Below are 115,343 nucleotides of genomic sequence, written 5' to 3'. Positions count from 1 at the left end.
CATCCGCCGAGAGGGTGCTTTTGGCGTTGTACTTTGCGGGGATGAAGTTCTCTTCTCCCTCGCCCATACCTGGCGTGGCACTCGGGACAGGTCGGAACGCAGAGATCTCGACGCGGCGTTCGCCCGGCTCGGCTTCGCCTGAGAACTTGCCGTCAACAATATCCATGGCGTCGACCGACCCAGTTGCGATGGTCTTGAAGTAGATGATTCCCTTCGGCATCGGCTTCTCGTCGAGCGTGACGGTGCCTTGGACCGGGAATTTGGTAGCATTCTGGCGTTGTGGCTGGCAGCCGAGCGTGAGTGTTGCGAGAGAAGCGATGGCAACGAGATAGGTGACATGACGGAGCATGAGTCGGGGCTTTCAAGAAATGGGGACGAGAGGGTTTGCCCAATGCAGGAACGAGGTCAGGTGGACTCGCGAGGAATGCGAGCCCACCGTCAGAGAATGAAGCGATAGAAAGAATCGCGAATTAGAATTCGCCGATCGGCTGACCATCGTCACGCGTGGCGAGACGGGCCAACGTTTCCAGCGGAATGGTTTCGGCCAGGAAGCGAACCGAACCGTCACCCAGCAGAACATTCACGCCGCCAGGGTGCGTCGAGTTCAAAGGAATGTTGGCGCCACCATCGTTGCCCACGCCGGTGCCCCCTTCATCATCGGTCCAGCCGGTGGTGCGATTCACCACGTAGCGGATCGTCGTGATGTTGAATGGACGATTGTCGCCGTTGTAGGTCATGTTCGGCGGCGAATCGGAGCTCTTGCAGCCGATGGTCCAGCTCCAAGGCTGGCTGGCTCGCCAGTCCTGACGAGTGCCGGAGGTGTCGGTCAGCCAGTTGCCATGTTCGCTGGCGGCCAGGGTATTGGTTGAACCATCGGTCATGTCGGCGAAACGAATCTTGCTGTTGGCAAACAAGATGCCGCCAGCGCTGAAGCTACCACCTCGAGCGTTGGTCGTGATGCGGCTTTCGGTGTAACCAGGGATCGTCCCGTTGATCGCGCCGCTGATGCCCACATAGGTGACTGCGGCGGAGTTGCCGCCGTTGGATCGCGAAAAGCCAGGCAGAGGTGTCGATGGGCAGCGGTATTTTTCCATTTCGAGACCTTCGACAACGTCATTATTGTCAGCATTGAAGACGCCCGACGATCCTTGCCATTCCCACTTATCCGCGATGGCGGTCTCTTCGACATAAGGCAAGATGTAGACCAACCACGAACTGCCCCAGTTTGTGGTATTGGCGGCGTCAACACCAAACGGAGGTTGATCCTGGGCGCCACCTGGGGGAAAGCGTTGGAAGGTGTCGTGATGGTTGTGGAGTGCCAGGCCAATCTGTTTCAGGTGATTGGTGCATTGCATTCGTCGAGCCGCTTCGCGGGCTTGTTGTACCGCTGGAAGAAGCAGAGCGATCAAGACGCCAATGATGGCAATAACGACGAGAAGTTCGACGAGCGTGAAGCCTCGTCGATGGGGAGTGAGTGCGCGCATATTACTGCCTCTTCAACTTACAAAGACAAGAGATGGGATGGATGAAATGACGTTTCCAAACACCCTTCGACGAGATCGCGATCGCGGCAAGAATTCGTCAGATGGCTGAAGAAGAGCTGTTTGGATGATGGTAGTAGTTCTGGCTGGGTCAATTGTTAGCCAGGGGGACTATTTGCATAATAAGAGCAAACCCTGTTTAGGAAATGGGGTGCCGGGGTAAAAATGAGAAAATCGGGAAAAATATCTCTTGGGTCGCGACGATTGCCTTAAATTGGTAGTTAGACAGCTAAATTGCCAAATAGCACTTGCTTCCGTAATGATTTACATGTAAAGTAAATGCAGACGGAGGAAACCATGACCCCACCTGGACTCAAAGACGAACTGAAGAAACGCGACCCTTTCGAATCGAAGGAACAGGAAGCCATCCTCAATATCTTGCGGACAAGCGATCTGTTTCATAATCGGTTGGGGCGACTTCTACGTGACTACGGTCTGACCGGATCGCAGTACAACGTCTTGCGGATCTTGCGTGGCGAAGGGAAGCCTCTGCCGTCGCTCGAAATCGCGGGTCGCCTGATTCAAGTGGTGCCGGCAATTACTGGTTTGATCGATCGCCTGGAAAAGCAGGAACTGGTCAGCCGAGTTCGGTGCGAGAAAGATCGTCGGGTGGTGTATGTCGCCATTACCGACAAGGCCCTCGAGATTTTGGCCAATATCGATCAACCTTTGATGGATGCCCACAAGCGATTGATGGGACACCTGACCGAAGTCGAACTGCAGCAACTGATCGATTTGTTAGAAAAGTCACGTGCGGCTGTAACCGAGGACGAATCGTAGCATCTCTTTTTTTAGTGCGATAGTTGATATGTAAATAGTTGGTCAAGTGCTTTTTTGGGGAGTTCAAGCAATGAGTCTTCAAGACAAGGTCGTATTAATCACCGGTGGTACCTCGGGCATCGGCGAAGCGACTGCTAAGTTGTTGGCCGGTCAGGGCGCTAAGGTAGTCGTTGCTGGTCGCCGGACCGAGCAAGGCAACGCAGTCGTCGATGCGATCCAGTCGTCTGGCGGAGAAGCGTTCTTCGTGCGTACCGATGTGACGCAGGAAGAAGATGTCAAAAACCTGGTGGCGGAAACGGTCCAGAAATATGGTCGCGTCGACGTGGCCTTCAACAACGCAGGCGTCGAAGGCTCAGGGCCTGTGCACGAGGTGAGCGTCGAGCAGTATCGGCATATCTTCGATATCAACGTGCTGGGTGTATTCCTCAGCATGAAGTACGAAGTCGAGCAGATGCTGAAGCAAGGGAGCGGGGTGATCATCAACACCTCGAGCATCCTCGGCCAGGTCGCGATGCCAGGGGCAAGCGTCTACAACGCTTCCAAGCATGCCGTCGAAGGGATGACCAAGACCGCCGCGTTGGAATATGCCCAGCAAGGCATTCGGGTTAATGCAGTCGCTCCGGCTGCCACGGCAACCGACATGATCGATCGCTTCGCCGGAAAAGAAGGAGCTGGGTCACGAGCCCAACTGGCCGCGCTGCATCCGATGAATCGGCTGGCCACGGTAGAAGAAATTGCCGGCGCTGTCGCCTATTTGGCCTCAGATGCGGCTTCGTTTACGACCGGCATCAGTTTGCCCGTCGATGGTGGTTTCCTCGCAAGGTAAAGGAATCGAGTCATGATCCAAGTCCGAAAAGCGGCCGACCGAGGCCATGCGAACCACGGTTGGCTCGATACGTATCACACGTTCTCGTTTGCCAGTTATCAGGACCGCAAGCACGTTCACTTCCGCTCGCTGCGAGTGATGAATGAGGATCGTGTTGCCCCGGGAGAAGGTTTCGGAACGCACCCGCACAACGACATGGAAATTGTCACCTATGTGCTGGAAGGTGCCCTGGAACATAAAGACTCGATGGGCAATGGCGAGGTGCTCCGTCCTGGTGAGTTCCAGCGGATGTCGGCTGGTACTGGGATCACGCATAGCGAGTTCAATCCGTCCAGCGACGAACCTGTCCACCTGTATCAGATCTGGTTATTTCCGGATCAAAAGGGTTTGACCCCTAGTTACGAACAGAAGCGATTTCCCGATGAAGAGCTGCAAAACAAGCTCCGGGTGGTCGCTTCGCCGGATGCCGAGCAAGGTGCATTGGCGATTCACCAGGACGCCAAGATCTTTCTCAGCAAGCTCGATGCCGGTTCCAGTGTCGAGTACCCCATCACCGAGTCGCGGCATGCCTGGCTGCAGGTGCTTCGCGGCAACGTCACGTTGAATGGGCAGCCGCTCGATACCAGCGATGGTGCGGCAGTCAGTGACGAAACCGTTTTGAAGATCGAAGCGGGCGACTCCGCCGAGATCATGCTGTTTGATTTAGCTTAATCCAACACCACTGAGATTTTCACGAAGGAAAGAACCATGAATAACCCCGTAGTCCGAGGCGTTCTGGCAGTCGTTGGTCGACTGTTTATCGTCACCATCTTTATCATGAGTGCCTTGGGGAACAAAATTCCTCAGTTCAGCAGCGTGGTCGAGTACATGGCCTCGGAAGGTGTTCCGGCGCCACAGGTTATGCTGGCCGGTGCGATTGTGTTTTTGATTGTCGGCGGCTTGTCGATCCTACTGGGATTTTATGCCCGCTTCGGGGCGATCTTGTTGTTCACCTTCCTGGTGTTGGCGACCTACTTCTTCCACGACTTCTGGACGTTTGAAGGAGAGGCTGCCCAAATGCAAACGATCCAGTTCATGAAGAACCTTTCGATGATGGGAACGATGCTGTTCATCATGGCCGTGGGCTCTGGCCCATGGAGTCTGGACAAAGTCCTGGCCAAGGAGGATATAGCCGCTTAGAGCTCCCCCAAGATTAATAGGCTGCTCTTCCTCCAGCAAAGGCACGTCTTCGCCATCGAGGGCGTGCTTTTGTATGCGCGGTTGGAATGGCTCGGGCAATTGAAGTATGCTGAAGCTTCCTCGATTGCCCCCCCTTCCCTGCCCTTCAGTCTGGAGCCCCCCGCGTGAAACGCCTTTGCTGCCTATTGCCGATCCTGGCAACGTTGTTCGTATCGATGGCTCACGCCGAAGAGACCAGCAAGCCAAACCTGTTGTTCCTGTTCGCCGACGATCAAAGCTACGAAGCGGTCGGTTACCGCGGGATGACTCAGGTCAAAACGCCGAACATCGATCAGCTTGCCTCCCGGTCGCTCTCGTTCACGCATGCCTACAATCAGGGATCTTGGAGCGGAGCCGTTTGTGTCGCCAGTCGCACGATGCTCAACACCGGTCGCTTCGTCTGGCGAGCCAACGATGTCTATAAGACGGCCGAAGCAGAGCGGTCTGCCGGCCGGTTCTGGTCAGAGCATCTCAAGAAGGCTGGCTATCAAACCTACATGACCGGCAAGTGGCACGTGCCTGCCAATGCGGCCAAAGCATTTGACGTGACCGGCCATGTACGCGGAGGCATGCCGAAGCAAACGCCCGAAGGTTACAACCGACCGCAGAGTCGGGACGATAAGACCTGGCAGCCATGGGATCCGAAGTTCGGTGGTTTCTGGGAAGGTGGCAAGCACTGGAGCGAAGTGGTTGGGGACGAAGCGGTCGACTTCCTGCAGACCGCCGCCAACGATCCGCGTCCTTTTTTCATGTATGTCGCCTTCAATGCACCGCACGATCCACGGCAGTCGCCCAAAGAGTTCGTCGACATGTATCCAGCCGACGAGGTCGAAGTGCCCGTCGACTTTCTGCCCGAGTACCCTGAGCACAAATCAATTGGTTGCCCACCGAGCCTGCGTGACGAGAATCTGGCTCCTTTCCCACGCACCAAATATGCGGTCCAGGTCAATCGCCAGGAGTACTTTGCGATCATCACGCACATGGACCAGCAGATCGGTCGTATCCTGAAAGCCTTGGAAGAATCGGGCAAGGCCGACAATACCTATGTCTTCTTCACCGCCGATCATGGCCTGGCATGTGGTCACCATGGTTTGATGGGAAAACAAAACTCGTTCGACCACAGCATCCGCGTTCCGCTGTTGGTCTCAGGCCCAGGCATCAAGCCGGGAACGAATCCTGCCCCGGTTTATCTGCAAGATATCATGCCGACCACGCTGCAGTTGGCCGGTATTGCTCAGCCGAAGCATGTCGACTTCCATAGTCTGATGCCCTTGATCGAAGGGAAAGAGAAGACTTCGTACGACGCGATCTACAACTGCTATCTGGACCTGCAACGATCGATTACGGCTGATGGGTTCAAGTTGATGGTTTATCCGAAGGCAGACTGCGTGAAGCTTTTCGATCTCGCAAAAGATCCCTCCGAAACAAAGGATCTTTCCGCGGACCCCTCGTACGCGGAGAAGAAGCAGCAACTTTTTGCGACCCTTCAAGCCTGGCAGACCAAGGTCGGTGACCAACTGCAGCTCGACCCGAAATTGCTCGACTAGTCAGCTTGCTGGCATCAGTACTTACTCGGAAATTATCGGCCGATAAGATCGGAGCGATCAAGAAGTCGCGAAACCTGGCGATGGTTTTGTAGGTAAGTATCCCTAGGAAAGGTAGTCGGCCAAGTCGACCGCGAACTGCCTGCTTGCAAGCTGAAGTCGTCTTGGCGCTTCTGGCGGTCCCGTGCGACACTCAGCTTTTGATCTTGTGATTCAGCCCAGGAGTCTGTCGTCGTGAAATGGATCGTTTCTTGTTTGATCGTTTGCAGCCTGGTCGCCATTTCCTCCGATTCGACTTGGGCCGAAGAAGCCAAACTGACCGCCGGAAACGCTCTGACGCTGAACATGACTCGGCAAGACTCGCAAGGCAATGTGCATGCGATTTCTCCTAGTTCGCGAAAAGCGGCTCGAGTTTATGTCTTCGTGACCGGCGAATGTCCTATCTCGCGAACCTACTTTCCGGTCCTCAACGATCTCTATAAGTCGTGGGGAAAGAACGAAGGGGATGTCGAACTGATCGGTATCTGGGCCGATGTGACCCAGTCGCCACAAGACGTTGCCCAGTTTGCCAAGGACTTCTCGATCGAGTTCCCCATTCTGTTGGATCGCGATGCCAGCCTGGGCAAGGCACTAAAGCCAACGACGGTGCCGGAAGCCTTTGTGCTGAACCATCATGGCGAAGTGGAATACCATGGTCGCATCGACGACCGCTTCCTGCAGTTGGGGGCCCGTAAGCCAGAGCCGAGCGAAGACACACTGAAGTTAGCCGTCGATAACGTGGTTGCCGGCCTTAAGGTCGTGATCTCGGAAACGAAACCGGTCGGTTGCTTCTACGAACTTCCCCCGGCCCGCAAGCCAGCGGAAGCCGAGCTAACCTTCAACCGCGATATTGCACCGATCTTGAACGCCAACTGCGTTGTTTGCCATCGTGAAGGGGAAGTCGGCCCGTTTACGCTGACCAGTTATATGGACGCCGCCAAGCGTGCCCGGCAAATTGCCCGCGTGGTCGACCAGAAGTTGATGCCACCTTGGAAAGCGGCTCAAACGCATGGCGAGTTTGAAGGACAACGCACGCTGACCGATCACGAAATCGAAACGATCAAGCAGTGGGCGAAGTCGGATCGAGCCGAGGGCGAAGCTGCCGACCTGCCACCATTGCCGACGTTTGCCTCGGACTGGGCCTTGGGGGAACCTGATTTGGTGCTGGAGATGCCGGTCGACTTCACCGTCCCGGCAGGCGGACCAGATATCTTCCAGAACTTTGTCATTCCTTACGACGTGCCCGAGAACAAGCTGGTCGCCACGGTCGAGTTCAAACCGGGCGATGCTAGCGTCGTGCATCATTCGCTGCTGTTTCTCGATAACTCGGGGCGAGCCCGCAAGCTCGACGAAAAGACCCCTGAGCCAGGCTACTCGACCTTTGGCGGACCAGGCTTTGCTCCGGCGGGCTCGATCGGCGGTTGGTCCCCTGGCAAGATGCCCCGACGCCTCCCAGATGGGTTGGGGCGTATGATGGACAAAGGCTTCGACCTGGTGATGCAGATTCACTATCACCCCAGCGGCAAAGAGACGATCGACCGCTCGAAGGTTGGGATCTACTTCGTCGACAAGCCGAAAAACGAAGCCTTTGCCATTTGGACCTCGAACTTCGATCTCGACATTCCTGCCGGCGAAGCCAACTATCGAGCGAAGGCGGTCTATAAGCTGCCGACCGATGTCACGATGCTGAGTTGCATTCCGCACATGCATTTGTTGGGACAGCAGATGACGGTGACCGCCCAACTGCCAGATGGCACCACCAAGCAGTTGATCGATGTGCCGCAATGGGATTTCAATTGGCAAGACGAATACATGTTCGCCGAGCCGTTCAAGCTGCCGGCCGGGACAAAGCTGGAGGTGGTCGCGCGGTTTGATAACTCGTCCGAGAATCCGTCGAACCCGAGTACCCCTCCGCAGCGAGTCACCTTCGGCGAAGAAACGACCGACGAGATGCTGTACTGTTTTTTCCTGGTGGCCACTGAAGATCCGAATATGGTGCCACTGGTTGAAGGGGACGTGCTGACGCAAGAGGTGATGCGTCGTGCTGCCTACCGCCTGCGAAAGGGGCGATAAGGACACCGCGCGCCCAAGCAAGCTCTGCTAGCAATCAGAAAACGTCGATCTCTGCGGGGATCCTCATCATGATTGCTTCCTGATCTCGATTGACCCCCTGGCGGTCACCTTCTATTGTACGCGCCCCTATTAAGCGGCATCCTCCGGAACGGATGCCGTTTTGAAGGTGGTTTTGATTCGCTGGGCCGTCATCTAATCATCAATTCGCGGCCCGTATTCAGGGATGGTACGGAAAGAAATCATGTTGCAGACAAAGCGCTTAGGGATGGGCGCCATCCTGGCCTGTTTGGCGGTTCTTTCGCTCACCACGGCTATGCTCGCTCAGCAGCCGGGCACATCTGGCTATGGTCCCATTCCGTTGACGATCGAAGGGAATGATATCCCTGCGACGGCCTACGAAGGGCAGCCTCAGCAAATGCCGCCGCAACAACAACAATACGCGCCTGCGCGGCCTGCCTATGGGCAACAGCCGATGGCTGGCCAATATGCTTCACAGCAAGCGTATGGCCAGCAGCAGCCGGTCTCGCGCTTCGCTCAGCAACCTCAAGCCGCGCCACCGATGCAGCCGGCCCCACAAGGGCAAGCTCCGTTTCAGCCGAACTTCGGACCTGCTTCGACCCCTCAGCCAAGTGCCTTTGCTGCTCCACAACCAAATCAGCAGCCAGCAGCAGCTCCGGGAGCTGCAGCCGTACCGGGGGCACCTTCACGTCCAGATCAAGAGTTGACGCTCGAACGTGTCGAGTCGCTTCGCAAGGAAGCAGAAGAAGCTCCGAATCTGGACGAAGAAAAGAAAAAGAAGATCGCCGATCTCTACCGAGATGCGGCCGCCAAGGTGAAGGAAGCCCAGGACTATACCGCCAAAGCCGCTTCGTACGCCGGCGATAGCCAGCCCGAAGCGCTTCAGAAGCGGATGGAGACGATCAAAACCAATCTGGCCGAGCTGCAGAAATTGAAGCCGGAAACCTTCAACGACCTGCCGCTGGCCGATCTCGAACAGCGTCAGGCGAAGCAGGAACTCGATAACACGGCAATCCAAAAAGAACGTTTCGCCGCTGAGAATGAAGCCAAGCGTCGCGCCGAACGACGCAAGGAACTTCGTCAATGGATGGTCGAACTGCCCAACAAGTTCGCCGCCCTCCGTCAGGCTGGTGAAGCCGTTTCGCCCGATGAAAATCCATTGCTGGCCCAGGCCATCAAGACAAACCTGGCGGCTCAAAGCGGATTGTTGTATCGCCAATACGTTGCCGCGGAAGCGGAACTGGCCAAGTACGATGCCGAAGATTCGGTTGACCTGGTTCGCTTTGAACGCGACCTGGCCGCTCAGCGTCTGGCTTTCGCCGAGCAGACCATGAAGGCGATGGCGGAAGAAGTCAAACGCAAGCGAGCCCAAGCCGCCCAAGAAGCCGTTCGTCAGGCTCGCGAGCAGTTGATCATGGTTCAGCCCGCTTTGCGCAGCTATGCCGAAAGCAATCAGCTTCTGGCCGAGACCTCGCAAGAGATTACTCGCAAGTTGGACGAAACCGAGAAGTATGCCAAGAAGGCGGAAGAAACGCTTCGAAATCTACAGAAGCAATTCCGCGAAACCAAAGAAAAAGTCGACCAGCTTGGTCTCACCAGCTCGATCGGTGTGCTGCTGCGTAAACAACGGACCGAATTGATCGAAATGTCGCCCTGGCGAGCAGGGTCCCCTGACCGACAAGCGATGATCGACGAAGCACAGTTCAAGCACTTTGAATATGACGACCAGCGCGACGCGCTCGCGAATCCAGAAGTGTTCGTGCAGCAGGTGCTCGCCGAGTCGAAGATCGAAGATCCGGCCGAACGTGCCGAACTGGAAGCGGCGGCCCGCGATCTGTTTGAACGTCAACGCGACAACCTGGATGGCTTGCTCAAGAACAACACCAAATACCTCGACAAGATGATCGCATTGAATGCTACCGAACAGCAGACTGCGAAGGTGATTGCCGAGTACCAGAACTATATCGACAAACGCGTCCTATGGATTCGCAGTGGCAATATCCTGGCCACCGAACTTCAGATGGACGCTTCGGACAAAGAGTTCCTGACACCGGAAAGCTGGACAGCTGTCGGCAAAGTGCTGTGGACCGACATGAACCGCACGCCGATTATCTATGTGCTGGTTGTCGGTATCTTTCTGACGTCGATCTTCAAGCGAGGCAAACTCCGCAGCGATTTGCGTCAGCTAGGCGAAACGGCCCAGAAGGCAGGCTTCTTCGGTTTCTGGCCAACGATTCATGCGATCTTCTATTCCATTCTGATGTCGGCCATCAATCCGGCATTCGTCGCCTTCATTGCCTGGCGATTGATGGTCGCGGCACCTGATCAAACGTTCGCGATTGCGGTCGGCAATGGTTTGTTCTGGACGGCGGTCATGTGGTTCCCATTGGAACTGCTGCGAAACGTTTGCCGTGGCAAGGGTCTGGGGGAATCGCACTTCAAATGGCCAGAATCGTCGCTTCGCCTGTTGGGCAAGAGCCTGGCCTGGTTGATCCCGGTGATCTTGCCGCTGACCTTCGTCACATCAACGTTCTACGCCAGCGATCCAACGCATGGCCACGATGCGATTGAACGCGTTTGCTTTATCATCCAAGCGATTGTGCTGGCCGCTTTCCTGGGACGCATTCTGCACCCCACCGGCGTGTTTCAGGAATACATTGCTTACAACCAGGGTGGCTGGTTCGATCGCTTGAAGTACGTTTGGTACTGGGGTGCCGTGTCGGCTCCGCTGGGACTGGCCGTATTGGCCTTCTGGGGTTATTACTACACGGCTCAAGTGCTGCAGTGGCGATTGTTTGCCACGCTGTGCTGCGTGATGGCGATGATGCTGATCCGGGCCACCTTGATGCGCTGGGTCATGTTGGCTCGCCGGAAGATGAGCATCGCCCAGGCCCGTGAACGTGCGGCAGCCGCGGCGGCTCAGTCAGGCGACTCCGCCGCAGCTTCGCTATCGAATTCGATCCTGGCCGAACAAGCCAAAGAAGATCTTTCGGCTCATAGTGCCCAGACGCAACGTTTGCTGGCGACCGGCATGTTCACCATCGCCTTGGTTGGTTTCTGGGTGATCTGGGGACAAGTGCTGCCGGCTTTGAGCATGTTGGACCGCTATGGCTACGACATCGAGTCGTCCGAGCAGGTCGCTGATGCCGATATGCCTACGACTCCGGGGATGCCCGCTGTGGCGACGGATGGCGAAACCAAGGCAGCCGCCGATCCATTGGCCGCAGTGACCACGACGAAAAAGATCACCATTCTGACGATGGCGTTCTCGGCGTTGATCCTGGGGCTGACCCTGGTCTTCGCTCGCGATATTCCGGGCTTGATGGAGATGACCATCCTGCAGCGACTACCGCTTGAGCCCTCGGTGCGTTACGCGATCACGTCGCTTACAAGCTATGCGATTGTGATGATTGGGATCGTGTGGGCGTTTTCAACGCTCGGATTACAGTGGTCGCAAATTCAATGGCTGGCGACCGCGTTAACGTTCGGTTTGGCGTTTGGTCTGCAGGAAATGTTCGCCAACTTTGTGGCGGGCATCATCATTTTGTTCGAGCGTCCGATCCGTGTCGGCGACATCGTGACCATTCACGATGTGACCGGCGTTGTCTCGCGAATTCGTATTCGTGCTACTTCGATCACCAACTGGGATCGCAAAGAATACGTCGTCCCGAATAAAGAGTTCATCACCGGCCGGCTGTTGAACTGGACCTTGTCCGATACGGTTAATCGCGTGGTGATCAATGTGGGTGTTGCTTACGGTACCGATACCGATAAGGCCCGCAAGCTACTGATCGAAATCGCCGACCGAAACCAGTTCCTGCTGAAGGATCCGGCCCCGATGGCGACCTTCGAAGGCTTTGGCGACAGCACGCTGAACTTGACGCTGCGAGCCTATCTGCCGAACCTCGAGAACCGCATGCAGGTCATTACCGACTTGCACACGCAGATCGATCGAGCGTACCGCGACGCCAAGATCGAGATCGCTTTCCCACAACGCGATCTGCATATTCGCACCGCGCCTGGGTCATCTGCCGCTTTGGGAATTCCAGAGCAGAAAGAAGTCGCTAACGAGATGGAAAACAAAGAAGGCAAACGAGGTGCGGCCTGAAGGGAACGCACCGAGGCCTAAGTCAGGTCGCTAGCATCGAAGTCGCTCTGGCCCGAAATTCCGCAATGCGATACAAACCCCACGAAGGTTTGCGCGCAACGCGGAAAAGTAAAGGTTACGGCGATGAAGAAAGATCAAAACGAATCCAACGGCTCTGCCCAGGGACTGTCGAAATGGCGCCCCCTGATCGTCGTGGTTGGCTTGATTTTGCTGGTGGTCCTGTTGCCATCGATCGCGGCACAAACGCCCTTACTTTCGTGGGGCGTTTCGCAGGCGGCGTCTGGTGTGAATGCCAATGTGAATGTCGGTTCAGCCTCCCTAGGTTGGTTCTCGCCGATTGTGCTTCGCAATGTGACCGTTACCGATCTGGAAGGGGAACCGGTCGCCGAGATCCCTTCGGTTCGCGTGAGCAAATCGCTGCTCGGGCTGATTTCTAACCCGAGTGATCTCGGAACGATTGAAATCAATCAGCCAACCCTCCACGTTGTGGTCGGGGAAGGAACCAGCAATCTCGAAAATCTGATCGTCCCCGAGACGCCGGACGAGACCGATCACAACCATGGAACGTCGACTCCCAGGACGTATCGCCTGGTCGTACGAGAAGGGACAGTCCAACTAGCCGACTCAAATTCTTCGCGGACCTGGACGGTCGAAGACTTCTCGGCTGATGTCGACTGCCGCGATCCCAACATTCCGGCACCTTGTTCATTCTCGGCCAATGTTCGTGATCAACAGCAGATGGGCGTCGTCCAAGGGCGAGGCACTTTGCCCGGAACAACTGGCGACTCGAATCTTTCGGTTGTGACCAAAGGGTTGCCGATCGGTGTCGTCGAACTGCTTGGGGCGCGGATGGCTTATCCGGTTGTGGCACGCGGGGAACTCAACGGCCAGGTCGATCTTGTCTCGGGGGCAGCTGCCCCGATGCTGCAGTGCAACCTGGAAGCGAGCGGCGTGAACATTCGCTCGATTCGTTCGACGCGCGGCAATGGCTGGGCGAATGGAACGTTGCGATTGACTGGGCAAATCGCCTGGGTGGGTTCGCACTTGCAAGCAAACCAGTTCACGCTGACCACCGACTGGGGACAACTTCTCGCTAATGGAAATATTCCGGTCCAACTCGGTGCCAGCCCGAACGCTTCGCCGGCACAACTCCTGGGTGACCAGCCATGGCAAGTGCGCGGAACTTTAGATGTCGCCCGCCTGGCGATGGCGTTTCCTGACCTGCTACAGATCCGCGAGGGCGTTCAAATTCAAGAGGGCCGCATTACGGTCGGGCTCGAGAACATTCAGGGCACGGCCACTCCGGAAGTTCGAGGTGCTGCGAACGTGTCGAATATTGTTGCTTCGGTTAATGGTCGACGCATCGACTGGAATCAGCCGTTGGAAATCGCCTTGATGCTTTCGGCACCGGGCAACGAGATTCAACTTGACTCGATCGCGTGCCGCTCGTCCTTCTTGACCGCCGAAGGCAAAACGAATGGTCCACAGACCGATGTTCAGTTCACCGTCGATGGTAATCGCCTGGCGGCGGATCTGTCGCAGTTGGTTGACTTGAGTGGCAATCAATTCGCTGGCACGCTACAGGGATCGCTGCAAGTTCAAAACCTGGGTGGCGGCCGGATCGCGTTGTCGACGCTCGCCAACGGTGCCGATTTGAAATGGGGCCGAAACTCGCAGGTCTTATTGTCGGAACCGAACCTCCAAACGCAGTGCCAGGCAACCGTCGTCTTCGAGCAAGGTCAGCTTCGCCAGGTCGAGTCCGCAATTGCCTCGCTGAAGACATCCACCACCACGCTGTCCGCACAAACGGCGACTCCCGTCGTGATCGGGCAGCCAACTGTGTGGCCGATCAAACTGCAACTACAAGGCCCGGTCGATTCGATCTGGGCCCAGATTCGTAATTCGATTGGCTTCGGCGACTTCCAGTTGGGTGGCAATGGTTTGATCCTTGCCAAGCTGACGATCAGCGATCAGTTGTGGAACCTGGAAGGTGTGAACGTCGACATCAACAACTTCGCGATCGTCGGCCCGATGACTCAGGTCTACGAGAACCAACTCAAAATCGAAGGTGCCGGTTCGATCGACTGGGCCAAGGGGCATTTCGCTTCGCCACAATTTACCGTGGTCGGAACGACGATTTCGGCTCGCGGTACCGATGTGGCTGTTCCGCTGGGAAGTGGTGGCACGGCATCAGGAAAGCTTGCTTACCGCGTCGACCTCAGTCGTGGGATTCATTGGATCTTGCCTGCCCAATGGCTGGGGCAAAATCGCGTTGGCGGCGAACTCTCTGGCTCGATGACTCTTTCCAATGAAGAGCAAGGTTTTGTGTTGCAGAACAACGGTCAGATCGCCAACTGGGAACTGGTCGTTCCAGGTCAGGTCGCACCCAACATCGGACCTGTGACGCAGCCAGCGGCAGCAAGTCGTCCGCAGATGACCTGGCGAGAACCGAACCTGACCTTCGCCCAGGCAATCAGTTTGAATCGGCAAGAAGACTCGCTGGCACTTCACTCGTGCACGATGCAGTCGTCCGCGCTCAAACTGGCCATCGAAGGGGGCGTCGGTCAATTATCTTCGGTCGGAAATCTCTCGATGCAAGTTCAAGCCGAATACGACTGGGCGAAGCTGGCTCCCCTGGTCAATGCCATCATGGGACCGAAGGTTTCGATCGACGGACAGCAGATCTCCAAGTTCCAAGTGGCAGGCCCAATCTGGAATAGTAACCCGGCCAGTGGGACCTCACTGACCATTGCACCAACCTGGCAAGGTGTCGGTGATCTTTCGTGGAAGCAGGCCAATCTCTATGGCATTCCGGCAGGGGCTTCCACGTTGAACGCTCAGCTGCGCCAAGGTGCGTTGCAGTTAGCCGCGAACAGCCCCGAGATCAGCGGTGGCAAGCTTTCGCTGCAAAGTCAGTTGTTGCTCAACGCCACGCCAATGCAGTGGCAAGTGGCCCAAGGTCGGGCGATTGATAACGTGGCAATCACGCCGCAGATGTGCCAGTCTTGGCTGCAGTACGTGGCACCAGTTGTGGCCGATGCCACTCGTGTGGAAGGTCGATTTTCGTTGGACTTCGACGGTGGCAATTTTCCGCTTGCCGATCCGATGCAAGGCGAAGGAAGCGGTACCTTGACGATTCATGGGGCCGATGTGCGTTCCGGTCCGTTGTCACAAGGTTATGTGATGCTGGGACGCAATGTCGAAGCCTTGGTCAAAGGAAAGCCGGCGACGGCGATCGATCAAGGATCGGCTTCGCTGTTAACACTGCCAGCGCAACAGGTCCGGTTTCGCGTGGTGCGAGGTCGCGTCTATCACGAGAACTTGATTGTCCAATCGGGTGAAGTGCAGGTGGTGACCTCTGGCTGGGTTGATGCGAACCAGCAGATGCAGTTGATGGCGGCGATTCCGATTCGCGATAGCTGGATCGAAAGGGCACCCTGGCTCGCTTCGATGCGAGGAACTGCGCTCAATGTTCCAATCACCGGCACGATGCGTCAGCCCAAAATCGACAGCAACGTGATCGAGCAACTGACCCGCGGCATGCTCAACAACGCCGCGCAAGGTGCGATCCAGAATGGAATCAATCGAGGCCTGCAAGAGCTGTTCGGTCCCAAGTAGCGGGGCCGCGGCAGACGTTTAGAGCTCGTATTCCGGCTGCAGGGCAAAGCGACGAAATTCACCTTCGTCGATGAAGACACCCTGATCGGAAAGCTGGAATACCATATCGGTGCCCGGCCAACCCATGGCGGTCAGCAGCGTATCGAGGGCGTCTTCCGAGCAAGCCCCTTTCAGTTCCGCCGAGTGCAGACGTCCGTTGCGATCGTAAAGCACGCCATCGACCTGCCAGCCATCTTCGCTGGTCCAGACAAATGAACCATCGGGTTCGAAAAGCATGCGTGGCAAATCGACCAGGCGATCTTGAGCGGCTTCGAACGATGCTGCCATCGGCTCGCCAAGCGTGATTGGCGAGATCGCAAGGGTCTGCAGACGGAGTCCTCGTACATGACAAAGAGGACCCAATTGCATCGACCGGGGGCGGGCATGCACCGAGACGTGAAATCGATACATCGAGTTACTATTGCGTATTGACCTGATCCGCAACCCAGCTCAGATAGTCATGCCCGCCATCGATGACGGGAAGTGCGATGATCTCTGGCACGTCGTACGTGTGGAGTTGGCGAATCAGTTCGACCAGTGGGGATAATGCCTGATCCGTGGTTTTCACCGAGACCAGGTACTCTTCTTGTTTCTGAACTTTGCCTTCCCACTTATAGACCGATATGATCGGGGCGGCGATCTGAACACACGCGCCTCGGCCTTCGTGGATAATGGCTTCCGCAAGCTTCTCGGCAGCCGCGCGGGAGTCGATCGTGGTTTGCACAACGATGACCTGCGACATACTGAAGTTACCTGATAGAGAAACTTGCTTTTCCGGCGTTTCTGCCCTGCTCGATAGTCTACAAGAATCACAGGTGATTCGGGGGACCCTCGTGGCTGTGGGTTCCCGCAAAGGAAACGGTCCTACGGATTCTGTGGAACTTGCTCGTTCGCCGGACGAACTGGGGTGCTCGGAATTGATGGTACAGCAGTCGGTGGCGCTGGGATGGAGTGTCCGCCAAGATTCATCGACTTCGCGGGATAACGCAGGGGGGCAGATTGCACGTGGCGCGACTTTGGCGCCATCGCGGACTGAGCCGCATCGACGCGAATCCTTCGAATGGGTGACGGAGCGGTGCCCAGAATACCGCTCCATACTTCGTAAGCTGCGCCTTGCCGCTCATCGTCGCAGTAGAAGGTCAGGTAGGTCATCTTCTCCGAAGGGAGGAACTCTCGCCACGATTCCGTCCCACAAGTCGGTGTGTAAACACGACGCCATGTACCACTATTGAAATACAATTGGCTCAGCATAAAGCCATCGGCGAAACTGGCATCCAGTGGGACCGTTTCATCGCTATGCGTATGTCCGAAAACAATATGCTTCGCCCGGCGGTTACGGAATTCGCTTTCGTCCAGTGCGCGTTTGGAGAGCGACTTCTGGATTCCTTGTTTTCGAATCCAGTTCATCATCCGTTCGCCCCAACCGTCGTTGTCCTGGCAACGGAACTTCAGCAGCGATCCCATTTCTTCCAGGTCGCGGACTCCCAGCGGGCTCTCGCGATCAATGCGATAGATCAGCGGCATCATCTGCTCGATAACACGATCCCAGCAGTTCTTGATCTCGAACTGTAACGAGGTAACCGGGCACGAGATCTTCATCATCTGACGCAAGCAGATCGGTGCCATCACTAGCGGGCGGACGTGATCCAGTTCCTGGATTCCTAACTGGCACGAGGGCGGCAACTGTTGTCCCAGGCCATGTTGGATCTCGAAACGGAACCGGGTCAGGCCTTCGATCAAAATAATATCGGCCAGGCTGCACCGGTCGCGTTGCCCAGTAAAGCAAAGGGGATCGAAGACGTCGCCATGTCGCGCGAAGACGCGATGTTGCTGGAGCACTGCCTGAATGGTGGTGTCTTCGAGAGGCTCGTGAGCAAACGGTTTGCCCGGCGTATTGTTCAGCCCGAACGCTTCAATGATCGAGCCTCGGACGCGGCTCATTTCTGGATCGGCCAAATGCAGGGGCCAATCGGCATTGCCGACCATGTAATGGATGCGGACCGGGACCGGTTGCAAGTCATCTTCAAAGGTAGGCTTGCCGTCCGACGCCATTGCTGGGACGCGAATGGTTTGCCGTCGACTAAGACTCTTCAGGATGGCAGCCGTTTCGAGATTGCGTGTGAGGATTCCGGAAACCACCGAACCAACACGTTGAGTGAACTCCGCGGTCGAGTCGCCGCCCCACGGCTTCGCTCCATCGATTAGCCAACGCGATGATCGCATGATGTCGAGAACATCGCCCAGCAATACGATGTCGATTCGGGGGATCGGGCGATACTGCCCGTCACTTCGCCACGACGCGCGTACTGCAAGATCTTGAAGGCGCTCGCTGAAGATCCGGAAAGCTCCCGAATCCAAGGTTTCACAGCTGGTGCCATCGGTCAGGTGAAGATCGCTAAGTACGACTAACATTCCAGTACCCCGCGGATAAAAACGACCTGGGCGCGCACCGTTCCGCGTACGACGCGCTTCGTCCCATATGGGTCATGAATCGGTTGCGCCGAATGCGTAGCGTTAGTTTTATCGCGACTCGCGACGACAACTACTACGGGGAATACGGTAGAAAGGCAGAAGATGCAGTGCTGACACTATCGATGATAGCGACTGCTAGCGAACGCGTTTGCGAGCTTTCAACGCGATGTAGCGTTCTTCCGGCATCGTCATGCTGGTGACACGGACGCCGAACTTGTCGCCGATCTTCACTGCTTCACCTTCGGCGATCTTCTGGCGACCGATTTCGACGTCGAGTGTGTCTTCGCATGACTTGTCGAACTGAATGATCGTGCCGACCCCCATATTCTCGATGTCGTGCACTTTCATCTTTTTGGCGGCCAGAATCACACGAATGGGAACCTGGATATGCAGCAAGGTTCGGCTGTAGCTCGGCAACTCTTGGAAGTTAGAGATGCGGCTACGATGGGCACCAATGCCAGCAGGGCTTGGGGCTGCACTTGGTGCAGGAGCGGCAGGTGCCGGAGCAGGTTCGGCTGCCGGTTCTCCTTCGAAGACACCAGAAGGATTGGTCAATGGCCAAACCATCATCGCTTCGCGTGGTTTACCATCGGCGGTGAGCTGAAGCATCAGCTTGGCCGGTTGCGAACCGACGGCGCCACCTACGCAGGCCTCGGCTAAGTTGTCGACCGCTTTGACTTCGAACTCCATGGCCATGAACTCTTCGGGAAGAAGAGTCATGCCGAGTTCCTGGCCAAGCGTCGCTAACTTGCTTTCGCCGGTTGGATCTGGCGTGGTGTACCAATCAGGCAGAAGGCCGCTCTCTTCCGAAATCAGGACGAGGGCCGCTTCCGATTCGACATTCAGCACGATCGCCAAACCAGCCGTGTTCCACGAACTCAGGTCGGCGGCCGCATCGAAGGCACTGCCGTCCTCGATGCTAAGCTGAATCGACTTGTCGAACGCCCGCGAAATTGCATCGGCAGCTTCCACTGCTGTGGCTTCGCAGGCACTTTTGACGTCGTTGATGGCATCGGAGTTGAATGCAGGCATGGCTTCAAGATTTGCTGGTGCGCACGGAGAGACAATCGTTCGTCTTCTTTCTGGATATCGACGCTATAGCCGTTAAACTTGACATATTCGGCGTATTTTTCTGCTGTCAGCTATCGCGATACAGACCCCATCCTTGATGGATATCTTCGAGTGGTTCGGCGTGTTAGGCTGCCGTAAGATAGCTACTGGCTTGGGTTTCCTGATGGATGGCTCGTGCTTTCTAGCGGAGTCTAAGATTGCGACCCTGTTGGCCACTTGCCTCGAAACCCTCGATTTCCGCAGCGTACCCTCTCCACCATTGCCTTCCCCGTTGAGTATGGCTATATTGCCATTAAGCCATGAATGAAGCAGCCCCCCAAATCGTGACGAAATCGCCCCAGCAGTACGAAGCACGTGCGAAAGTGGCCAAAGCGCTGGCTCACCCCAGTCGCTTGTTCATTTTGGACCTCTTAGGTCAGCAAGATATGTGCGTGCAGCAGCTAACGCAGCAGATTGGTTGCGACCAATCGACGGTCTCGAAGCACCTGGCGGTGCTGAAAGATGCCGGGCTGATCGAGTCGCGAAGGGAAGGCACGTCGAACTTTTATCGTGTAACGTGTGGTTGCCTGGATAGCTTCTTCCAATGCCTGGAAGCGGTGGTCCAACTGGACGTGGAGAAGAGAGTCGAAGCGGCCTGCGAAGTGAGGTGCTCGCCATGAGGAGCTACCTTGCGGAAGTCATCGGAACATTTTGCCTGGTGTTCGCCGGGACAGGTGCGATCGTCATCAACGATGTCGTGCCAGGCTCGGTCACACATGTCGGCATCGCGTTGACCTTCGGCTTGATCGTGATGGCCATGATCTATTCCCTGGGAGATATCTCTGGGGCACATCTCAATCCCGCAGTGACGGTCGCTTTCTGGGCAGCGAAACAGTTCGATCGGAAGAAGATTATTCCGTATGTCACCGCTCAATTAATCGGTGCCATTCTGGCGAGTTGTCTGCTGCGAGTTTTATTCCTGGAACACGATCACCTGGGGGCGACGCTGCCGCGTGGTCCCTGGTGGCAATCGTTTGTTTTAGAGTTCGTACTCACGTTCCTTTTGATGTTCGTGGTGTTGAACGTGGCAACGGGTTCGAAAGAAACAGGAGTCATGGCAGGTGCCGCGATTGGTGGAACGGTTGCCCTCGAGGCAATGTTCGCCGGTCCGATCTGTGGCGCCTCGATGAATCCGGCTCGTTCGATTGCTCCGGCACTGGTCAGTGGACAGCTTCAGCATCTTTGGATTTACATCGTGGCTACAACGGCAGGCGCATTGTTTGCCGTGGTGGCGTACCAACTGATTCACGTTGAAAGGCAGCGGGCGGTTCTTGCTGCCGATCAAGCTATCGAGGAAGAAAGCCCGTGAAGCGAGTATTGATCCTATGTACCGGCAACTCGTGCCGGTCCCAGATGGCCGAGGCACTGTGGGCCACGCTGGGTGAAGGAGCTTGGGAAGCCCATTCGGCTGGTTCGAAGCCATCCGGCTACGTCCATCCATTGGCGATCCGTGCGATGCAGGAACTGGATGTTGACATCGCCGACTATCAAAGCAAATCAGCCAGCGAGTTCCAGCAGCAGCCATTCGACCTGGTGGTTACCGTTTGCGACAACGCCAAGCAAGACTGCCCTGTTTATCCCAACGCGAAACAAACCTTGCATTGGCCTTTCGACGATCCGGCCGATGCAATTGGCACCGACGAAGAGAAGTTGCCAATGTTCCGTCGCGTGCGAGACGAAATCAAAACCAAGATCGCCGATTTTTTGGGAGCCAGCTAGATGGAATCCGCCGTTGAATTTCCTGGAGCCTTCCGGGTGCATGTCGCTTTGAATGTCTCGAACCTGGAAGCCTCGCAGCGATTTTACGAGCTGCTGCTGGGGACCGCCCCGTCCAAGGTGCGTCCACGGTATGCCAAGTTCGAGCCAATCGATCCGTCGGTGAACTTGTCGCTCAACGAAATCGACGAAGCCTTTGAAGTCGAAAAGGGCTCGGCTCACTTCGGTATTCAAGTGAAGTCGATTTCCGACGTGCATGTGGCCGACAAGCGTTTTCAAGATGCCGGTTATAAGACCTTCCACGAAGAAGCGACCACGTGCTGTTATGCCGTGCAAGATAAAGTCTGGGTTGCTGACCCAGACGGGCACAAGTGGGAGATCTTCGTCGTGTTGACCGCCGACGCGAAAGATCAGCTCTTCGCCGAGTCGGGCTGTTGCAGTCCGAACCTTACGCAACTGAGCTGATCTTCAGGCAATTATATTGACTATCGGCGGCGTTATTCTGCCTTGCCGCCGATCAATACGCGGTAGATCGCCAACACGACCATCGAACCCAGGATCGCAACCAACAGGCTGTACAGGTTGAATCCAGAGATATCGCCATAACCCAGACCGGTGGCAATGAATCCGCCCACCATGGCACCGACGATACCAATGATGATGGTCACAAAACAGCCACCCGGATCTTTACCGGGAAACAGAAACTTAGCCAAAGCACCGGCAATTAGGCCGAAGATGATCCACGTAAGAATACCCATGGTTGTTGCTCCTCTGGGAAATGGTTGTTAGATTCTTTCCCGGCAACAAAGTGCATTTGGCGTGCCAATCGGGCTGACGGTATCGCGTTAAGCGTTTCGGCCTGGAAGCTTCTTCTGGAACGTCATTCTTCCGAAGAGCCACAGAACCCATCGGCTGGGTAGCCACAATAGTGTCCGCTCGGCCAGCAAGCGAACCTGATCGGCCGCGGTTAGTTGCCCGCGAAAATGCGCTTCCTTCATGCGGATCGTTTCGCCGAGTTGTTTCTTCAGCCGTGTGCTTTTCATGCCTTCCGGATGGATCCGATACTTCAACAGCGGTTCCGGATAGTTGGCGAACTTCGCCCCTGCCAAGGCAAGGCGACACCACAGATCGTAGTCTTCGACGAAGAACTCTTTCTGGTAGCCACCCAGCTGCATTACTTCCTCGCGGCGGAACATTACCACTGGCTGGGCAATCGGATTGTAGCGCCGCATCGCTTTGACGATCGCCTCGTGCGAACGAGGATAGTCGCGATAGCCCAGCGGATTGCCCTGTTCGTCGATCACGGTCAGGGTGCTGCCCAGCACAACGAGCTCTGGGTCTTCTTGAAAGATACGAAGCTGTGTCGCGACGCGATGCGGCTCCCAGATGTCGTCGGCGTCGCCTCGGGCAACCAGTTCTCCTTCCGCCAGACGAAGCCCCTGATTCAATTGATCCGGCAAGCTGGTTCGGTCAACGTTTCGAATGTGAATGAGGCGATCGTCCTGGATGTCGCGAATCATCTCGCGACCGTCACGCTCGGAAGGGTCTTCGATCAGAATGATCTGCAGGTTCTGGTGCGTCTGTGCCAGGATGCTCTGGATCACTTCCGGGAAGTGCAGCGGGTGCGGATTCCAGACGCCCATCACAACAGAGACAAGCGGCTGCGATGGCGAGAACGAACCAGGATCAGACATCGCTCGAACAACACAAACCAGGGATCAGGCAAAGCAACCAACCGAGTATAGATCGCCTGATTCGGCTTCCCAAGACGCGCGAGCCCCTGGTTTGATTAGCATTTGATGAAGATCGACCCGGCTGCCGATCAATTGCGAAGGTTTGTTAACTTCGCGCTCAATTCCTTCACCAATTCCGCATGCTCGGGATCGTTGGCCAGGTTGTGTAGCTCGTTCGGATCGGTCTCGTAGTCGTAAAGTTCCAGGCCATCGTCGCCCCATTTCGTCAAGCGATAACGCTCCGTCCGCAAGCTGTAGCCCATCATCTTCGGGCCACGGATGGTCTGCGTCAGGGCTGGCTTGTCCCACGTTGCTTCGGGATCGTTAAGCAGTGGTACCAGGCTCTCGCCAGCAAGATTCTGAGGGGCTTCGATCCCGCACAGGTCGGTCAGTGTTGGATAAACATCAACCAGTTCAACCGTGCGTCCGGTGTGCGTTCCGATTTGCTTTTGCCCTGGGGCCGAGATAATAAACGGAACCCGGGCACTTTGCTCGAACAAGCTTTGCTTCTTCACCAGTCCATGGGCACCAAAGTGATAACCATGGTCGCTCCAGAAAACGACGACGGTGTTCTCGCGCAGTTCAAGCCGATCGAGGGCATCCATCAGGCGACCGACCTGGGCGTCGACAAAGCTGATGGTCGCCCAATAGGCCTGTTGGGCTTCTTGCAGTTGTTGTGGATTCACGCCCAACCATGGCCACGGCTTATTGGATGCCAGAGCCCATTGCGGAACCTGTTTCACTTCTGGGAAGTCGTTGCTCCAGACGGGCACTTTGCCGATCGGATAGTGCTCGAAGTATTTCTTCGGGGCGATGTAGGGGCAGTGGGGACGATAGAAGCCGGCGGCAATGAAGAACGGTTCGTCGCGATGTTCTTCCATCAGGCGAATCGCTTCGGTCGCGACGATGCCATCGGTTTGTTCTTCATCGGTTCCCTCGGCCGCCATGAAGCTAAGCGAACTACCGAGGCCACGTTTCGGCGTGTGATTGGTGAGGAGGTTCTCTTCCTTCTTATCGCGTCCGCTCGGGTTAATGCGGACTTGCCACGACGGGGCATCGTCTAATCCGTTGGTGCCGATCTGGCCTGGGTTGCCGTAATGATAGATCTTGCCAACTCGAGCGGTGAAGTAGCCTGCCTTGGCAAAGGCCTGCGGCATGGTCACCACCTCGGGCAAAACTTTGCGAAAATGTTTCTTCAGGTCGTAGACTGTCGTCGCGTCGGGACGAAGCCCGGTCATGATCGACGTTCGGCTGGGTGAGCAGAGCGGGAACTGGCAATAGGCTCGATCAAAGCGAGTTCCCGATTGGGCGAGACGATCGATATTGGGGCTATAGACCTGATCGTGCCCATAGCAGCCCAGATCGTTGTTCATGTCATCGACGGCGATAAACAGCACATTCAGCCGTTTTTCAGCCGCGTCAGCCGACGAGAACACGCCGAATAAGCAGAGTGCGAACGTCACAGCCGAGAGGCAGATTGGGCGAAAGGGACTCGTCAGCATGGTCGGGACTCGGCAGGGAAGAGCACGCGTGGAAGGGAAAGGGAGCAAACTGCCGCTATTTTGCCGTCTGGTAGATCGCGAAGCAAACGCTTTCTGGTGTATAAGCCTGCGCAAGACGCCTTCCAGGGCGGATTGATCCGCCTTAGCTTTGGGCTACGATAGAGGGACCTCAGATTTCCCCACCCTATTCGGAGTTCTCCCTGTGATTCGCTATTTCGCATCGTGCGCGATTGCCTGCGCCATGTTGGTTTCGTCGTTGCAGGCTGCCCCACAGCAATACGACATCGTGATTTATGGCGGTACTTCTGCTGCGATCACGGCAGCCGTGCAAGCCAAGAAGATGGGGAAGTCGGTTGTCATTGTTTCACCAGACACGCACCTCGGTGGGTTGTCGAGCGGTGGCTTGGGTTGGACCGACAGTGGCAACAAGTCCGCGATCGGCGGTCTCTCGCTCGATTTCTATCAGCGAGTGAAGAAGCATTACGATCAGCCAGAAGCCTGGCGTCAGCAGAAGGCTGAGCAGTACAGCCGCTACCGTGCCAATGAAGACTCGATGTGGGTCTTCGAGCCGCACGTTGCCGAAAAGGTGTTTGAAGAAATCGTCGACGAATACAAGATCCCTGTCGTTCGCGACCAGTGGCTCGATCGTAAGAACGGCGTGAAGGTGGTCGACGGCAAGATCGTCAGCATCACCACGCTGGATGGCAATACCTACGCCGGTAAGATCTTCATGGATACGACTTACGAAGGGGACCTGATGGCCGCCGCCGGGGTTTCGTTCCACGTCGGTCGTGAAGCAAACGATGTCTACGGCGAATCGTTGAACGGTGTTCAGACAGCCCGTGCGCACAGCCATCAGTTCGATTTCCCAGTCAGCGCTTACGTGGTGGAAGGCGATCCAAGCAGCGGCCTGCTGCCACGCATTTCGGCCGAACAACCAGGTCCTGATGGAAGCGGCGACGATAAGATCCAGGCGTATTGCTTCCGTATGTGCTTGACGACTGCCAAAGAGAACCAGGTCAAATTCCCAAAGCCAGAAGGCTACGATCCGAAGCAGTACGCACTGTTGGCTCGGTACCTGCAGGGTGGCTGGAAGGGGGTCTTCAACAAGTTTGATCCGGCACCCAACTTCAAGACCGACACCAACAACCATGGTGGTTTCTCGACCGACAACATCGGGATGAACTACGACTATCCCGAAGCGACTTACGAACGTCGCCAGGAAATCATCAAAGAGCACGAGCAGTACCAGAAGGGCTGGCTCTACTTCATCGCCAACGATCCCTCGGTGCCGAAGGATATTCAAGATCGTATGAACAAGTGGGGTCTGGCCAAGGACGAGTTCGTCGACAACGGCAACTGGCCTCACCAGATCTACGTGCGTGAAGCTCGCCGCATGGTCGGCCCAGTCGTCATGTGCGAACCAATGCTACGTGCCGTTCAGCCAACGCCGAAGAGCGTCGGCATGGGTTCGTACAATATGGACTCGCACAACGTTCAGCGTTATGTCAACGACAAGGGTTTCGTCCGTAACGAAGGGGACATTCAGGTCAATCCAGGCGGCGCTTATCCGATCAGCTACGACAGCCTGACGCCCAAGAAGAGCGAATGCACAAACCTGTTGGTTCCGGTTTGCGTTTCTTCTTCACACATCGCTTACGGTTCGATCCGTATGGAACCTGTGTTCATGATTCTGGGCCAATCGGTAGCGACGGCTGCTTCGATGGCTTTGGATCATCAGATCCCAGTTCAAGACGTCGACTATGCCGAGCTGAAGGAGCGTCTGCTGAAGGATGGCCAGGTTCTGGAAATGGAACGCAAGCCAGCCCCGGCCCGTAACGTGATCGACGCCGCCAAGCTGAAGGGGGTTGTCATCGACGACCATGAAGCCACCAAGTCCGGCACCTGGCTGGAAAGCCATTCGCTGGGTGGCTACGTCGGCAAGGGCTACGTCCACGACGACAACAAGCAGGGTGGCAAGAAAATCGAATTTCATGCCAAGGACCTGAAGCCGGGCAAGTACGACGTTCGCGTTGCCTACTCAAGCAATGCCAATCGTGCGACGAACGTTCCGGTTGCTGTTTACTCGGGCAGCGAAGCCATCTACCAAGGAAAGCTGAACCAGAAGAAGCAGCCGAAAGTTGACGGCGTGTTTGTTTCGCTGGGGCAGTTTGACCTTGCCGATGATGGTAAAGTGGTCATCACCAACGAAGGTGTCGACGGCTATGTCGTGGCCGACGCCGTGGTGTTTGTCCCTGTGAAATAGCCTGCCAGCCGCAAAGGTTTGCCATCGTGATTCGATCGACGCTGCTACCGGTAACTTGGGTTCTTTCGCTTGTTCTTCCGGTGGCAGCGATCGCCAGCGAGCCGATCCAAATTCGCGTGGTGAGTTACAACATTCACCACGGCGAAGGGACCGATCGCAAGCTCGATCTGAAACGAATCGCCGACACCATTGCTGCAGCCAAGCCTGACATCATCGCCTTGCAAGAGGTCGATCAGAATACGTCCCGAACCGGCAAGGTGGATCAAGCGGCCACACTTGCTGAGATGCTGAAGATGAATAGCGTCTTTGGCGGCAATCTGAAACTGCAAGGCGGGCAATACGGCAACGCCATTCTGACCCGCTATCCATCGATCTCGATGACCAATCACCGCCTGCCCCAAGTCAATCCAGGCGAACCGCGGGGCGTGATCGAGGCCGATATCCGCGTCCCTGGCCTGCAGCCTTCGCTCAAGGTCCTGGCAACCCATCTCGATCATCGTTCGCACAATGCCGACCGCATCGCCTCGTGCGAAGAGATCAATAAGCTGACCAAGGACTGGGGCGACCGCCCCGCCCTGCTGGCTGGCGATTTGAACGATGTGCCTGAGAGCAAGGCTCTGCAGATCTTGGCCCCGCATTGGACTCAGGCCAACGCCGAGCCGGTCGCCACGATCCCCAGCGACGACCCGGAGCGGCAGATTGATTTCATTCTGCTACGTCCCGCCAGCCAGTGGAAAGTGGTCGAGTTCCAGGTACTGGACGAAGCGGTCGCGTCCGACCACCTGGCGATCCTGGCGGTGCTCGAGTGGACCGGCGGGAGCGAGTAGCTCGGCCTCGCCGCTACCACACCTTCGCGAAAAGCACGCCGTCGATGAAGCGGCCATGCTTACGGTAGTGCTTTCGCAGGATGCCTTCCCGCTGGAAGCCGCACTTGTCGAGTACCCGCATCGACGCTGGATTGTTGGCGAATACGGTCGCCGTAATCCGCACCAGCGAGAACGTTTCGTGCAGGTACTCGCAGAAAGGCCCAACCACGGTCGGCATGACGCCTTGGCCCCAGTAAGGCTTGCCGAGCCAATAGCCGATCTCGCAGCGATGCCCCAGCACCAGGTCTTTCGTCCCGATGCCCCCGAGGAAACTGCCTGGAGATTGCCGAATCGCCAATTGGCCAGGGCTCTGAAGCAAGGCCGTTTCTTCCGCGACGAACGAAAACCAAGTCTCAAAGTCGCCGGGGCCATAAGGATAGGGCATCAGCAGCAGCCCTTCGTGCACATCCTTCTCCTGAAGCAGCTCGACACAAGCGGTACTGTCGCTCGACGTGAACGGCGAAAGATAGATATCAGGTCGGGTGGTAAGGATTTGCATCGAGGACCTCGCTCAGCGGGATGACGATAAGTGCCGTATCAGACATTCTTTAACGCCGTTTGGTTCACGCTTTGGTCTTGCGCAATACAGTCTACCCGACCGTTATCTCCTTTCAGAGCTTTTCTAGCGGACTATCGCTTCCCTTCATGCGAAAGCCCGAAAACGACCAGAAGTAGCCGTTTCGGTTTAGGGATAGAAATATTCACTCTCGCAATCGCGCACAGAACTCTTTGTTTTGCGAAGCCGCCTACCCCCAGAAGTCGCACGTGATCGAGGTCCTCTATGAGGTTTCGATGAATTGTCGCTTGTCAACAAAATTGAACCCTGGGCACTATTTCAGATCGTGGTTCTACTAACGCTCGTCGGACCGAATAAGGGCGATGTCCTGGTTCGTCCGTAAGGTATTTTTAATCAAATGTGTATTAATTGATTTAGAGTGAAGTTGATGAGCTGTCCAATGTCATCGAACCCTTCCAACAGCCGGCGTGGTTTTACGCTCGTGGAATTGCTGGTCGTCATCGCCATTATTGGTGTGTTGATCGCCCTGCTTCTACCAGCCGTTCAGCAGGCTCGTGAAGCTGCTCGCCGCATGAGTTGCCAGAACAACTTGAAGCAATTGGGACTGGCCCTGCATAACTATCACGATACCAACAAGTGCCTGCCTTACGGCTGGAATAACCTGGAAGCCTCGTGGCACGCTGCGATTCTGCCGCAGATGGAATTGAACAATTTGTTTGAGACGCTCATCTGGCAGGAAGGTGGCGATGGTAACTGGAACTCTGGCAGCGCCAACGAAGCGGCCTGTGCGACATACATCGATGGCTATCGCTGCCCCAGCATGGCGATTCCCAAGGCGGTCGACAACAACGGCATCGAAGGACGCGTGCCTGGTTCGTACCTTTGCGTGGCATCGTCGCAGGCCCTCGGCAACACCAATTCCAATGTCTCTTCGGGGGAAGTCCACCTCGGCATGTACAAGCAAGACGGTGTGATGTACGGCCTGAGCTCGACTCGTTTCGCCGACGTCGTCGACGGGTTGTCGAACACTGTTGCCATTGGCGAAACCTACACCGATCCCGACGAAGCCCGCGACGGTAACGCCATGGATCACTGGTACATCGGCGCTCCTCAGACTGGCGGATGGAACGCAACCGACACGGGCCAGAACAGCGGTACCGAATTCTGCGAAGTCGCCGGTTCGATGAACGTGGTAATGAACGCCGCGCTCGATCCTTCCATCTCAGGCGTGGTCGCTCAGCTTGCCTTCGGCAGCTACCACCCAGGCGGCGCTCAGTTCGTGTTGTGCGATGGCAGCGTTCGCTTCGTGCCGCAGACCATCGACTTCAATACCTACCGCGCTCTCGGCAGCCGCAATGGCCGCGAAGTGATTGGGTCGTACTAACGCTACCCGATCTCGCGACAACGGTTTGGCGGATCGATCATGTTCCGCCAAGCTGCGTCAGGCGAAACTCGCTTGGAAGCTTTCGCCTTTCGATTGTTCCCCACGAACCATCGACTGTGATTTAAAATTACGAAACCGATAAGAACGATGACAAACCCTGCCCCTCTCAAGTTTTTGTTCGGTCTGATGATCGTCGCCGCGATTTGCGGATGCGATCCACGCCCACGGCCTAGTTATCGCGGACTTGAGTTGATTCCCGTGTCCGGCACCGTGACTCTCGACGGCCAGCCATTGGTCGACGCCATCATCACGTTCACTGACACCGAGACTCGAAAGCTCTCGTACGCCAAGACCGATTCCAGCGGCTATTACGAGCTGCACTTCGACAAACGTGCCATGGGGATCATGGCTGGCGAAAAGGTTGTCGAGATGAGCATGGATCGCAAGATCCTCGGCTTCAATTCGGATGCAGAAGCGGACGGTGAAGTGACGCAAGAAGGCGTTAAGCCTGCCAAACTTCCGCCCGACGCCATTCCGGCCTGCTACAACCGCAAATCGCAACTGCGAGTAAACGTCAGCGGTGACCGCAACGAATACAACTTCGACCTGAAGTCCGACTGCTCGACCACCTCGCCCTCGTAAACCTGTCGGCAGCAGCGAAACAATCAACCGAAAGAGGCTCGCCCTGTGCGAGCCTTTTTTCATGCGCCCTGCGAACTAGCGGCAATTCATATGGCGTTCCCCAGGCACGCCTTTTAGATGTGTCTCAGAGAATTGCCCGCTACAATGGGCAACCGGAGGAAACCATGAAGTCACTGACAAAAGAACTGTGGATGGATGTGCCCAAACGTCGGGCGATCATTTCGATTCATAACGAAGTCGAGCAAATAGTTGCTGAGAGCGAAGTAGCCGAGGGCCTGGTCCTTGTGAATGCGATGCATATCACCGCCAGCGTGTTCATCAACGACAACGAAAGCGGCCTGCATCAGGACTACGACCGTTGGCTGGAAGAACTCGTTCCTTTTAGCCCTGGTACCGACCCGGCCAGCGGCGGCTACCTGCATAACCGCACCGGCGAAGACAACGCCGATGCCCACCACAAGCGGCAAATCATGGGGCGCGAGGTGGTGGTGGCTATCACCAAAGGCAAGCTGCACCTGGGACCGTGGGAGCACATCTTCTACTACGAGTTTGATGGGCGACGGCGGAAGCGGATCTTGGTAAAGATTATTGGGGAGTGAGAGTCGTGTTTCAGCAGGGGAAAGATGGACCGATGCATTTTCGGCTGAGGGAAGCACCACGATATCACGCGTGGGCCGAAGAGAGACTGTCAAATGGAGAGAACGAGGAACTTCTGTCCAAACTGGGGCAGCTTTCCTTCTGGATGCGGCCCAGCGAGTTAGCCAAGTTGTGCGCGAAAGACTTTGAGCGGATGCTCGCTGATTTGAAACACTTGCATCGAAACGATTAGATGAAGTACCCCAACAAGAATTTACCTCGGAGCAAGCGAATTGACCAACGAATTCACTCAAGACGAATGGGACAAGCTGATAGTTACCTATCCTGCCGGGACGCCAATGACTGGAGTCGTCAAGAACCAGCAACAGTACGGTGTTTGGGTCACGCTGGACGAGTTGCCCGAAATCCCGGCGCTTCTGGAGATCATTCATTTCGAGGCTATCGAGACTACCCCAAATCAAAAGTTGACGTTTCCCGACAGCTTCCCGGCCGTCGGGAAACAAATCTCGTGCAGAGTCTTGGCATGGTGCGAGTTTCCTAAAGACGTGAGACTGACTCAGTTGAGCCACCTGGATTGGAGTCATGAACGATTCCTCCACGAGCAAGAAGGAGATGATGTTTGACCCTCGACCACAAACGGTAGTGTGTAGTGCGGTGTGTTTGGGGAACGCGATGCATATTACCGCCAGTGTGTTCATCAACGACAACGAAAGCGGCCTGCATCAGGACTACGACCGCTGGCTGGAAGAACTCGTCCCTTTCAACCCCGGCACCGACCCGGCCAGCGGCGGCTACCTGCATAACCGCACTGGCGAAGACAACGCCGACGCACACCACAAACGGCAGATCATGGGACGAGAAGTTGTTGTGGCTATTACTAAATGCAAGCTGCACCTGGGGCCGTGGGAGCACATCTTTTACTACGAGTTTGATGGACGGCGTCGGAAGCGGGTGCTGGTGAAGATCATTGGGGAGTAGAGGGACAATAGCCAGTATGAGTCTTGAGTGGCTGAATTCGGCAGTGGTTTGTGGGGGGCGAGTGATTCGTCCCGCGCTAGATCCGATTGCCGTGCGTAGCGAAGACTTGCCGGATATTTGCGTTCGAATGCATCTGATCCTCGATAGTATCGAATTCGCCCGATGTGAGGGCCGGTTGATTAATCGGGACATATTTGAACCTATCGACACGCTGTACTCGGATTTGCTTCATAAGGAGTACAACTCAATTGAGGACTGGCGGGATTGCATTGGTCGATTCGGAGACTATTACGAACTCGACGGAGCCGGTCCAATCGAGGTAACGTCTCGCACACTCGAAGAACTCGGCCCAATGTTTGGAGAGTTGAAAGTCGAGAACGCAAGCGACTTATGACCAGCCCTCCGTTGCTCCAAATGCCACGAAAGGCAGTGTGTAATGCGGTGTGTTTGGGGAACGCATTGCATATTACGGCCTCTGTTTTCATCCATGATGATGAATCGGGACTCCGTAACGACTATAAGAAATGGTTGGAAGGTCTGGTCTCGTTCGATGCGTCTTCTCAGCGATACGCCCACAATCGAACAGGCGAAGACAACGCTGACGCTCACATGAAGCGGCAGATCATGGGTCGGGAAGTGGTCGTCGGCCAAAACGGGTCTTGGTGAAAGTGATTGGAGAGTGAAGGCATGGGAACGACTTTTCGCTTCATTTGTGAAGATGCAATGTTTCCATGCGGTGGAACAGTATGCCATTTCTGTGAGTCGGATGAGTCGCCGATCTACAACTACAACGGTTTGATTCTGAATCCAGATCAAGCGGCGAATCCCGATCTCGCCAGGGAAGAACCCGAAATCTCTGAACTGTGTGCAAAGTGCATTCTCGGCGAGAATGTGGAAAAGGACATCGGACCGAGGATTCAGAAGACCATCAACCGTTTTGCGAAGGACAAGCAGGCTTCTTTGGAAGAGTTTCACAGGACTCCGGACATCCCTCTCTTCTTGCAGTATCAAGACTGGCCGATGTGCTGCGGAGAGTGGTGTGAGTTCGTTGGAGTGCCGACATCATGCGAAGAGTCCAAGAGAGTTCCTCAGTCATGGCACTACTGGGAGCATGAACCCAGAGCGTGGGAGGCAGACTACGAGTTAGTGCCAGAGTCCCTGCGAGAAATCAGTCTTTTCAAGTGTATCAGTTGCGAGAAACAGCATTTCACTTGGCAGTTCACTTGAGATACAACCTTGATCGTGCTGGACAATGTGCTTGGAAGGCGGCATGGCGAACCCTGAACATGAAGAAGTCATCACGGTGGCATATCGGAGTCATCAGTTTCGATTTGCCGTGCAAGATCAAACGAAGGAGCTGCTCCGTGGGTGCTTTCGAGGGACTGACGATGAAAAAGCACAGATTCTTGCACTGCTCGAGAAGGAAGACGAAGACGAAAGACAGCCGTGGTATCTGGATGATGACGGATATAGGCTCGATGACGACGAACTTTTCCAAATGAGTCCTTGGTCAATTGTCGATGGAGAATCTTGCAGGAAGGCTGTTCAGCGGACGATGGACTGCGATACCGGGGAGGCATGGTTCTGCCTCACTCCTTGGTTTCTGATTGGAGACGAGTTGAATCGTCGGCCCTCTTAGTAGGAGCGAACGACCGCAGCAACTTCACGATTTGCTGGGAATGCCACCACATTTGACCGTGCTTGTTGTTAGGTTTATTGGTTCTTCCGGTTTCGGATGTCGCAACAACGATGATGTCATCTATATGGATGCGATGATTCGAGCAGGCATCGTAGCGTGGGACCCGTCGGTGGTGCTGCTTGACCTTCGCGAAATGTCATAGGAATGGGGTGATAGGATGATCTGTCCTCTATGCGCGGGACATCGCCATTACGTCGATAGTGACTTGCCATTGGCCGTGGTTGTGTCCGACCTGAAGGCAACGCCGATGCCCACGTGAGGAGACAAATCATGGGCGGGAAGTCGTCGTCGCCGTCACTAATGGAAAATTGGATTTCGGGCAGTGGGAGCAAATCTGTTATGGCGATTTCGACGGGCGAAGGGACAACCATGTCCTGGTCAAGGTGATCGGAAAGTGAATATGGAAATTGCATTTGATCTTGAAACAGTGTGGAAACGACTGTCGAGGGTGAACTCTCTGGTGTTCAAAGCAACAGCAGGCACGACGAGCAACAGTGGCTGGAATGGGGAAGGGCGAGGTTCGGTTGTGGTCGAGAGCGTTGATTCAGATACGATGTTGTTCCACGAGGACGGGATGTGGAAACCGGAGACGGGAAAAGACCTTACTTTCAAAAACGTCTATCGTTGGAAGGCCCTTCACGAATCACACTCTCTCCGGTTAGAACATCTTCGATTTGGTCACAATCATCCTGTTTACCTGTTTGATTTAGAACAGGCCGACGAAGTCACTTGGAAGTCGGTCGAGCCTCATGTCTGCCGAGACGATCTTTATACGGCCATAATGAAGCTGGATGGTGAAGTTCTCACTCTCCATTGGACGATTGAAGGGCCCGCCAAGAATGAGAGCATTCACTACTCGTATCAGTGAACCGAACCAATGGAGCGAAGGAGCTTTGCGATCTGTTGGGGATGCCGCCAGAGCTTGCCGGTGCGAGTCCTAAATCCAAGGTCGTTCAAAGCTTTGCAGACTTCCATGCCCGAGGCGACAAACGCCAGTGTGTTACAAAATGTGTTCGGGGAAACGTGATACAAATCACCGCCAGCGTGTTCATCAACGACAACGAAAGCGGCCTGCATCAGGACTACGACCGCTGGCTGGAAGAACTTGTTCCCTTCAACTCTGGCACCGACCCGGTTAGCGGCGGATACTTACACAACCGAACCGACGAGGACAACGCAGATGCCCACCACAAACGCCAGATCATGGGACGCGAGGTGGTGGTGATTGCCGAGGGCAAGCTGCGCCTCGGACCGTGGGAGCACCTCTTTTATTACGAGTTTGATGGACGGCGTCGGAAGCGGGTCTTGGTCAAAGTGATTGGGGAGTAGAGAAGAATGGAGCTTCACGAGTTGCTCGAAACAGTTGATGGCCCAGAATCATTTCTTGAGTTTGTTCGGAAGTTGCAAGCCGACAGAATATCAGAAGCCAGTCACTCGACTGACGAGTTTGGACGTGGAGTTAGCGGTTGGGAAAAACATACCATCGAAGATTTTCTTGAAGCGGCAATAGCATGGGCAGATGACTCTAAGTTTGGTTCCGATCAAGGTCTAAAAGACGCTTCACCGTGAAAGATGTGTGCAACGTTCCTCTACTGCGGCAAGATTTACGAATAAACCTGATGAACAAACAAGAGACTGTCATTGTAAATGGCCTCCCGTTGCCGCCATGTATCACCTCATTGATGGATAACGGAAAATGGGTGCATCCGGGCGACGACGTAATCAAGATGGTAGTTCCCTTTCTCAACGATCCGGTGGACTTCTTGTCCGTGGACTCGATGGAATCTGAGTCATCAGGACATTTGGCAGACGATCCGGATTCATCTTCGTTGTTCCATGAAATGAGAGGCAGCGATTCTATAAGCGTGCCTGACCTTCCGTGGCGAGACGTGAGCAGTTCGTTTTTCATCGCAGTCAATCGGTTTCCTGGAGATGATGTTGGGATAGCTCTCGACTTTCGGAAGGGCGTCGAATCTGATCCCAGTGTGATCGCCACTGATTGGAGCGACGGAACGTGCAAGTGGCGGAGGGTGTCCGACTCGCTAACTGAGTTCCTCCGACGTGTTGGTTTTTAGTGCCAGGCAATGCGTGCCGAGCCAGATGGTGCGAACGACCGCAGCAGCTTCACGATTTGCTGGGAATGCCGCCAGAGCTTACCGGTCCGGGGCCTGAATCCCAGCTCAGGCAGTGCTTCACAGACTTTCATGTGGGGCTTTCCCTGCTCCCGAAGTTCTGCGACCTTGGCGACGACTTCGGCGTAAACATCTCGAAGTTAAGCGGGTAAGATGTTCTTTGGTGGCCGTGCTTTTGGGGGCGGTAGCGCCGGTTTCCGGTGAAAAATCTAGAGTATCTAAATCGGGTTTTGGAAACGCGATGCAAATCACTGCCAGCGTGTTCATCAACGACAACGAAACCCGATCTGGGTGAAGATTATAGGTGAGTGAGATGAGCAGGCCTGAGTCAGACATCGCCGATGATATTCGAGCTTTCCAACCGGTGGATGTAGAATGGTTGGAAATGAACGAATTACTTGAGGAGTTCACTGCGACCGGTGGAACAAATTTTCAATGGCCAGTTCTATGAGCGACCGGACAACCGTGTTCTGGTCGAAGTAGTTGGGGAATAGAAATCGTGAAGCCTATTGATCTCATTCGAAAAGACCTCGGTGAGGAAGTTTGGAGCGAGTGCTACACCCTCAGTCGTGAGATCGAACCTGACCCGCGACTGTCACCGTTTGCAACGTCCAAAACCTATATGATTCTTGGAAGGTGTAGCCAGTTTGATTTTCCTGGCATCCGAATTGGGACTTATTGCCTTTATGACGCAAACGAGCGACGAGCTATTAGGTTGACGAGAGCAGGTAAAGAGATTGAGACCATACTTAGTGACAATTGGGCACAACTTCCAAACTGCGATCCTCAGGTGTTATCTCAACTAATTTTTATGTTCTTTGACGGTGCAATGATGTCAAGTCATTGTGTTCTACAAAATTCAGATTCACTTCGTTCGTTTGGTAAGGGACTTTCCTTTGGTGAGGAATTTGTCCTGGACGAGAAGGAATTCTGGAAAGCGGAGCCAAATATTGAGACAACCAGATCCACTGTTAAAAACGATCTCCTGACAATCAGAGTGGTTACATTATCTGGTTGGGGGTTCGACAAGCGAAATCTTGGAATCGAGCATATCCGAATTTCAAGTTCTGGCGATGTAGAGCTCTGTCCTCGTGAAGTGCTATCAAAGAAGATTTTTAAGTCAGTGCCATCAATTCAGGTCTGAAGTTCAGAAACTATCAAGCGACCGCAGCAACTTCACGATCTGAATGAGGATGCCACTGCGAGTCCTGAACCCGTGGTCGTTCAGAGCTTCGAAGACTTCCAGGTGAGTCTTCCTCTGATTTTGAAGTTCAGCCGGTATGACAATCTTCGGTTGCCGTTTCGTCTGGGCGGGTTTCCGGCCTGAGACCAACAGTATCCCAGTCGGGGATGGGCAATGCGATGCATATCACCGCCAGCGTGTTCATTAACGACAACGAAAACCGATCTGGGTGAAGATTTTAGGTGAGTGAGATGAGCAGGCCTGAGTCAGACATCGCCGATGATATTCAAGCTTTCCAACCGGTGGATGGAGAATGGTTGGGATTGGACGAATTACTTGAGGAGTTGTTTGCCCGTGATGTCACCTCTCGGGGAATTGCTTCTCTGCTGAATGTATTCGAACGATTTCCCACCGATGACGGTGCCGGTGTTTTCTGGGGAATGGTGCATGCTTTAGAAAGTCTTCCCGACTATCAGTCTGCCCTCGTTCAGTCTGTTCAAGCGGTTCCATCCGAGTTTGGCGTGATCATGATTCACCGGTTGCTCAACTCAGGCGTCCCCGAAGTGGACGGGAAGAATCTCCACGCTTTGCTTGAGAATATCGCTGAGAACGATGCGATCCCATCGGAAGTCCAAGTTCGAGCACGCAAGTGCTTGGAGAGTATGTGATGGCGAATTACTCAATTGGGTCATGCTATATCATCAAACAGAATGCCGGTGCAGAAAGCGTAGGCGGAGTCGAAGTTCGCATTAGCCCCAAGCATAACGATGCCGGAACGATCACGGTAAATCGAACCGATTGGCGGACGGGCGAGGTGCTTGCCGATCTCGAAGAACAGCAGGTAGAGGAAGCGATTTTGGGAGTAAAATCACTGGCAACAGAAATCGAGTTTCCATTGGACGATTTCGACATCACGATCCAGAAATTTGTAAGTCATTCGGTCGATTGGAATCCTCGATGCGTTCGCCAGGCTGGCCGTAGCGCGTTTCGGGCAGCGGTAGAAGGTTTTCAAGGTCGAGACTTGTAAACACATTTTACGCACCTACGTCGATTCCTTTCACCAGAGTTGACTACATCGGAAACCTCAAGCAATGGGCGGGGAATTGATCGTAGCAAACATCGATGGATGAGTTCACTTCGGCCGGTGGAACAAAGCTTACTTTTGCGACGAGTGCGACGGGCAACATCGAAATCCGATTTTGGGCAAAGTGTTTGGAGTGTGACGCATGGGCCTTGACGCCACTGTGATGTGTAACTGCTTTCGAGATGGGAAGACCAAGCCTCCTCCATTTCCAAGTGAATGGCTTGAAGTCGATAACGAAGGTTACATCAATCTCAAAAAAGAGCATAACTCTGGTGAAAACTGGGCCAAGCATTACGAATGGGGGCAGTCGTGCTGTGGGCATAAAGGCATGGACTTTGCTCGCGAACGCATCTCCAACTGGACAGGCTACCGTCAGTTCCAAGAGGCTCTGGGTGAAGTCGGCTGGCAGCACTTCCGGGTTCTGAAAGAGCAACTCCCAAATGCGAACGGCGGTTTGACACCATCAGCAGCGAGTGCCAAAGCAATCGAAGAATTAGACTTCTTTGCCTCTGCCGGAGAGATCGGAGTAAAGACCTTCCTTATTGATATAGCATCTGGTAAGGGGCTTTATGAATATGTTGCCGCCTACGGAGGTGTCTTCATTCTTTCCCGAAGTTATGAAGTCAATGCTGGCTTAAGTGAGTTTGAGTTCGTTGCAGTCGATGCGACTTCGGGCGAAGACTTGTTTCGTGCGACAAGATTCAGGCAGTTTCATAAGAGCGGGAAGAAGGTTGACGGGCACTGTGACGGAATTGCTTGGGAGAATTTGGATACCGGCGATGTCTACGACTCTGGAATCGCAATTCGTGGCCAGCAAATTCCTTGGGAAGATGGCAGTTGGGAGAAACCGAACGGGCAATGTCGATTTGAGTATCCCTCTGAATTCCAGGTCGAGCAGCGTCCAAGGCTTGTTTCTGATTTTGATGACATCGTGAAGGCTCTGCGAACGGTATTTGAGGCGTCGGTCGAAACGGGCAATCCCGTCAGGTGGTGTTAGCGTCAAATTCTGGGTGGAGATCAAAAGGGTACCAGAGTGTTCATCAACAACAATGAAAGCAGAGCGTGGTGCAGGCCACTGCGGAGGAAATACCAAATGGGGCTATCCCATGGCGACGAATTAGACGGCCAAGAACTCTTGAGGAAATACTCTCGTCTGCCAGTCGACCAGATCGAGTTTGTCGCTGAACCAACACTCGAAACCATTGCAGATATCAAGCGAGGTCTGCTGTTCCTCGTCGCGCTCTGGAGTGACCCGGCCATGCGGGCATTTGCAACCTTGACGGAAGAACTGGCTGACTTGGATTTCCATAAATACCGATTCGTTGCCGGAGACGTCGATGGGGGCAGAGGAGCTTCGCCAACTTCAGGAAGTCGGGGACTCTTTAATGACCGGCGATGGCAAGACCCTTTGGATTCGCGAGGGTACCGTACAATGCACTCTGACGCCCATCGATGGGCGATGGGACCGTTGGGAGCTTGAGCGGCGTGTGTCGAATTTGGGGGTTGGTTATTGATTCGAGCCACAGGATCAAAGGAACGCGATTCTCTGCGGAGAACCTTTCCGATGTTTGCAGCCGCAAGTTCTTCCAATTGCTTCTGAATATCGCTACCTAGGCCGGTGCGTACGAAAGCGATCGGCACGTCGATGACGATGGAAACTCGCTCGCTTGGGAGCGTCTCTGGGGCTACTTGGTTCTTACTTTCAGCGAGATGTGAATACCTCTGAAGAGAGGTGGTTCGGCGCTCGGTAGCCTTCAGGGAAGATCCCTTCTTTGGTGCCGAACTCGAGTGCATATTACCGAGAAATTAGCACTCAGCGGGGTGTTTGGTAGCACCATTTAGTGCCTCGCGATTGCGCATCAGAATCTCTGGTATGCGAGTCAATTTCCCCCGATGGAACTGGGGACGAAGCACTTCTGTTTAGTTTCGATGAATTGTCCAAAGGCTGCGGGAAATGACCCTGGGCACTCCGAAACATGGCCGTTCTATTAACCCCGTCAACGCGGCAAGGTTTTGAGTCGCGACCCTGAAAACGCAAAGTTTTCAACCAATGTTCCCTGTATTGATTTAGAGTTGTTTGAGATGAGCCGTCCTACGTCATCTATTGTTAATCTTGGCCGAAGTGGCTTCACCCTGGTCGAGCTTTTGGTGGTGATCGCCATCATCGGCGTTTTGATTTCGCTGCTTCTGCCGGCTGTCCAACAGGCACGAGAAGCTGCTCGACGAATGCACTGCCAGAACAATCTGAAACAGATCGGCCTGGCGCTTCACAACTATCACGACACGTATCTGAGCTTGTCGGCAGGTAACCAAGGGATGCCGAACTCGTCCGGTACCAACTACAGCGGTCATGGTTGGACCTGGCACGCGAACATTCTGCCTTATCTCGAACAAAAGAACCTTTACGAAGCAATTCAAGGTTCGGACGGTTTCGGCAATGAACAGGGCAGCCAAAGTTCGGGTAAGCCGCTGGTTGTCAAAGAAACGATTGTCAACGTGTTCTGGTGTCCTTCGCAGGAAGACGTCAGCAACAATAAGCAGAAGAATGGCTATCAGCCATCCAACTACAACGGCAATATGGGTACCCGAATTGGTAATGGCAACGACGACTGCAAATGCACTGGCGTCCTCGACCTGACCGACATGCGGACCAATGCGTGGGGTTGCGCGAATGGCAACGGCATTTTCTACGTCGACAGCAAGACCCGCTTCGCGGACGTGCGCGACGGCCTTTCCAATACGATCTTCGTTAGCGAAGTCCCAGACACCGGTGGCGATGCGATGGGGCATTTTGGTGGCGGCTGTGACCGACGCGCGATCTTCTCGAACGGTGCCGACGGTAATCCTCCTTACGAGATGACCGAGTACCTGATCGCCGCGGAAGGTAACGACCCAATTAATGGTGGTGCCGAAGAAGCTGCCGGTAGCTGGCATCCAGGCGGAGCACACTTCCTGATGGGTGACGGCAGCGTCCGCTTCCTTTCGGAAAACATGAACATGTCGACCTACCAAGGTCTGAGCACTCGTGCCGAAGGCGAAGTCCTGGGCGACTTCTAGATCGAAGTCCCGATAACGAACGAGCCGTGTCGCCAACAGTAGGGCGACTCGGCTGCCAAGCTACGGAACCCAAGATAATTGAGCCCCAATCGGAGTTGTACCGTGAAAGCTATTCAAGCTGCTTACCTGGTGGTAGCCTTGTCAGTGATGCTTCTGACTCTGCCTGGTTGTGGTGGTCCTAGCGATCAACCGGAGCTCGGTCAGGTAACCGGAACTGTCACGTTCGATGGTGCCCCGCTAAGTGGCATTGTCGTTGTTTTCCAGCCAGATGATGGTCGACCTGCCCGTGGTCGAACCGACGCGGATGGAAAATACGAGTTGACTTATATCCGCAGTACTCGTGGAACCAAGATTGGCCACAATCGTGTTGAAATCGCCCCGAGCGAAGAAGACGCCGATGAAGAACCGAGCGAAGCCGAAGCGGATCCTGATGGCCGTGCACCGACCCGACCTAAAAAGTTCAAGTCAAACAAACCGAGAATTCCTGCTCGCTACAACATCAAGAGCGAACTCGAAGCCGACGTTCAACCCGGCGAGAACACCTTCGACTTCGACTTGACCTCGAAGGCGTAACACCATCGGTCGACGAAGATAATTGAAAACATCGAAAGGCTTGCCATCTGGCGAGCGTTTTTTCGTGCGCGATGTCTATCGCATATCATGAAAGAGGAGCGACACGGGGAAATTCGCTTCCCACACCGGAATCCGTAAAAGCGATCGACAAATGACGATGAACTTCGACCGCCAAAAGAGCCTGCAAGACCTCGAACGAAACGACTGGGGAGAGACTAGTGGAGACACCTACATCATGCGAACGTGCCACCGACTGCGACGCGTCCCGCTGTCGGACTTCACGGATGAAGACTTGCGAGTGATGCTCGGCCAACAAATCAGCTTGCCGTTCCTGGTGCCGCTCGCGTTAGATAGACTGCAAGTCGATCCGCTACTCGAGGCCGAACTTTATCCTGGAGACTTGTTGGGCGTGGTACTAAAGGTTCCAGAGAACTACTGGAAAAAGCATCGCGACGCGAGCGAGATACTGCGGGCAATTGTCGCCAGGGCGAATGAGATGCTTCCTTGGTTAGATGAAGCGGATGCCAGCCTGGTGCGTGAGAACTTGTCGAATGCTCCGGCGTTCGTGCAACCTTAGTTGTGTAGCCAAAGAAGACAGCGCAAACACTGAGCCCGGCAGAAAGTCAGGGAGGCAGTTCCTGATCTTCCGGTCGGGCTCAGAATAGGGGACTTCGGAATGGTCGCCGAAAGCTACGACTGCGAAGGTGCTTCTTCGGGGAACAACGTTTCCATTAGCTGCTCAAGTTCTTCCCCGCGGGCATGGGTCGTGATCACATTGCCATCGCGGCCGATCAGTAGCATGCAGGGAATAGCACTGATGCCGTACTTCTTCGCCGCAGGATGATCCCAGCCGCGATCACCTTCCTTCAGGGCTTCGTGCAGGATGGTCCACGGAACCGGATTGATCTCCATGTACTTCACCAGGTGTTCGTGATTGTCGTCGAGGCTGATGCCGACGATCTCGAAGCCGGCGTCGTGATGCTTGGCGTGAAGCTCCTTCATCTTCGGGAACTCGGCGATACAAGGACCACACCAGGTTGCCCAGAAGTCGACCAGGACAACCTTGCCTTGCAGATCTTTCAGATCGAAGGACTCACCCGCGATGGTGGTGCCCGTCAGTTCGAGCGGCTTGCCTGGCAGGTCCAAGCGAAGCCCGGTCGCACGCAGTTTCTCGGCGGCCGCCTTCAATTTCTTGTCGTCCGACTTGGCCAGATGATCGGCAAACTGTTGGTGTGCCAGCGCGGTCTCGTGTGGAACCTTGCTGGTGCTGATCTGTCGACTGATCGTCATCATGGTCAGATTGGTTTCCGAGTTGGGCTCGAGCGACGTGACGTATTCGACCGAATCGCTAAGCAGTCGTTGCTGACGTTCCGGTGGGGAAGTGCTAAACGAGTCGAGTTCGTACATCAGGCCTTCTCGGCGGGCTACTTCTCGCAGGGAGGCCAATTCCGAGTCCTTCAGTTCCGCGAGCAGCGTTTCCAGCTTCTCTTGCGATTGGGGAACGCTCAGCTTGATTCCGTAGCGAAACAGCTCGGTCTTGAACTTGTAGAGCCGAATCTGGTTTGCCTCTGGCTGATCTTCGGCGAGGTAGCTGTCGACGGTTACGAATGCCTCGACGAGCTTTTCACGAAAAGCGTTCTGGCGATCTTCCAGGGTCTCGCCTTCCACGTTGAACATTTGCCCCCGGATCGATCCGAGTTCACGATCGAGCGTTTGGCTGGAGATCGGCTTTTCCGGGGCTGGATCTTCGCCCGAGTCTTCCGCGGAATGGGCCGTGCTCACCGTGAGAAGCGAAGCCAGGCAAAGCAGCCAGGCAGTCAGTTTCTGATTCATGGTTTTCTTTTGGGATACGTCTAAGGGGGTGGAAGGTCCGCGCAGCGAACGCTTCGACATTGCGAAGTCTGTTGGTAGTTTGCTAGGCGGAAGCGACTTGTCAGTTCACATCAAGCGGATTGCCGGACGGTCCTACAGCAGGCGGCAGCACGGGAATGTTCTCCAGTTCGATCGGCGGCAGTTCGTTTGTGCCCCGCACGACGGTGACACTCATCACGGCTTTGTCCGGCGACGAGTAAGCTCCCTTCAAGCGGTCGGTCCGATCGCCCATCGGGCTCTTAGGCCAGTAAAGCGTAAGGTCATACGTACCGACCGGGGCCCCGTCGCCTCGCTCATAAGTCGTCATACGGAAGGTGCCGTCCGCTTCAACAATCGCCCATGGCTGCGATCCGCGAACGTCGACTTTGCCTTCGCTCGAATAGAGAACCACAAACGCGTTCTCCGCTTTCTCGCCGTTGATTGTGACGGTGCCGGTGACGGGATAGGTTCGCTCCTGCCAGTTGTTCGACGAGTAACAACCTGAACTGCCGAGCGCCAACAAGAGCAAACCTGCGGTGACCGCGTTTGAGCGTTTGGTCAATACCTGGGGCATTTAGAACTCTCCTAAGACCTTGCCGTCGGCTGGATCAGACAGACGAACCGAAGTATCGAAGTCGATGTATTCGGGAATGAACCGCACCGAGCCATCGCCGAGCAGTCCATTCATGCCGCCTGGGTGGAAACTGTAGGCACGCCCCAGCAAGTTCGAGTTGTTAATGCAGTTGCCGGTGTTCACATAGCTTTGCAAAGCGGTTTCGGTCGAGTTCAAAATCCAGGTCGTCGGCATCAAGGTGTAGCCCTGCGAAAGTCCGAGCCAGCCAACCGAGAAGTTCGCATCGAGCGACTTGCCCCAGTTGAGGGTTGTCTCGTACGAGTCAGGCATTCGCTTCTCGTGAATGTAGATATGGTTCTTACCGGCGGCTTCGTAGACGAAGAGCGAGTTCGACAGGCCATCGGTGATCTTGCGGAATGGCATCCAGGTACGGAAAGGTCCATTGCCGGTCAGACTCGAAGCAGAGGTCGCCGACGCATAGATGACGTAGTGCGTCATGTAGTTGTAGTCGGATGTCTGCCAACCGGTCAGGGCAAGCGGGGCGTCCCCGTCAGGCGTTGTCGGACAGCGGAAAGCGTCGGGACGCTTATCTTTCAGATAGTCGTTTGGTGAGTTAAAGAACCAGTCGGTATGGACGTATTCGGCTTCGATGTTGCCTTGTTCCATGTAAGGAGCCAGGGCAATGTTGACAGGCGTATAAGGCGTAACCAGGTTCGGCAACTGACGTGGCAGCGCGCCCTGGGTGTCGTGATAGTTGTGAAGAGCGAGCCCGATCTGCTTCATGTTGTTGGTGCATTGCATGCGGCGAGCAGCTTCGCGGGCCTGTTGCACGGCAGGCAATAGAAGGGCGATGAGGACTCCGATGATCGCGATCACGACCAGGAGCTCTACCAGGGTAAAACCACGCTTTTTCATGGATGCTCCAAAAGTAAAAAATGGGAAGTGATGTATGAAAGAATTGTAGTTATCAGCAAGCAAAGTCAGTGCCGGGAAGCTGCTGGCAGGCGGCGTGGCCCCAATTGGGTGTTGTCGTAAGTGCTTGAATCGGAATTGCTTGCGAAGAGCGTGGTGGCCGCCGGAGCACTACTGCGGAGAACCGAACCGCGAAATCGATATCACAAAAGATGCGCCGGTTGAAATTGGTTGGCGGCCGCCGAAGAGATATTGCAGGCCTTTTGCCCAAACCGTAGGCAGGCGTCCGAATAGTTTCGATGCAACTTGCCGGTGAACCGAGCCAGCGGGAGGGGTTAGGTGTAGGTTCGGTAGAGATTGGGCGTGGTGCCGACCTGGCGGCGGAATTCTCGCCCAAGATGGGACGGGCTATAGAAACCGCACTGCTGAGCGATCTCGGCCATGCTCAGGTCCATGCTTCCATATCGCAGCAGTTGCTTGGCGTGGTCGATGCGGATCTTCAACAGATAGCGTTTGGGCGTTTCCCCCATGGTTTGGCGGAACAGCCTTGTGAAGTGACACGGATCGACGCCGGCGACTCCGGCGATCAGATCGCGGGAAAGGTCGTCGGCGAAGTGAGCGTGCATGAAATCGAGGGCACGCTGAATCGAATCAGGCCGCAGGCGATCTCGTTTGCGAACGTTCGGCAGCTTGTGTTTCGAGATGACCAACAGACGCCGGACGATGTCGTCGACCACATCGCCAGCCGTCATTCGCTGACCAGCCGCCGGAGAGGCCTGATATTGATGGAGCAAACGCTTCATCAGCACTTCCAGGGCATCGTCGCGGAAGAAGTTGCTGTGCAGTACGTCCAGCGACTTGAACTCTTTCCCCAGTAAGCGACTGGCCCGTGCGTTGAGGGCATCTTTGTCGATGTAGAAGGTGATGCTGTGGAAAGGCCCTTTGCCTTTGATCTCGGTCGAGACACCCGCCGAGGTCAAAATCATGTTGCCGGGCTCGTTGGGGCGTAGATATCGACCGAACCCCATGTCGAGTTCCAGCGGGCTTGTCGCGGCACTGTTTACCAGCAACGAGAGCAAGTGCTGGTCGGCCGCGTCGCCATCGTCGATCGCCTCGGAGAGCAGGACTTCCGCGATCTCGAATCCAACCACGTCGTCCTGAAAATGATTGACCGCCAACATCCTCTCACGCATCCAATTGGGCGTGGTGCGATACATCTCCCAGCTATCGACGCTCATCGATAGCTTGGGACGTTTCGACAGGATTTGGTTCAGTGCACTCATACGAACAAGATATTCGAGGTAAATCGATTTCTTGAACAAAGGTGTTATTATAGCTACCGGCTCGCTTTCAGCAGGGGATAAAATCGCCGAAGATTTCATCCGCAGGGCTTCCCATGGCGGGGTTGATCGGCCAAAGATGAGTGGCGTCGATGCCTGTCGAATACCACATCAAGCCTATCCGCGAGGGTTTATGTTTAGCTTCTTCCGTCACCAGAAGCAGGCTCCTACGCTGGAGCAGCAGCTAGAAACGCTGCAAAAACTGGGCATTGGCCTGGCCGAGGGGATCAAGGTCGACGACTTGTTGATCTCGTTCGATCAGGCCAGCTTCGAGGCCGAACCTTATTCGCTGCTGCTGTTTGTGCTGGGGATCGAAGTCGAGGAAAGGCCGTTCGGTCGCCGGATCAGCCAGGACGTTTGGAACTTCGATACCGAATGCATCACCGGTACCGGCAGCTACGTGCCGATCGTCCAGAATCTTGCATCACTGGCTGGACAGGGCGAGCGTATCACCGAGATCGAAGACTTTGTCGATCTGGAAGAAGGTCAGGCCTGGCTGAAGTATTGCCTGGATGGTCAGCCCTTGACTTGGGATGTCGAGGTGAACGACGACTGGGCCGATCCGATGGTGGTCAACTACGTGATGGGTGACCTGGAGAAGCCCAACCAGCATTTCTATGCCTTGGATAACGGGCAGTCCGCAATCCTGTTGTTCCTGGAAGATGGGATCACGAAGGAGCTCGGAAAGATACTGCCAGAGCCCCTGATGCGTGCGATTCCAGAGTACTAGCTGGAGGTTACAGTTCCCAGCTGAGGCCGGTGTTGGCTTCCGGTTTGACCTCGAGTTCGTGCTTGCTGTGCACATTGCATTCCGGAGGAAGCGTCGCCGAATCGGGGACCTGACGGCCATCTTCCAGCGTAATCATCTTGCCGTTGGGCCAACTGGCGTAGAACTCGACCCGCTTCATGCCAGGCGTCGATTCGCCATCGAACTGGCCATCGACGATCGGAATGACCTGGGTTGGGCCAGAGCCGACTTCGCTGGTCGCTGGCAGCAGAATCAGCTTGCCTTCTTCGATCGGCTTACCTTTAAACGTGACCGTTCCAGCCACCGGAAAACGGGTCAGACCATCTCCGGCAGTACCGCATCCAACCAGCAGACAAGCGGCGAGCAGAATGCCTGTCGCCGCGAGAAAATTTGATTTCATAACTACCAACCGCGCGAGAAATGAATGGAATAAGTGCCGAGGGCAGAACTACTTATTGCAGGCCAGCCGTGACTTCGCCACCGTCACGAGTCGCTGCCGCTCGCCAGATGACGCTGTCGATCGTTTCCGCAACGAAGCTCACCGAACCGTCGACCTTCAAAGCCTGAACACCGCCTGGGTGGTGGCTACGGGCATAAGTCGCATAGACACCGCCACCACCGGCGCTGACAGCCGGGGCGTACTGATCGTTGTTCACAAACCGGCCAGCTTCTTGGACGTCTGGGGTTGGCGAATTCGGAGTGACGTTAGCCGAGATCGTGGCATTGCCGGTGTAGCACATGTTGTACATCCCGCGACGATCGGTGACCGAGGCATCGACGCCACCTTCCGGGATCAGGTTGATTTCGCTGACCAGCAGCGTGTGGCTGGTGCCGTCGGTCACGTCACCCATCCGAACCTTCGACAAAGCGAAGAACATGCCGTTCATCCGTTCGTCGGCGTTACCGCCTGAATCGTAGTAGCGCGAGTTGCCATGCACGCCGAGGTAGTTACCGCCGAAGCCTTCTTTGGAAACCTTCGGGCCGGCGCCATCTGAAGGGCACATATAGCCCTGGACCACTGTGCGAGCCGCGTCGATTTCCCACGAACCTTTATTGATCTTCTGACCGGCGTCCAGCTGTTCCCACAGGGCCTGTTGTTCCATGTAAGGCAGGATGCTGCGGGCATAGCAGTAACGGAACTGGTGCCCCGACGTGTTATAAGGCCGGACATCGTATCCCAGTGTCTGGAAGTAGCCAGGAGGGAATTTCAGGTGAGTATCGTGATAGGTGTGCATCGCGATCCCGATTTGCTTCAGGTTGTTACTGCACGACATGCGACGTGCCGCTTCACGAGCTTGCTGCACCGCTGGAAGCAGAAGGGCGATCAATACACCGATAATTGCAATCACCACCAGCAGTTCAACCAGGGTGAAACCGAGACGAGAATGAGTACGCATGATCGCGCGTCCTAAAAAAGACTAAGAATTATTTCGGTAACTCAATGGTAGTCGTAGAAATCTGGACAGGCCATGAGCTATTTCACATGTGGCTATGTTAATGAACGGTGAATCACTGGTGGTGGCCCCCTATGGTGAGTGTTTTATGGAGCCTAACCCTGCATTCACGTCTTCTATGGGGGACTTGGTCTGCTTGTTGGGGGTGTGGTTGGTAAGCCGATAGCTGCCGTGGATGGGCATTAGCCCAGCAAAGATTGCTGCTTTGGCCCTTCTTGCTTTTCGCTAGAACGGGTGGAGTGGCGGTGGATGATAGGCGGGGTTCGCTTCTCTGAGACGAAAACGGCTAAGGTGGAAGATGGTTCCGTTAGATGATTCGGGCCTGCGTGGAAGAGAGTCGGATCCCACTGAGATGTGTCGCCACGAATCGACGTTCAAAGCGCTCACTGACTCGGTGCGTTCAACGCGAAGATAAGCTGATCAGCCCGAATTGCGTTCGCCCAGCATTCGGTCCAGTGCCGTCAGGGCAACCGGCCAGGCAGCCTGACGCGTCTCTTGAACTTGCCACCACTGTTGAACAACTTCTGCCAGGGCTTCGTGTCCTTCGCGCGTCACTTGCCAAAGCTTCAGAGCTTCGGCCAATGAAACGGTTCCGGGGCGGACCAGTTCGACTTCTTCCGCTGCATAAAGAATACCTGGCAAAGTGGCGAGCCGAGCCACCATCGGCAAGCGATCTCGGGCGATGTTTTCGCTGTATTTCGGCAGGTCGAGATTCAACTGCGAGAAAAGCCAGCCCAGTCGAGCCACCTCGGGCAATTGGGGATAAGGATCGTACAGAACCGCTTCCACACGAACACTGTTGTAGTCGAGATGAGCCGTGCCCCGGCCGCCCGAGAAAGGCAGGATGAGGATGACGTCGGCACTCTCTGGCAGGAAGGCTTCCGGCAAAACCCGTTGCAGAAAATAAAGCAGGCCTGGTCCGCGAGCTTCCCAGGCTTCTCGCAGAGGTCGACGTCGCAGCGGCAATTCTTCTTCCGCCTTTGGCATGGCCGTGTGATAGGCATGCGAAAGATCGGTAAAGATTGCTGTCAGGTGCTCGGCAGTGCCACCGCTTTCGTACTCGAGACCTCGTGTCTTGCGAAGAATCACGCCAGCGAGCTCATGTTTTCCGGTAAGCTGCGCCGAAAGTGGCAAAGCGTGTCGCCAGAACGGTTTGAGGGGAACGCCAGCCGTCTTCAGGACATTAATCAGTTGGTCGACGACCGGTTGCATGGTCTCGACCACCACGTCAGGGACCCCTGGCGGACGCTGTTCCGACAGGATCTGGGCCGCGTGCAAGCAACTTGTCCACGTACTTTCTTGCCAGCGAACTTCCAGATTCATCCTTGGGTTCCTTCCGTTAGGGTGGGAATTTGTTCTAAAATCATCTCTTTCATCGCGAACGATTGCAACCGACAGGGAGAACTGTTTCCCTGTGTAAGAGCTCGCGGCCCGTTTTCATGTTCTACACGCCTCAGGAGAGTGGAACTCATGCTGAAAGAGAATGGCAACCGGTGGTCTGCCGCCGACTCGACCGAACTGTACGAAGTCGATCGTTGGGGGAAGAACTACTTCAGCATCAATAGCGACGGGCACGTCATGGTGCACCCTTCCAAGTCGTCAGAGAAGGGAATTGATCTGAAGATGGTTGTCGACCGCCTCGAGGCCCGTGGTGTCGACCTGCCGATCTTGCTGCGATTCAGCGAGATCCTGCAGAACCGTCTGCAAGACATCAACAACGCCTTCGCTTCGGCCATCACCGAATACGAATACCAGAACAAGTATTCGTGCATTTACCCAATCAAGGTGAATCAGCAGCGGCACGTCGTCGAAGAAGTGCTCGACTATGGTCGCCCTTACGGCTTTGGTTTGGAAGCTGGTAGCAAGCCGGAACTTCTGGCCGTGATCGCGATGACCGACGAAGCGACGCCGATCATCTGCAATGGCTTCAAAGATACCGAGTACATCGAAATCGCCATGTACGGCCAGAAGCTCGGCCGCACCATTATCCCGGTTGTCGAGAAGTACACCGAGTTGGCCTTGATCTTGAAGACCGCCGAAGAAATTGGCGTTCGTCCGAAGATCGGTTTCCGCGTGAAGCTTGCTTCGCGCGGCAAGGGACGCTGGTCGGCCAGTGGTGGCTATCACAGCAAGTTTGGTCTGACTGTAACGGAAGTGCTGCGAGCCCTCGACGAACTGAAGTCGCGCGGCATGGAAGATTGCTTCCAACTGCTGCACTATCATCAGGGAAGCCAGGTCAGCAACATCCGCTACGTGAAGACGGCCTTGATCGAAGCGGCCCGAATCTATGTCGACCTCGTCAAACGGGGCGCCGGGCTGAAGTACCTGGACGTCGGTGGCGGTCTGGGCGTCGACTACGACGGTTCGCAGACCGACTTCCATTCCAGCATGAACTACACGCTGGAAGAATACGCCCGCGACGTTGTGTCGCACGTTCAATCGATCTGCAACGAAGCCGAAGTCCCGCATCCACACTTGCTATCGGAAAGTGGCCGCGCGGTGGTCGCGTTCCATAGCGTGCTGGTATTCGGCACGCTGGGTGTCGCTGAGCAAGGCTTGGGCGAACTGAAGCAAGAGATCGACGAAGATACGCCGACGCCACTTCGCGACCTGAAGGAAGCCTACGCTTCGGTCAGCCCACGCACGGTGCTGGAGAGCTTCCACGATGCTCAAATGGCGCTTGACATGGCGTTGTCGATGTTTGGCAACGGCAACTTGACTCTGGAAGAACGCAGTGAAGCTGAAACGCTGTATTGGAACCTGTGCTTCAAGATCCGCGGTCTGATCTCGGAACTGGATCACGTGCCGGAAGAGTTCGAAGGTTTGGATCGCATGCTGTGCGATACCTACTTCTGCAACTTCTCGCTGTTTCAGTCGCTGCCAGACAACTGGGCGATCAACCAATTGTTCCCGATCATGCCGATCCATCGGCTGAACGAAGAACCGCAGCGACATGCGGTGATTGGCGACATTACCTGCGACAGCGATGGCAAGATCGATCAGTTCATCGATCGTCGCCACGTCAAGCGAACGCTGCAACTCCACCGTTACGACGGCGAACCTTATTACATGGCGGCGTTTCTAGTGGGTGCTTACCAGGAAGTGCTGGGCGACCTGCACAACTTGTTCGGCGACACCAACGCGGTGCACGTGGAACTCGACGACCAGGGTGAGCCTTCCTTCACCCACATCATCAAGGGTGACACCGTTCAGGAAGTGCTGCACTACATGCAGTTCAACGAAGAAGAACTGACCCGCCAGATGCAGCGAAGCGTCGAGCAGTCGATCAAGCGTGGTGCCATCGAACAGAAAGACGCCGGCACGATCATGAAGTTTTATGAATCGGGTCTGCGAGGTTATACCTACCTCGAATAAGCCGAGCTTGCGTAAAAGCGAAACCAAAACACCCTGCGAAGAGCAACCAAACGGTCCGACTTCGCAGGGTGTTTCTTTGCGCCAGATAAAAAAGGTTTTACACGTCCAAGTCGATCTGAAGACTAGCCCGAGCGGCTAGTTTTCGCGAACCTTACGCATGGTGTAGTGAGCTTCCTTCGGCCAGAGGGTTTTGCCCGGGCCGGCAATTTCATCATCCAGGAACAACTCGTAGACGAAGCCCTCACGGATCGGAGCTTCGAGGGTGACCGTCGCTTCCAGGCGGTCTTCCGAAACGACGACCGAAGCGACCGATTCCAAACGCCGCTGTTGATCGTCGCCACCATAGGCCGGCGTCGACGTGCGGGTGTAAGAGGCAATGCTGTAGTTCGACGCCAGATTGCCATAGCCGGCATCGATCTGATCGGTAAAGCGAATCTTGAAGCCGGTCGGTGTCGCACGGACTTCGTCGATCCCCAGTGGCAAGTGCACCGAGTTCGGACGAAGGCGTGTGAATGTGCCAACATTGTTGCCGCCGCCCCAGCCGGCATCTCGGAGGTTGCTGACATAAAGGTCCCCGTCCGGAGCGACTGCGCAACTGATCGGTCCCAACAGGCCTTTCTCGACATCTTGCGGAGGATCGACCGTCAGTGGATACGCGGCTCCTTGGATCGTGTCGCCTACTTTCTCGAGGCTCATGCGGACGAGCCGCCGGGTGTCGTATTCGCAGCCAACGAGGTCGCCTTCCCAGGGACCAAACAAGTCGTAGCCCAGTTTCTCGCGAACATCGGCAGGTGTTTCGAGGAAGCAAATCCCGTTGACGCTTCGGGTCCATGGATGTGGGATCGCAATCGACGGAGGCGTTTCCGGTGGAGCAAATCCCGGCTTGCGATCGACGGCATTGATGAAGCCGTACCGCAGACCTGGGACGACATGGTTCAACTCGTTGAATGGGTTCCAGTTGCCTTGATTGTCGGTGACAAACAGTTCCCCCTGATGATTCCGGGCGATCCCCATGGGGAAGCGATGCCCAGCAGTCAGTTCTTCAATGCGATAGGTTTGCTTGTGAGGATCGTCGGAAGTGGGGGTCAGTTTGACGACCGTGCCACGCAGCCTTGCAGCTTCTTTCGAGCGACCATCTTGCTGGCAAGGAATCGCCGCGTAGTAGTTGCCATCCGCGTCTTGCGGCAACCCTACGACCCAGTCGTGATAGTCGTCGGTATGGCCCCAGCCGTTGGAAAGGTTCGTTACCTTTTCGACGATACCGTCGCCATCTTCATCCCACAGCCGCAGCAACGCGTACTTGTTGACAATGTCGACATACTTGCCGTGAGCCTTCAGGCCGTAAGGGGCCGCGTATTCGTCGCCGAACTGCCGGTAGGTGTCTTCCAGGCCGTCGCCATCGGTGTCGGTCAGTTTCCAGATCCGCCCCTTCAGCGAAGCCGCCATCAGGCTGCCGTCAGGTTGCCAGTCCATGGCGATCGACATCATCTCGGTGGTGATCGGCAAACGAGTCGCCGACCAGCCAGGGATGATGTCGAGATCGACAGCCTTCGACAATTGCGGAGGTAAAGCAGCGGCTGCGGCGATCGTTTCGCCTGGCAGACGAAGCGAATAGGTCGCTGTCAGGTTCTTCTCGTTGGCGGCTAACCAGACAAGCTGACCGGCATCGGGCGATAGCGTTTCGGCGTGATCGAGTGCGATCAGCATATCGCCGGAGCTGAACTGGATCTGGTCGTCGACCTGGCCTGCCAATTGAACCGGGCCGGCCAGCGTTTCGCGAGGAAGCCGGAGACCGATCGAATAGCCTTCCGGAAGATTGGTGACGGTGATCGATCGCGTGAAGCCATTTCGCGGCGAACCTTCCTTTGTCCAAAGTGGCGTCAGCGTTTGACGGACTTCCAGATCGATAGGATCGGACGTGCCGAAGTGCAGCGTCTGCGTCCAGGTCAGCGCGTCGCCGTCGTAGTCGATTTCTCCGAATCGCGTGAAGAACTGACCGTCGCGGCGCGGCGAGATTGGATTGTCGTCGCCATCCCGAAGGACAATTTCAGGAACTGGCGAAGTGGGATCGAACAGCCCGCGTCCGCCGATTTCCCAGTGCCAAGTCTTTCCTTCGCTCCGTTGCCGAGCAACATCGCCGACCCACCATTGGTAAAGCGAAGCTGACTCGAGGTCGTACAGCACGTTGTTCCGATTCGGCAGACCCACCAGCAGCGGCTTGATCAGCACCTTCTTGTCGGCCAGCTTGATAACATCGGTCAACACGATCGCTCGATCGGTGGCCGACTTCGCGCCTGTTTGTCGCACGATGCGAACCGGGTCAGGCTTCGGCGGCGTGAAGTCTGGCGTATTGAGCACATGCCACACGGCGGCCAACTGGGTATCGACCTGGTTGTCGAGCACGCCTTGGACCGGCAGTTTCACGCTGGGCATTTCCATGCGTGGAACGATGCGTGCAGGATCATGGACCCAGCGATAGAACCAGGGCTCGCGGATACGATCCCCCAGCATCGACAGGTCAGGTCCTTTGGCATTTAGCGGAGCCTTCGGAGGGATCATCTGCCCGACCTGATGGCAACTGGTGCAGCCGAAGCCATCGGTTGTGACCAGCCGCGATCCAGCGATGGTTGCCGCCAGCCCTTCGACTTCAGGAATGGTGGGAATCGCCGGGGCTTTCTCCGGGATGCGATCCTGAGCGACGAAGTGATTGACGAGGGCCTGTTGTTCCTCGGCCGTCAGATCGAACTTCGGCATCTGCACGCGTAGCCATGGCCGGTGATTGCCTCCGCTACGGCGAATGGCGGCCAGCAAGGCTTGGTCGTGCAGCTTATCGCCAACACTGTTGAGCGACGGAGGCACCATCGACGGAAGCAATGAAGTGAGACCTGAGTGGGCGTCGACAACCTCTTTGGCCGTTTCCGAAAGGCCCTTCCCGGTGCCACGAGGATGGCAGGCCAGGCAGTTGTTCTCTTTCAAGATCCAAGCGGCATCGGCACTCGCTTGCGGCGACTGCTTGGCTCGGGCAACTTCGCGAATGTAGGTCTTGATCGCTTCGCGGTCTGATTCTGGCAGTTGGTAGCCAGGCTGCCCTTTGGCGGCCACCGGCGATCCCATGCAGGCATCTTGCCAGAGGTTGCCAGGGCCAAGCTTCGGCAACGAAGGGTGAACCTGCTTGGCGGCATCGCCAGGCAGCGTATGACAAGACTGGCAGCGATTGTCCGCGATCAGCTTGCGGCCTTGCTCGATCAGCAGCGGATTGAATTGGCGGACAGGCGTCTGGGCTAAGGTTTTGTCTTCGGTCAGCGTTGCCAGGTACGAAGAGATGTCGTCACGCTGTTTGTCATTTAAATCGTAAACCGGCATCCGATGGTCTGGGTTCAGCTTAGCGGGATCAGCCAGCCAAGTTTGAAAGAAGCCTCTCGGGCGTTTCGCGGCGATGTTGGTCAGGTCTGGGCCACCCATCACGCTGGCCGTGCCGAGCTCGCCAATCGTATGACAGGCGGTGCAGCCGAGGGTTAGCACCAGGTTCTTTCCACTGGGGGCCGAGCCTTTCGTGGGCAGCTCGCTTTTCTTTTCGCGTGGCTTCGATTCCGACAGAAGATATTCGACCACCGCATCGACGTCGTCGTTCGAGAGCTCGAAATGAGGCATGCGGCGAAGTGTGTCTGAATCCTCTTCCGCCGGCTTGCTGGCGAGCCATTCGCGAAGCCATGGCTCGGAAAGGTTGCCATCCAGTTGGGCCAGCGACGGAGCCTTGGCGGCGAGTTGCTGCTGCTGGACATCGTGACACGCGGTACAGCGATAGCCGGCAATCAGTTCGCGGCCTCGTTCAAAAGGCTGTTCGATCGTCTTGTCGATGTCGTGATAGAAGTACTCGGCAGGGATCGGCTCGAGAGGAAAGTCAGGTCCTGACCAGAACAGCTTGAGCTCGGCATTGGGCTGAGTTCTGGCGAAGTCGACCTGAAACGGATGCCAATCAAACTTCATCGACAACGGCTTGCCAGTGACCCACTGCGGCGTAGTCGTGTTGGCTTCTAGCACGACCTGGTCTTCGAGCTGAACGCGAACTTTGCCACACACATAGGCATAGATGGTGTAATCGCCAGAGGTGCGGCTGAGCAGCAGGCCGTCCCACCTTGCACTGAACTTCCCTTCGCTGATCCGAAGATCGGGCGATGCTTTGCCCCAGTCGAAAGACACCGTCGGATCGATGCGAACGCAGCGTGTGCCGTCGGTTGCCTGGATCGTGGTGATCAGCCCAGGAGCGAAGTCTTCTTCAAATTGAGCTAGCACGACGCTGGCGGGAGCGAAAAACCAGGCAAGGGCGATGGTCAGGGCCGAGATGATAGGGCGCATGCACAAAGTCCTGATGAGGTAGGCGGTGGTGGGAGGTTTGCTGGTTCCGTCAGGGACGCTAGGCCCCGAAGACAACCGATCGACCGAGGAGGCATGCCGCGAAAAGGCACGTTAATACGTTAGATATAACGTGGAATCAAATCGAAGGCAATCAAGTTCCCGCCTCGGCGGCTGGACATTCGCTGGGCGAGAACCGATTCCAGTATAAGGTAACCCTAACGGTCGTGCATGCTATCCAAATCGGGGTAAGTCATGGCGAATCGGGGAGCCGCTTTGATCTTGCTTGCATCAGGCCAAACTTCCTAAACTACTGCCCGCCACGGATTCGGCATGTTCAGAGGGGGAGAGGTTATATGGAAACCATACAAGTCAACGCATTGATCATTGGGGGCGGAGCCTCCGGACTGTGGCTACTTGATCAACTGCGTCGCGAACGTCGTTCGGCTCTGCTGGTCGAATCGCACGCCTTAGGAACCGGCCAAACGATTGCCGCCCAGGGGATTCTGCACAGTGGACTGAAGTACTCGCTGCAAGGTCTGCTGACTGCGTCGGCCCGTGAAGCACGCGAAATGCCTGCGATCTGGCGGAAGAGCCTGGAAGGCAACGCCCAGCCGAACCTTTCGCAGACCAGCATCCGTTCGCAATCGTTCTATTTGTGGGGCACAAATTCGGCTTCATCGAAGCTCGGCATGTGGGGGGCCCGACTGGGGCTTCAGGTCACACCGAAGGCTGTCAGTCCGCACAACGCCCCTGCCCTGCTGAAAGGTTGCCCTGGAGCGATTTTCAGCGTAGCGGAACAAGTCATTTCTTGCGGTTCGTTTTTGCAGAATCTGGCGGAAACGAATCAGCAAGCCACGTTTCAGGTCGATGCCAAGTTCGGCACCGAGATCGTGCGAGATGCTTCCGGCAAGGTTCAAGCCGCGATCCTGACATCGGCCGACGGTCGCCAGGTCCGTGTCGAAGCCGACTGGTATGTCTTCGCGGCGGGGAAAGGGAATGCGGCATTGCGTGTTGCGGCTGGTCTCGATCCTCGCAAGCAGCAGACTCGACCACTCCACATGGTGATGCTGCGCGGCGGATTGCCCGAGTTTTACGGCCACTGCGTCGATGGTGCTGCGACCCGCGTCTCGATCACCTCGGCACGTACCGCCAAAGGCGAAGTGGTCTGGCAGGTCGGCGGGCAACTGGCGGAAGAAGGCGTGGGCATGGAGCGTGCCGACTTGATCGCCAAAGCTCAGCGAGAACTGCTGGCCACGTTGCCTGGCATCTCGCTTGATCGTGCCTGGTGGTCGACCTATCGCGTCGATCGTGCGGAAGGAACGACCATGACCGGTAGTCGCCCGGAATCGTTCAAAGTTGAAACGGACGGCAACGTTCTGACCGCGTGGCCAACGAAGTTGGTTCTGGTACCGCAGTTGGTTGCCAGTCTCACGCAAACCATTAAACAAGCTCCGATGCGTCAGGCATCGTTTGAACCTGCTATGACCGGTTGGGCGAAGCCAAGCGTCGCCAAGACGCCGTGGGATCGCGAGCAGTTCTGGACTTCGCTCAACGCCTCTCAGGTAGCGGCCGCGTAATGTTGGAAACACAGACCCGGCCACTTGGACAAACAGGCTTTTCGGTCGGACCAATCGGGTTCGGCGCGTTCAAAATTGGACGCAACGCAAAGATCAAGTATCCACAGCCGTACGATCTCCCTTCCGATGCGGAAGTGGCTAACCTTTTGGATGGTTTGATTGACCTGGGAATCCAACACTTCGATACCGCGCCGGCCTATGGCATCAGCGAAGAACGGATCGGCAACTGGCTGGCTGGTCGCGATGTGCCTTTGTTGGTGTCGACGAAAGTCGGAGAGCTGTTCGAGGATGGCGAGTCACGCTATGAGTTCGACGCCGATTCGATTCGGCGTAGCGTTGCCACGAGTCTCCGGCGGCTGCGGCGAGATGTGCTCGACATCGTCCTGATTCATACACCTCACGACGATGAGCGGATTCTGAAGGAATCGCCGGTCGTTGAGACGCTCCAGTCGCTCAAGGATGCCGGCGACATCCGTGCGATTGGCTTGTCGGGCAAAACGGCCGCAGGGGCCGAGATGGCCTTGGCGTGGGCCGACCTCTTGATGGTCGAGTTCAACCCGGACGATCTTTCGCATGCCGATGTGATCGCTAAGGCGGGCGAGCAAGGGCTAGGCGTCTTCGTGAAGAAGGGACTGGCTTCCGGGCATCTACCACCGCGCGAAGCGATTCCATTTGTGCTCAGCCAACCAGGCGTCAGCAGCCTGGTGGTTGGAGGTCTCAACCTGCAGCACATGGCCGAGAACTTGCGTCTGGCGACGTCGGCCTTGCAAGGCTCTTAGTTCTGCTCGATACAGCGGAAGCCGGTGAAGTTGTTGCTCATCTCTGGCGATAGTTTGCTGCGATACCACACCATCGCCTCGCTGGTTCCGGTCTGATCGGAGCTGAGCCAGCTTCCGCCCCGTACGACCTTTAACTCACCGGTTCGTGGCCCCACTGGATTGCGTGGATCGATGCGATCGAGACTGTCTTCCGCATACCAACTGCTGGTCCATTCGGCGACGTTACCAGCCATGTCGTGCAGCCCGTGGGCGTTGCTCGGAAAGGTTGCGACCGGGGCTGGTTCGGTGTAGCCATCGGCGGCTTGATCACGCAGCGGAAAATCGCCTTGCCACAGGTTCGCATGCGACTCGAACGGCCGTGGCGTGGTCGTTGGCCAGGGATAGTCTTGTTCCAACTGCTTGCCTCGGGCTGCCGCTTCCCACTGGAACTCGGACGGCAGGCTTTTGCCGGCCCACTTGGCATAGGCGTTGGCGTCGTACCAGCTGATATGAACGACCGGGTGATCGTCTTTGCCGAGAATCGACGAGCCTGGGCCGGCTGGCTGACGCCAATGGGCTCCCTGCTTTTTCATGAACTGGTGGGTCTGCTTGTCGAAGCAAAGCGACTCGCCTCGCCGCTCGGCGTCGGTCTGGTAACCGGTTTGCTCGACGAACTGGCCGAACATCGCGTTGGTGACTTCCGTGCGTTCGATCGAGAACGGATCAAGGTGAATCTGCTGGGCAGGCTGAGCGTGTCGAGGCCCCGAGTCCTTACCAACCAGGTAGCGTCCACCTGGGATGGGATGCAGAACCGCGAGCGGCTTGGGGGACATCTCGGGGCTATCAATCGCCAGCTGTGGCGGCGTCGGCGCGAGAGCCTGCCCCATAGAAAAATAGATGGCACCGCCAGCGATCACGCAGGTGATGCCGAGGGCTAGCTTGGTCTTCGAATGTTTCATCCCGAAGTTCATCCTTGCACTTGGGTGACAGGCCGTGCATTACTTAAGCTTCTGCCGCATCCGGCGACTGTAAGCTTCCAGCTTGCGGCGTTCGGCTTCCGAGAGCGACTCCATCCCGGACTGGTTCACTTTTTCCAGGATGCGTTCTGCTTCTTCGTCTGAGTCGTTGTACGGATCGTAGTCATCCTCTTCGGTATGGATCCGAAGGCGTGGCGAACGACGCGGCCATTTAGGAAGGGCCAGCTTGCTGGGGATGAATTGTCCGAAGCGGATTCCGCTGAAGAAGTAAATCAGACCGAATCCAATCCCTGCCAGGTGAGCCGAGTAAGCGACATCTTCCTGACGGCCAAAGATGTTGGTCACCAGCATCAGCCCACCGATCGCCCAGGCGGGGACCGGAATGAGGAAGCCGAGGTAAACGGTCATCTTGGGATAGAGGCAGACGAACAGCATGAAGATCGTCGAGACGGCCCCCGAAGCACCGGTCATCACGGCATTGTCGCCCAGTCCAATGATCACGACATTCCAGGCGATGCCGCACAGCACCACGCTGATCAAGTAGATCTTCAGGAACTCGGCTTTGCCGTAGCGTTCTTCGACAAACCGGCCGAACATCCACAGCAGGAACATATTCGAAAAGATATGCCAACCGGCGCTGGGACCGCTGATCGCATGCAGGAAGCCATAGGTCAGGTATTGGTACCAGTACTGTGGCTGGTACAGCGTTTGGGTATGCACACCAAACCATTGAGCCAGGTCGAGCTGCAGCAGCCAATCAAACAGGAAGATCCCCACGTTGATGTAAAGCAACAACATGGTGGCTGATTGATTGCTCGCCGAGAAGGACATTGAATCGTCCGGCTCGCGATAGTATTCCCGATCGTAAAGGCCCATTTCCTATCCGTAACACAAAGACCGAGGCGGCTGCGGCGCGTGTTCCAACACGCTTCTACTCAAACTATCTTAGGTGCGCCGTACAGAAAAGTGCAGTGTAGCCTCGATTCCTCAGAATCGGCGGCAAGCTGCAAGGTGTTACTAGATGATAGCTTAAGACACCGAAATAGGTGGTAAATCGGTGCCATGCGACTGCCCGTAATCCAGGGCAGCCAGGAAGAATGCGGCGGGATGCTCGGGGTTTAGAGGGCGAGCGTCAGCGAATCAGGGTCGGCTTTGTCGAGTTCTTCCTGACCCAGTTTACGCAAAATCGCGTCGCTGGCTCGCTGAAGTTCTTCGACCAAGGCCTGATTGGTGCGGTAAAGCTGGCTGTTCAATTGCAGGGTTTCGGTCAGATACTTCAGCAGTTTGTCTTTGTAGACAGCGATCTGTTCCTGCTCGTAAACGACCTTCTGCTTGTCATCCTGCAGCTTCTGCTTTTCCTGGGTGCGATACGCAACGACATCTTTAGCGATCGTTTCCGAATCGGTCAGCATTTTGATGTCTTGTTCCAGGGTGTACTTCATGTCGCGGAGGTCTTCGACCCGCGTCTTGAAGGCGTGGAACTGAATCACGAAGTCGCTGAGCGGGCGAACATAGATCTGCTTGTCGACCGTCACGATCCCCTGATCGACCAGCGATTTGCCCGGCTCACGCGAGGTGAGCAGCACGACCTGGTCTCCCTTGCTGAACTTGGTCGGAGCACCCTGTTTCAAGTATTCGGCAGCGGCCAACCCGGTCGCCGGCTCGAATTCCTGGGTGATGCCCGAGGTTGCTACCTGGGCGTCGACCGGCACTTCATGATCTTGCTGGAAGGTGACCATGCTCAGCACAGCCAGTTGAGGATCGTCAGCCTGGGCGTCCTGGCCGGTACGCTGGATGTCGGTCACCAGCTGGTTGACCATGGTATCGGTCAGGCCCCCGGTGCGAGAGGCAGCGCCAATGATCAGGGCGGCGACTTCATCGTTGCCCATATCAGCAAACAGCTTGTGTTCGTCGACAGGCATCTTGTCGTACAGCATCCAAGGGGTTTGGATATTCAGCACGCTTTGCTGAGCGCCATCAAGCTTGGTGGTCGGTTCGACGGTGACGTTATTGTCTTGGACCGTGCGAACGACGAATTCTCCGATGAAAAACGCCGGCACGGCGATCGAAGGATCGTTGGGGTAGTCCATCTGGCCGAAGGCATAGACGATATCATCCGGAGCGAGTGAACGCTGGCCTGGGGCAGGTGCTGGAGGTGCTACCGCGCCACCGGCTGGTGGATTTGCCGCGTTGCTGGTTTGGATTGGTGGCAAGATCAAGTTGATCTGCTTGCCGTTGATGGCACCACGGGAAACGTTGCGCCACACGCGACCGCGATCGTACATGGCACGCTTCAGTTCCGCTTCCGCACCAACGATGCTGTCGACTGGCTTGGCGGCCGTTTCTACGTGGCCCGACATCGGATTAATGGCTCGGCCATATTGCAGCATTTCAACCTGCATGGTGGCCTGGGCGAGTTCTTTTTCGCGTTGTTCCGCCAGCTTCTTCCACGACGTCTCGGTTTTTAGCACGGCTGAAGCAATCACCAGGTAGGCGAAGGCAGCGCCGAACGTCAAGAACAAGCTCAACACATGCAGGACATTCCAGTTCGCCGCGTTCAGATACGAGAAGATCCCGAACAAAAGTACGAGCACGGCAATGACAATGTAGAAGACGGTCATGTGGTCTTTAGTGCTGAGATTTGACGGTCGTGACAATGACAGAAAAGGTGGTGCATGGACCTGGGTTTACGGAGGAGAGAACCAGTAGGTGCTGGGCACTCTGCGCAAATCCATCGGTGTATTGTACTTCAGGCCCAAGGCTTTTCACGGAAAATGCCATGGCATTCCAGAGAAATCACCCTGAGATCATAAATTGGGTATTTTGGGGAGTCAATAAGCTCTTTCAGACGACAAGCGTCGTAAAGCCTTAATACGACGAAGCTTAGGTTGTAGTTTGAGGGTGGGACGGACGGAATAACCGGCAAATTCGTTCAAGTCCGAACGGTTTCCGGGCCGAAATGATATCGAAAGCGGAACGTTCTCCCCCGGAATGATTCGCTGCCGAACGATTTCACATGCCCAAGCTGGACAAGGCTGATGCCCTGTTCAGGGAGGGTACGACCGCTGAACTCAGGGAAGGAATCCCATGGCAGACTCGGAGCGAACCTCGCCACAGCTAGTGGTGGAATTGATTCGCATGGCCATTGAAATGGCTTCGTGCGAGAAGACGATGCGAGCCGCGATCGCGGAAGTGGTTTCGCCGTTTTCTTTATCCGAGAACGCCTTCTTTGTTCTGGTTTTGTGCCAGCAGAACTTGGAAGAGCCTTTGCCACAGGCTGCCTTGGCCAGGACGGTGGGCCTTTCTCCTGCTCAGCTTAGCAACCTCGTCGAACAGCTAAGGCAAGATGGCTGGATCGAATCGAGTCGCGATGCCAACGATCGGAGGCGTCAGTTCTGGACGCTGACGCCGGATGGTAATCGCCGCTTGGGTGAGATCCTTCCCAAATTTCACGAAGCCTGGCAATTCGACCAACTGCCCGTCGATCCGCGAACGTTGTTGGAAGGTTTCCGGCAACTGGTCGCGCTGCTCGGGTCTTCGTTGAAATCACGACCGACCACGGTGTCGGTTCACCCAGCCACATCCCAAGCCGCATAGGGACATGGGTCAGCATGCGTTTCCGAACAACTTTCAAACGAATTAAAACTCGACAGCCAGCCGCCGCCAGCTGTTGGTTCTCGCTCGCGTTGCTGATGAGCGGACTCTTTCTGGTGGGCTGCCATTCGCCGGCGTTCTATCGCGTTCAAGCCGACGACGACGCCTATGGCCTGGTCCAAGAGAAAAACTACGACCCACGCTGGCATCTGAACCGGATCACCATCGATCCGAATCCCGCGTCGCGTATGTACGATCCGTTCAATCCCGATTGCCCACCAATGCCGCTGGATGATCCGGCGGCGAACCAATACATGCACGTGGTCGACCAAAAACAGGCCTATTGGGGCTGGGAGCGGGATGGCGTCACAACCGACGTGGCCAACCCTGACTGGTTAGCCCATATGCCGTTGAACGACGAGGGCGAACTGCTGTTGAACGTCGACAAGGCCGTGGAACTGGCTCGACTCAACTCGCCTACCTATCAGCGTGAGCTGGAAGACTTATACCTTTCGGCCCTCGATGTGAGCTTCCAACGCTTTCAGTTTGATGCCCAGTTCTTTGGTGGTTACGAAACGTTCTTCACCGCTGACGGACCGATCCGCGGGGGTGGCTCTTCTTCCAGTGTGCTGGAAGCGAATACGCGTAACATTCAAATGGAAAAGCTGTTCGCCACTGGTGGTCAGCTTGTCGTCGGCTTTGCCAATAGCTTGATGTGGGAGTTCTCGGGACCGAATCGCGACTCGGTGAACAGCGTGATCGACTTCTCGCTGGTGCAGCCTCTGCTGCGAGGCGGCGGCCGCAAGGTGGTCCTCGAAAATCTCACCCAGCAAGAGCGTAACCTGCTGGCCTCGGTCCGTGATATGGAGCGATTCAATCAGTCGTTCTATCTCGATATCGTAGCTGGCCGCGGCCTCACGGCGGGACCTCGTCCAGGCGGCGGTTTGCCAGGCACCGGACCGAACGGTTCGTTTGGCGTGGGTGGTTATTACGGTTTGCTGCAGCGTCAGCAAACGATTCGCAACCAGGAAAGCAACATCGCTTCGCTGCGTAGCAGTCTTTCGCAATTGGAAGCGTTCTTTGAAGCCGGACGTATCGACTCGTTCCAGGTGGAACTTACCCGTCAGTCCCTTTTCCAGACCCAAAGCTCGTTACTCTCGAACAAGACGCAGTTGGCCAACTCGCTCGATCAGTTCAAGATCGACATGGGTTTGCCGCCCGAGTTGAATGTGGCGATGGAGCGTGACAGCTTTTTCGACCAGTTCAATTTGATCGACCCTGCTTTTACTCCGGTGACCAACAAGTTAAACGATATCCAGTTGACCGTGGGTAACTCGCTGCTGGAAGTTTTGCCAGACCCTGAAGGTATCGATCCTACGCAACCGATCGAACCAAATCTGGTTTGGAACGAGGACGTCGAAACACGACTCAAGGCAGTTCAAACGTTAACGCAGCAGTTGAAGGTGATCCTGCAGTTGGTGAACGAAGACTTCTTTCCGCTGGTCGAACAAGACGTGCAGCGACTGGAAGACAACCTGCCCAATCGCGTTGCCGACCTGAGAGAGATTCAAGAGAAACTGGCCGGCTACAGCGAAAAGGTGCCGGACGAAGCGGTCTCGGAAGGTGTGCTCAGTACGCGTCGTCTGCAAGAGCTGCCTCCACAGTTGCGTACGGTGTTGGCCGATCTGAAGACTCGCTTCGCTCAGCACGAACAGATCCTCGATCAGATCAACAACAACGTCAGTAAGGTCATCCAGGATGGTCCGACGTTACCGCCAGGTCAGCTTTACGGCCAAGCCAAGGCTGCGGTCTTCGATCCGGTGCCGGACGAAATTCAAACCTTGATTGCCGATGTGCTGGGACTGTCGCTGGTCCAAGCCCGGGCCCGTGCTGAAACGGTCTCGTTGGTGCCAGTCGATATCTCGTCGGACACCGCTCTCGACGTGGCACGCGTTTATCGACTCGACTGGATGAATGCCCAGGCCGCCTATGTCGACTCGTGGCGAAACATCCAGGTCGTCGCCAACGAGCTGTTGAGCGACCTCGACATTGTCTTCACCGGAGAGCTTGGCAACGTGGGTGATAACGGAGTGAAGTTCAACAGCGACAACGGTCGGTTGCGGGCAGGCCTGGAATGGGACGCTCCGCTGACACGACTGGTCGAGCGAAACAACTATCGAGAAGCACAGATCGAATACCAGCGAACCCGTCGTGCGTATTATCAGTATCGCGACCAGATCAGCCAGGGGCTTCGCGATGTGATCCGTACACTCGACTTGAATCGTATCAACTTCGAGCTGCGACGAGCCGCCGTTCAGGTCGCCATTTCGCAGGTCGAACGGACGCAGCTTCGCTTGCAAGAGCCTGCCAAGCCGAACCAAACCAATCAGCAGTTCGATTCCAGTACGGCTCGAGACTTGTTGAATGCGTTGGATAGCTTGCTCTCGGCCCAGAACGACTTCCTGTCGGTCGGTGTGAACTACGAAATTCTCCGCCGCGGTCTCGACATCGACATGGGAACGGTTCAGCTAGACGACCGTGGTATCTGGATCGATCCAGGCCCGATCGATGGCACCTACTGGGAAGATCAGCTGGCTAACATGCAAACCGGGGGCGAGATCCCAGAACTGATCGACCTGCATCCGATTCCGGAGCCAATCGAGGCACCGACCGACATCGATCCAAGCGAATCGGAGATCACCGCCCCGGGTGAACTCCCTCCGCCAGCGGTCGAGCTTGAACCAACGCAGGTACGTCCCATCATGCCGCCAGAACTCGAGCCACCCAAATGAGCCGGCGATGGATCAAAGGCAAGCGGCCTACATTATCTATCTAGACTGCTTGCCGCAAACTGCCAAAAGGAAAAGTCGTGGTCGTAACTCTTTTTAGAACCACGATTTAGTTGACTGCCCGAATGCCGTTCTAACAATGTTTTCCGGTATAAGGGAATCCTTCGGCCATTTTCGGGGTTTCATCGAGCATGAAGTACTTCGGGAGTCGATGAACTTTGCAGGGTATCGACTACCAGCCCCCAAATCCTAGGTAACTTGCTGCTAACCAAAGGGTTAGATGCATAAACCAACGTGGAATTGTGATGGTTTTCGCGTGATTGTGAACGCCTGGGTTGTTAGAATGAACCAGTGCTTTCGGGCATACTCCCATCCTTTCTATTGCTGTGCATGGAAATCCATGGTTAGGTCCATGCATCCTACCTTCGACGAGAAACGTCCATGGCTAGCATGAAGCCTAGTTTGCTGAACACTCTCTTTCCGCGCGGATCGCGTACTGCTCGTCGCCAGTCGATGCGTGGTGGTTACTTTGCCAAGGCGGCCATTGTCTGCCTGGTGATTGCCGGTGCTGCCGGCTACTACTACTTCGGCATGGCGAAGAAGGGATCGAGCCTCCATGGTGCGACTTTTCACGAAGTCACCAAGGGAGATTTCGTTCACGATGTGGTCGAGAAAGGGGAAGTCGAGTCGGCTCGAAACGTCGATGTGATGTCCCTGGTCCGTAGCTCGCGTGAAGTGAACAGCTTCGAGATCTTGTGGGTCATTGAAGAAGGGAAGCAAGTCGAAGCTGGGGACGTGTTGGTACGTCTCGACTCTTCGGCCCTGGAAGAAGAAGCGAAGCTGCAGCGTCTGGACCTCAGTGGTTCGATCGCCGGCCTGGCCAAAGCCCAGAACGAACTCGAAGCTGCCCAGATCGCCATGACGGAATACGTTGATGGTCTGTTCGTGCAGGAACTGCGAGAGATCGACGCGGAAATCACGTTCGCCAAGGAAACGCTCCGCCGTGCGGAAGAGTACTATGCCTACAGTTCGCGTCTGGCGGCCAAAGGCTTTGTGACTTCCTTGCAACTGGAAGGGGATCGGTTCGCCGTCGATAAGGCGAAGATCGAGCTTGAAAACGCAACCCACAAGCGGGGCGTGCTGATCAACCAAACCAAGGAAAAGAAGATCAAGGAGTTGGAAAGCGCGATCGGTGTCGCCACGGCAGACCTCGAGTCGGCCAAGGAACGCAACTCGATCGAGCAGAAACGCCTCGACTTCTTTCTCGAACAAATCAAGAACTGCACCATCACCGCTCCGGCAGCGGGCCAGGTGGTGTATGCCAACGAACGTGGTAATCGCGAAGCCTCGGAATTCATCGTCGAGCCAGGCACCTCGGTCCGCGAACGTCAGACGATCATTCGCCTGCCAGACTATAGTGCGATGCAGGTTCACGTTTTGATCAACGAATCACGCGTGGCGATGGTTCAAGCCGGGATGCGTGCCACCATCTCGCTCGACGCCTTCGACGACGTCAAGCTGGAAGGTACCGTCACCAAGGTGAATGAGTATCCAGAACCAATCAGCCGCTTCGGTGCCCAGGTCAAACGTTATGCGGCGGTCGTTTCGATCGATGGTTCGCCTCGACAGATTAAACCGGGCCTCACGGCAAACGTCGCCATTCATGTCGAAAAAGAAGACAACGCCACGTTGATCCCCGTTCAGGCGGTGCTTCCTTACGGGGACGACTATTACTGCATGGTTCAGGTCAGCGAAGACGCGGTCGAGCCTCGCAAAGTCGAGGTTGGGTCCAACAACTCGCGTTTCGTGGTCGTGCGAAATGGGGTCTCCCCCGGCGACTTTGTCTCGCTGAGTCCGCGTGACCTGGTCGAACAGGTCGAAATGCCAGAGCTGCCGCCAGAACAGTTGAACTCGAAGGGACCGCAAAAAGGTGAAGCTACAGGAGAAGGTAAGCCAGGCCGTCGTGGTCCGCAAAGTCCAGGCGAAGAAAACAACTCCAAACCGGACACGAAGCTCGTTGAACGACCTTCGCGAGATACCAGCGCCAATATTCCGCCGAAAGGTTCGGACAAGCGGCCCGAGGTGACCGAGACTTCGTTCAACCAGGAAGCCAGCATCGAGAAAGACCCGGTGCGGATTGCTGAGGATCAGCCTCCGCAACCAGCGGGAGGTGCTCAGTGAATTACGCCACGCGCGTAGTTGACCTCAAGAAGATCTACCACCTCAAAGGCGAAACCGTTCACGCGCTGCGAGGGATAAACTTCGATGTTCCCGAGGGCGACTACGTTTCCATCATGGGGACGTCGGGCTCTGGCAAGAGCACGCTGCTCAATATGCTCGGTTGTCTCGATCGCCCTTCATCAGGCCAGGTTGTTCTGGGGGGGCGAGATACCAGTACGCTGACCGACGATCAGCTTTCGCAGCTACGTGCTTCCCGAATCGGGTTTGTGTTTCAGTCGTACAATCTGATTCAGCAGCTGACAGTGATCGAGAACATCGAGGTTCCACTCTTCTACCGAGGTCACGTCACCGCTGCCGATCATCATCGTGCCCGTGAATTGGCCAAGATGGTCGGTCTGGGCGATCGTATGGGGCACCGACCGACTCAGCTTTCTGGTGGTCAGCAGCAGCGTGTGGCGGTGGCCCGTAGCTTGATCAACAATCCCGACTATATCCTGGCGGACGAACCGACCGGTAACCTCGACTCACGCACCACCGAAGAAATCTTGCACTTGTTCGAGACTCTCAACGACGAGGGACGAACGATCATTCTGGTGACGCACGAAGACGACGTTTCGCATCATGCCAAGCGTTCGATTCGCTTGATGGATGGTCTGATCAAAGAAGATCACCCGGTCGAAAGTCGCCGCTCGGCGAAGGCCCAACGTGGCCTGGATACTTCGGCACTCAATCTGACGTAAGCAAGCGAGAACTTATCCCATGCTCGGGCTCCGTATCTGGAAACTTGGAATCAAAAGTCTGCTGCTGCACCCGATGCGGTCGCTGCTGACGATTCTGGGTATCTTCATCGGCGTGGCGAGTGTGATCTGGCTGCTGGCGATCAGCGAAGGGATCAGTGCCAAGGCTCAGCAGCAGATTGAAAAGCTGGGGGCTGAAAATATCATCGTCCGTACGGTCAAACCGCCATCGGAAGCGATCTCGGAGCAGCGTGGTCCATTGACGTATGGGTTGACCCGCGACGACTGGCAGCTGTTGGATGAAACGCTGCACTCGGTCGAGACCGCCACCCCGATTCGTGAGATCCGACGGCAGTTTCGGCATGGTACCAACGCGGTTCATGGGCGCCTCGTGGGCTGTACGCCGGAATATGCCCGACTGAACCATTTGGAAGTACAGCCTCGCCGCGGGCACTTCATCTCGCAGGTCGAAGTCGCGGATCGCTCGAATGTTTGCGTGTTGGCGGCAGAAGTCGCGGACGCGCTGTTCGGGTTCGAGAAGCCGATCGGCAAGACAATTCGCGTAGACGACGATCTTTACACCGTCGTCGGTGTCTTGAAGCCGAAGGCCGCGACCGCAGCCGTTGGTGGCAGTCTTTCAGGTCAAGCGTACGATAAAGACGTCTATATCCCAATTTCCACGCTCTGGCAGCGGATTGGCGATCACGTGGTGACGATCGAAGGGGGAACGTTCTCCGGCGAGATCGTCGAACTTAACCAGATCACGCTGAAGGTTGTCGCTGCTAATCAAGACATGTCGAACCAGGTCATGGATACGGCCGAACTGGTCCGGCAGAGCCTTGCCCATCACGATCGCCTCCGCGACGTCTCGGTGGTGGTCCCATTGGAGCTGCTGGAGCAAGCCCGCCAGACCAAGTTCATGTTCATGGTCTTCATGGGGCTGATTGCGGCGATTTCGCTGCTGGTGGGCGGTATTGGCATTATGAATATCATGCTGGCAACCGTGACCGAGCGAACACGAGAAATCGGGATTCGCCGGGCCCTGGGGGCCAAACGAGGCGACATCATCCGCCAGTTCCTGGTCGAAACGATCGTGCTGTCGGTGGTTGGTGGGCTGACAGGGGTGCTGGGTGGTTTGCTCTGTATCCCAGCGGTCGACCTGGCTCGCTTCCTGGCATCGACGTATGATCCGGCGGTGATTGAAACATTGCCAGAGTCGATTCGGGACGTGCGTCCTCAGATCGTTCCACTCTCGATTCCACTCGCGTTCGGGATCTCGGTGGTGGTGGGGGTTATCTTCGGGCTTTACCCCGCCAGTCGTGCGGCCGATCTCGATCCGATCGAGGCTTTACGGGCCGCCAATTAGTGGCCTGCAAAGATGCCCATTCTCGCCAGGGGCGAAGCGCGTTATTCTGATACGTTCTTCGCGAGACGGATATTTTCCCTAAGTCCCTCAACTTCAATCGATCAGGCGCAGCGGATGGCCAAGAAAAAAGCCCCCAAAAAGGTGGCTCCGAAAACGGATGCAAAGGAAAAGGTCGAGTTGACCAAGAAGGATGTGAACACGCTGAACCAACTTGTCGGTCTGGCCGACAGTGTGGTGGCGGCGGCGGGCCGGGTTCGCGACCCGAAGATGGACATCCCGACCCGTTCGCTCTCGAATGTGCGCTACAACAAAACGCAGCGTATCATCGAAATGGGAAAGAACACCACCGGTCGCCAGCTCTTCAATCTGAACCAGGCCAAGAGCTACATGCAGACAATGCTCGTCGGCAGTGGCTGCAAGCGGTTGATCGACGAAGGCAAGTCGACCAGCATTCGAGGGCTCTACTATTTGCTGAAGCACACGATTGCCGGCACCAAGGAAGAGACCTTCGCCGATCAGGCCGAAAGCGATCCGATCATTGAAGATGTCGAAGTGCTGTTGAACGTGCTTCGCGAAGAGTTGCACTTGTACGCCCAGAAGAAGGGTGACATGGTCGGCCCCCTGGTCCTACGTGACAAGGGCGACGAAATCGACTGCTCGCGCATGGGGAGCGGTGGTTATGGGATTCCCTCGATCGTCGAGCCCGACACGATCGAGTTTGTGAAGTGCGAAGCTGACTTTGTCCTGCATGTTGAAAAAGGCACGGTCTGGCAACGCTTCAACGAAGACAAGTTCTGGAAGAAGCACAACTGCATTCTGACCCACGGTGGTGGTCAGCCATCGCGTGGTGTGCGTCGTCTGCTGTCGCGGCTCAACAACGAGCTGAATCTGCCGATCTACTGCGTGCTCGATAATGACCCATGGGGGTATTACATTTACAGCGTGATCAAGCAGGGATCGATTAACCTGGCCTACGAATCGAAGCGTATGGCAGTGCCCGACGCGAAGTTTATTGGGCTGCGTTCGATCGACTACGAACGCTGTAATCTCTCGCCAAGCGTGCAGATCGCGCTCAACGATTCCGACCGGAAGCGTGCCAAGCAGATCGCCAGCTATCCCTGGTTCGAGCACAAAAAGAACTGGCAGAAAGAGATCCAGAAGATGCTGGACAACGGCTTCAAGCTCGAAGTGGAAGCCTTGATTAGCCAGGGTGTGAGCTACGTGACGGAAGAATACGTCCCGGCTCGTTTGGCCGAGCGAAGCTGGCTCGACTAAGCCCCGCGGTTGTCCTGTTGAAGAATCTGAGAACCGAGAAAGCAAGATGCCCAATCCAGATCTACCACCACAGCTGGCCGACTTTCCCGCCGTTGCGAAAGTGCCGGTTCAGTGGGGAGACATGGACTCGTTTCAGCATGTAAACAACACGGTTTACTTGCGCTGGTTCGAGACCTCGCGTGTTCGTTACCTGGAAGTTTCCGGGCTGAATCCCATCATGGAAGCAACCGGCTGCGGACCGATTCTCGCTTCGGTGCATTGCAACTACCGCAAGCAGTTGCGGTATCCGGATGAAGTCTTGATCGGGGCCCGGATGGTCAAGCTGGGAGGAACCAGCATGAAGGTCGAGCACGTTGTCTATAGCGTGCAGCAGCAACAACTGGTGGCCGATGGCGAATCTGGCGTGGTCTATTTCGACTACGCCAACCAGCGGCCGATTGTCATTCCGGATGACGTCCGCAAGCTGATCACCCAGACCGAAGGCCGAGAAGTCTAGTTCTCGGCGGATACTGCTTCCTGGAAATCTTGCATTCGCATTCCACGCTGACCGCGAGGACCATTCTGACCTGGCTGCCCATTAGCGTTCGGCTGGCCATTGGGATCCTGCGGCGGCTGTTGCGGCTGCGGATTCTGGTTTTCCAACAACCGCGTCAGCAGCTCCTTCATTTTCGTCCCGTTGACGCCCGTCTTCAGGTTGACGATGCGGACCGTCGAAACCGGCTTGGCCGACTCGTCGATCCGTTTCACCATATCCATCACCAGCGACATCAGGCTCTCGCCTTCGGTCGAGATGAGCAGCGTGTTTGAGATATCGTCGACACCGATCGAAAGCTTCCCTTTGAAGCCCGATCCGGTACGTGAGACGTAATCGCTGGCGTAACGGTCCGGAGCCTTGTCGCGATCGCCTCCGCCCCCTTGTTGCGGCTGCTGAAGCGACTTGTCATTCGACGAAAGCAGGTCACGGAAGACTTCCTTCACCGACTCGGCGATGGCCGATGCTCGTGAGTAACGAACGGCGTACGTCGCATTGAGCCGCTTCGATGCCTCGACCACCGGCTCGGGCTTGTCGTAAAGTTCGATCAAGTCTTTGATCGTGGCCAACTGCGCGGCATTGGCATTCTGCACGACGATCGTATTGGTATCGGTGTCCGAAAGAAACTTGAGCTTCTTCCGCTGTGACAAACGCAGCGGATCTTCTTTCTTCTCTTCACGACCATAGTCCCAGTACCAAGGAGTCGGACGCGTGTCTTCCTCTTCTTCCTTCTCTTCAAAAAAGTCTTCCAGGTTCCACGCCACCCAGTAAGCCGAGGCGTACTTCAGCTCGAACACTTCCCAGTCTTTCGGCTCGGGAGTCAGGTCGATCAGCAGGTCCTCCAGCAGATCGAGGGCGGCGGGGTCATCCGAGGCGAGCGTGATTCGTCCGTTCTCGTCGACTTGGATCACGACCGGAGACTTCGACCCTTCTGCGTCGTTCGCCGGCTTTGTTTCTGGTTTGGGAAAGAAACGATTGCGTAGTTCTTCCTGGGAAAGCTCTTCCAAGGGGCGCTGCTCGGACGCTTCATCTTCCGCGGGATTCATCGCAGCCAGGTGAACGGGCACCGTGATGCGGGAACGGGCCTGGGCCGAGTTCTCTTTTTTCGGCGGCTCCTTCGTTGATGGCGAAGGGGTTTCTTCTTTTGGTTTGGTTTCGGGCAGCTTGATCTGCAGCGGTGCTGGCGAGACTTGGGGCCAGAGTTCCTTCAATCGCTTTAGCATCTCTTCTGCTGAACCACTGGAGCCTGCCTCGAGCGTGCGAAGTTTGCCTCGCTGCGAATCGCCGCCTGGGGGAATCTCGCCGAGTTGGATCAGCAGGTTTTCGATCGATGCCATTTCCACTTCGTTGGCGCGGAGTAAGAGCCGATTGTTGATCACGTCGGCATCGACGCGAAACTTGTCCTTCTTATTATTCTGTTCCGGCTGACGACCATATCCGTACATCGAGTAATAGCCTCGACGCGAGTTGCTGTCGTCTTCCTTCTCTTCTTCCCCCATCATGAAGCGGATCGAGCCGGCGACGTAATCGGCTTGCAGACGACGCAGCCGAATCACTTTGAACTCGCGACCGGCGCCGTCGAGCTTGTTGATCAGGGCCTGGATCGTGATTTGATCGGCCGCTCCGGCATTGGCGATCAAGGCGTTGTTTTTGTCGTCGATCACCAGCTGCGTGGTTGGATCAAGATTACCAGACTGAAGCAGCATGGCCTGAAGCGACTTGGGATCGAGCTGAGCCAGGCGATAGACTTCCACTCGCTGGAAGTTCGCCCCTAAAGGCGAGCCTGATTGCGAAGGAACATCGAACAGCTTTACCGCTTCGGCGATTACCACCAGCTTGTCAGGCGGGGCGTTGGCAATGATGCTGTTCTGCCTTGAGTTGATCACCAAGTGAATGTCGTCGCTACCGGGCGGTTTGCGGCGTGATCTGTTTCCACCTTGCTGTTGTTGTTGCTGCATCTGCTGCATCATTTGCTGCTGCATCTGTTGTTGCATCTGCTGCATCATGTTCGGGTCCATCATCCCCATGCCCCCGCCACTCGGCCTGCGGATGCCCAGCAGCGATTCGAGCTTGGCCAGAACGTCTTCGGCCCGGGTGTATTCGAGGTAGAACTCGTGCACCTTGGTCGAACGGACTTCGGACGATTGCTCTTCCTGCAGCACATGTTGGATCTGTCGGAGGTTGGTAACCACGTCCATCACTTCCAACCGGTTCGAGGTTGGCAGTGCGGCCATCGTGCCGTGCGGACCTAGCATCGGCTTGAGTTCTTCGACGGCGTCTTCGGCCAGCAACCAACTGAGTGGGAACGAGACCTTCACGAACTCGTGGGCATCGCGATGACGAAGGTCTTCCGAATGGACGCGCGGAACCCGGGCCGTGTTGAGCCCTTCCAGCTTGGCAACGACCAGGCCTTCCTGTTGCTGCAGAATGGTATAGCCACGCGTCATCAGGCGTTCGTTGATCAGGTCGCGAACTTCGTCGATCGAGTAGGCTCGCTGCGTGGTGAGATTGAGATAGTCGCCTGGCAACTCTTGCCAATCGAGGCTGGTCTTCGAGATGTCGGCCAGCCAGTCGAGAACATCGGGCCAGGCCTGGCCGCGGAAGTTGAATCGAACCATCCCCTGCTGATCAGGGCGAACCTTCAGTTCTTCGGGATCGGCGGCTTCGCTCGGCTTGTCTTTTCGCTGGATCGGACCTTTGGGGCCTTCGGGTTGGGCTTCCGCCGGTTTGGACCCATCGTCAGGCTTTTCGGACTTGCCTGGCTTGTTATCGCCTGCCTCTGGCTTGGGGCCTTCTGTGGCGGGAGTCACTTTGCCTTCCATAGAATGTCCCACACGGTTTGGCATCTGAGAGATGCTAGGCCCAGGGCCTTGGATACCTGGCCCCATAGACGGTACTTGAGCCATTGCCAGGGGGTATAAGGCGGAGTTGAAAGCTGGCATTTCAACTGGCAAGGCAAACGTCAGTGCGGCACAAAAAAGTGTGCCGACCTTCCGAAAAGTCATGGGGCTTCCTAGTCGGATGAGAAGATCGATGGGGCAACGCTGTGTACTACGTGTGGTTCGATTATCTTTGTTCAGGGGGGTGGTCGCAACGAAATGTCCGAAATTTCCCCCGGACCTAGCGGATTCGCAAACTACCCGAGAATGGGCCATCTAACCAGACGACGGAAAATATCGTTTGGTTTCTTGGATCTCTCTTGTTTGTCGGGCTCCAAGCTTTACCTTAGGGGCAAACTGGGTAATTGATAGCAACACGGCGGAATCAGTGCTTGCTTGGCAATTCTTTTTGAGAAATAAGTTTTGCCCTGGATTTGGGGAACTTCCGTGGTTAAAAGGCCATCTACTTCTCTACACAACCGCATCCTGCGGCACCTGAATGTGATGTGAAGTGTTTAAGTGCTTGAAGGACAATGGCTTGGACTTAACGTCCGGCTCTGTTAAGTAACGATCGACCGATGAATTTGCAGCTTAATGACGAACTTCTTTCGGCTTTCCTGGATGGGGAAGTCTCGCAAGAAGAACGCCTGCAGATCGAAGCGATCTTGGCAGAGTCCCCTGAATGGCAGAAGCGTTACCGCCAAATGGTGGAAACGGTCAACGCCGTCCGGACGATGCCCGAGCAACCGCTACCTCGCGACTTCTCGCAAGACATCCTGGCCCAGATCGCGGCTCGCCAGCAAGGCGAGACTTCGTCTGCCGAAATCGCGCAGCCGCAGGTCAGCATCAACACCAGCTCGGATCGCATGGGTGGTCGTCGGCTTCGTCACAAGCCCGATCGATCGCTCCAGATCTGGATCTCGGTGGCAGCTTGTCTTCTGGTGGCTGTCGGAGTCGGGCTGGCTTATCAGACCGGCATCTTGGGCGGTGGTACCGAGCCAATCGTGGCTCAGAACGATCCGCAGACCGTGGTACAGCCTAAGGGGACGGAAGTCGTCGAGGCGAAGCCCGAGGTTAAACCGCCAGCCGATACGAACGTGCCGGATGGCAATCCTTTCCCGTCGGTCGAACAACTGGCCAACGATCAAAACAATTTGCCGATGGAAGCGATTCCTTCGGACAATCCAGAAACGGCCCGCAGTCCGATTGGTCTGCGAGTGAATGTTCGCACCAAGCCAGGTTCGAAAAAGCCGGAACCGATGATGGTTCGCCCGAACTCGTTGGCTCGTTCGGTATTCAATCTCGATCCTCAGCAAGATCCTGGTCTCGATCGCCGTCAGTTGTTGACGTTCGAGCGTCCGGAAGTTGCTCAAGAGCTGCTGGCCTGGGTCGACATGGACCAGGACGGCAAGATATCGGACTTTGAAACACAGCAGGCCTGGGGACGCTTCACGCAGACCGAAGGCGCCGTCGCTGCCGTAAGTGAAGAAGTGTTGCTGGCTGTCGATCATGACATGAACCAGCAAATCTCGATTGCTGAGCTGAATCTGGCGATCGCTTCGATCCGCTGGAACAGTTCGGAAACCTTGCGTCGCTACTGGTTGCGACTTGATGCCAACGGCGATGGCGTGTGGACCAGCGAAGACTTCGCCGCGAACGCTCGCTTTGCCTCGATGGGTGGCCCTGCTCTCTCGCAGCAGTTGGTTCAGTGGCACACGTTGTTGGATCGTTCCCGCGACGGCAATGTAACTCGCTTGGAGTTTGCCCTGTCCGCCGATCACATCGAGATGGTGATGAAGACCTGGGAGCAGAAGATTCTCAATCCGCATGCTTACGAGCAGACCAAGTCGCTGATGACTCAGTTCGATCGGGATGGCAACGGTCAGCTCGCTGGTCGTGAGTTGATGCGTCTGAAAGAGAAGCAGGAAGACCTTGCCGCTCGTCTCGAGAACGCTGGTCCCGACGGCATCTCGGCTTACGAGCTCTACCTGGCGATCGAATCGGACCAGCTCTAACGAGCCGGTCCTGATCTCGCCCTCCCCTGCCCCCCAGATCTGCGGTTAGTGCGATCTGGCTTTCGGGAAGTCTCAAACATTCGGGGGGTGAAATTCCTTCCTTTGCCGAAGTTGATGCGTAGAATGGTTTGGCTCAGGACGGAAGCCGCCAGCATTCCTCCCTGGACCACAAGGGCAGTCAAGTTGATCTGAAGGGGAAGCCTGTCTTAATCAGGCTTGTCGCTCGCGAGGATCGACCAGAGGGAACAGCGAGGAAGCATGAGCAGAGGAGGCGGCAGCACAAGTCCCGACCGGAAACAATCCGGCCGACTGGGCTCTGGCGTAGCCATACAGGAGAAGGCGGTTTCCCCGGTTTCTAGACGGGGCAAAGGAGCGCGGACCAATGCTAGCGACGCAAGTGAACTTTCGTCGGGTGAGCCTGAGTCGTTGCGTTCGTATCTCCAGCAAATGGGATCGATTCCCCGCCTTACGCCGGAACAGGAAATTGAAATTACACGCCGCGTCGCGCGCACTCGCACCAGTTTTCTGCGGCGATTGTTCGGCTGCGGGGTCGTTACGGCCCGCATCGCGGACTTGCTGGTCGAAGTGATTGAAGGCGATCGTCGTCTCGATCGTACGCTGGAAGTCACCATCACCAGTCCGGCCCAGAAAGAAAAGCATCGGCAAGCGGTCATCGAGATGATCGAGTATCTGGCCGAGTCGGCACATCGCGATCGATATGACTTCAGCGTGGCTATGGAGGCGGAAGCAGACGGTTCGCAGCGCCGCGACCGGGCAATCCAGCGTTTAATGCGACGTCGTCAAACAACCGCGTGTCGGCTGGAAGCGTTCGGACTGCGGGAGAAGTTCCTTCTCGAGTGGATGCAAAGCGTCGAGCAAACGCTCGATGGTTTGGAAGCCAACAAGCCCGGCGGTGAGGACTTCCCAGGTCCAATCTTCCGGATGCCTTTGTCGCCCGATGCGTTGGAAGTGTTCGAGCTCTATCACGAGACACCTGGCTCGCTTGCCTTTCAGTGGCCGAAGATCCTCGCGGCCTATCGTGCCTACGGCGAGGCTAAACAGAAGCTGGTCGCGGCGAACTTGCGGTTGGTGGTCTCGATCGCCAAAGGTTTTCGTAACCGAGGGATGAGCTTTCTCGACCTCATTCAGGAAGGCAACCTTGGGCTGATCCGGGCCGTCGAAAAGTTCGATCAAACGCTTGGCTACAAGTTTGCAACCTACGGCACATGGTGGATCCGCCAGGCAATCATGAAGGCGATTTCGGATCAATCGAAGCTCATCCGAGTGCCAGTCCGGATGCAGGAGCGAATCCAAACGGTTCAATCGTCGAAGGCACAATTCCGCCAGGACGAGAACCGCGATCCTACGCTCGAAGAGACCGCCAAACTGGCCAAGGTTGCTGAACGCGATGTCTTGTTGGTCGATGTGTTGACGCGAGGTCCGTTGTCGCTAGATGTCCAGCCGTACGATGACGAAGACTTCGCCGATATTATTCCAATCCAGGCCAATTTCGCTGGCCTTTCCGAGGCGGATCATCAGTCGGTCAAAGCATTGCTCGCGAAGGTCTTCACGATCTTGAACCCGCGCGAACAAGAGATTTTATTTCGACGATTCGGCATCCACGATGGTCAGCCTCAAACGCTGGAAGAAATCAGCCAGGCGTTTTCATTGACCCGGGAAAGAATCCGTCAGATCGAAATCGCAGCCCTGCGCAAACTTCGCAAGTCGAGTGCCTGCGCCGGGCTGGAAGAATGGATCGACGATCCGATTTCGTCCTATTAGTTCGACAGACGACTACCAACCATCGCATTCATACGAAAGCTGTCGCAAGTAATCGATGGCTTCTTCTAGTTCCGAGGCCTCGACACCCTGGCGTCGACCTTCGCGGTCGCAGCGTGCCAGCAAGATTAGCTCTTCGTAGTCTTCCGACTCTTTCAGTCGTCGCTTGGCCCGGGCACCCAAGGTGCCCTCCAAGATCTGGCCGGCATCCATGTGGTGGGCGATAAGCCAGTGGGTTCGCTGCGTTATATGGTCCGCCAGCATCTCGAGCCCCGCTTCAACGTGGTTCAGCGGATCGATCCCCTTCCCTACGTCATGCAGCAAAGCTGCCAGTAGAAACTCTTCGTCGTAGGGCAACTTCTCGCGAGCCAGATCGAAGACCTGCAAGCTGTGATAAAGAGCGTCCCCTTCGGGGTGCCACTTCGGGCTTTGCTTGACGTTTTCCAGCGGCAGCAGCAACGCTTCGTACTGCAGAAAGCGATCGATCTGGTTCTCGACGACCGCCATGCCTTCTGTGTACTCGCCTTCCTCGTAGGTCTCGTGGAGGAACAAATCGAACTCGGCCAGGCTCATGCGTTCTTGAGGCTTGCCGGTGATCGAACTCTTTGAGACGATCGAGACCTCCTTCGATCCGCGTACGGTCAGCTCGAACGGGAACTGCTCGCGGATGTGGATATGGACGTAAACACCCTCGGCCCCTGGTTTGTTGACGTGCTTGCGTTCCACGTCGTAGCGAATGTTCTCGGCTTCCAGGGCGGCGGTCACGGCCGAGATGCTATCGCTGAAGACGTGAATATCGATGTCCGATCCCTTGCGAACGTGCCCAGTCAGCACACTGCCGACGATGCGAGGGCGAAAACGTTCAAGGATCAGCATCATTCGCCGAGCTTCCAGCCGCATGGCCAAGAGATTTTCGAGGCGATTGTCTCCCTCGAACATTCGGGCCATCGATTGGACTTCGTCGCGGATCTCGGCGTTGGAAGGAAGATCGGCCTCTTTGACCCATCCTCGCTGAACCCGCCGGGCAGCTTTCATTTTGGCGTGGTAATACTCCGACTCTTGTCGGTCATACAGAAGACGTGCGGCCTGATGCGTAATCTGGCGACGCAGTTTCGACGGTTCGGTCATAGAGAAGCCAGGTAATTCGCTGGCAAGTCGACAAGTGGAATTTACGTAGATGGCGTTCTGGTCGACGGCAGAACGACTAGAAGGATTATACACATAGCAGAGAAAAAGGTTCACCCGTTGGCAGAATGGTTGCCCACTTGCGCGGCAATGGCCCATGATGGAGCGTATCAAGAGGTCCGAGGTAGGCTACGTCGCACCGCGCCGATCCGGCAACCAGGTGCCCTCTCCCGACAACCAAATCACCGGCCGGCAACGGTGCGCACGTCAGCCGCAAGATAGCTCCTCGCGGCTTCAAGGGCGGCAACATCCTTGTTGGATTCTCACAGAAATGACCCGAGAGCGAACTCAATGGTCCATTAGGGTGGTGCAGACAACGAGTAGGAGGTTGAAACCTTTGGGCCGCGGACAGTTATCTTTATTTGCAAAACGCATGCCGCACCCCTTAAACCCTTGAGTGATCATAGTTTGGCCACCTGTCGTAGGCACTGACTGTAGCGAGGGTTAGATTCGGTCCCCTATGATTTTGGTAGAGGGAATGCCTCGTTTCTGCATTGGCATTGCTACGGATGCGCGCCTCTGTTGCCTATTTCCGGGGCAAGCCTGGAGGCGGTCTCTGCTATCTACATTTGCCACTGAGGCAGGGGTAGAATACGACGAAAGCATCCCCATCCCCTAGCGAGAGTATTCAGTTATGCGTCTGGCGAAGTTTATCGGTACCCACGGAACACCTGCGGTCGGTCTGGTTCGCGAAAACGAAGTTGTGCAGTTCTCGCGTCACGACGTTACCTCGTTGTTCGAAATCCTCGATGCCGAAGACCCCGCTGCGAAGGTCGAGGCCCTGCTCCAGGGCGAAACCCAGGCGATGCCATTGGACCAGGTTGCCCTGCTTCCACCGATCGACCAGCAGGAAGTCTGGGCGGCTGGGGTGACCTACAAGCGAAGTCAAACGGCCCGCATGGAAGAATCGGAAGCGGCGGCCGATTGCTACGACCGGGTCTACGGTTCCGATCGGCCCGAGCTGTTCTTCAAGGCGACCCCCAATCGAGTCACGGGAACCGGGCAGACGCTGCGAATTCGAAAAGATTCTCAGTGGAATGTGCCAGAGCCTGAGTTTGCATTGGCGCTCAATTCTCGAGGTCAGATCGTCGGCATGACAATCGGTAACGATATGAGCAGCCGCGACATCGAAGGAGAGAACCCCCTTTATCTCCCGCAGGCAAAAGTTTATGACCAGTGTTGCGGATTGGGGCCCTGGGTTGTTTTGGCTTCGGAATTCTGGAAGGAATTTTCTGAGCTTTCCCAAGTGAAAATTCAGTTGCAGATCGCTCGCGAAGGCAACGAAGTATTCCAGGGAGAAACGAGCCTCGACCAGTTAGCTCGCTCGTTGGAAGGATTGATCGAGTATCTCTTCCGTGATCAACATTTTCCACGTGGAGCGTTCCTGCTTACAGGAACCGGTATCGTGCCGGATAACGACTTCACGCTTCAGCCACGCGACGTGGTAAGCATCCAGATTTCCGGCATCGGCACCTTGGTCAGCGAGATCGTCCAGGGCTAGTCGGTGTGCAGTTAGTATTGGCGAAAGGTTTTCGAATTCATGGCGGTTGAACAGGTTCTTATTGGCGGACAATGGCGCGAAGCAAACCACGATGGGACGTTTCACGCGGACAACCCAGCCTTGAAGCAGCCCTTGCCGGCGCAATATCCGGTGAGCACTTGGGCTGATGTCGACGAAGCTCTTGCGGCGGCTGCGGTCGCGTTTCAAGAGATGCGGCAGATGGCGGTGGAAAAGCTTGGTTTGTTTCTTAACCGCTTCGCCGATCTGCTGGACGAAAATAAGCAAGCGTTGTGCGAACTGGCTAACCAGGAAAGTGGCTTGCCCGTTTCGCCGCGTCTGCTGGATGTCGAAATGCCGCGAACCATCAACCAGCTTCGCCTGGCGGCGGCGGCTGCCGTGGAAGGTAGCTGGCGGATGGCCACGATCGATAGCAAGGCTGGAATTCGATCGTACTACGCCGGCATCGGTCCCGTCGCGGTCTTTGGCCCGAACAACTTCCCGCTCGCGTTCAGCGGTGCCGCTGGTGGTGACTTTGCTGCGGCCATCGCGGCTGGCAACCCGGTGATCGTGAAGGCGAACCCTGCCCAGCCAGGCACCACGCGTGAACTGACCAAGCTCGCATTTCAAGCGGTTCAAGACTGCGGTTTGCCTCCGGCAGCGGTCCAGTTGATTTACCACATGCCGAATGAAGACGGCCTGAAGTTTGTCGCGGACCCACGCCTCGGAGCGATCGGTTTCACCGGCAGCAAGGGCGCTGGCTTGAAGTTGAAGGAAGCCGCGGACAAGGTTGGCAAGCCGATCTACCTGGAACTGTCGAGCATCAATCCTGTCGTGATTCTGCCGGGTGCTTTGGCAGAACGTGGTGAAGCTTTGGCGACCGAGTTTCAAACAAGCTGCCTGATGGCGGCTGGTCAGTTCTGCACGAACCCAGGTCTGGTGATCCTGCTGGACGATGACAAGTCGGCAAAGTTCGTCGACACCGTGAAGGCAGGCTTCGCGGGTGCTCCGAGTGGAACGTTGCTCGGCAAAGGCGTGGAAGCCAATCTGACGCAGAATCTGAAACTGCTGATCGACGCCGGTGCCGACGTCGAAGCGAGCGGCAGCGGCGAAGGTTCGTCCCAGGGCTATACCTGTCCGAATACCTTGCTGTCGACTTCTGCCGAGAAGTTTCTGGCCAATCCGGAAGCATTCCAGACCGAAGCTTTTGGCAATAGCTCGTTGATCGTCAAAGCGGCTAATCTGAACGAAGTTTGTGCGGTGATCGATTCGCTGGAAGGGAACCTGACCGGCACGATCTACTCGGATACCGCTGGAAGTGATGACCCTGCGTACGACTTGGTGGCCCTTCATCTGCGGGTCAAGGTGGGGCGTTTGATTGACGACAAGATGCCGACCGGCGTCGCTGTGAGTGCAGCGATGAATCATGGCGGTCCATTTCCAGCGACCGGGCACCCTGGCTTCACTGCCGTGGGGATTCCGGCGTCGATCCATCGTTTCGCCATGCTTCAGTCTTTCGATAATGTCCGCCCGAGCCGTTTGCCACGAGAGCTGCAAAACGAAAACCCAACTGGCAGCACCTGGCGTCTGGTGGACGGCGCCTGGACGACCGAAAGTCTGGCATAAACTGCTTCCTAGCCCGATTGCTGGAGTCTGCTCTGGCAATCGGCTATCATTGTGGGAATTGATGGATCGCTAAGTCCCTTTCGTGCATCGAACCGCAGCCGGGATCTCCCCCATGATTGACTCACTGTTGTTGCTTGCTCAGCTCGGCGAAGACAAATGGATGTATGTCTATGGCGTTGCCATCTTCATGGCAGCCGTCTTTGGCTTCATCTTTTTGATTATCGTGTTGAACTACGGGCAGTTGTGGTTTCAGGCCTGGATGTCGAGTGCCGACGTCTCGCTTTGGAGCCTTGTGGGCATGAGCCTGCGCCAGGTCAACAGTCGCCTGATTGTGAAGGCGAAGATCATGGCCAAGCAATCCGGGCTCGATATCGATCGCCGGAGCGGTATTAGTACCAAACGCCTTGAGGCACACTACCTGGCCGGCGGCAACGTGATGAACGTGATCCACGCCATCATTGCCGCTCAGCGTGCTGAGATCGACCTCGACTTCGACCGAGCTGCCGCGATCGATCTGGCGGGGCGTGATGTGGTTGATGCCGTCAGGACAAGCGTGTTGCCGAAGGTCATCGACTGCCCTGACCCTCGCCGCAGCGGCAAGAGTACGCTGAGTGCCATCGCCAAGAATGGTGTCGAACTGCGGGTGCGAGCCAAGGTGACCGTCCGGACGTCGCTCGACCAGTTGATCGGCGGAGCGACCGAAGAGACCGTGATCGCTCGCGTCGGTGAAAGTATTATTTCCGCGATCGGATCCTCAGAGCATCATACGCACGTGCTGGAAAATCCCGACGTGATTACCCGCGCGGTGATCTCGCGTGGCCTCGACGATCACACCGCGTACGTGATTGTTTCGATCGACATTGCCGACATCGACGTCGGAGAGAACGTGGGCGCCCGCTTGCAGAACGATCAGGCCGAAGCCGATACGCGTGTTGCCCGAGCCAAGGCCGAACAGCGTCGTGCCGAGGCGATTGCTTCGGAGCAGGAAAACAAAGCCAAGGTCGCGTTGAACCGAGCGAAGCTTGTCTTTGCCGAAGCGGAAGTTCCCAAGGCCATGGCTGAGGCTTTCCGAAATGGCAAGATGCATGCCGCTACCGAGAATGGTTCGAATTAGTCTCCCTTTTTCGCGAGTGCCCGCTTCCTCATCCGTGAAGCGGGATGACCATCATGAAACAAGCCATTCCCGGGCTTACTCTAAGTTCTGAAAACGAGTCGACGGCGCTAATCGTTTGGCCATCGGTTTCGGCAACTTCCTGGGGCCAGTTCCTCGGGCGACTCTACGACATCAAAACAGGCATTCCCGTATTCAACGTCGGGAATCTGATGGTTCTCGCGTCGATTCCCGTGGCGATTCCGCTCTACTTGTGGAATGTGTTGCCGGTGGTCGGTACCCGCTATCGGATCACCAATCGGCATATCAACGTCGAGCGAGGAGTCAGCGGCGTGGTCGAGCGGCAGATCGCTCTCGACGAATTCGACCGGATGGAAATTGACGAGCAGCCGGGGCAGGCCTGGTTTCGTTCGGCCGATCTGATCTTCTACCTGAAGGACGAGGAAGTGTTTCGCCTGGCTGGCGTTCCCTATCCGAAGGTGTTTCGCGCTTCTTGCCAGAAGGCAATGATGACCTATCGCGGTTTCAAAGAGATTCGCGAACGCCAGGCAGCCGCTGGCTAAGCGGCGTCGAGGTGATCTTCAATCAATCGCGTTAGTCGCGTGAGCATCTTCGAGCCTAGCCGGATTGCTTCGTCCCGATTCTCCGATTCCATATCAATCAACGGCACGTGGACGAACAGGCTGCGATCGCTAAGACCTCGGCGAAGCTGTGCTTCGGTCGACCAGAAGTACGTCGCATTGCACAGATAGGTGCCGGCATGAAAACTGACGGTCGCTGGGATTTCGCGTTCGGTCAGATCGCCACTCCACTGCTGCAGGGGCAACGCCGAGGCATAAGCGGCCGGGCCTTCAGGATTGAGCGGGCTGATATCGATCGTTGGATCGCTCTTCACGTTCAACGCGATCATTTCCAGGTTGAAACGATCGATCCGCGGCGCTTGACCCAGGTGCAAGGCAAAGTCGAACGACTGTGCGTGCAGTTCCTGCAGCCGCGGTTCCGTGCGAATGTACTCGACCGGGAGGATCTCGGTGACGAAGGTCGATCGGTCAGAGCCAGGATGATCTTCCAGCCAATGTGAAAGGATTTGCTGCGACGCATTGGTGGGATATTGCAGGAACGGCTCGAAGGCGGTGATCAGGATTCGATGCATCGCTAGTTCTGGGAAGTTGGTTGCGGTGGACCAGGGCGGCGTGGTTCGTAGCGGCAGCAGTCGACTGGGCAGACATCGTGTGACGGGCCATATTCGCCGATGGCTGGCTTTTCGGTGGTCAGCCCGAGACGTTCTTCGACCAATTGGCGAATCATTCTAACGAAGGTCGGGTGGACGCCGGCCGTCTTCGCCCGGGCCATCGGCAAGTTGAGTTCAGCAGCGAGCTTGGCCGCTTCGTCATCGAGGTCGTAAATGACTTCCATATGATCCGAAACGAAGCCAACCGGCACGATGACCAATTGCGAAGCCGATTTCTGGTCGGCGATTTCCTGGATGGCATCGCAGACGTCCGGCTCCAGCCAAGGCTGTTGAGGAGGGCCGCTGCGGCTTTGATAGACCAGGGCCCAGTCTTCGACGCCGACCGCTTTCGCAATGAGACGCGAGCTCTCTTGCAACTGCTTTTCATAGGCACAGTTTTCTGCCATGCCATTGGGGATGCTATGTGCGGTGAAGAGCACTTTTCGCTGATCGACACCTTCGGTAGGAAGCTCGGCGATGGCATCGCGAACGCGATCGGCCATCGTGGCGATGAATTCTGGATGATTATAGAAGGTACGAATCTTGGCGAAGGCCATCTCTTCCAGGCCGAGTTGAGCCTGGGCTTTTTGGATGTCTTCGCGATATTGGCGACAGCCGGAGTAGGAACTGAAGATCGACGTGACGAATACCAGCACGCGGCGATGCCCGTCGTCGTGCATCTTCTGCATGGTATCGGCCAGCAGCGGGTGCCAGTTCCGATTGCCCCAATAAATCGGCAAGTCGATCTGATGCTGAGCCAGTTCCTCGGTCAGGGCGGCGATAAGTTCGCGGTTCTGATCGTTGATCGGGCTCTTGCCACCAAAGTGATAGTAGTGCTCGGCGACTTCCAGCATTCTTTCGCGAGGAACGTTGCGGCCGCGAAGAACGTTCTCAAGGAACGGGATGACATCGTCCGGCTTTTCTGGACCACCGAACGAAAGTACCAGCAGAGCATCGAAGGTTGGTTGTTGCATGTCGCTTGGCTTTAGGGGCTAGGCTGTTGGGATAACTCGAGGTTACCCGCAACGACGGCTCGTTTTCAACTCGAAGTCACCACGAGGGTGGTTGAGTGCATGCATAAAAAAAGCCTTTCGCAAGCTGCGAAAGGCTTTTGTTGGAAGTGACCCCAACGGGGTTCGAACCCGTGTTACCGGCGTGAAAGGCCGGTGTCCTAGACCACTAGACGATGGGGCCGTTTGTTGAAGGGCTTAAGTATAAGAGAGGTCAGAAGCATCTGCAACTGGGGACGGGGCGATCTACGCAAAAAATAATTCCGAACCCAAACAGGCGACAACAACCTTCGAAATTCACGACCGCAACAGAATGCGGCAGAGGCGTGCGAATTCAGTTGAATCAGGTTGAGTTCAGGTACGAAACTACAAAATTTCGACTATTCGGATTCCATATTCGCCGAAGCGTCCGAACCTTGTCCGTTTTCGTTTCGCTTGATCGCATCGTAAACTTCGCGACGGTGAACCGGCACTTCCTTGGGGGCTTCAACCCCTAGGCGTACTTTATCGCCACGGATCTCGACAACGACAATGGTGATGTCATTGTTGATGACAATGCTCTCGTTCTTCTTCCTCGATAGTACCAGCATGTTATGCTCTCCACGCAACCGCCAAGGGGGAAATACTCTCTCATAATTTTGGCGGCACTGCCTTGTCGAATGCTTGAACCTTCTTGGTGCCTTCGTTAGACTTGAGCAGAAATCAAAAGGTTCAGTCGCACCTGACGATTAACAGCGACATCCTCGAAAATCTCCCCAACGCAACAAGAACAGCCTGTTGTGCGCGAGGAAACTCTCACTTCACTCTACGCGCTAAATTAGCCGCGTCAAGCAAGCAAATCTCGGACTTTAGCGAAATCTGATACGCTTGGCGAGGAATGTGCCGAAAAAACGGGAGCATTTACCTTGCCCTCCTGGCTTGTCTAAAGCTCCTGTTGTAGTGGGTTAGTGCCCCTCCATTTGGTCACTTGGTTTTCTAGTTGTTTGCCAGGGATCACTTGCCATAACGAGCCAAATTGCCGTTAATGGATTTTCATACTGCTTTAAGGGGACCGCATGCGACGTTCGGTCCCCAGCGGAGAGCATCGTTCCGCACGGAAGGTGGCCATGGTTGAGTGGTGGAAAAACCTGATTCGAGCCGTAGTTACGGTGGCCCAGGGGCTTTGGGTGACGCTTAAGGTTTGGAAGTCGACCTACGATCCGAATCGCAAGACGTTTACTGAGCATTTCGAATATCCTGAGCTCCCGGCCCAGGTGGCTCCCCGCTATCGTGGGTTTCATCGCTTCGATGTCACGACCTGCATTGCCTGCGACCAGTGCGCGAAAGCGTGCCCGGTTGACTGTATTTATATAGGCAAGCAACGTGTCGAGAACGGCAAGGGTTTTCAGCTCACCCATTTCACCATTGATTACACCAAGTGCATGTTCTGTGCTTTGTGTGTCGAGCCTTGCCCGGTCGACTGCATCTTTATGGGGGGCACGCTCGACCTGAGTTCCTACAGTCGAGATGGAGCTCTGGTCGATTATTCGCGACTGCCAATCGATGTCGCTTGGGGCCGGGCCACGCTCAACCCAACGGCGGTCGCTGAATCGAAAGCGGTGATCAGCCCGGTTCATGGTGGCCCTGCCAGCCCCGAAGGGTAATGGAAGGCCCGTTGCATGGTTGGCGGTAGACCTCTTAAATGAGGGCTCGACCGATGATGCTGATTTTGACGGACATGTTTTGCTTGAGCTTGCGGACCTATGAGTTTTCCAACCACGATCGTCGCCTATTTACTGCTGTTCACGGCAGTCGGGTTTGGCTTCGTGTTGGCGAACCTTCTTCTAGGTAGCTTTCTGCGACCGAAGGACCCGCACGAAGAGAAGCTCGAGATTTACGAATGTGGCGAGCCAACCATTGGCTCCAGTTTCGTGCAGTTCGACTTGCGATTTTATGTTGTCGCCCTGCTGTTCATTATCTTCGACGTCGAAGTGGCGTTCTTCTTTCCGTGGGCGGTCGTCTTCGGAAAGTCGACCCAATTGGCCAGTCCAGAAGTGCCTGCGATCGTGCAGATGGACGACGGCCAGCGGATGATCGGGCCTGGGTTCGAAGGCCTGGTGACCGAACTCGGTTTGCCCGTCGACGAACAGAACCTGTTGGCAGCTTCCGATCCGGAAGCAAAAGGGAACGAAGTTAAGGCTGCGGCCTCGAAGCTGGTCTGGACCTGCGTGGCGGACATGATGTTGTTCTTCGCCGTGCTGATGGTCGGTTTCGCGTATGTCTGGAAGCGAGGCGACCTCGACTGGGTTCGATCCACTGCGGGTCATTCCAAGCAGCAAGCCGACGCGTCCAGTTCCTGGCAGCGATCCCCTCAGACCACATCCACTCCGTAATTCAACCTCCGAAAGAAAACGTTCAGTCATGGTGATCGACGAGTCGCTGCTACAGAAATTGCGCGAGCGTTTTGGCGACAAGATCGCAGGAGCCTCTCTTGAGAGCATCGATCCGTGGATCGAGGTTGCGCCAGAAGGCCTGGTCGAGGTTTGTCGCTATTTGAAGGACGAGCCGTCGATTGCGTTCGATTGCCTGAACTCGATCTGCGTGGTCGATTACTGCGAGACCGACCCGAAGAAGGCAGCCAAAGCTCCGTGGCAGCCACACCTGGAAGTCGTTTATCACCTGACCAGCGTTCAGCGTAAAACCAGCGGCGTTTTGAAGGTGATGCTCCCGCGATGGAAAGATGGCGTCGAAGGAGAGATCCCTGAGCTGGCATCGGTTTCCTCCGTATGGATTGCGGCCGATTGGCACGAACGTGAAGTGTACGACTTGTCAGGCGTTTATTTCGTCGGCCATCCGAATCTGCGACGCATTTTGTGCCCGGAAGATTGGGTCGGGCATCCGCTGCGAAAAGACTATGTCATGCCGCTCGAGTACCACGGCATCCGAGGCCGCTAGGTACAGAAAGCCAACCCCGAATGAGCAACTCGAACCCCACAGAGATTGTCGAACTCGACGTTCGCACCGACGAGATGCTGGTCAACATGGGACCGCAGCATCCGAGCACCCATGGTGTGCTGCGTCTGGTGCTGCGGACCGATGGCGAGGTCGTTTCTGAAGCGGTTCCGCATATTGGCTATTTGCATCGCTGTGCCGAGAAGATCGGCGAGAATCTGACGCCGCGGCAGTTCATTCCCTATACCGATCGAATGGACTACCTGGCCGGGATGAACATGAACCTCGGTTGGGCGCTCGCGGTTGAGAAGCTGCTGAACTACGACCTGCCTGACAAGGTTCGGCATACCCGCGTCATGATTTCCGAACTGAACCGGATCGCCAGTCACCTGGTTGGCATGGGAACGTACGGTCTCGACCTGGGAACGTTTAGTCCGTTTCTGTATGCCTTCCGCGAACGCGAGAAGATCCTCGATCTGCTCGAATGGGTGTGCGGGGCCCGGCTTACTTACAGCTATATCACCCCTGGCGGTGTGACGGCCGACCTTCCGTCCGATTGGATTGGCAAGTGTCGGGCCTTTCTCGATCAGTTCGAGCCGCAGATTCCAGACTATCACACGTTGCTTACGACCAACGCGATCTTCATCAAGCGAACCGCAGGCATTGGTTTGATGCCCGCAGAGATGGCCATCGCCTATGGCTGTAGCGGTCCTGTGATTCGCGGCTCCGGTATCGATCACGATTTGCGTCGCGACGGCGATCCTCGCTACAGGGCGATGTACGAAGGTTACGACTTCGAGGTCATCGTCCAGAAGAATGGGAGCTATCCCAAAGATCAGGTCTACCCAGCCGTCCCGGATGAAGCGATTCTCGGCGACTGTTGGCACCGGTTTTATGTTCGCATGTTGGAAGTCATTCAGGCGATCAAGTTGATCCGCCAGGCCATGGACTTCTACGAAAAAGCATCCGGCGATTGGGGAACGCCCATCAAGTTGAACACCAAGTTGCCTGCCGGTGAAGCTTATTTAGAGACGGAAGCGCCTCGCGGGCAGATGGGTTTCTACGTGGTGGCCGACGGGGGTGATCCGATTCCGCGTCGAGCTCGGGCCCGCAGCAGTTGTTTCAGCAACTTGTCGGTCGTCGAAGAGCTTTGCCGAAACTGCCTGATTGCCGACATTCCGGCGATCGTGGGTTCGCTCGATATTGTGATGGGAGAGATCGACCGCTAAGTCGGTTTGGATTACCGGTTTGAAACCGGCAAGATTGGCTTTCGAGTAGTTCACGCCGCGGGCGTGGGCAAGTATTATAAGGGCCGGAAAAACAGGGTGTTTTTTCGGTATTTTCTACGCACAAGGGACGCGCACACGTGGGTGAGTACTTCGCAGGCTGGCTTCCCTCAGGATGGGATTTCCTGGGGTACACCTTGGCTGCGTTCGTCCAAGCCTTTCTGCTGGTCAATGTGATCGCGCTGGGTGCGTTCGTTTTCATCTGGGCCGAACGAAAGGTCTCTGGGCGAATCCAAGACCGCCTGGGGCCAACCCGAACTGGCGGCGCCTTCGGTTGGCTGCAGTCGCTGGCCGACGGGATCAAGCTTCTTTCCAAAGAAGATCTGATGCCCAAAGATGCCGATCCAATTCTCTTTCGGATCGCTCCGTACGTTTCGTTTGCTGCCAGTTTCGCCGCGTTCATGGCCCTCCCCTTTGCATCGGGTTGGGTCGCGTTGCCTTTGAATATCGGTCTGTTCTTTTTGGTCGCAGTGCTCGGGCTGGAAGTATTCGGCGTTATCCTGGCAGGCTATTCATCGGGATCGAAGTGGTCGCTCTTCGGAGCGATGCGACAAGCAGCCCAGGTCGTCAGTTACGAAGTCCCCCTGGGGATTTGTGTTGTTGTTCCGCTGATGATTTGCGGCACGATGGATCTGGTGGCGATTGGCGATCAGCAGCGTGGCTGGTTCACCAACTGGTTGATCTTCCACGATCCGTTCATCTTTGTGGTCTTCTGGGTCTACTTCACTTGTGCCGTGGCTAGTGTGAATCGCGCTCCGTTCGACTTGGCGGAAGCGGAAAGCGAACTGGTCGCTGGCTTCCTGACCGAGTATTCCGGCATGCGGTGGAGTTTGTTCTTCATGGCCGAATATGGCTCGATGATTCTGGTTTCGATCCTCGCCGCGATTTTGTTCTTTGGCGGATGGAACGGACCGATACCGGTCTTCAGCAGCATGATGGATGCGTACCCGAACTACTTCGGCAACTGCTGGTGGTTTTCAACCTTCGCCAACATGGCTGGCGTGTTGAACATTCTGATCAAAGCATCGGTCGGCGTGATCGCGATGATGTGGATTCGCTGGACATTTCCTCGTTTGCGAGTCGACCAGGTGATCACCATGTGCTTGAAGTACTGCGTGCCGATCGCCGCGGTTTGCCTGCTGGGCGTGATGTTCTGGACTGCCTTGGGCGTTCCGTTTTTGAACGACCTGGTTCCTGCCCACGATCGCTCGTTAGTGCGAGAAGGGTGGATGGATGAAGGCGATCGTCGGGCTGATCGTCGCATCGAAATGATCGAGCAGAAGGTTGCTGCGAGCCAGGAAGGAGGCGTCGAATGATCGGCCTGCTTGCCTCCGCTGCCGAAGCCTCGATCAACTGGCACACCGTCATTTTCTATGTCACGGCGCTGGTCGCGTGTGGCTTTGCCGTATTGGTTGCCACCACCAATAACATCGTTCGGATGGCCTTCGCCCTGATCGTTTGTTTGGCAGCGGCCAGTGGATTGCTGTTTCTCGCCGGGGCATACTTCGTCGGGGCAATGCAGTTGATGATCTACGTCGGCGGCACCGTCGTGCTGTTGATCTTTGGCGTGATGCTGACAGCGCAAAAAGCGTTTATCACCATGCAGACCAAAGGGGGCGACTGGATCCTCGGTTTGCTGGTGGGCGGAACGCTGTTGGCGATTCTGGTGCAGTTGGCTTTTCTCGTCCCGCAGTGGCAAAGCTCGGATTATCAGGCCAAGGCCGATAAGAACCTGGCAACCTATGTCGAGAAACTCGAGCAACAGCTTGCCGACGGCCAAGAGATTACGCAGCCACAACGGGACGAACTGGCTCGCTTGGAAACCTTGGCGACCGACGGTATGCCTCAGCGAACCGGCGAGATCGGGTTGGCACTGGTTGGCGTCCGTGCCGATCAAGGAACGCGGCCTGACGAAAAAGGTTTGGCTGGTTACCTGCTGCCGTTCGAGATCGTTTCCATTCACTTGCTGGTCGTGCTGGTCGGAGCCGCTTTCCTGGCTCGGGCCAAACGGCATCACGCAGGAGGAACCACACGATGAGCTTTCTGTGCGAACCGATCGGACTTTCGCATTACCTGGCAGTCGGAGCATTTCTGTTTGTGACCGGCATCGTTTGCATGGCTACCAAGCGAAATGCCCTGGGGATCTTGATGGGGATCGAACTGGTCCTCAACGGAGCGATCCTGAACTTCGTGGGATTTGCGAGTCCTTATTTTCGTGACGAGAATCTCGGACTCGATGGTCACCTGATCGCGTTATTCGTGATCGTACTTGCCGCCGCCGAAGCTGCGGTGGCCTTGGCGATTGCTTTGAACTTTTACAATAACCATGCCACGATCGATGTTGATCGCGCCAACGAACTGAAGGGTTGATGGAAGTCTTTCTCCCGTACCTTCCGAGCCTTCTGGCAGCCGCGGTATTGCTACCGTTGGTTTCGTTCTGCGTGATCTTATTGTTCGCCGTGCAGCTGGGTCGTCGTGGCAAAGGTGCCGCGGCGGTGGCCACGATTGCCATCCTGGCGTCGACCGTGCTGTCGTTCTTCTCGGCAGCCGTTTGGTTCTCGGCCAATCCACCGGGTGCAGTCCATCATGTGGCCGAGACAGAGGACGCCGGGCACGAAGATGCCCACGCCGCCGAAACGCACGCGACCGACGAGCACCATGGCATTCCGCACAAATCGCCATCGGTCCTGGTCGGAGAAGGCTACACGCTGGCCCGGTTTGCTGGTGCCGAGGTCACGATCAACTATTACATCGATGCCCTGACGATCGTGATGTTCTGCCTGGTCACGTTCATCGCGACCAGCATCCACTTCTATTCGACCGGTTACATGCACGACGAGTTGCATGACGTCGTCGATCACGAAGCATTGCTGGCCAACGGCGATTCGGTCGAACGGCCAGGAAGATTCGCTCGCTTCTTTCAGGCGTTGTCTTTGTTCTGCTTCAGCATGCTGGGGCTGGTGATCTCAGGCAACTTCCTGATGACGTTTGTCTTCTGGGAACTGGTCGGGCTCTGCTCGTGGTTCCTGATTGGCTTCTACGTCGAACGCCAGTCCGCCTCGACCGCGGCCAACAAAGCGTTCATCGTCAATCGTGTCGGCGACTTTGGCATGTTGATTGGTTTGATGACCTTGTGGGCGAGCCTCGGGACATTTAACTACGGCGAACTCTCAGCCGACTCGCCAGGCGTCTTCCAGCAAGTACGCAGCGAGAAGAACGCGTATCAGCTTCAAGTCCCCGATGGCATGGTCCAGTTATCGGCTGCGTCACGAATTGAAGAACTGGCCCTGACCGCCAGCGAACCCCTTTCGCGGGAACAACTCAGCAAAGAGGTGGCCGCGGCGATTCCTGCCTGGCGCGATGGAACGACCGAAGGGGACACGACTCGCTATGGCTACACGCTGCTAATCATTGCCGGAATCGGTATCTTCTGCGGCTGCGTCGGCAAGAGTGCCCAGTTTCCACTGCATGTCTGGCTGCCGGATGCGATGGAAGGTCCCACGCCGGTATCGGCTTTGGTGCACTCGGCAACGATGGTCGCGGCTGGCGTGTTCCTGGTTGCCCGGTCGTATCCGATCTTCCTGCCAGAAGTGCTGCTGACGATCGCGGTGGTCGGCTGTATCACCCTGTTCCTCGGCGCGACGATCGCCATGGTCGCAACGGATATCAAGCGTGTGCTGGCCTATTCGACGGTCAGTCAGCTTGGCTACATGATGTTGGCACTGGGTGTTGGTGGCTGGGCGGCAGGCGTCATGCATTTGGTTACGCACGCTTGCTTCAAGAGTTTGCTGTTTCTTTGCTCGGGCTCGGTGATCCACGCGGTCCATACCAACGAGATGCCGCAGATGGGCGGGCTGCTTCGCAAGATGCCTTGGACCGGCTATACGATGCTGGTCGGTTGTCTGGCGATTGCGGGGATTGGTTTGCCTTCGATCTTTGGTCTGCCCATCGGCTTGAGTGGTTACTACTCGAAAGACGCGATCCTCGAGCAGATCTATGCGTTCCGCATGATGAATCCGGGTTGGGGAAATGTGTTCTTCGCAGCCGCGGCTGGCGGGGCGACGTTGACGGCGTTCTATATGTTCCGCATGTGGTACCTCACTTTCGCGGGCGAGCCTCGCTCGGCGAAGAAGTTCGAGCATGCCCACGAATCGCCACGCGTGATGGTGGTGCCGCTGGTGTTGCTGGCGATCCTGGCGGTTGTGGTGGCGTGGCCCATTTATGGTTGGGTTGGTTTGCCGACGTTGGCTTCGTCGGTGGAAGAGGCTCGACCGGCAGGCATCTGGCAAGACATGCCGGGCGTCTATCTGAACGTGACGATGCCGGAAGAATCCAAAGGCCATGCCCCAGAAGTCAAAGGTCCGGTCGGGCTGATTGCCTTCGGTGCGGCGATTGGCGGGATTCTGTTGGCGTCGGTGTTTTACTTGTGGAAGTCGCTCGACCCGGAAGACGTGCGTCGAACGTTCAACCCGATTTATCGATTGCTGGTCGGAAAGTGGTTCTTCGACGAGATCTATCAGGCAGTTTTCGTCAGGGGAACGTTGGCGATCGCGGCATGTATCGCGATGTTCGATCGCCGCGTGATCGACGCCTTCCTTGATTGCCTGGCCTGGTTGACGGTTCGCATTGCTCGGCTTTCCGATACGTGGCTTGATCGCCGTGGGATCGATGGCCTGGTGAACTGGTGCTCGCTGCAAACCTGGCGACTGGGCGACCGAATGCGAGGGCTGCAAACAGGCGGCCTGCGGCAGTATGTGATGTTGATTGTGGTGAGTACAGTGGCCTTGTTTGTGCTGCTGAGTTTTTGGACTTATTCGCTGGCTCGATAGCGAGCCGACCTGGATGCCTTCGAGGCGATCGCATGGATAACGTGGCATTTATAATCGTGATTTCGCTGATCTTCACTCCCGTTTTGGGAGCGATCGCGCTGTTGTTCCTGCCTGCAGAGAACAAGTCGCTGCTGCGCTGGTTCACGCTTGCCGTCACGCTGCTGGTTCTGTTGCCAACGCTGTATATCGCCTTGCCTGGGACGAACTCACTTAGCTTTCAGACCGATACCGCCAACGTTCAAGACGTCATCCAAGTGGCCTGGATTCCCTCGTTCGATATTCAGTTCTTTCTGGGAATCGATGGCATCAGTTTTCCGCTATTGCTGCTGACTGCCCTGATCGCGTTTCTGGCGATGGGAGCAAGCTGGACGATCGACAAGCATGTGAAGAGCTACTCCGTGCTGTATTTGCTGCTGCTGGCCGGGATGATGGGCGTCTTCATGTCGCTCGACTTCTTCCTGTTCTATATTTTCTGGGAAGTGATGCTGCTGCCGATGTACTTCCTGATCGGTGTCTGGGGCGGGCCACGTAAGGAATACGCGGCGATCAAGTTCTTTTTGTATACGCTGTTTGGCAGTGTGCTGATGCTGATCGCATTGCTGATGCTGTACTTTAATAGCGACCTGCGACAGCTTTCCGCGCCTCAGTTGGCTGCCGCCCATGTTGCCGCATGGGACGAAGCAGGCGAGCGTCTTTCGCCGGAAGCTTTCAAGACGAAGATCGACGCCAGCGAGTATCCGGTCCACACGTTCAATATTCTGGCTCTCCAACAACTGGGGCAGCATTCGGAGGTCTTCGATCAAGCTTTGTTATGGGGCAAGTCGATTCAGTGGTGGGCGTTCCTGCTGCTGTTCATTGGCTTTGCGATCAAGGTGCCCAGTGTGCCGCTGCATACCTGGTTGCCTGATGCTCACGTCGAAGCCCCCACGCCGATTTCGATGATCCTGGCTGGTGTACTGCTGAAGATGGGTGGCTATGGCATCGTGCGAATCTGCTATCCGATTTGCCCCGACGCTGGCTACGACCTGGTGTGGGTAGTCTGTTCGGTTGGTGTGATCAGCATGGTCTACGGAGCCTTCGCCGCGTTGGCTCAGAAAGACTTTAAGCGGATGGTGGCCTACAGCTCGGTCAGCCATATGGGCTACGTCGTGCTGGGTCTCGGCGTGTGGAGTGCGACCGCAGGCAACGTCTTCGATCCGATCTCTTGGAGCATGGGGGTCAAAGGTGCCCTCTTCCAGATGATTGGCCATGGCATCAGCTCGGCGGGCATGTTCTTCATGGTGGGGGTGATCTACGATCGCGTGCATCATCGCGACTTGAATCAGTTCGGCGGACTGTATGGCAAGATGCCGGTTTACACGGCAATGGCTATGCTGCTGTTCTTTGCTGGTCTGGGTTTACCAGGGCTGTGTGGTTTCATCGGCGAAGCGTTCGTGGTGCTTTCGGTTTGGAAGCTCAGTGGAACGCTGGCGGTGATCTCTGCCGCGGTGGTGATCCTGACGGCAGCTTACATTTTGTGGGCGATCCAACGGGTTTACCTTGGCCCGGAATACAAAGGCCCTCATCCCGAGGCCCTGACGGAGATCACATGGCGCGAGACCCTCATCGCCCTTCCCTTGTGCGTATTGGCGGTGGTGCTGGGGGTATTTCCTTCGCTCATGTTCCGCTACATGGATAAGACCGTCGATCAGCAAGTGGCTGATTTGACCGAGTGGACCGAACAGGTCAAGTTGCCTCAACTTCGGGCTCAGCAAGCCGAAGCCGACCAAGACGTTGCCGCGAACCAGCCGTAGACACGCGATCTGCCAACATGTTTTTCACCCTTGTGAATCATCTGACGACCGACACACTGACCAGCCTGATTGGCTTTGGGGCAGAGTTGGTTCTGTGCGCGACGATCGTGGTGATTCTGCTCGCGCGGATGTTCCGCTTCACCGAGCGAATCGATTCGACCTGGATCGCGTTGCTGGGAAGCCTGGCGGCATTGGTCGTTCTTTCGCCGCTCGCTCCTTGGGATATCTCGCAGCAGCCAGCTCAGATGGTTGCCATTGGCGATCTGCCCCGCGTCGAACTGTTTACCGGCATGTTGGTCTACGATGGATTCGGCGTAGTGATCAAAACGCTGATGATCGTGTTCCTGCTGCTCTTCTTTGTGCTGACGAAGTTGACGTCGGCGCATCGTTCGCAAGACAGTCCCGACTTCACCACGCTTGTCCTGGGGGCAACCGTGGGGATGTGTTTGATGGTTTCGGCCAACCACGTTCTGATGGTGTTCCTGGCGATTGAAATGGCTTCGGTTCCATCGTATGCGATGGTCGCGATTCGCCGCGTCGATCGCAAGGGATCGGAAGCCGCGCTGAAGTATGCCGTGTACGGGGCGGCCGCCGCTGGGGTCATGCTCTATGGCATTAGTCTTTTGTGTGGCGTGTTGAACTCGGCCCATATTCCGACGATGGCGATCAAGCTTTCCGAGATGTCGGCCGCCGGGATGACCGGAGCCGAGATCACGATCCTGGTGATGGCGTCGTTGATGATCCTCGTCGGACTGGCTTTCAAGCTGTCGGCCGTGCCGTTTCATCAGTGGTGCCCTGACGTCTTTGAAGGGGCCACGGCAGAAGTGGGTGCCTTTTTGTCGGTCGCATCGAAGGCGGCGGCCCTCGCGTTATTGATTCGCGTTGCGGTTGGCCTGGGGTGTGTCGAGAGTGCTCCCCTTCCCTTGGCTGCCAATACCCATGGCGAGACGAAAGCGGCGCTGTTCAACGTGGCGGATGAAAAGCAACCGGCGGTCGAAGAAGCCGCGGAAGTCACGAGTGAGACCAAGTCGCTTCAGCCGGTGCAAACGTTCCTTGGGCTGATCATTGCCATCATGGCTGCCGTGACGTGCACTTTGGGAAACCTGGCTGCCTTCGCTCAAACCAATATCAAACGGCTGCTCGCCTATTCGACGATCGCTCATGCTGGTTACATGATGATGGCCGTGCCGCCGATTCTCGCGCTGGCATCCAAGGATGTTGCCGCTGCCGGAGAGTGTGCTGGCTATCTCGCCCTGTATATCGCTGTCTATCTGCTGATGAACCTCGGAGCGTTTGCGGTCGTGGCTTATGTCCGCGACTGCACCGGCAGCGAAGAGATCTGCGACTATGCCGGAATGATCTATCGCAATCAATCAATCGCGATCTGCATGACGATCTTGCTGGTGAGCCTGGTAGGATTGCCGCCGTTGGCAGGCTTCGTTGGTAAGTTTGCCGTTTTCGCCGGGGTCGCTCGCGGTTACCTGGCAACCGGCGAAACCTATCTTGCCATCTTGTTGGCGGTGGGCTGCGTGAACACAGCGATCAGCTTGTTCTACTACTTGCGAGTCGTAAAGGTGATGACCATCGATCCTGTCGATGAAGAGACCGCACCGATGCATCGCTCGCCAGGGATCTTACAGCTTGGATACTTGTGGTGCGTGACGGCACCGGTGCTACTGTTGATTGTCGGCTGGGATTCGCTGAATGTCTGGATCCAGGCCGCTGTTCGCGGTTTGATTTCGTGATGAATCAAAGGAGTCGCCGCGAATGTTAACTTGGAAACAGATGGAGCTACTCAACCGAGTCGCCGCGCTACATCACCGTTCGTTGCCAACCTACCTGGCGTATGCCCGGCCGTGGGTCGCGCTCGGGGGCGAAGCGAATGCCCACGTGATCGACGACATCGCCGCCGATCATCACGACCTGGTCGAACGCGTGTTGGAAGTGCTCGAGTCGGCCGATCGCCCCGTTTCCCTGGGCGACTTTCCGATGGAGTACACCTCGCTGAACGATCTCTCCCTCGATTTTGTTTTGGGGGAAGTAATACGGTTCGAGAAGCGTTTACTCCATTCGCTGGAAGACATCGCGACCTGGCTCGATCGCGAAAGCACGGCGATGCGATTGGTCAATTTGGCGATCGGCATGGCAAAAGGGCATCTGCAAAACCTGGCCGAAGTGACGAAGAGTTCTTCGAGTCGCACTGCATCGTAGCGGTGACTTCTATCCTGGGGCCGTTTTGCGACAGCGGCCGGAACGCTACGATGAACGGCAGCGGTTCTGTTTCTGTAGACGTCTTAGTGAGTTCTTATTGTGGAATGGTTTGATACCCACGCCCATTTGTTTGAAGAAGCGATTCTTTCGCAGATCGACGACGTGCTCGATCGTGCGGCCCAAGCCGATGTCAAAACGATCGTGGCGGTAGGGACGACGCTGGAAGACAGCCGGACCTGTATCGAACTGGCGGAGAAGTATCCGCAGATCTATGCCTCGGTCGGGATCCATCCCAACCACAGTGCCGAGGCACAGCCTGGCGATCGCGAAAAGGTTGAAGAGCTGATGTCGCATCCCAAGGTGGTGGCGATCGGCGAGACCGGGCTCGATCGATACTGGGACTACGCTCCGTTCGATCTGCAAAAAGAATACTTGGATTGGCACGTCAAAAAGTCGCGGCAGTATGGCAAGCCGCTGATCATTCACATGCGTGAGTGCGAGCAAGACATTGTCGATTGGCTGGAAGCCTCGAAGGCGGACGGTCCGCTCAACGGGATTCTGCACAGTTACACCGGCGATGCCAAGCTGGCGGAACTAGGTGTCGACTGTGGCATGCATATCAGTTTCGCAGGCATGCTCACTTTCAAGAGTAACCAGGTTCTGCGGGATGTTGCCAAGACCATTCCGGCCGAGCGTTTGCTGGTGGAAACCGATTGCCCGTATCTCAGCCCAGAGCCTTGTCGCAAGCAAAGGCCCAACGAACCGGCGTTAGTGGTGCATACGGGAAGTTGCCTGGCGTATGAACGAGGACTCGATCCTACCGAGATGGCTCAGCAAACCACGGCGAACGCGAAGAAACTTTTTGGAATCGCCGAGGCGTAGTCAGCGGAACCTGATTGGCCTCGGTTGAGAGTCGAGCCCCCTCCGGTAAAATAACGATAACGCACACCTGATTTTTCGCACCCACTACCCCCAGGAAGAATTTCTGATGGTTAAGACCGCAAGCACCATGCTTCCCTTGGGAACGCAGGCCCCCGACTTCTCGCTGTTGAATGTCGACTCGAAGACGGTCTCGCTTTCCGACTTTGCCGACGCCAAGGCATTGGTCGTGATCTTCATGTGCAATCACTGCCCGTTCGTCAAACATCTGGCACCAGCCCTGGCCGAGTTCGGCCGCGAGTGTCAGGCCAATGGCGTTGCCGTGGTTGCCATCAGCTCGAACGACGTCGCCAACTATCCGGACGACTCGCCAGAACAAATGGTGCACGAAGCTGAAAACCGTGGCTATACGTTCCCTTATCTGTACGACGAAGATCAAAGCGTTGCTCTGGCCTACAAAGCTGCCTGTACGCCCGACTTCTATGTCTTCGATAAAGATCAGAAGCTGGCTTATCGCGGTCAGTTCGACGCCAGCCGTCCTGGCAACGACGTGCCTGTGACCGGCGACGATCTGCGTAAGGCTGTTCAGGCGGTCGCCGCTGGTGAACCAGTGCCAGAACCACAGATGCCAAGCATCGGCTGCAACATCAAGTGGATTGCCGGGAAGGAACCTGCCTACTTCAATCCAGCCGGTACCGCTTAGTTTCCTGCGAACTAATTTGCTGTCGATTCTGTGGAACCAGCGGCCTTGGATAGTCGAGCACCTTCAGAAAGGATGCGGACCATCTCGGCCGCTGATCCTGTTTCTTGGAGAAGCTTTCGCTGCTGGTCTGCCCAACTCGGCCGATTCGCAATCACGTTGCAGTGCTCAAGTTGATCGAGGCACTGCAAACGTTTGGCGATTGGCGAAAGCGTTTCGACCAGACGCCGCGTCATCTGTGGAACGGTCTCGACTTCAAACGAGTACGAGTTCACCAGACGGGCCGACGTGCCGAACCGAGCTGCTCGCCACTTGTTCTGCCGGACCATCATCGGATGGCAATCGTATTGATAGGCCCCTTCGTCGATCTCGCGCGAGAGATGCACGATCAAGCACTGGGTCATGGCGGTCAACGCCATGACGTCTTCCAGGCTGCCAGGCATATCGCAGATGCGAATCTCAACGGTACCGAAATTATGGTGCGGGCGAACATCCCACCAGATCTCGCGAATCGTGTTGATGAATCCGGTATCGACCATGTGGTTCACGATCCAGACGTACTCGCTCCAGTTTCGCATTAAGGTCGGAATGCCAGCGGTGGGCAAACCTTCCATGATCTTGCTGCGGTGCGAAGAGAGGCCCGTGTCGCGACCTTCCCAAAAAGGACTCGAGCCTGAAAGGGAAAGGAGCAGCGGTACGTACTGCAAAATGCGTTCGCACAGCATCACTGCTTTGTCGCCGGACTCTACCCCGACATGAACGTGCAGGCCTTGTGTGACCAGACGGCGAGCCATCTCTTGCAGCAGCTCGAGCAGATCGAGGTAACGCTGGTTCTCGGTGACGTTTTGATCTTTCCACCGCGAGAATGGATGCGTGGCGGCCCACCAAAGTTGAACGCCCAGCTTATCCATCACGCCTTCGATCCGCTTGATCTTGGCGGACAAGTCTTCCTCTGCTTCGCCGACGGTCTGACAGATGCCGGTATTGATTTCCAGGCAGCACTGCATCAGCTCGGGCTTGTACTGCGTGCGAAGGTCTTCCGGCAACTCGGCCAGAATGTTTTGCACAGCCGAGCGAAGCTCCATGGTCTGGCTATCGATCACGCCCAGTTCTAATTCGACGCCGAGTGTGGGGTAATGGTTGGCGCGAAATTCGATTTTCGACATGGGGTCGTCCTCGCCTTAGGTCGAATCGGGATGAGTAGTCGTTCGAGGCTGCAGCAGTTGTTGGCTCCAACGGGAACCTGGCTCGAAGCAAGCGACCACGCTACGGGCCAATAGGTTCGCTCCGAAGGGAAGCACGCGTTCGTCGATGTCGAACCGCGTGCTGTGGAGCATCGGCCATGTACCCGACCCCGGCGTCGCACAGCCGAGCCGGAGCATCGCCCCTGGGATGTGATCCAGGTAGAACGCAAAGTCTTCGCCACCCATGCTGGCTCGCGGAACTTCGTGCACGCCAGGCATGCCGGTGATTTCGACGCAGGTCTCTTTCAGCAGATCGATTACGTTCGAGTCGTTCCGCACCGCATCGGTACCGAGTTCGAAGCTGACTTCCATCTTGGTTTGTGTCGCCATCGAGATGCCGTCGGCGATGCGGTGGATGTGATTGATCGTTTCGACCCGGGTCTGGGGAAGCAAGGTGCGAAGCGTACCTTGCAGCTCGACCGTTTCCGGGATGACATTGGGGCTCGAGCCGCCATGGATCTGGCCGAAACTGACGACGACTGCTTCGTGCGTGTTGGTCACGCGCGGAAGCGTCAGGTAGATGGTGTTAACAAGCTGCGCGGCAGCAGCGATTGGATCGTTAGCTTCGTAAGGCCGAGCACCATGGCCGCTGGAACCATGAATGCGAATGCGGATCTCTTCGCAACTCGCCGTGAGTTCTCCCTTGCGAAAACCAACTTTGCCAAACGGAAGGCCTGGTTCCATGTGCGTGGCGAAGATTGTCGATACATCTTCCAGTGCCCCTGCCTTGATCATGGCCTTGGCACCGGCGCAGGTTTCTTCGGCTGGTTGAAAGATAAAGCGGGTACGAATTGGCCAGGGAAGCTCATTCTTCTTGGCCATGGCCTGCAGTGCCTGAGCGGCACCTAGCACCAACGTTGTGTGGGCATCGTGACCGCAGGCGTGCATCACACCATCGACCTGACTGCAGTAATCGACCGACTTGCTGTCGTGGATTCGCAGGGCGTCGATGTCGGCTCGTAGAGCAATGGCGGTGGTGCCTTCGCCGTCGAATGTATCGAGGTCGGCAATGACGCCCCTTCCATCAGGACCCATGCGAACCGAAAGACCCAGGTCACCTAGAACCTGATAGAGCAACAGACTGGTCTGGAACTCTTCGCCCGAGACCTCAGGGTTGCGATGAAGATTGCGGCGGAACTCGATGAGATGATCGCCAAGCTGGTCGATCTCCGCACTAAGTCGCGATTGCCAGGCTGTCATGCTGCGGGGACTTTCCTTACAAAATCGGCGGACGACGGTACTCCAATCCTACCATGCAATTGGAGTACCGTTCATTACCAATTTGGCTCGGAAGCCAGTCCCGCTCTAACGGGCGGTTTAGCCGTCGACGAACTCTGGCGTGATCAATTCCGGAATAGCACCCAGTTCATAGCCTTCCTTCAGGAAGCGGGTGACCGATTCACGCCCCTTGTCGCCGAAGTCGATCGTCCAATCGTTAACGTACATGCCAACAAACTTGTCGGCCAACTGGTTGTCGAGACCGCGACCGAACTGCAAAGCATATTCGAGGGCTGGCTGACGATGTTCCAGACCGTAAACGATACTTTCCTTCAGCAGACGCGTGACATCTTTGATCACTTCAGGACCGAGATCCTTGCGGATACCGTTGGCACCCAGCGGCAATGGCAGACCATCGGTACGATCGTGCCACCAGACGCCCAGGTCGACGATTAGCTGGCAGTCTTGGCGTTCGTAGGTCAACTGACCTTCGTGGATGATCAGACCGGCGTCGATCTGCTTGCCTTGGTACTCGCCAGCTTCGGTGACGTCGATGATTTCGTCGAAAGGAACGACGACGTGCTCGAACTCTTGGCCGAGGTACATCCGCAAGGCCAGGAACGCCGAGGTCAGCGTGCCAGGAACGGCGATCGTCTTGGTCTTCAGTTCGTCCTGAGTGAACTGCTGCTTGGCGATCACCATGGGGCCATAGTTGTCCCCCATGCTGGCACCACAAGCGCAGATGGCGTACTTGTCGTGCAGGTGAGCATAGGCATGGATGCTGATCGCGGTCAGTTCCAGTTCGCCTGAGAACGCACGGCGATTGAGGGTCTCGATATCGACCAGTTCATGCTCGAACCGGTACTTGCCGGTATCGATCTTGTCGCAGGCCATTGCGTAGAACATGAAGGCGTCGTCCGGATCGGGGCTGTGCCCGACGCGGATCAGTTGTTTCTCGGCCAAGATTCTTAGTCCCTGGTTGGGGTGGAAATTGGAAAGCGAAACCATCCATTGTTGCGTGGATCAGCGTTTTCCATCAACCAGGGAACCGCCGCGATTCCCCCCCAATAACACCCCTTTTCCGGGGCAAACCTGGGGAAACAGGCGTTTTTAGGCGTCGAACGAAATACCGCTACCACCACCAGAGTAGTAATCGGAGCCAGAATCGTAACCATAAGAGCTTCGTGAACGCGTTGGCGTGTCCTCTTCATTCACATCGAGCGAGCTCATAATCTCTTCCGCATCGGACGAGGTTATTTCTCGTTCGGCCTCGCTCGGACGCTCTGGAGCGTCAGGCATGATGCGGCAAAGCTCTTCCCAGGTCTCGCGTTCTTCGTTCAGAACACGCAAAACCCCTTCCAGACGCGAATAGTCGTTGGCCGCATGCAAGTCGCTCAGTTCCTGGAACAGGAACAAATAGATGCCCGCCACGCTTCGCAGCAGTTCGCTGCCGTCAGGCTTCATGTTGCAGAGAATCTGAGCAATGATCTCGCGACAACGGGTCAGTCGATCCCAAGCCTCTTCCGGTTCCTTCTGCTCGTGCAACTGCTGCGCTTGATAAGCGAAACGGATCGCTCCGTTGATCATCATTAGTTGCAGTTTTTGAGGAGTTGCCGTGAGGACTTCGGTTTCAAGATAGCCGTCGGTCGATTCGCTGTGAAAGCTCATGGTCATTTCTGGGCTTGGGCAATGAAAGACTAGCGGGTCTACGCCTGTTATCGACCGACTCATGCGTGAACGTGCAGCCAATCACCTTGGGGTGCGGTTTTTACGTTCCATCCGGCGAGATATAAGAGATGCCGTTGATGGCAGTTAAGTTGCTTTGCAGCTTACCAATCGTGGTTTCGAGGTTATAGAACTGCTCAAGCAATTGCTTCGAGCGACGTTCGAGTCGCTCGGTCATCGCCTTAATTCGATCGGTGTTGACGTCGGCTCGCGCTTGCAATGTTTGGGCTCGACTCACCAGCAGCGAACGCCCTGCACCTGCGAAGGTTTCAGTCAGATCGAAGACCTTCTTCGCAAACCCAGTCGTTTCTTTCAGGAAGAAGTTCTCGACGGCGTCAGGATCTTGCTCGAACGCCGATTTCAGCTTCGTCGAGTTAAAACTCAGTTTGCCGGTGTCGTTGAACTCGAAGCCGAGTTGTTCTAGCGACTGGAATTTACCGAGACCGGCGAAGCGGGAGGTAATCAGGTTGCCTAGTTCGGTATCGATACGGAGCGCTTCATTCGAACCGAAAAGCACGCCGGTGCTGTTGTCCGATTCGTTGAAGAACGTGTGCTCGTCCAGCTTGGAACGGAGGGCGTTGTATTGATCGACGAATTCTTGAGCCGCCTTCACTAGCGGTTCGTCCGAGACCGCCACGTTCACGTTCACCGCGGTGGTGCTGGCCTGGTTAACGGTCAGCGTCACTCCGTCCAACACGCCGGTAAAGCGGTTTGAGCTGGAAGAGGTCAAAATACCGGCCGAAGCATTGCTCGTCGAACCAAACAGCAGCAGTGCGTCCTGGGCTTCGACGATTTCCTCGAACGAGAACTGCGAATCGCTCGAATCGAGGATCACACGGCCTTTCTCACCAGATTTGGTACTCACCAGCGATAAGCGATACGGAGTCGCACCACTTCCGGTATTCAAGGAGGTAGCCGAAATGCCGACGTCGGCGTCGTTGATCTTATCGATCAAGTCTTCCAGCGTGTCGCCCGTCTCGATTTCAATGGTCGTGACTTCCGAGCCTTCCAGAACGTAGCGATTGACGCCGTCGATCTCTTTCTCGACGCCAGTCCCCAGCAAGCCGAGTCCTTCGGCGGTCTTGGTCGAACCACCTTCGGTAACCGTCAGCTTGCCAGAACCAGTCGACTTGTCGATCAGCACGATCCCGTCGCCATTGTCGTTGATGCGAGCTTCAACGTTGAGCGTCAGTTCCGAGTTGATCAGGTCGATCACGTCGCCGATGGTTTGAATGTTCTCGGTATTGGTCAGGTCGAACAGACGAGTGTTGCCGGTGCTGTTTTTCACCAGGAACTTGCCCCGTTCGATGCCGCTGCCACCCTTCAGGTCGTCGAGCTTCGTGTTCTCGTTGACGAACTGACGGTGTAGGCTGCCCGAGTTCGTTGTCAGCTCCGACGAATCGTGTTCGATCCCCAGCAGGTCGGCCGTATTCGTTGCGTCGGCACTTTGGATGACAAAGTTACTGGCGAACGCACCACTGTTATCGGTGATCGAGATCCCGTTGCCAGCCGGGTTCAGCGATGCCTCGACCGCGAGACCGGAACCATTGATCAGCTCCAGGATGTCTTCCACCGTTTCCGCACCTGAGAGATCGACACTGGCCGAAGCTCCGCTACGGTCGGTGATCGAAATGGAGCCGAGCGTTCCCAGGCCATTGCCGCCACCCAGCGAGGTGAGCAGCGTTGTCTTCAGGCCAGCTTGCAGGCGACGGCTGGTGATGGTGCTTCCCGATGCCGAACCGGTCAGGCCAAGGTCTTCGGCGGTCGAGCTGTCGTTAATGCTACTAACCGAGAAGGTGCCGCCGTTGTCGGTACTGAGATCGAGCAGCTCAATGTGATCGCCATCGGCACTTAGTTGAGCCCGCAGCTTGGAAGGATCCGCGGCGTTGATGGCGTCGATCAAGTCACCCAACGTCTGCGGCTCCGACTCTTCGGAAGCAGCCCCTTTTGTCGTCGTGCCAGTGGCGGTCGCGTTCACGATCCGGTCGCCGGTGGCACTGGCCGGTTTGCCGGCGGTGAAGTAGGCAGCCACCGAAGTGTTGCCATTCAAGGCAGCCACGACATCTTGAGCCGTGGTGGCACCTTCCGCGATGCGGACCGTGATGGTTTTGGCTTCCTGGTCGAACTCAACGACTTCGCTGCCCTGAGTCACGGCTCCGTCGGCAACGTAACTCAAGGTATAGCCGTCGTAGTCGGCGCCCTTCACTTTGGCGGTCAGGTTGACCTGGGCGTTGGCCGAATCGTTGGAAGTCGTTGCCGATGACTGCAGCACGCCGCCCGAGGTGACGCCGGTGTCGGTGACATCGACCAGGCCGCTTCCGTCGCTGCCAGAGCCATTCGAGGCCGAGAACAGCGCACTGACCGTTGGGTCGTTGTTGATCGCGTCGATCACATTCGTGCCGGTGCTGTTGCCGGCGTCGATGTGAATGGTCAGCGTCTTGTTGCCTGGATCGGAGTCGTCGTAGACCACCGTTTCCGAACCAGCCGTCACGCCAGCGTCATCCACGAAGACGATCGTCACGTCGTCATAGTCGCCGCCAGCAGTCGCGGCGGTCAGCGTGATCGCGGCGTTCGGATCGACCGAGGTCGTCGTCGCGGCAGCATTGGCAGTGGTGGCCGATGTGGTCACGCCATCTTTGGCAGGATCGATGATGCCACTGCCGGTACCGCTGTTTACCGTACTGGCGGTGAAGTATTGACTGGCGGTCGGATCGTTTGCCAGGGCACTGATAATGTCGGACGCCGTCGTCTTGCCGACTTCGATCTGGAAGGTCAGCGTCTTGCCGGAACCATCGAAGACGACGCTCTCGTTGCCCTTGGTAACTGAGGCATTATCTTCAAAGATAATCTGCACGCCGTCATATTCGCTACCGCTTTGAACGGAAGTGAAATTGAGCCGGGAATCACTGGGGGTCAGCGAGGTGGTGGCGAAATCTTCCGGAGCGGCCGCACTGCCAAGATCGATTTCGAGCGTTGTGCCATCCTTCAGCGAGACGGACAGGTCTGCGCCGTTGCGATTGCTGCTGATGCCATTGCCATCGTTGAGCTGCGAAAGCTGCGTGTTGGTGTGCAGACGCAGGATGTCGTTGCCAGTTGCCGAATCGGAGGCCGTATTGATGCCGGCGAGGCCAAGATCCGTCGCCGTGCTTCCGCTGCCAACGCCTTGGACAATCAGGTTTGATGTTGTCTGGCCCGAAGTGTCGGTCAGCTTGATGCGGTCGCCATCGACCGAAGCGGTGACCTGGATGTCGTCGTTGCTGTTGATGGCATCCAAAACGTCGTCGATCGTTTGCGCATAGCTTAAATCGATCGCAGCGCTCGAACCACTGCGGTCGGTGATACGAACCTTGCCGCGTTGAACCCCTTGGCCGCCATTCAAGGCGTCGAGTGAAAGGCCGTCGTCAAGTTTCGGTCCGTGACTGATTTCGAACTTGCCTGGTGTCAATGCTTGCGTGAGCGAGGCGACGCCGGAGCTTAAAAGCTGCTGCGACTGGGCAGTTCGAATCGGAGTGAATTGGTAGTTGCCAGCTTTGGGGGTACCGGTAACCGTGGTCGACAAGAACGTCGTGTTCGCACTGGTCGCCTTGGTGGTATTGAATAGAGAGCTAGCTTGAAATTTTTTCGCAGTGAACTGGAAGCTTAAAACCGAAGCGGTCAGTTCCGCGATGGCGCTAGCTTCGTCGTTGATCAATTCGGTTCGCGAAACCAGCAGATCTCGCGGTTGGGCTTCGACCTCGATTAATTGTTTCACCGTTTCCGTAATCGGAATACCGGTAATGAGACCGTTTGTTGCCTGAATGCCAACCATGAAACTTCACTGTGATGGGTGAGCCGAAGCTCACGCAATAGGACTGCACAGGGCGTCCGCGCGTATTCGTGTTATCGACCACGAAACGACAGCGACTGGAGGAATTTTCCGGTTAGGTAAAATCGTCGGCTGCTTGGGGCTGAACGTAAAAACGCCCGGCCTTTTGGGGGCCGGGCGTCTTCAACTTTTAAACTATAGCCCGAGGTCCTCGTTATCGGAGGAGACTCAGAACATTTTGCGGGTTCTGGTTGGCGATACCCAACACCGAGGTACCCGACTGGACCAGAATCTGCGAGCGAGTCAGCTTGGCCGATTCCGCGGCGAAGTCCGCGTCACGAATCGAGCTTTCTGCTTCGGTCAGATTGGCCAGCGTGTCATTCAAGGTGTAGATGTTCGATTCCAGAGTCGTCTTCTGGAAGGCACCCAGTCGACCGCGAAGTTGCGTGATGACCGAGATCGTTTCGTCAACGATCTTCGCGGCACCACCAACGTCGGCAGTCAGGCTCTTGTTACCACCGGAACGCAGCTCGAACAAGCGGCCGCTGACGCCACCCAGAGTCGCCGTGCTGACGCTCTGAATACCGAGGCGAGCCTGCTGGTTGCTGACCACGTCTGGACCGAGTTGGAACAACGCACCACCACCAGAGATCTGGAAGTTATAGGTCGAGCTGTCCGAGACTTCCGAGTTCACCGAGAAGCTCAAGTCGAGCGACGAGGTGTTGATCGAGGCCTTCAGACCATCGCCGATTGCCTGGATACCGTTGATACGGACATTGACGTCCTGGCCTTCCGAGCGATCGGTGGCGTTGCCATCGATGTCGGTCAGGTTGAACGTACCGCTGAGAGCCTTCACGCTGACAAAGCTGTCCGAACCGAAGCGGGTCGCACGGAAGGTGAGGCCCGTGTTTTCCAGGTCCGAGTTGCCTTGCAGAGCGGCACCGTCGGTGCTGCCGTTGTCGACCACACCACCGGTCAGGGTAGCCGTATCGTCAACGGTGACCACGCCACCACCACCCGAGACAATAGCACCGGTAAACAACCCGGCGATGTCTGCGTCGTAGTTGGGGTCGGCCGAGTTGAAGATGTCGGCGATGTTCTGAGCGGTCGTTGCACCTTCATCGATGAAGAAGGTCAGCGTCTTGTTGGCGGCATCGTATTCGGCACGTTCATCCGTACCTGCGGTGACCGTACCATCGGCGACGAATTGCACCTTAACATTGTCGAACTCTTCACCACCGTTGATCGCGGTGAAGGTGAGCTGAGCGGTCTGGCCATTGACCGAGAAGGTCGTGCCAGCTGCCTGAGCGTCTTCCAGCTGAGTACCGCTGGTGCCGAAGGTGATGTCTTCGGTCGAAACAGCCAGGACGCCCGAGCCATCGCTTCCACCGGAGTTGGTAACGCTGATGCCACGATCGGTCAGGTAGTTCAGCGTGTTCGTCGCTTCGGTCGAGTCGCTGATAAACTGGCTAGGATCATCAAAGAAGGCGATCAGGTCGTCAGCGGTAGTCTTGATGATACCGTTTTCGTCCGTTTCCAGATTGACAATCAGAGTGCCTTCCGAGACAACACCGCCCGACGTATCGACCGATGCTTCAAAGTTGGCGATCGTGACCACGCCGGCACCGGTGCTGGAACCGAAGTTTTTAGCACCGAAGTAATCGCTGGCGTAGGTGTCGTTGTTGAGTGCATCCACAACGTCCTGAGCCGTCGAAGTACCATCGTTGATGTACAACTTCAGGGTCTTGTTTTCTTTGTCGAGGACCACGTACTCGTCGCCGCCACCAGCCAGGTCGGTATCGTCGACAAACGAGATGGTGTAGTCGTCGTAGTCGCTACCCTTCAGCTTGGCCGAAACGGTGAACGATGCGTTGGCATCGTCGCTCTGCAGCGTAGCCGACGACAGGCCTTCGACGCGTGGGTCGGTGGTCGTGTCGATGCTCAGGCCGGTGCCTGGGTTCGAGACGAAGCGAATATTTGGAGCTTCATTTGGTGCCAGGAACTGCAGACGGTTGTTCTGTTCAGCAACACCCGAGTAGGCGAAGTCGCTGAATTCCGAAACGACACCGTAGCCGTTGTTGCCAGCTTCGAGCGAAGCGGTGACTTTGTTATTGCCCGTGGCATTGTTGATGGCCGTGACAACGTCGTTGGCCGTTGCGATCACGTCGCCACCGTCAACACCACCCGCGAACGTGCCAGCAGCACCAGCCGAGGCAACCGCACCAGCACCCGTACCACCAGTCGTTTCCACCAGAGCTGCGGTGAACAGTTCCGAGACCTGATCGTTGACGGCAGTGTTGTTGATGGCGGTGACCAGCTGAGCAGCGGTCGAGGTAGCTGCCTTGTGGATCGTCAGCGTACCAGCGTCTTCGTCGAAGTCGACCGTTTCCGCACCAGCGGCACCGTCGTTCGCGAAGATAACCTGGATGCCGTTGAAGTCAGCACCCTTGATGTTGGCCGTGATGGTGAAGTCGTTGTCCGTACCGGCGTCGTCGACGGTAACGGTTGCGGCTTCGTAGTCACGAACACCCAGAGCAACTTCGATCTTGGCAGGATCGTCACCGACAGCTTCGGTGTAGGTTGCACTGGTGGTCGAGCTGGTGCCCTTGACGTACTTCACGCGGACGTCGCCAGCATCGAAGCCAGCGTCGTTAGCGGTAAGCAGGACGTCGTTGTTCTCGCCGAAGCTCGAAGCAACGATGGTACCCTTGGTAGCAGCGGTTTCGACAACAGCTTCCACACCGGTGGCGTCCGAGACCAGGTTGACGGCCGAAGCGACTTCTTCGATGGTCGAACCCTTGGCGAAGTTGAATGCTTCCGTACCGTTGCCGCCGCCGATTTGCAGCACGAGATCTTCAGCGATGGCACCGAAGTTGTAGTTGAGCTGACCACGGGTCGCTTGCTTGACGACGTTGACCTCGACGCCGATCGCGCTAAACGAACCAAAGTTGGCTTGATCGATTCGCAGACCTTCAATCGCCGAGTTGTCGACGTTGTCGGTGATGAAGTCCAGGTTGCCGTCCAGCAGACGCTTGCCCTGGAACGAAGTGATTTGAGCGATACGGTCGATGGCTTCCAGCGACGAGTCGATCTGCAACTGGTTAGCTGCGATCTGGTCTTCGCTCAGAGCACCCGTATTTGCGGCTTCTGAAGTCAAACCACGGATGTCGTTCAACAGCTGGCTGACCTGGCCCAAAGCGCTGTCGGCGGTAGCAATCAGCTGGTTGGCACGTTCACTGTTCGTGATCGCCTTTTCCACACTGATGATGTCGCTTCGCAGAGCTTCACTGGCGATCAAACCTGCTGGATCGTCTTTACCGCGGTTAATCCGCAGACCGGTGCTCAGTCGACCCAGTGCGGTTTGCAAGTCGTTATTCGACCGCGCCAAGGTATTCTGGGCAACAAGTGAGCTGACGTTAGTATTGATTCGGGTCATTGTGAGACACCCCTCCTAGTTGAGGACTACGTTTGGTTCCAACCGAGACGGGGAGTCGTGACTCAGCTGGTGCGGCTGCAAAACGCAGCCCCGAAATTTTGGGAACGAACGATTGTCAATCTCGAGTTTGGCCACGCTTTGGGTCGTACGAAGTTCGTAGCCGTATCTAGGCCTGCCCCGCTTAATGCTTAAGAACCGAGCTAGCTACGTGGTCAGCGCAGCTTGTGCGAGGAATCCTAAACATCTAAATGGGAAGATCGTCACACTTTGACACTACCTTGAGATAAAGCATTGCTTTTTCATGGGGGTATCACTTCGCCGAAGTTGTTTGCCTTGTCTATTCATCACGGTGCGTACAGTCCGCACGACCGCACATCGATAAAGCGCATTTGATCGATGGGATTAGAGGTAAGGAAGCAGCTTTTCAAGCTGTTTTCTCGCGTGCGTTCAGCAAGAAAACGCCGTGTTTATCCGAGAGAATCTCGTTTCAAAGAATATCGCAAATCATGCGGATTATCCGCAGATGTAGCGGATCGAAGCCGATCGCAAACTTTACGGTTCCTGGCTTCGATCGGCTTGCGGATTGCCGAAAACGCCAATGGCGCTAGGTGGGATAATGCCGTAGGAACCGAGTTTGGCGGGATGATACCAGGAGGCCGCCTGGCAGAATTCAGGAAGTTCGACCTCCGTGCAACGGATCGCGACTATTTGCGACCCTTCTTCATCATGGCCGTGTCTTCCGGCTGCATGCCAGAGGCCTGCATGTTTTCGCGTTTGATCGCTTCATAGACTTCCTGTCGATGGACCGGAATGTCTTGAGGGGCGGCAATGCCCAAGCGAACCTTGTCTCCACGAATGTCCACAATCGTGATGACAATGTTGTCGCCGATCATGATGCTTTCGTCACGGTGCCTCGAGAGTACCAGCATCTCTGGCTCCTTCCTACTTTTATTTCAATCAGGGTATAGGGCATTTGGTGCTTTTAAGATTCCGTCCAGCCCCGAATGACTGTCTTGAGCAGTCGCTCGCCAGCAATGATAGCAGTGCATTGCTATGACTCGACGTGTTGAGTATCGGACACCTAGAGAGACGGATTCAGTTTTCGATCCGCGGATACTGTTCTGACGGCAAGTCCGGATGTTCAAGCACTGCGACGCAGAGGGATTGTTTCAGTCGCAATGACATGCCGCAGAGGCTGTTCGTCGGTCGTAATGACCTGACGCCCCAATTGAAGGGAAAGATTGATCAGCAATGGAGCACGCAGGTTCACGGTCACGAAGTCCTCTTCGCGGCTGACGATCACCAGCACAAAGGTCTCCATTCCGGCGTCAATCTTCAAAGAAGTCGCCTGCTCAGGGCTGATTCGCACCTTGTAAGACGGAATATAGCGACGCGGGCTAACTACTGCGAACGCCAGGCTGGGGTCTTCCAGCGACTGGAGCCAGCCCACCGATTCGTTCCGTTCGTCCGCCAGAATGGCCCATTTGGTGTGATTGTCGAATCCGATCAATCCAGCCGAGAACACGATCACTTCGTCATCGTGAATGTTGAGCTTGCCGAAGCGGGTGGTTTGGATCTCCATGGCCCATTGCGTCCTTGCACGGTCTTGGCGGCTGTCTGGTTAAGAGCGTGGAATCGCCCCGTTCTCTTTATCGGCTCTTCGTTTGGCAGAATCCACAGAATCGTCAAAGTCGGATCAGATAAAATCAAGCAAACTGAATTGGTAAAGCTGGCCGGCGGCTTGCAACGAAGCCTGGAACGAGGCTTGCTTCGCGGTCATCTCGGTAATCGCTTGCACGATATCGACGTCGATTTCGAGTGATAGCGTGCTCTTGAGCTCCAGGATTTCATCTTCGCCGCGTGCTTTCAGCACGTCGACATGCTGGTCCCGGGCACCCAGTTCGCCACGTGTGAAGCTCAGCCGCTGAAGATCTTCCTCCATCAGCCCTGCCACGCGCGAGACCTCCAGGACGTCTTTGTTATCGATCGCCTCTTTCAGACGCAGCAGCGAGTTGAAGATCCCCTTGGTCTCCATCGGGTTCACATTTCGCCCGGAAAGGACTTCTGCCGTACCACCCGACGTGGTTCCGACCGTGCCGCCCGATTGAATAATGCCTGAACCATCGTTGGTGGTGTCGGTGGCGCGATTGACATAGGCGTCGAAGGTGCCTTCCTGGTCGATCGCAGCGATCACCTGGTTGGCAGTCGTCACGCCCGCCTCGATCTTGACGGTTAACGTCTTCGTGGCCGAGTTGTACAGCGCACTTGGGGTTCCACCCGAAAGGCTGTCGTCGAGCACGACCGTGACGCCATTCATCCCGGTACCAGGCGTCTTAGCCGAAACCGAGAACGAGCTGTTTAAATGATTGGGGGAGGCAAACGAAATGTCGGCGGTCGCCGGCTCAGCATCTGCGACCGGCAAACCGCCCGTCGTACTGGCCAGGACGCCTGTCTGGGTGATTAAGCCGGTGCCAGAGTTCGTGGCGTCTTCGGTCGAGTACAACTCGGCGTTGAAGGTGCCTTCCGCCTGGATCGCGGCAATCACCGTGTTCGCCGAAGTCAGCGTCGGATCGACGTCGATGGTCAACTTGCCGGTGGCAGCGTCGAACGAAACCAAGGCCTGGTTGCCACTGGCGACGTTGTTCACGATTTCGACTTGAACGTTGTTGTAGGTCGTTCCTGGCTGGGTTGCTGTTAGCTTGAAGGCGTTGTTGACGTCTTCTGGCTCGGCAAACTTGATCACAGCCGTCGCTGGGCTGGCATCAGGCGAGTCCGAAACCGTTGTTTCGATTTCACCAGGCGGAATCAGCCCCAGATCGACACCGGCCTGGCTGAGCACCCCTTGTGAAATCGTCAGGCGATTGAAGCCTGGAGGATTGTCGTCGACGATTTCGATCCCGTTGCCGAATTCCGACAAACGGGCCACGATTGCGTTCGCCCCATCCAGGTTCTTCGGATGATTGTTAATCAGGTTCAGAACATCACCGACCGTCTTTGCCGTTGCCAGGTCGATCTCAAGCTCGACACCGTCGTTACGGGTGATGGTCAGGTCGGTGCCATCGGTGCCATTCACGCCGCGGCCAAAGTTCAGGTCGGAAAGAACCGTGTCCGAAGTGAAGCTGCGGAGACCAAGCTGGGTAGCGGTTTGTCCGCCATTTTCTCCGATCGAAAAGTCACCGCCGCTTACGTTCGAGCGGACATTGATGCCGTCGCCGGCGGCATTGATCTCGGCGACCAGGCC

Annotated in this window: 100 protein-coding genes and 1 tRNA gene (2 of these 101 running past the window's edge); 63 read left to right on the top strand and 38 right to left on the bottom strand. The window is 56.1% G+C overall.

Annotated features, from left to right (window positions below):
- On the bottom strand, positions 1-349 hold the 5' portion of the coding sequence (locus AB1L30_RS11145; RefSeq protein WP_367013492.1) for a hypothetical protein. The gene continues 53 nt to the left of window position 1, outside the view; only the first 349 of its 402 coding nucleotides appear in the window; it begins with the start codon at positions 347-349; its stop codon lies beyond the left edge, outside the window.
- Between the two features lie 121 nt (positions 350-470).
- Positions 471-1,484, bottom strand: a complete 1,014-nt coding sequence (locus AB1L30_RS11140) for a DUF1559 domain-containing protein (RefSeq protein ID WP_367013491.1) — start codon at positions 1,482-1,484, stop codon at positions 471-473.
- Positions 1,485-1,838: 354 nt separating this feature from the next.
- Between AB1L30_RS11140 and AB1L30_RS11135 the strand changes: the two genes are divergently transcribed.
- The 8 genes from AB1L30_RS11135 (at position 1,839) to AB1L30_RS11100 (ending at position 15,765) form a co-directional block, all read left to right on the top strand.
- Complete coding sequence (locus AB1L30_RS11135) at positions 1,839-2,321, top strand: MarR family transcriptional regulator (RefSeq protein WP_367013490.1); 483 nt, start codon at positions 1,839-1,841, stop codon at positions 2,319-2,321.
- 70 nt (positions 2,322-2,391) lie between these two features.
- Positions 2,392-3,147, top strand: a complete 756-nt coding sequence (locus AB1L30_RS11130) for a glucose 1-dehydrogenase (RefSeq protein WP_367013489.1) — start codon at positions 2,392-2,394, stop codon at positions 3,145-3,147.
- Between the two features lie 12 nt (positions 3,148-3,159).
- A complete protein-coding gene (locus AB1L30_RS11125) occupies positions 3,160-3,858 on the top strand; it encodes a pirin family protein (protein ID WP_367013488.1) in 699 nt (232 codons plus the stop codon).
- A 36-nt stretch (positions 3,859-3,894) separates the two neighbouring features.
- Positions 3,895-4,326 (top strand): DoxX family protein, encoded by a 432-nt coding sequence (locus tag AB1L30_RS11120; protein WP_367013487.1) that lies wholly within the window; start codon positions 3,895-3,897, stop codon positions 4,324-4,326.
- Positions 4,327-4,490: 164 nt separating this feature from the next.
- Positions 4,491-5,912: a sulfatase-like hydrolase/transferase gene (locus AB1L30_RS11115; protein WP_367013486.1), complete on the top strand. Its 1,422-nt coding sequence runs from the start codon at positions 4,491-4,493 to the stop codon at positions 5,910-5,912.
- Positions 5,913-6,143: 231 nt separating this feature from the next.
- Positions 6,144-8,021, top strand: coding sequence for a redoxin domain-containing protein (locus AB1L30_RS11110; RefSeq protein WP_367013485.1), 1,878 nt, complete (start codon positions 6,144-6,146; stop codon positions 8,019-8,021).
- A 241-nt stretch (positions 8,022-8,262) separates the two neighbouring features.
- Positions 8,263-12,147: a mechanosensitive ion channel domain-containing protein gene (locus tag AB1L30_RS11105; RefSeq protein WP_367013484.1), complete on the top strand. Its 3,885-nt coding sequence runs from the start codon at positions 8,263-8,265 to the stop codon at positions 12,145-12,147.
- A 123-nt stretch (positions 12,148-12,270) separates the two neighbouring features.
- Complete coding sequence (locus AB1L30_RS11100; RefSeq protein WP_367013483.1) at positions 12,271-15,765, top strand: hypothetical protein; 3,495 nt, start codon at positions 12,271-12,273, stop codon at positions 15,763-15,765.
- Between the two features lie 18 nt (positions 15,766-15,783).
- Here the strand turns inward: AB1L30_RS11100 and AB1L30_RS11095 are convergent, their stop codons facing one another.
- From AB1L30_RS11095 to AB1L30_RS11080, 4 genes are all read right to left on the bottom strand, one after another.
- Complete coding sequence (locus tag AB1L30_RS11095; RefSeq protein WP_367013482.1) at positions 15,784-16,092, bottom strand: hypothetical protein; 309 nt, start codon at positions 16,090-16,092, stop codon at positions 15,784-15,786.
- Between the two features lie 130 nt (positions 16,093-16,222).
- Entirely contained in the window at positions 16,223-16,546 is a 324-nt protein-coding gene (gene cutA, locus AB1L30_RS11090) for a divalent-cation tolerance protein CutA (protein ID WP_367013481.1), read from the bottom strand.
- A gap of 122 nt (positions 16,547-16,668) precedes the next feature.
- Positions 16,669-18,216 (bottom strand): hypothetical protein, encoded by a 1,548-nt coding sequence (locus AB1L30_RS11085; protein ID WP_367013480.1) that lies wholly within the window; start codon positions 18,214-18,216, stop codon positions 16,669-16,671.
- A 195-nt stretch (positions 18,217-18,411) separates the two neighbouring features.
- A complete protein-coding gene (locus tag AB1L30_RS11080) occupies positions 18,412-19,308 on the bottom strand; it encodes a FliM/FliN family flagellar motor C-terminal domain-containing protein (RefSeq protein ID WP_367013479.1) in 897 nt (298 codons plus the stop codon).
- Positions 19,309-19,670: 362 nt separating this feature from the next.
- Here AB1L30_RS11080 and AB1L30_RS11075 point away from each other — a divergent pair, with 362 nt between their 5' ends.
- The 4 genes from AB1L30_RS11075 to AB1L30_RS11060 are packed head-to-tail and all read left to right on the top strand — an operon-like array spanning position 19,671 to position 21,567.
- The gene (locus tag AB1L30_RS11075) at positions 19,671-20,006 is read left to right on the top strand and encodes a metalloregulator ArsR/SmtB family transcription factor (protein WP_367013478.1); all 336 of its coding nucleotides are present in this window, start codon (positions 19,671-19,673) and stop codon (positions 20,004-20,006) included.
- Positions 20,003-20,695, top strand: a complete 693-nt coding sequence (locus AB1L30_RS11070) for an MIP family channel protein (RefSeq protein WP_367013477.1) — start codon at positions 20,003-20,005, stop codon at positions 20,693-20,695. Before AB1L30_RS11075 ends, AB1L30_RS11070 begins: the two co-directional genes overlap by 4 nt.
- Positions 20,692-21,105: an arsenate reductase ArsC gene (locus AB1L30_RS11065; RefSeq protein WP_367013476.1), complete on the top strand. Its 414-nt coding sequence runs from the start codon at positions 20,692-20,694 to the stop codon at positions 21,103-21,105. Before AB1L30_RS11070 ends, AB1L30_RS11065 begins: the two co-directional genes overlap by 4 nt.
- Positions 21,106-21,567, top strand: a complete 462-nt coding sequence (locus AB1L30_RS11060; protein WP_367013475.1) for an ArsI/CadI family heavy metal resistance metalloenzyme — start codon at positions 21,106-21,108, stop codon at positions 21,565-21,567. It abuts the gene before it with no gap.
- Between the two features lie 32 nt (positions 21,568-21,599).
- On the opposite strand, the gene AB1L30_RS11055 is transcribed toward AB1L30_RS11060, so the two are convergent.
- The 3 genes from AB1L30_RS11055 to AB1L30_RS11045 form a co-directional block, all read right to left on the bottom strand.
- Complete coding sequence (locus AB1L30_RS11055; RefSeq protein WP_345091266.1) at positions 21,600-21,860, bottom strand: GlsB/YeaQ/YmgE family stress response membrane protein; 261 nt, start codon at positions 21,858-21,860, stop codon at positions 21,600-21,602.
- 87 nt (positions 21,861-21,947) lie between these two features.
- Positions 21,948-22,796 carry a glycosyltransferase gene (locus tag AB1L30_RS11050; RefSeq protein WP_367013474.1) on the bottom strand — a complete coding sequence of 283 codons (849 nt, stop codon included), beginning with the start codon at positions 22,794-22,796 and terminating at the stop codon, positions 21,948-21,950.
- Positions 22,797-22,924: 128 nt separating this feature from the next.
- Positions 22,925-24,337, bottom strand: coding sequence for a sulfatase (locus tag AB1L30_RS11045; protein ID WP_367013473.1), 1,413 nt, complete (start codon positions 24,335-24,337; stop codon positions 22,925-22,927).
- A gap of 202 nt (positions 24,338-24,539) precedes the next feature.
- On the opposite strand from AB1L30_RS11045, the gene AB1L30_RS11040 reads away from it, so the two are divergent.
- Entirely contained in the window at positions 24,540-26,603 is a 2,064-nt protein-coding gene (locus AB1L30_RS11040) for an FAD-dependent oxidoreductase (RefSeq protein WP_367013472.1), read from the top strand.
- A gap of 26 nt (positions 26,604-26,629) precedes the next feature.
- Complete coding sequence (locus tag AB1L30_RS11035; RefSeq protein WP_367013471.1) at positions 26,630-27,430, top strand: endonuclease/exonuclease/phosphatase family protein; 801 nt, start codon at positions 26,630-26,632, stop codon at positions 27,428-27,430.
- Positions 27,431-27,443: 13 nt separating this feature from the next.
- On the opposite strand, the gene AB1L30_RS11030 is transcribed toward AB1L30_RS11035, so the two are convergent.
- Positions 27,444-27,968 carry a GNAT family protein gene (locus tag AB1L30_RS11030; protein WP_367013470.1) on the bottom strand — a complete coding sequence of 175 codons (525 nt, stop codon included), beginning with the start codon at positions 27,966-27,968 and terminating at the stop codon, positions 27,444-27,446.
- Between the two features lie 457 nt (positions 27,969-28,425).
- Between AB1L30_RS11030 and AB1L30_RS11025 the strand changes: the two genes are divergently transcribed.
- From AB1L30_RS11025 to AB1L30_RS10970, 12 genes are all read left to right on the top strand, one after another.
- The gene (locus AB1L30_RS11025; protein ID WP_367013469.1) at positions 28,426-29,370 is read left to right on the top strand and encodes a DUF1559 domain-containing protein; all 945 of its coding nucleotides are present in this window, start codon (positions 28,426-28,428) and stop codon (positions 29,368-29,370) included.
- Between the two features lie 147 nt (positions 29,371-29,517).
- A complete protein-coding gene (locus AB1L30_RS11020; protein WP_367013468.1) occupies positions 29,518-30,012 on the top strand; it encodes a carboxypeptidase-like regulatory domain-containing protein in 495 nt (164 codons plus the stop codon).
- A gap of 164 nt (positions 30,013-30,176) precedes the next feature.
- Entirely contained in the window at positions 30,177-30,611 is a 435-nt protein-coding gene (locus AB1L30_RS11015; RefSeq protein ID WP_367013467.1) for a secondary thiamine-phosphate synthase enzyme YjbQ, read from the top strand.
- Between the two features lie 270 nt (positions 30,612-30,881).
- Positions 30,882-31,232: a hypothetical protein gene (locus tag AB1L30_RS11010; protein ID WP_367013466.1), complete on the top strand. Its 351-nt coding sequence runs from the start codon at positions 30,882-30,884 to the stop codon at positions 31,230-31,232.
- Positions 31,192-31,587: a secondary thiamine-phosphate synthase enzyme YjbQ gene (locus tag AB1L30_RS11005; protein WP_367013465.1), complete on the top strand. Its 396-nt coding sequence runs from the start codon at positions 31,192-31,194 to the stop codon at positions 31,585-31,587. Before AB1L30_RS11010 ends, AB1L30_RS11005 begins: the two co-directional genes overlap by 41 nt.
- A 390-nt stretch (positions 31,588-31,977) precedes the next feature.
- Complete coding sequence (locus tag AB1L30_RS11000) at positions 31,978-32,253, top strand: YjbQ family protein (protein ID WP_367013464.1); 276 nt, start codon at positions 31,978-31,980, stop codon at positions 32,251-32,253.
- A gap of 21 nt (positions 32,254-32,274) precedes the next feature.
- Entirely contained in the window at positions 32,275-32,814 is a 540-nt protein-coding gene (locus AB1L30_RS10995) for a CbrC family protein (protein WP_367013463.1), read from the top strand.
- Positions 32,815-32,857: 43 nt separating this feature from the next.
- Positions 32,858-33,226: a hypothetical protein gene (locus AB1L30_RS10990; RefSeq protein WP_367013462.1), complete on the top strand. Its 369-nt coding sequence runs from the start codon at positions 32,858-32,860 to the stop codon at positions 33,224-33,226.
- Between the two features lie 368 nt (positions 33,227-33,594).
- Complete coding sequence (locus AB1L30_RS10985; protein ID WP_367013461.1) at positions 33,595-33,684, top strand: hypothetical protein; 90 nt, start codon at positions 33,595-33,597, stop codon at positions 33,682-33,684.
- A gap of 2 nt (positions 33,685-33,686) precedes the next feature.
- A complete protein-coding gene (locus AB1L30_RS10980) occupies positions 33,687-34,154 on the top strand; it encodes a DUF6314 family protein (RefSeq protein ID WP_367013460.1) in 468 nt (155 codons plus the stop codon).
- A 155-nt stretch (positions 34,155-34,309) separates the two neighbouring features.
- Positions 34,310-34,615, top strand: a complete 306-nt coding sequence (locus tag AB1L30_RS10975; protein WP_367013459.1) for a YjbQ family protein — start codon at positions 34,310-34,312, stop codon at positions 34,613-34,615.
- Between the two features lie 6 nt (positions 34,616-34,621).
- Positions 34,622-34,855 (top strand): hypothetical protein, encoded by a 234-nt coding sequence (locus AB1L30_RS10970; RefSeq protein ID WP_367013458.1) that lies wholly within the window; start codon positions 34,622-34,624, stop codon positions 34,853-34,855.
- 502 nt (positions 34,856-35,357) lie between these two features.
- Here AB1L30_RS10970 and AB1L30_RS10965 read toward each other — a convergent pair.
- Positions 35,358-35,492 carry a hypothetical protein gene (locus AB1L30_RS10965; RefSeq protein WP_367013457.1) on the bottom strand — a complete coding sequence of 45 codons (135 nt, stop codon included), beginning with the start codon at positions 35,490-35,492 and terminating at the stop codon, positions 35,358-35,360.
- A gap of 425 nt (positions 35,493-35,917) precedes the next feature.
- Here AB1L30_RS10965 and AB1L30_RS10960 point away from each other — a divergent pair, with 425 nt between their 5' ends.
- The 4 genes from AB1L30_RS10960 (at position 35,918) to AB1L30_RS10945 (ending at position 38,682) form a co-directional block, all read left to right on the top strand.
- The gene (locus AB1L30_RS10960) at positions 35,918-36,562 is read left to right on the top strand and encodes a hypothetical protein (protein WP_367013456.1); all 645 of its coding nucleotides are present in this window, start codon (positions 35,918-35,920) and stop codon (positions 36,560-36,562) included.
- Positions 36,563-36,852: 290 nt separating this feature from the next.
- A complete protein-coding gene (locus AB1L30_RS10955) occupies positions 36,853-37,269 on the top strand; it encodes a hypothetical protein (RefSeq protein ID WP_367013455.1) in 417 nt (138 codons plus the stop codon).
- The gene (locus AB1L30_RS10950; protein ID WP_367013454.1) at positions 37,266-37,628 is read left to right on the top strand and encodes a hypothetical protein; all 363 of its coding nucleotides are present in this window, start codon (positions 37,266-37,268) and stop codon (positions 37,626-37,628) included. The genes AB1L30_RS10955 and AB1L30_RS10950 overlap by 4 nt, the downstream gene beginning before the upstream one ends.
- 199 nt (positions 37,629-37,827) lie before the next feature.
- Positions 37,828-38,682, top strand: a complete 855-nt coding sequence (locus AB1L30_RS10945) for a hypothetical protein (protein WP_367013453.1) — start codon at positions 37,828-37,830, stop codon at positions 38,680-38,682.
- Positions 38,683-38,802: 120 nt separating this feature from the next.
- Here AB1L30_RS10945 and AB1L30_RS10940 read toward each other — a convergent pair whose 3' ends face one another.
- Positions 38,803-38,994 (bottom strand): hypothetical protein, encoded by a 192-nt coding sequence (locus AB1L30_RS10940; protein WP_367013452.1) that lies wholly within the window; start codon positions 38,992-38,994, stop codon positions 38,803-38,805.
- A 773-nt stretch (positions 38,995-39,767) separates the two neighbouring features.
- Between AB1L30_RS10940 and AB1L30_RS10935 the strand changes: the two genes are divergently transcribed.
- The 3 genes from AB1L30_RS10935 (at position 39,768) to AB1L30_RS10925 (ending at position 41,892) form a co-directional block, all read left to right on the top strand.
- Complete coding sequence (locus tag AB1L30_RS10935) at positions 39,768-40,742, top strand: DUF1559 domain-containing protein (protein ID WP_367013451.1); 975 nt, start codon at positions 39,768-39,770, stop codon at positions 40,740-40,742.
- Between the two features lie 102 nt (positions 40,743-40,844).
- Complete coding sequence (locus tag AB1L30_RS10930; protein ID WP_367013450.1) at positions 40,845-41,315, top strand: carboxypeptidase-like regulatory domain-containing protein; 471 nt, start codon at positions 40,845-40,847, stop codon at positions 41,313-41,315.
- Between the two features lie 151 nt (positions 41,316-41,466).
- Positions 41,467-41,892, top strand: coding sequence for a contact-dependent growth inhibition system immunity protein (locus tag AB1L30_RS10925; RefSeq protein ID WP_367013449.1), 426 nt, complete (start codon positions 41,467-41,469; stop codon positions 41,890-41,892).
- A 113-nt stretch (positions 41,893-42,005) separates the two neighbouring features.
- On the opposite strand, the gene AB1L30_RS10920 is transcribed toward AB1L30_RS10925, so the two are convergent.
- The 4 genes from AB1L30_RS10920 to AB1L30_RS10905 form a co-directional block, all read right to left on the bottom strand.
- Positions 42,006-43,148, bottom strand: a complete 1,143-nt coding sequence (locus AB1L30_RS10920; RefSeq protein ID WP_367013447.1) for a TlpA disulfide reductase family protein — start codon at positions 43,146-43,148, stop codon at positions 42,006-42,008.
- A gap of 100 nt (positions 43,149-43,248) precedes the next feature.
- Positions 43,249-43,740 (bottom strand): hypothetical protein, encoded by a 492-nt coding sequence (locus AB1L30_RS10915; protein WP_367013446.1) that lies wholly within the window; start codon positions 43,738-43,740, stop codon positions 43,249-43,251.
- Positions 43,741-44,655, bottom strand: a complete 915-nt coding sequence (locus AB1L30_RS10910; RefSeq protein WP_367013445.1) for a DUF1559 domain-containing protein — start codon at positions 44,653-44,655, stop codon at positions 43,741-43,743.
- A gap of 332 nt (positions 44,656-44,987) precedes the next feature.
- Complete coding sequence (locus AB1L30_RS10905; protein ID WP_367013444.1) at positions 44,988-45,935, bottom strand: helix-turn-helix domain-containing protein; 948 nt, start codon at positions 45,933-45,935, stop codon at positions 44,988-44,990.
- A gap of 190 nt (positions 45,936-46,125) precedes the next feature.
- Between AB1L30_RS10905 and AB1L30_RS10900 the strand changes: the two genes are divergently transcribed.
- Positions 46,126-46,722, top strand: coding sequence for a hypothetical protein (locus AB1L30_RS10900; RefSeq protein WP_367013443.1), 597 nt, complete (start codon positions 46,126-46,128; stop codon positions 46,720-46,722).
- 7 nt (positions 46,723-46,729) lie between these two features.
- Here AB1L30_RS10900 and AB1L30_RS10895 read toward each other — a convergent pair whose 3' ends face one another.
- The 3 genes from AB1L30_RS10895 to AB1L30_RS10885 form a co-directional block, all read right to left on the bottom strand.
- Complete coding sequence (locus AB1L30_RS10895) at positions 46,730-47,140, bottom strand: hypothetical protein (protein WP_367013442.1); 411 nt, start codon at positions 47,138-47,140, stop codon at positions 46,730-46,732.
- Positions 47,141-47,192: 52 nt separating this feature from the next.
- Positions 47,193-48,137 (bottom strand): DUF1559 domain-containing protein, encoded by a 945-nt coding sequence (locus tag AB1L30_RS10890; RefSeq protein ID WP_367013441.1) that lies wholly within the window; start codon positions 48,135-48,137, stop codon positions 47,193-47,195.
- 477 nt (positions 48,138-48,614) lie between these two features.
- Positions 48,615-49,517: a hypothetical protein gene (locus AB1L30_RS10885; protein ID WP_367013440.1), complete on the bottom strand. Its 903-nt coding sequence runs from the start codon at positions 49,515-49,517 to the stop codon at positions 48,615-48,617.
- Positions 49,518-49,664: 147 nt separating this feature from the next.
- On the opposite strand from AB1L30_RS10885, the gene speA reads away from it, so the two are divergent.
- The gene (speA, locus tag AB1L30_RS10880) at positions 49,665-51,569 is read left to right on the top strand and encodes a biosynthetic arginine decarboxylase (RefSeq protein ID WP_367013439.1); all 1,905 of its coding nucleotides are present in this window, start codon (positions 49,665-49,667) and stop codon (positions 51,567-51,569) included.
- Between the two features lie 135 nt (positions 51,570-51,704).
- Here speA and AB1L30_RS10875 read toward each other — a convergent pair whose 3' ends face one another.
- The gene (locus tag AB1L30_RS10875) at positions 51,705-55,925 is read right to left on the bottom strand and encodes a c-type cytochrome (RefSeq protein WP_367013438.1); all 4,221 of its coding nucleotides are present in this window, start codon (positions 55,923-55,925) and stop codon (positions 51,705-51,707) included.
- Positions 55,926-56,278: 353 nt separating this feature from the next.
- Between AB1L30_RS10875 and AB1L30_RS10870 the strand changes: the two genes are divergently transcribed.
- Both AB1L30_RS10870 and AB1L30_RS10865 read left to right on the top strand, forming a co-directional pair.
- On the top strand, positions 56,279-57,502 hold the full coding sequence (locus tag AB1L30_RS10870; protein WP_367013437.1) for an FAD-dependent oxidoreductase: 1,224 nt from the start codon (positions 56,279-56,281) through the stop codon (positions 57,500-57,502).
- On the top strand, positions 57,502-58,281 hold the full coding sequence (locus AB1L30_RS10865) for an aldo/keto reductase (protein ID WP_367013436.1): 780 nt from the start codon (positions 57,502-57,504) through the stop codon (positions 58,279-58,281). The genes AB1L30_RS10870 and AB1L30_RS10865 overlap by 1 nt, the downstream gene beginning before the upstream one ends.
- On the opposite strand, the gene AB1L30_RS10860 is transcribed toward AB1L30_RS10865, so the two are convergent.
- The 3 genes from AB1L30_RS10860 to AB1L30_RS10850 all read right to left on the bottom strand — a co-directional run bounded on the left by AB1L30_RS10860 (position 58,278) and on the right by AB1L30_RS10850 (position 61,858).
- Entirely contained in the window at positions 58,278-59,219 is a 942-nt protein-coding gene (locus AB1L30_RS10860) for a formylglycine-generating enzyme family protein (protein WP_367013435.1), read from the bottom strand. The two genes, AB1L30_RS10865 and AB1L30_RS10860, sit on opposite strands and share 4 nt — an antisense overlap.
- A gap of 39 nt (positions 59,220-59,258) precedes the next feature.
- The gene (locus tag AB1L30_RS10855) at positions 59,259-60,113 is read right to left on the bottom strand and encodes a rhomboid family intramembrane serine protease (protein ID WP_367013434.1); all 855 of its coding nucleotides are present in this window, start codon (positions 60,111-60,113) and stop codon (positions 59,259-59,261) included.
- Positions 60,114-60,355: 242 nt separating this feature from the next.
- Positions 60,356-61,858: a hypothetical protein gene (locus AB1L30_RS10850; protein WP_367013433.1), complete on the bottom strand. Its 1,503-nt coding sequence runs from the start codon at positions 61,856-61,858 to the stop codon at positions 60,356-60,358.
- A 466-nt stretch (positions 61,859-62,324) separates the two neighbouring features.
- Here AB1L30_RS10850 and AB1L30_RS10845 point away from each other — a divergent pair, with 466 nt between their 5' ends.
- The 7 genes from AB1L30_RS10845 to AB1L30_RS10815 all read left to right on the top strand — a co-directional run bounded on the left by AB1L30_RS10845 (position 62,325) and on the right by AB1L30_RS10815 (position 71,675).
- Positions 62,325-62,834 carry a MarR family transcriptional regulator gene (locus tag AB1L30_RS10845; protein WP_367013432.1) on the top strand — a complete coding sequence of 170 codons (510 nt, stop codon included), beginning with the start codon at positions 62,325-62,327 and terminating at the stop codon, positions 62,832-62,834.
- Positions 62,835-62,848: 14 nt separating this feature from the next.
- Positions 62,849-65,623, top strand: coding sequence for a TolC family protein (locus AB1L30_RS10840; protein ID WP_367013431.1), 2,775 nt, complete (start codon positions 62,849-62,851; stop codon positions 65,621-65,623).
- 438 nt (positions 65,624-66,061) lie between these two features.
- Positions 66,062-67,801, top strand: coding sequence for an HlyD family efflux transporter periplasmic adaptor subunit (locus tag AB1L30_RS10835; protein WP_367013430.1), 1,740 nt, complete (start codon positions 66,062-66,064; stop codon positions 67,799-67,801).
- Positions 67,798-68,541, top strand: a complete 744-nt coding sequence (locus AB1L30_RS10830; RefSeq protein ID WP_367013429.1) for an ABC transporter ATP-binding protein — start codon at positions 67,798-67,800, stop codon at positions 68,539-68,541. Before AB1L30_RS10835 ends, AB1L30_RS10830 begins: the two co-directional genes overlap by 4 nt.
- Positions 68,542-68,560: 19 nt before the next feature.
- Positions 68,561-69,904 (top strand): ABC transporter permease, encoded by a 1,344-nt coding sequence (locus AB1L30_RS10825; protein WP_367013428.1) that lies wholly within the window; start codon positions 68,561-68,563, stop codon positions 69,902-69,904.
- A 114-nt stretch (positions 69,905-70,018) separates the two neighbouring features.
- A complete protein-coding gene (locus AB1L30_RS10820) occupies positions 70,019-71,179 on the top strand; it encodes a DNA topoisomerase IV subunit A (RefSeq protein ID WP_345091395.1) in 1,161 nt (386 codons plus the stop codon).
- Positions 71,180-71,225: 46 nt separating this feature from the next.
- Entirely contained in the window at positions 71,226-71,675 is a 450-nt protein-coding gene (locus tag AB1L30_RS10815) for a thioesterase family protein (protein WP_367013427.1), read from the top strand.
- Here AB1L30_RS10815 and AB1L30_RS10810 read toward each other — a convergent pair.
- A complete protein-coding gene (locus AB1L30_RS10810; RefSeq protein WP_367013426.1) occupies positions 71,672-74,521 on the bottom strand; it encodes a secretin N-terminal domain-containing protein in 2,850 nt (949 codons plus the stop codon). The genes AB1L30_RS10815 and AB1L30_RS10810 overlap by 4 nt on opposite strands.
- Positions 74,522-75,168: 647 nt before the next feature.
- Between AB1L30_RS10810 and AB1L30_RS10805 the strand changes: the two genes are divergently transcribed.
- Complete coding sequence (locus AB1L30_RS10805) at positions 75,169-76,605, top strand: hypothetical protein (protein ID WP_367013425.1); 1,437 nt, start codon at positions 75,169-75,171, stop codon at positions 76,603-76,605.
- 258 nt (positions 76,606-76,863) lie between these two features.
- Positions 76,864-78,387, top strand: coding sequence for a sigma-70 family RNA polymerase sigma factor (locus AB1L30_RS10800; RefSeq protein ID WP_367013424.1), 1,524 nt, complete (start codon positions 76,864-76,866; stop codon positions 78,385-78,387).
- Between the two features lie 12 nt (positions 78,388-78,399).
- Here the strand turns inward: AB1L30_RS10800 and AB1L30_RS10795 are convergent, their stop codons facing one another.
- On the bottom strand, positions 78,400-79,512 hold the full coding sequence (locus tag AB1L30_RS10795; protein WP_367013423.1) for an HD domain-containing protein: 1,113 nt from the start codon (positions 79,510-79,512) through the stop codon (positions 78,400-78,402).
- A 691-nt stretch (positions 79,513-80,203) separates the two neighbouring features.
- Here AB1L30_RS10795 and AB1L30_RS10790 point away from each other — a divergent pair.
- The 4 genes from AB1L30_RS10790 to AB1L30_RS10775 all read left to right on the top strand — a co-directional run bounded on the left by AB1L30_RS10790 (position 80,204) and on the right by AB1L30_RS10775 (position 84,367).
- Positions 80,204-81,070 carry a fumarylacetoacetate hydrolase family protein gene (locus AB1L30_RS10790; protein WP_367013422.1) on the top strand — a complete coding sequence of 289 codons (867 nt, stop codon included), beginning with the start codon at positions 80,204-80,206 and terminating at the stop codon, positions 81,068-81,070.
- A 39-nt stretch (positions 81,071-81,109) separates the two neighbouring features.
- Entirely contained in the window at positions 81,110-82,693 is a 1,584-nt protein-coding gene (locus AB1L30_RS10785) for an aldehyde dehydrogenase family protein (protein ID WP_367013421.1), read from the top strand.
- A gap of 112 nt (positions 82,694-82,805) precedes the next feature.
- The gene (gene floA, locus AB1L30_RS10780) at positions 82,806-83,807 is read left to right on the top strand and encodes a flotillin-like protein FloA (RefSeq protein WP_367013420.1); all 1,002 of its coding nucleotides are present in this window, start codon (positions 82,806-82,808) and stop codon (positions 83,805-83,807) included.
- A 53-nt stretch (positions 83,808-83,860) separates the two neighbouring features.
- Positions 83,861-84,367 (top strand): PH domain-containing protein, encoded by a 507-nt coding sequence (locus AB1L30_RS10775; RefSeq protein WP_367013419.1) that lies wholly within the window; start codon positions 83,861-83,863, stop codon positions 84,365-84,367.
- Here AB1L30_RS10775 and AB1L30_RS10770 read toward each other — a convergent pair.
- From AB1L30_RS10770 to csrA (AB1L30_RS10755), 4 genes are all read right to left on the bottom strand, one after another.
- A complete protein-coding gene (locus AB1L30_RS10770; RefSeq protein ID WP_367013418.1) occupies positions 84,364-84,957 on the bottom strand; it encodes a pyroglutamyl-peptidase I in 594 nt (197 codons plus the stop codon). The genes AB1L30_RS10775 and AB1L30_RS10770 overlap by 4 nt on opposite strands.
- Before the next feature lie 2 nt (positions 84,958-84,959).
- Positions 84,960-86,009: a ferrochelatase gene (locus tag AB1L30_RS10765; RefSeq protein ID WP_367013416.1), complete on the bottom strand. Its 1,050-nt coding sequence runs from the start codon at positions 86,007-86,009 to the stop codon at positions 84,960-84,962.
- Positions 86,010-86,156: 147 nt separating this feature from the next.
- A tRNA-Glu gene (locus AB1L30_RS10760) sits at positions 86,157-86,229 on the bottom strand.
- Between the two features lie 196 nt (positions 86,230-86,425).
- A complete protein-coding gene (gene csrA, locus AB1L30_RS10755; protein WP_367013415.1) occupies positions 86,426-86,635 on the bottom strand; it encodes a carbon storage regulator CsrA in 210 nt (69 codons plus the stop codon).
- A 465-nt stretch (positions 86,636-87,100) separates the two neighbouring features.
- Here csrA (AB1L30_RS10755) and AB1L30_RS10750 point away from each other — a divergent pair, with 465 nt between their 5' ends.
- The 13 genes from AB1L30_RS10750 (at position 87,101) to AB1L30_RS10690 (ending at position 100,677) form a co-directional block, all read left to right on the top strand.
- Entirely contained in the window at positions 87,101-87,688 is a 588-nt protein-coding gene (locus tag AB1L30_RS10750; protein ID WP_367013414.1) for an NADH-quinone oxidoreductase subunit I, read from the top strand.
- A 99-nt stretch (positions 87,689-87,787) separates the two neighbouring features.
- Positions 87,788-88,417: an NADH-quinone oxidoreductase subunit A gene (locus AB1L30_RS10745; protein ID WP_367013413.1), complete on the top strand. Its 630-nt coding sequence runs from the start codon at positions 87,788-87,790 to the stop codon at positions 88,415-88,417.
- A 28-nt stretch (positions 88,418-88,445) separates the two neighbouring features.
- Positions 88,446-88,979, top strand: coding sequence for an NADH-quinone oxidoreductase subunit C (locus AB1L30_RS10740; protein WP_367013412.1), 534 nt, complete (start codon positions 88,446-88,448; stop codon positions 88,977-88,979).
- Between the two features lie 20 nt (positions 88,980-88,999).
- Complete coding sequence (locus AB1L30_RS10735; RefSeq protein WP_367013411.1) at positions 89,000-90,205, top strand: NADH-quinone oxidoreductase subunit D; 1,206 nt, start codon at positions 89,000-89,002, stop codon at positions 90,203-90,205.
- A gap of 137 nt (positions 90,206-90,342) precedes the next feature.
- Entirely contained in the window at positions 90,343-91,578 is a 1,236-nt protein-coding gene (gene nuoH, locus AB1L30_RS10730) for an NADH-quinone oxidoreductase subunit NuoH (RefSeq protein WP_367013410.1), read from the top strand.
- The gene (locus tag AB1L30_RS10725) at positions 91,575-92,300 is read left to right on the top strand and encodes an NADH-quinone oxidoreductase subunit J (protein ID WP_367013409.1); all 726 of its coding nucleotides are present in this window, start codon (positions 91,575-91,577) and stop codon (positions 92,298-92,300) included. Before nuoH ends, AB1L30_RS10725 begins: the two co-directional genes overlap by 4 nt.
- Complete coding sequence (nuoK, locus tag AB1L30_RS10720; protein ID WP_367013408.1) at positions 92,297-92,632, top strand: NADH-quinone oxidoreductase subunit NuoK; 336 nt, start codon at positions 92,297-92,299, stop codon at positions 92,630-92,632. The genes AB1L30_RS10725 and nuoK overlap by 4 nt, the downstream gene beginning before the upstream one ends.
- Complete coding sequence (gene nuoL / locus AB1L30_RS10715) at positions 92,632-95,091, top strand: NADH-quinone oxidoreductase subunit L (protein WP_367013407.1); 2,460 nt, start codon at positions 92,632-92,634, stop codon at positions 95,089-95,091. The genes nuoK and nuoL overlap by 1 nt, the downstream gene beginning before the upstream one ends.
- A gap of 32 nt (positions 95,092-95,123) precedes the next feature.
- Positions 95,124-96,884: an NADH-quinone oxidoreductase subunit M gene (locus AB1L30_RS10710; RefSeq protein ID WP_367013406.1), complete on the top strand. Its 1,761-nt coding sequence runs from the start codon at positions 95,124-95,126 to the stop codon at positions 96,882-96,884.
- A 17-nt stretch (positions 96,885-96,901) separates the two neighbouring features.
- The gene (locus AB1L30_RS10705) at positions 96,902-98,629 is read left to right on the top strand and encodes an NADH-quinone oxidoreductase subunit N (protein ID WP_367013405.1); all 1,728 of its coding nucleotides are present in this window, start codon (positions 96,902-96,904) and stop codon (positions 98,627-98,629) included.
- A 22-nt stretch (positions 98,630-98,651) separates the two neighbouring features.
- Complete coding sequence (locus AB1L30_RS10700; RefSeq protein WP_367013403.1) at positions 98,652-99,095, top strand: hypothetical protein; 444 nt, start codon at positions 98,652-98,654, stop codon at positions 99,093-99,095.
- A 99-nt stretch (positions 99,096-99,194) separates the two neighbouring features.
- Positions 99,195-99,977, top strand: coding sequence for a TatD family hydrolase (locus AB1L30_RS10695; protein WP_367013402.1), 783 nt, complete (start codon positions 99,195-99,197; stop codon positions 99,975-99,977).
- Positions 99,978-100,083: 106 nt separating this feature from the next.
- Positions 100,084-100,677, top strand: coding sequence for a thioredoxin family protein (locus AB1L30_RS10690; protein ID WP_367013401.1), 594 nt, complete (start codon positions 100,084-100,086; stop codon positions 100,675-100,677).
- Positions 100,678-100,688: 11 nt separating this feature from the next.
- Here AB1L30_RS10690 and AB1L30_RS10685 read toward each other — a convergent pair whose 3' ends face one another.
- The 9 genes from AB1L30_RS10685 to AB1L30_RS10645 all read right to left on the bottom strand — a co-directional run.
- Positions 100,689-101,840, bottom strand: a complete 1,152-nt coding sequence (locus AB1L30_RS10685) for a YbdK family carboxylate-amine ligase (protein ID WP_367013400.1) — start codon at positions 101,838-101,840, stop codon at positions 100,689-100,691.
- Between the two features lie 15 nt (positions 101,841-101,855).
- Positions 101,856-103,118, bottom strand: a complete 1,263-nt coding sequence (locus tag AB1L30_RS10680; protein ID WP_367013399.1) for an amidohydrolase — start codon at positions 103,116-103,118, stop codon at positions 101,856-101,858.
- A 117-nt stretch (positions 103,119-103,235) separates the two neighbouring features.
- Positions 103,236-104,099 carry an MqnA/MqnD/SBP family protein gene (locus AB1L30_RS10675; protein WP_345091481.1) on the bottom strand — a complete coding sequence of 288 codons (864 nt, stop codon included), beginning with the start codon at positions 104,097-104,099 and terminating at the stop codon, positions 103,236-103,238.
- 147 nt (positions 104,100-104,246) lie between these two features.
- A complete protein-coding gene (locus tag AB1L30_RS10670; RefSeq protein ID WP_367013398.1) occupies positions 104,247-104,804 on the bottom strand; it encodes a flagellar export chaperone FliS in 558 nt (185 codons plus the stop codon).
- A 100-nt stretch (positions 104,805-104,904) separates the two neighbouring features.
- On the bottom strand, positions 104,905-108,669 hold the full coding sequence (gene fliD, locus AB1L30_RS10665) for a flagellar filament capping protein FliD (RefSeq protein ID WP_367013397.1): 3,765 nt from the start codon (positions 108,667-108,669) through the stop codon (positions 104,905-104,907).
- A gap of 211 nt (positions 108,670-108,880) precedes the next feature.
- On the bottom strand, positions 108,881-112,102 hold the full coding sequence (locus AB1L30_RS10660; RefSeq protein ID WP_367013396.1) for a flagellin: 3,222 nt from the start codon (positions 112,100-112,102) through the stop codon (positions 108,881-108,883).
- Positions 112,103-112,806: 704 nt separating this feature from the next.
- Complete coding sequence (gene csrA / locus AB1L30_RS10655; RefSeq protein WP_105354695.1) at positions 112,807-113,031, bottom strand: carbon storage regulator CsrA; 225 nt, start codon at positions 113,029-113,031, stop codon at positions 112,807-112,809.
- Between the two features lie 212 nt (positions 113,032-113,243).
- Positions 113,244-113,684 (bottom strand): flagellar assembly protein FliW, encoded by a 441-nt coding sequence (fliW, locus tag AB1L30_RS10650; RefSeq protein ID WP_345091497.1) that lies wholly within the window; start codon positions 113,682-113,684, stop codon positions 113,244-113,246.
- 114 nt (positions 113,685-113,798) lie between these two features.
- Positions 113,799-115,343, bottom strand: partial view of a hypothetical protein gene (locus AB1L30_RS10645; protein WP_367013395.1) — the 3' portion only. The gene runs 2,196 nt beyond the window's last position; the window shows 1,545 of its 3,741 coding nt (coding positions 2,197-3,741); its start codon lies beyond the right edge, outside the window; the stop codon is at positions 113,799-113,801.

The sequence above is a fragment of the Bremerella sp. JC817 genome (assembly GCF_040718835.1).
GTDB lineage: Bacteria > Planctomycetota > Planctomycetia > Pirellulales > Pirellulaceae > Bremerella.
The sequence above is the reverse complement of the archived record's forward strand: the minus strand, read 5'-3'. Positions and strand labels throughout refer to the sequence as shown.

Coding starts and splice junctions, on each gene's coding strand:
- AB1L30_RS11140 (WP_367013491.1), bottom strand. CDS start 1,484: ATGCGCGCACTCACTCCCCATCGACGAGGCTTCACGCTCGTCGAACTT.
- AB1L30_RS11135 (WP_367013490.1), top strand. CDS start 1,839: ATGACCCCACCTGGACTCAAAGACGAACTGAAGAAACGCGACCCTTTC.
- AB1L30_RS11130 (WP_367013489.1), top strand. CDS start 2,392: ATGAGTCTTCAAGACAAGGTCGTATTAATCACCGGTGGTACCTCGGGC.
- AB1L30_RS11125 (WP_367013488.1), top strand. CDS start 3,160: ATGATCCAAGTCCGAAAAGCGGCCGACCGAGGCCATGCGAACCACGGT.
- AB1L30_RS11120 (WP_367013487.1), top strand. CDS start 3,895: ATGAATAACCCCGTAGTCCGAGGCGTTCTGGCAGTCGTTGGTCGACTG.
- AB1L30_RS11105 (WP_367013484.1), top strand. CDS start 8,263: ATGTTGCAGACAAAGCGCTTAGGGATGGGCGCCATCCTGGCCTGTTTG.
- AB1L30_RS11100 (WP_367013483.1), top strand. CDS start 12,271: ATGAAGAAAGATCAAAACGAATCCAACGGCTCTGCCCAGGGACTGTCG.
- AB1L30_RS11095 (WP_367013482.1), bottom strand. CDS start 16,092: ATGGCAGCATCGTTCGAAGCCGCTCAAGATCGCCTGGTCGATTTGCCA.
- cutA (WP_367013481.1), bottom strand. CDS start 16,546: ATGTCGCAGGTCATCGTTGTGCAAACCACGATCGACTCCCGCGCGGCT.
- AB1L30_RS11085 (WP_367013480.1), bottom strand. CDS start 18,216: ATGTTAGTCGTACTTAGCGATCTTCACCTGACCGATGGCACCAGCTGT.
- AB1L30_RS11080 (WP_367013479.1), bottom strand. CDS start 19,308: ATGCCTGCATTCAACTCCGATGCCATCAACGACGTCAAAAGTGCCTGC.
- AB1L30_RS11070 (WP_367013477.1), top strand. CDS start 20,003: ATGAGGAGCTACCTTGCGGAAGTCATCGGAACATTTTGCCTGGTGTTC.
- AB1L30_RS11060 (WP_367013475.1), top strand. CDS start 21,106: ATGGAATCCGCCGTTGAATTTCCTGGAGCCTTCCGGGTGCATGTCGCT.
- AB1L30_RS11055 (WP_345091266.1), bottom strand. CDS start 21,860: ATGGGTATTCTTACGTGGATCATCTTCGGCCTAATTGCCGGTGCTTTG.
- AB1L30_RS11050 (WP_367013474.1), bottom strand. CDS start 22,796: ATGTCTGATCCTGGTTCGTTCTCGCCATCGCAGCCGCTTGTCTCTGTT.
- AB1L30_RS11045 (WP_367013473.1), bottom strand. CDS start 24,337: ATGCTGACGAGTCCCTTTCGCCCAATCTGCCTCTCGGCTGTGACGTTC.
- AB1L30_RS11030 (WP_367013470.1), bottom strand. CDS start 27,968: ATGCAAATCCTTACCACCCGACCTGATATCTATCTTTCGCCGTTCACG.
- AB1L30_RS11025 (WP_367013469.1), top strand. CDS start 28,426: ATGTCATCGAACCCTTCCAACAGCCGGCGTGGTTTTACGCTCGTGGAA.
- AB1L30_RS11020 (WP_367013468.1), top strand. CDS start 29,518: ATGACAAACCCTGCCCCTCTCAAGTTTTTGTTCGGTCTGATGATCGTC.
- AB1L30_RS11015 (WP_367013467.1), top strand. CDS start 30,177: ATGAAGTCACTGACAAAAGAACTGTGGATGGATGTGCCCAAACGTCGG.
- AB1L30_RS11005 (WP_367013465.1), top strand. CDS start 31,192: ATGAACGATTCCTCCACGAGCAAGAAGGAGATGATGTTTGACCCTCGA.
- AB1L30_RS11000 (WP_367013464.1), top strand. CDS start 31,978: ATGACCAGCCCTCCGTTGCTCCAAATGCCACGAAAGGCAGTGTGTAAT.
- AB1L30_RS10995 (WP_367013463.1), top strand. CDS start 32,275: ATGGGAACGACTTTTCGCTTCATTTGTGAAGATGCAATGTTTCCATGC.
- AB1L30_RS10990 (WP_367013462.1), top strand. CDS start 32,858: ATGGCGAACCCTGAACATGAAGAAGTCATCACGGTGGCATATCGGAGT.
- AB1L30_RS10980 (WP_367013460.1), top strand. CDS start 33,687: ATGGAAATTGCATTTGATCTTGAAACAGTGTGGAAACGACTGTCGAGG.
- AB1L30_RS10970 (WP_367013458.1), top strand. CDS start 34,622: ATGGAGCTTCACGAGTTGCTCGAAACAGTTGATGGCCCAGAATCATTT.
- AB1L30_RS10965 (WP_367013457.1), bottom strand. CDS start 35,492: ATGAAAGTCTGTGAAGCACTGCCTGAGCTGGGATTCAGGCCCCGGACC.
- AB1L30_RS10955 (WP_367013455.1), top strand. CDS start 36,853: ATGAGCAGGCCTGAGTCAGACATCGCCGATGATATTCAAGCTTTCCAA.
- AB1L30_RS10945 (WP_367013453.1), top strand. CDS start 37,828: ATGGGCCTTGACGCCACTGTGATGTGTAACTGCTTTCGAGATGGGAAG.
- AB1L30_RS10940 (WP_367013452.1), bottom strand. CDS start 38,994: ATGGAAATCCAAGTCAGCCAGTTCTTCCGTCAAGGTTGCAAATGCCCG.
- AB1L30_RS10935 (WP_367013451.1), top strand. CDS start 39,768: ATGAGCCGTCCTACGTCATCTATTGTTAATCTTGGCCGAAGTGGCTTC.
- AB1L30_RS10925 (WP_367013449.1), top strand. CDS start 41,467: ATGACGATGAACTTCGACCGCCAAAAGAGCCTGCAAGACCTCGAACGA.
- AB1L30_RS10920 (WP_367013447.1), bottom strand. CDS start 43,148: ATGAATCAGAAACTGACTGCCTGGCTGCTTTGCCTGGCTTCGCTTCTC.
- AB1L30_RS10915 (WP_367013446.1), bottom strand. CDS start 43,740: ATGCCCCAGGTATTGACCAAACGCTCAAACGCGGTCACCGCAGGTTTG.
- AB1L30_RS10910 (WP_367013445.1), bottom strand. CDS start 44,655: ATGAAAAAGCGTGGTTTTACCCTGGTAGAGCTCCTGGTCGTGATCGCG.
- AB1L30_RS10905 (WP_367013444.1), bottom strand. CDS start 45,935: ATGAGTGCACTGAACCAAATCCTGTCGAAACGTCCCAAGCTATCGATG.
- AB1L30_RS10900 (WP_367013443.1), top strand. CDS start 46,126: ATGTTTAGCTTCTTCCGTCACCAGAAGCAGGCTCCTACGCTGGAGCAG.
- AB1L30_RS10895 (WP_367013442.1), bottom strand. CDS start 47,140: ATGAAATCAAATTTTCTCGCGGCGACAGGCATTCTGCTCGCCGCTTGT.
- AB1L30_RS10890 (WP_367013441.1), bottom strand. CDS start 48,137: ATGCGTACTCATTCTCGTCTCGGTTTCACCCTGGTTGAACTGCTGGTG.
- AB1L30_RS10885 (WP_367013440.1), bottom strand. CDS start 49,517: ATGAATCTGGAAGTTCGCTGGCAAGAAAGTACGTGGACAAGTTGCTTG.
- speA (WP_367013439.1), top strand. CDS start 49,665: ATGCTGAAAGAGAATGGCAACCGGTGGTCTGCCGCCGACTCGACCGAA.
- AB1L30_RS10875 (WP_367013438.1), bottom strand. CDS start 55,925: ATGCGCCCTATCATCTCGGCCCTGACCATCGCCCTTGCCTGGTTTTTC.
- AB1L30_RS10870 (WP_367013437.1), top strand. CDS start 56,279: ATGGAAACCATACAAGTCAACGCATTGATCATTGGGGGCGGAGCCTCC.
- AB1L30_RS10865 (WP_367013436.1), top strand. CDS start 57,502: ATGTTGGAAACACAGACCCGGCCACTTGGACAAACAGGCTTTTCGGTC.
- AB1L30_RS10860 (WP_367013435.1), bottom strand. CDS start 59,219: ATGAAACATTCGAAGACCAAGCTAGCCCTCGGCATCACCTGCGTGATC.
- AB1L30_RS10855 (WP_367013434.1), bottom strand. CDS start 60,113: ATGGGCCTTTACGATCGGGAATACTATCGCGAGCCGGACGATTCAATG.
- AB1L30_RS10850 (WP_367013433.1), bottom strand. CDS start 61,858: ATGACCGTCTTCTACATTGTCATTGCCGTGCTCGTACTTTTGTTCGGG.
- AB1L30_RS10845 (WP_367013432.1), top strand. CDS start 62,325: ATGGCAGACTCGGAGCGAACCTCGCCACAGCTAGTGGTGGAATTGATT.
- AB1L30_RS10840 (WP_367013431.1), top strand. CDS start 62,849: ATGCGTTTCCGAACAACTTTCAAACGAATTAAAACTCGACAGCCAGCC.
- AB1L30_RS10835 (WP_367013430.1), top strand. CDS start 66,062: ATGGCTAGCATGAAGCCTAGTTTGCTGAACACTCTCTTTCCGCGCGGA.
- AB1L30_RS10825 (WP_367013428.1), top strand. CDS start 68,561: ATGCTCGGGCTCCGTATCTGGAAACTTGGAATCAAAAGTCTGCTGCTG.
- AB1L30_RS10820 (WP_345091395.1), top strand. CDS start 70,019: ATGGCCAAGAAAAAAGCCCCCAAAAAGGTGGCTCCGAAAACGGATGCA.
- AB1L30_RS10815 (WP_367013427.1), top strand. CDS start 71,226: ATGCCCAATCCAGATCTACCACCACAGCTGGCCGACTTTCCCGCCGTT.
- AB1L30_RS10805 (WP_367013425.1), top strand. CDS start 75,169: ATGAATTTGCAGCTTAATGACGAACTTCTTTCGGCTTTCCTGGATGGG.
- AB1L30_RS10800 (WP_367013424.1), top strand. CDS start 76,864: ATGAGCAGAGGAGGCGGCAGCACAAGTCCCGACCGGAAACAATCCGGC.
- AB1L30_RS10795 (WP_367013423.1), bottom strand. CDS start 79,512: ATGACCGAACCGTCGAAACTGCGTCGCCAGATTACGCATCAGGCCGCA.
- AB1L30_RS10790 (WP_367013422.1), top strand. CDS start 80,204: ATGCGTCTGGCGAAGTTTATCGGTACCCACGGAACACCTGCGGTCGGT.
- AB1L30_RS10785 (WP_367013421.1), top strand. CDS start 81,110: ATGGCGGTTGAACAGGTTCTTATTGGCGGACAATGGCGCGAAGCAAAC.
- floA (WP_367013420.1), top strand. CDS start 82,806: ATGATTGACTCACTGTTGTTGCTTGCTCAGCTCGGCGAAGACAAATGG.
- AB1L30_RS10775 (WP_367013419.1), top strand. CDS start 83,861: ATGAAACAAGCCATTCCCGGGCTTACTCTAAGTTCTGAAAACGAGTCG.
- AB1L30_RS10770 (WP_367013418.1), bottom strand. CDS start 84,957: ATGCATCGAATCCTGATCACCGCCTTCGAGCCGTTCCTGCAATATCCC.
- AB1L30_RS10765 (WP_367013416.1), bottom strand. CDS start 86,009: ATGCAACAACCAACCTTCGATGCTCTGCTGGTACTTTCGTTCGGTGGT.
- csrA (WP_367013415.1), bottom strand. CDS start 86,635: ATGCTGGTACTATCGAGGAAGAAGAACGAGAGCATTGTCATCAACAAT.
- AB1L30_RS10750 (WP_367013414.1), top strand. CDS start 87,101: ATGCGACGTTCGGTCCCCAGCGGAGAGCATCGTTCCGCACGGAAGGTG.
- AB1L30_RS10745 (WP_367013413.1), top strand. CDS start 87,788: ATGAGTTTTCCAACCACGATCGTCGCCTATTTACTGCTGTTCACGGCA.
- AB1L30_RS10740 (WP_367013412.1), top strand. CDS start 88,446: ATGGTGATCGACGAGTCGCTGCTACAGAAATTGCGCGAGCGTTTTGGC.
- AB1L30_RS10735 (WP_367013411.1), top strand. CDS start 89,000: ATGAGCAACTCGAACCCCACAGAGATTGTCGAACTCGACGTTCGCACC.
- AB1L30_RS10725 (WP_367013409.1), top strand. CDS start 91,575: ATGATCGGCCTGCTTGCCTCCGCTGCCGAAGCCTCGATCAACTGGCAC.
- nuoK (WP_367013408.1), top strand. CDS start 92,297: ATGAGCTTTCTGTGCGAACCGATCGGACTTTCGCATTACCTGGCAGTC.
- nuoL (WP_367013407.1), top strand. CDS start 92,632: ATGGAAGTCTTTCTCCCGTACCTTCCGAGCCTTCTGGCAGCCGCGGTA.
- AB1L30_RS10710 (WP_367013406.1), top strand. CDS start 95,124: ATGGATAACGTGGCATTTATAATCGTGATTTCGCTGATCTTCACTCCC.
- AB1L30_RS10705 (WP_367013405.1), top strand. CDS start 96,902: ATGTTTTTCACCCTTGTGAATCATCTGACGACCGACACACTGACCAGC.
- AB1L30_RS10700 (WP_367013403.1), top strand. CDS start 98,652: ATGTTAACTTGGAAACAGATGGAGCTACTCAACCGAGTCGCCGCGCTA.
- AB1L30_RS10690 (WP_367013401.1), top strand. CDS start 100,084: ATGGTTAAGACCGCAAGCACCATGCTTCCCTTGGGAACGCAGGCCCCC.
- AB1L30_RS10685 (WP_367013400.1), bottom strand. CDS start 101,840: ATGTCGAAAATCGAATTTCGCGCCAACCATTACCCCACACTCGGCGTC.
- AB1L30_RS10680 (WP_367013399.1), bottom strand. CDS start 103,118: ATGACAGCCTGGCAATCGCGACTTAGTGCGGAGATCGACCAGCTTGGC.
- AB1L30_RS10670 (WP_367013398.1), bottom strand. CDS start 104,804: ATGAGCTTTCACAGCGAATCGACCGACGGCTATCTTGAAACCGAAGTC.
- fliD (WP_367013397.1), bottom strand. CDS start 108,669: ATGGTTGGCATTCAGGCAACAAACGGTCTCATTACCGGTATTCCGATT.
- AB1L30_RS10660 (WP_367013396.1), bottom strand. CDS start 112,102: ATGACCCGAATCAATACTAACGTCAGCTCACTTGTTGCCCAGAATACC.
- csrA (WP_105354695.1), bottom strand. CDS start 113,031: ATGCTGGTACTCTCGAGGCACCGTGACGAAAGCATCATGATCGGCGAC.
- fliW (WP_345091497.1), bottom strand. CDS start 113,684: ATGGAGATCCAAACCACCCGCTTCGGCAAGCTCAACATTCACGATGAC.